Here is a 115343-nt window from a genome sequence, read left to right as displayed (position 1 = left end):
GCAGAACGTTGCCCTGCCAGCTGCGGACTTCGCCGCGCAGGGCGCTCAGTTCGCGCAGCGGGCGCTGATAGAGTTTGCCGTCCACCCACTCCAGTTCGCGCAGGCAGGTCATCTGGTGGATCCAGCCGTTGGCCCGCGTCGGCTGGCGCATCTCCTCGCCGTCCGGTACGCCCATCCAGCCAACCAGCAGCCGACGGCCGTCGGCTGTCTGCATGGTTTGCGGGGCATAGAACTCAAACCCGGCATCCAGCTCGTGCAACTCGCCGTGCGTGAAGGCGGCGCTGGCGTAATCGAAGCCGCCGGCCATCCACACCGCCGGATAGGTGTTGAGGTAGCGCTCTTTCTCGCCGGGAATCCCCTGCGGGCAGCAAATCAGAATATGCTGATCGCCAAGCGGGAACAGGTCCGGACACTCCCACATATAACCGGCATCGTGCAGTCCGTTGATGCCGGCGCCGGCGATTTCGCCCTCGCTCGTCCACTCATGGAGATTTGCGGAGCTGAACAGCAGCACCTTGCCGCGCTTTTGCCGATCCTGCGCACCTAGCACCATGTACCAGCGGCCTTCATGCTGCCAGACTTTCGGGTCGCGCACGTGGCCGGTATAGCCCTCTGGCAGCGGCAGGACCGGGCCGGTTTTGCTGAAGGTGCCGTCGGGATTTTCCGTCGCCAGGCACTGCCAGGCGGTCCGGCTGCCGTCTGCAAATTTGACGTTGCCGGTGTAGCACAGGGTCAGCGTCCCGTTGTTATCCACCGCGCTGCCTGAGTAGCAGCCGTTGCGGTCATACTCTTCGTCCGGCATCAGCGCAATCGGTTCATGCCGCCAGTGCAGCAGATCGGCAGAACTCCAGTGCCCCCAGCATTTGAAGGTGTGATCGCAGGCGAGCGGGTTCCACTGATAGAACAGGTGATAGCGCCCGGCAAATTCGACAAAGCCGTTGGGATCGTTCATCAGCCCGGTGACCGGCGCGTGGTGCCAGCGGGGATAGTGGCTGTCGGCCAGCGCGCGCGGCTGGCCTTGCATAACGGCCTGCAAAATCGCAGGCAGGCGTGATGGAAGTGACATTATTCCGCGTCCGTTTTGTATTTCAGCAGCAGGGAGACGACAAAGGCAACGCCGAAGGCGATGACCATCCCGATAATGTAGTTCAGCAGCGAACTGGCCTGCACGATAGCCATGCCTGGAATCGCCGTCAGGCCGACCGCGGTCATATAGACGTGCATGGAGACGACCCATGCGCCGCCCGCTGCGCCGCCGATCAGCGCTGCAATAAACGGCTTCACAAAGCGTAAGTTGATACCAAAAATCGCCGCCTCGGTGATACCCAGCATGGCAGAAAACGCCGATGGCAGGGTAATGGCTTTGATTTTGGCATCTTTGGTTTTAAACCACACCGCCAGGCAGGCGCCGCCCTGAGCAACATTGGCCATCGCCCAAATCGGCAGCAGGAAGTTGACGCCGATGGCGGGGTTGCCCAGCAGTCCGGCTTCGATAGCGTGGAAGCTGTGGTGAATACCGGTAATCACGATAACCGAATAGAGACCGCCAAACAGCAGCCCAGCCAGCCAACCGGCGTGGGTAATCAGCGTACTGAGCACGAATGAGATGCCGTCTCCCAGCGCGCGGCCCGCCGGACCGATAATCAGCAGGGCGATAAAACCGGAAATAATCACCGTCAGGAACGGCGTCAGGATCAGGTCCAGCGCATCGGGGATGACGCGGCGCAGCTGCTTCTCAACAATGCTCATAAACCATACCGCCAGCAGCACCGGGAACACCGTACCCTGATAGCCGATCATCGCAATCTCAAGGCCGAAGAAGTTCATGGTATGGAAACCGGCGGCCACGCCCCAGGCGTTGGTGAGCGCCGGGTGGGTCAGAATGCCCCCGAGCGTCGCGCCAAGGTAGGGGTTACCGCCAAATTCGCGGGCGGCGGTAAAGCCAATCAGGATCGGCAGAATAATAAACGCCGCCGAGCTGCACATATCCAGAATAATGTAGATAGCGTTGCTCGGGTCGACCCAGCCGTAGGTTTTCACCATGCCGAGCAGGCCCATCAGCAGACCGGAGGCTACGATAGCCGGAATAATGGGTACAAAGATGTTTGACAGCAGACGGGCGATACGCTGGAACGGATTAAGCTTTTTCGCCGCGATATCGGCGGCTTCCGACTTGCTGGATTCGCCGATGCCGGCGGCCTGAATAAACGCGGCGTAAACTTTGTTCACCACCCCGGTGCCAAAAATAATCTGCATCTGTCCGGCGTTGCGAAAACATCCTTTTACGCCTTCAATTTTGCCGATAGCCTGCTGGTCGGCGAGCGCATCATCGATCAGCACCAGACGCAGGCGCGTGGCGCAGTGCGCGGCGCTGGCGATGTTTTCCTTACCTCCCAGAAGCGGAAGCAGTGAGCGGGAAATCTGTTCAAAATCCATAGTACCCTCTGAATGCGTAATAATTATCGTGTTGTGGTCCCGGGTTTACGGGGGCGCAGTCTCTGCGTCGTTATTGTGTCCGGGGCGATGGCCGACTCGCCGCCGCCCCGGTGTTTCTGGCATCAGGCGCTAACCGTCAGAACCAGGTTTCCATTTGCATACCGAACGACCATTCGCCGCCTGATTTAAAACCGCTGCTGCCTAAGGCATCATCGCTGGCGTAATTATCCAGTTTTTTGCTCCAGTCCATCCACGAGGTGTAGAGACGGATCTCCGGACGGCTGAAGAAATCGCCAATGCTACCGACCTTAAAGGTGGGGGCGAAGGTGAGTTTATAGAAACTTCCGTTCACCGCATGGCGGTCGTTGTAGCCTTCGGGTTTGAGATCCATGTACTGGTAGGTGCCTTCGTAAGCAAGGGCGAAGTTCTGAGTGATCTCCTGAATCAGACGCAGGTTGAGCGTCGCCCACTGGTAGCTGTCGCCATCGACATAGCGATCTTTACTGCTCTGCGCCAGCACCGCCGGGGCGATAAACCAGTTCTCGCTGAGCGGCGTGGTGCCGTAGCTGGCGAAGCGCCAGGTATTTGCTCCCGGGCGCAACCCGCCGTCGGAACCGACGCCTTTCACTTCGGCACCCAGCCCGTGGCCATAGAGCAGGGCCGTTTTGCTGGTCCCTTCACGCAGGCCGTAAAAGCTGTCGTTGTGCAGACCGAGCAGCGTATGTACCCCGGTATTTGCCGCATCGCCTTTGACCAGATTACCGTTGGTATCTTTGCGCTCATCATTATCTTTCGCCCGCATCCCGCTGACCATCACCTGCACCGGGCCGATGAAGTTATTCATGCTGAGGATGTAGTTCTGCACGCTATTGCTTGAATCATCAATATCACCGAAGTTGCGCCCGTATAAAGAGAAGTTACTCCGCAGGCTGTCGTTCCACTTCACGTCGTAAATACCGCCGCCGGTCCCGGCGAGGAATACCACGTCGGAGTCGACCCAGTGAATATCAAAGTTGTCGCGGTCGAAACGTTTCCCGGCCCACAGGGTTGAACCTTTGAAGGGACCCTCGAAGGTGGGCAGATTACCCAGCTCGACGAAAGCCTGGCGCACGTTCAAATCGCTGCTGCTTGCCGTCCAGTCGTTGTAGGTGGTTTGGCCGTCGGCCACCATCACCTTGAAGCGCGTCGTTGCCCCGTTATCCAGGGTCTGCTTATGTTCGAGGTTCATTTCGACATAGGTGTCGGCCTGGTTCCCCAGACGGCCAATGGCCCCGCCGGTTTCCCCCGCCGGTGTCATATAGGCGCCGGATTTGGTACTGGCGGCGGAGTCATTCATGATTACGCCGGAGCGGGCGTAGCCGTGGAACTCAAACCCGCTTTTCTCGTCGGCTTTTTTCTCCAGCTGGGCGGTGCGCTGGGCTACCTGCTGGGTGTTGTCCTGGGTTTTTTGCTGCTGGGTGGTGAGCTGCTCGACTTTCTTCTCCGCCGACTCGGCGCGGTTTTCCGCGGTCTGTGCCCGGTTTTCGGCATCCTGCAGGCGTTTTTCCAGGGCGATCAAACGGGCTTCGATACTGCTGAGGTCCGTTTGTGCATGAGCTGAGGCCGCGCCGGTGAGCAAAGTAATAACAACCGCGAGTGTGCTTTTTTTATACATGTAGGTCGCATCCCAAACGTAAAATTGACATTATTGTGTTTTTGCTAAACCGGTTTAGGCGCTATGTTAAACATGACCTTTAACATCTGTGAATATAAATTGCTAAACCGATTTAATAAATGTGATGGATGCAACAAAGTGGGCCGCCAGAGCAGCCCGAAAGGATCAAAATGAGAGGTTAAGATCGTGCTGGTAGGGAAGGGCGGTCATCGCCCCTTTGGCGGTAGTGGCCAGCGCTCCGCAGGTTTGCGCCTGCATGATTGCCGGTTCCAGCGCCGCGGGATCCGTTGGCATTCCCTTCGCGGCAAGACTGGCAAGCAGCCCGGCGACAAACGCATCGCCTGCGCCGGTCGTATCGACGCTGACCACCGGCTGCGCGGAGAAGTGGGTTAACTGCTGCTGAAAAGCGGTGAGCACCCCGGCTTTACCCTGAGTGACCAGCAGAAGTTCAGGCTGGTAGCGCTGGGTCAGGGCGGTTATCCCTTCGACTAAATCGTCTCTGCCGCTGATTAACGCCAGCTCTTCTTCGGACAGTTTTACCACGTTTGCCAGACGCAGCGCGCGATCGAGACAGGCATGCAGCAGCTCCGGGTCTTGCCAGAGATCCGCGCGGATATTGGGGTCAAAGCTGACCCGACCGCCGGCTAATTTTATTCTCTCCATCGCCGCGAAGGTTGTGCTGCGGCTGGGTTCGGCGCTGAGCGCGATGGAGCAGACGTGCAGCCATTCGTTGGCGGCGAAGGGCGGAAGATCTTCCGGCTGTAAAAACAGATCCGCGCTGGGGCGCACCATAAAGGTAAAGGTTCTTTCCCCTTCGCCATCAAGATCGACCACCACGGTAGAGGTCCGGTGCTGCGGATCGCAGCGCATGTAGCGGGTATCCACCTGTTCCTCGCGCAGAGTTTGCTGCATAAAGCGGCCAAAAGGATCGTCGCCGACGCGGCCGATAAACCCGCTGTTGCCACCCAGGCGGGCGATACCTACCGCCACATTGGCCGGTGCGCCGCCGGGACACTGCAACAGGCGACCGCCGCTTTCCGGCAGCAGGTCCACTACCGCATCCCCAAGCACCCAAACTTTTGCATTCATACTGTTTTCACCTCAATGCTAAACTTAATTAAACCGGTTTAGCTTATTTAAGCATAGCCCGCCGATGAACGAAACGCTGCGATCGATAAAGTGAGAAGCAGGACAAAAAACGGCGTGACGGAAGCGGGGAGCATCGTTCCCGGAGGCAGAACTCCAGCTGTGGACTTTTACTGCCTGGTGTTCTTCGCTATATTTTGTGAAGCAATGATTTGCCCACTGCCGGCGAGCGAGGGAGAGCGTATTTAAAGATGGTGAGTCGTTTTGGCAATATTCACGCTTTTTACCAGTCGCTGGAGCTGACAAGCCATCTGCCAGAGGTTATTGCCTGCGGTGAAGATCTTGAGCTGGCCAGCGGCGAGCGTTTCCAGCCCGCAGAAGGGTTCATCTACTTTTTGCGGCAAGGGCAGGTGACCCTTGCCGTAGATGATGAGCAAAATCTGCTGGGTATTGTTATTGAAAATATGCCGCTGGGCCTGCTGGAGCACTATTGTCCGTCGGCCAGATTCTTCTACCGCTGCCAGGAAAATTGTCGCTTTAGCAAAATTGCCGCCAGCGATTTTGAACGTATTTTTTATCATTCGTCGCCGCAGTACATGAAAGAGCTGACGACGATTCTGGTTTATATGGGCATCTTCGTACTGGATGTCAGCAATGAAAGAGGCAATCTGTCGGGGTTCCAGACCATCAAGTCGATGCTCTTTCGCTATCTGTACCGCCGCGAAATTGATACCGGCAAGCGCGAAAGTTTGTCCGCTTTTATTATCAAACGAACGAATCTTTCAAGAAGCTATGTCTATCAGGTGCTGGCGGCGCTGAAAGAGGGGGGATATATTACGGTGAAAAAAGGGCAGCTTATTTCCATTGACCGGAAAATCCCTGAAAAATTCTGATTAATACTCGCATGGAAAATTATTTTTAATTATTTCCCCGGCGTCGTGACGCCTTCATTCCGCTTACGGCTTAATTTAATTATCTCTCTGGAGTTATTCTATGACCCTGGATTATGTTGCATTGGCTATCCTCGTTGCGGTAGTCCTGATCCTGTTTTACGGGGTAATTGTGATTCACGATATCCCCTATGAAATTGCTAAAAAAAGAAATCATCCGCATCAGGATGCGATCCATTACGCCGGATGGGTGAGCCTGTTTACACTGCATATCCTGTGGCCGCTGCTGTGGATTTGGGCCACTCTGTGGCGTGAAGACCGCGGCTGGGGGATGCAAAAAATGGCGCAAGAACAGAGCGACCTGCATCATCGCCTGGAACAGGCCTGCACTCGTCTGGACACCCTTCAGCAGGAATTAAATGTGGTGAAACAGCGTGCCGCAGTCAATATAAATAATAAAGGGGCTGAATAATGGAAACGTTGCTGCTCCTGTGTTATGCCGCATTAAGTATTGCGATATTTAAAATTTTCCGTATTCCGCTGAATAAATGGACGGTGCCTACCGCCGTATTAGGTGGGGTGGTACTGATTGGCGCATTAATTCTGGGAATGAACTATAACTTCCCCTACACCGATATAGGTAAACAGGTTTTTCGCACGGTGCCTGTTGTCTCGCAAACGCGCGGCCGGGTGATGAGCGTGCCGGTGCAGCCGAATCAAATGCTGCACAAGGGGGACGTCTTGTTCACCCTCGACCCGACGCCCTTTCAGGCGCAGGTTGATGATTTGACAGCGCAGGTCAAAGCGGCCAGCCAGGATGCGCTGTCGCTCAACGCCGCTCTCAACAGTGCCCAGGCCGATCTCCAAAAAGCGATAGCGTTGCGCGATCGGGCGCAGCGGGAATATGCTCGCTTCCAGGCGGGCCACGACAAAGGCGCATTTTCAGATCAGATGGTGGATACCCGCCGTCAGAGCTGGAAGGCCGATGAAGCCGCGGTCGCCGCTGCTCAGGCGAGCGTAGTTCAGGCGCACAATAACCTGAATTCGGTGGTCAACGGCGAAAACACCAAAGTCGCCTCGCTGCTGGCGCAGCTGCGCGCGGCGGAGTTTAAACTGGAAAATACCGTCGTTCGCGCCCCGTCAGATGGCTACGTCAGCACCGTCGGTTTACGCCCCGGGACGATGTCGACAGCCCTCGGTCTGAAGCCGGTGATGACCTTTGTCCCGACGGGAGAAGCGGACAAACGTGAGTTCGTGGCGGCCTTCCGCCAGAATTCGTTGCAGCGTCTGGAAAAAGGCGAGCAGGCTGAGCTCCTGTTCCCGGCGGTACCGGGGACGGTATTTCACGCCGAGGTGACCGAGGTGCTGCCGGCGATTGGCGAGAGTCAGTTTCAGGGACAGGGGACATTGCTGACAACTCGCGATCTGGATACCCGCGGTCGGGCGCTGGTGGTCTTCCGGGTGACGGATACGCGGCTACAAAACTACCATCTGCCGCAGGGAACCGATGTTGAAGCGGCGGTTTACTCCGGCCATTTAGAGCACCTGTCGCTAATCAGGAAGATCCTGATCCGCATGAAAAGCTGGGAAAACTACCTTTATCTCGATCATTAACCTGTCGTTTGCGTACGCCGTTAAGCGGGCGCTGGTCGGGCAACTCACGTGCCTGGCCAGCGTCTTATCATCCCTCTGCCAGACCGTCGATAATCACCTGCATTATCCCCTGAGAACAGGGTTCAATCCGGCCGCGCACGCCATAGACCGACGCAAGTATCTCCGGCGTAATCACCTGCGACGGCGCGCCGTCGGCCAGCAGCTGGCCTTCCTTCAGCATCAGCACATGATCGGCATGGCGCAACGCAATATTAATATCATGTACCACCACCAGGGTGATGATATTGCGCCGGCGGGTCTCCTGGCGTACCAGGTCCATCACGTGAAACTGGTAGTTCAAATCCAGCGCGCTGAGCGGTTCATCCAGCAGGAGTAATGACGGCTGGCGGATAAGCGACTGGGCCAGGCCGACGAGCTGTTTTTGCCCGCCGGAAAGCTGGTCCAGGTAGCTTAACGCCAGATGTGCAATACCCAGCTGGCGCAGCAGGGACATGACTTCCGCCTCGCTATCAGAACGTTCGCCTCCGGCAGCGTGCCGGGCGACGATAATTGACTCCAGCACGTGCAGATGCACGCCTGCAGGCAGCGTTTGCGGTAGATAGACCACTTTTTCTGCCCGTCTGGCAAACGGTAGCGTCAGCAGGTTTTCTCCGGCCAGTGACAGTTCCCCCGTCGACGGGCCGAGGCCCGCCATCGCCCGCATTAGCGTCGATTTCCCGCTGCCGTTGGGACCCAGAAGCGCCGTGATTTTACCGCACGGTAGATGAGGGACAGTCAGATCGTGAATGACCTGACGTTTCGGATAACCGGCGTTGAAATGGCCGAGCGCCAGTCCCGATTCCGCTGGGGTGTGCAGGCTCATACGTTTCCCCGATGGCGTAAAATAATGCTCAGGAAGAAGGGAACACCGACCAGCGAGGTGACTATCCCTACCGGGATGATCGCGCCGGGCAGCAGATTCTTCGACGCCACCGAGGCGAGCGATAGCACCAGGGCGCCAATAAAGGCGCTGGCGGGCAGATAAAAGCGGTGATCCTCACCAAAAACCAGGCGCGCAATGTGCGGTGCGACGAGGCCAATAAAGCCGATTGGGCCAACGAAGGCCACCGACAGCGCCGATAAGATGCTAATGCGCAAAAGCGTGGTCAGACGTAGACGACGGACGTTGATGCCAAAACTCATCGCCCGATCTTCGCCGAGGCGCAGCGCGGTTAGCTTCCACGCATTCAGCATGGAAAGTGGCATCACGACCGCCAGGACGGCAAATAAAATCCCCACTTTTTGCCAGGAGGCGCGATCGATACTGCCCATGGTCCAGAACACCAGGCCCTGTAGCGTGTCCTCATTGGCAACAAACTGCAGCATCGATACCAGGGCGTTAAAGGTAAATACCAGCGCGATACCAAATAAGATGACCCCGGAAGTGGCGACCTGGGTCCAGCGGGTGATGCCGTCCAGCAGCAGGGCGGCCAGTAGGGCGAACAGAAACGCGTTTGCGGAGGTAAACCACTGGTTGGGAATGCCGGGAAGGCCAATCCCCAGCACGATGGCCAGCGCTGCGCCGAACGCCGCCGCTGAGGAGACGCCGAGTGTAAAAGGGCTGGCGAGCGGATTGTTGAGGATCGTTTGCATCTCTGCGCCGGCCAGGCCCAGAGCAAGGCCCACCACCACTGCCATCAGCGCGTAGGGCATACGAATATCCCAGACAATGACCCGCGTTCCGGCCGCTGCGCTGCCGGGGTTCGTCAGGGTTTGCCATAGGGTATGTAGCGACATGCCTGACGGCCCGAGCACGAAATCGAGTAGCAGCGAGGCGACAATCAGCAGCAACAACAGCAGCATCAATGCGATGCGGCGACGCAGAATTTGGCGATAGTGGGCCATCACGCCGTCGGTACCGGTATTCCGTATACGGATGCCGGGTTCAGTAGTCGAACTCATGCGGGTTACTCACCTTGTTTCCAGGAAAAAACGAACGGCAGGTCTGGCAGGGAGGTAAAGCGACGCACGATGTCGTGGTACGTCTCATCGGGATTCAGGGTAGTGAACGCCCGCGGGTAGATATCTTTCGCCAGGTACTCCATGCCGACGATATTCCACGGATGGTTATAGAAATGGTGGTAAACCCCGTAGGCCCGCTTCGCTTTTACCGCCGGGATATCGCTGACGCCGGTTCTCGCCAGCAGCGCTTCACCCTGGGCATTAACCTCCTGCTGGCTGACCTGGTAGCCTAGCGGCAGTACCTGGCTGTTGCCGCGCTTCGAACCTGTCATGATGTAGGCATCGGGCTTCATGCTGATAATTTTTTCCAGCGATACAAATCCGGAGGCGCCGGGAAGCAGCTGGGAGCCAACATTAGTGGCGCCGACGGCTTCCACTAATCCGCCCCAACCGCTGTGCCCGTGGGTAAAGCAGCAGGCGTCGCTATTACCGGCCAGCGCTTCGACGAAAACCGTGGCTTTTGGGGTGATTGTGGCCGTTTGCTGCTCGATAGCGTGCAGGTGCCGGCGGTAGAAATCGGTATAAGCTTTGGCGTTGCTCTCACGGTTAAGCACCTGACCTAACAGGTCGATGCTGGGGGCGGTATCGCGGGAAGGATTGACTTCATAATCGACAAATAACACCGGAATCTTCAGTGCGGTAAGTTTGCCGATCACCCCGCTTTCGGTCAGCGCCGGCTTTGCGCGCAGCTGTGCAATCATCAGATCGGGCTGGCGGGAGAGGACGCTTTCCAGGTCAACGTTGCCTTTGTCGCTAAAGCCCATATCAAGAATGGCTGCTGACTGCGGCCACTTCTGCTGCAGCATTTTCCAGGTCGCCACGTCCTGCTTTTTCGCCAGGTTGTTCCAGGCCACAACGCGTTGAAACGGGTTGTCCCGATCCAGCAGCGCCAGCGACATGAGATCCCGTCCATCCTGCAGGATGATGCGCTGGGGTTCATGCTGGAGCGTTATCTGACGGCCATCGAGGTCGGTAACCGTGAGGGGATATTGCGTCGCGTAGCTAAGCGCGGGGATCGAGATTAAGGCAGTAAGAATGAGTGAACTTACTGATTTTCTTGCCATAATTTGAGTTCCGTTTGCATATATTATAAATATAATGATTTTGATAATTATTCGCGTATAAAAATAAACGGCAGGTATATGAAAAAGCATTTTCATAAAATGTAACAACTTACTGGAATTTGCTGGTGCATCCTGAATAGCGTGGTGGTAAGACTGAAAAATGGGAAAAATAGACGGCGCTGGTTTTAAGAACTATCCCTAAAGTCATGACCGGAATGTTATGCCATGCTGTTGATGACTCATAACATTAAGCACGTTAGAGAGGAAATGATGAAAAAAGCAATGATTGCGTTATCTGCGATTCTGGTAGCAGCCCCTGTTTTTGCTGCGACAACACACGCAACTGATGATACCGTCGCGGCGGCCCATGAAGGGGCGAATACGGCGAAAGAAAAACTGCACCAGGCCCAGAACGAGGGCGAAGAGCAGAAGCTGAAAGCCGAACACGCGGCGCAAGGTAAAAGCGACAGCGTCGGCAGCCAGGTGAGCGAAGGTGCTCAAAAAACCTGGAATAAGACCAAAGAAGGGACGGAGAAGGGTTGGGATAAGACCAAAGAAGGGACGGAAAAAGGCTGGAATAAGACTAAAGCCGCCACCGAAAAAGGCTGGGATAAAACCAAGCAGGGTGCGGAAGAGCTGAAAAATAAAGTCACCGAATAATTCCGGAAGCGTTGCATAAAATAAGGTCGCGAAAGCGGCCTTTTTTTTGCCCCTCTTTTTGCCCCTCATCGGCAGCGACGGTGATGACGTCGCGGCGACGCCCCTCGCGGCGTTGATAGCGAACGATAATGCCAGGAATTGTCCTGGATATCCTGATACTCACTCTTTCTCCACATTCCGGCGGTAAAAAGGAGGCATATCAGGAGGTGTACAATGAAAAAAATGATTTCTCTGGCCGTTATGTTGTCCTGCGCATTAAGCTCGTTAGCCTGGGCCGACGGCCCGAACGGCAACGGTAACCCAGGCCAACAGCAGGTGTGGCAAAACGGCTCTGGGCACGGTAGTCCGGACGGCAATCGTCAGCAGGGACCGGGTAATAATGGTCCTCAGGGCAACGGCGACAGCCATCGTCAGGGCGCGGATAATCGCGGCTCGGATCGTCACAACCCCGGCGACAATCGCGGCAATAATCATGCACAAGGGAAGTCGCATCAGGAACGTCATGAACAAGACCACTTTGCGTGGAACGGGCATGACTTCCGTAAGGGGCAACCTGCGCCGGAGCGTTATCGCGGGAATGATTATCGGGTCAGCAACTGGAACGATCGCGGCCTGCCGCCGCCTCCGCAGGGGCAGCACTGGTCGTATATTAACGGCAACTATGTCCTGATTGCGGCGGCCACCGGCATCATTACGTCTATTCTGGTGAACGGCGTCCTTTCGCATTAATTTCGCACCGATGCTGCAGGGGCGAATCCGCCCTCGGGCAAACCCTCTCCCGTTCAGGGAGAGGGGATTACCGCCGGGTGACCTGTTATCCCGAGCAATCTATCTTTTATTCAGCGCCTCATCCGGCCAGTACTTATAGCCGTTGAGCATCGCCTGAGCGGCCAGCCCTTTCTCGGTAATTTCATAAACGTTCACTTTCGACGGCAGCGAAGAGGTATCCTTTGCGACGCCGCTTGCCGACGCGGCGACCGGCGCGACACCTTTATCATCATATTTCGCCGCGGCATTCGCGTCTGCGCCGACCATATAGCCCTGGGTAATAAAGGTGTGGAGTGCCGCTTTATCGTGGAACACCAGTACGGTGCGCTGCTGCTTCACGCCCATCCCCAGCCCGGCGCCGCCCTGAGCCATTTTCATATAGGTATCTTTGCCGGTGCGGAGATCTTTAACCACGCCGTAACCGCTGCCAAATCCTAATACCAGAATTTTGCTGCTGTTGCTGGCAAATACGGCATAGCCATCGGCGTGCTGGATATCGCTACGGGCTTCCGGGTAGAGAGAATAGAGTTTGCTCAGCGTTTCGCTGCGTATTTTTTGAATACTGGCGCGCTGCTGGCTGGCGGTATCACCCTGGGCGCTACAGCCTGCCAGCGCCAGCGCTGACGCCAGGAAAAGAGCCTGATATTTCATATTTGAGTTCTACGCTATTCTGCGTCCATCTTATGGCGCGCGTTTATTTTTCCGTTGGTTCCGGAGGAGGCGTCGTGAATCATCTTCAGGTATGTCGTGGTGATTTCGCTGCCGGCGCTATCGGCATGCTCGCTGCCCGCAACATGGCGCCTCCTGAAGAAATGCGGGTATTTAATACGCTGATTTAAGCGTGGCGATCGTAGAATAAAAACTCGTTAACAATCCAATAATTAAAAGTTTATATTTAAATTTTGCCTTATTTGTGGGTTATATCACTATTAAAATAAGGTTTATTAGCATGGTGTTGCTGGCCTTTTTTACATTCTGTTGAACGCCTTACTCTTTTTCGCATTGCCGGTAACTTGCTGAATAATCATTAGTAAATGAGATGAAGCGCACGCCGGAAATCAGAAATCTTGCTTGCATTAAACGCTTATCCAGATAAGTTATTGAGTCTGAGATTATTCTTCATACTTCACGTTTTGGGGTTCTGGCATCCCACTTTTCGACAACCGTTTACCTGAAGCCTGAATGAATCAGAATATCTATTTCTTATTTCCCGGAGACCGGCATGAGCAATTTTGTGATTCCAGAAATTAAAGCAGCTGAAGAAGAGATGATTGCGATCCGTCATTATTTACATGCCCATCCGGAATTAAGTCTGGAAGAGTTTAATACCAGCGAGCTGGTGGCGAAAAAACTGGCGGAGTGGGGTTATGCGGTGACCCGCGAGCTGGGGAAAACCGGGCTGGTAGGGTCGCTTACGAAAGGGCATTCATCGCGCACGATCGGGCTGCGCGCCGATATGGACGCACTGCCGATTTTTGAAACCACGGAATTACCCTGGGCCAGCACCGTACCAGGGAAAATGCACGCCTGCGGCCACGACGGTCACACCACTATTCTGCTGGCGGCGGCAAAATATATTGCCTCGCCGGCCTGCCAGTTTAACGGCACGGTGCATGTGATTTTCCAGCCAGCGGAAGAGGCGATTGGCGGCGCAGACCTGATGATAAAAGACGGGTTGTTTGAACGCTTCCCCTGCGATTGCGTGTTTGCGCTGCACAATATGCCGGGACTGCCGGTCGGCAAGCTGGGCTTCTACGCCGGCAACTTTATGGCGTCGGCGGATACCGTCAAGATAACCATTCACGGCTACGGCGGCCACGGCGCCCATCCGGAGCGCGCGGTCGATCCCATTCTCGCCGGCTCGGCGCTGGTGATGGCCCTGCAAAGTATCGTCGCGCGTAACGTGCCGCCGGGGGAAACCGCCGTTGTCACCGTCGGCACCTTCCAGTCGGGCATCGCCTCTAACGTGATCCCGGAAAGCGCGGTGATGGAACTGACCGTGCGGGCGATGAAGCAGGAGGTACGCGACCTGCTGATTAAACGGATTCACGACATCACCGAATTTACCGCCAAAAGCTACGGAGCGACCAGCGAGATTGAGGTCTACGACTCCTACCCGGTGCTGACCAATAGCGTGGAGGAGACCGCGTTCGCCAAAGCATTAGCGACGGAACTCTTTGGTAGCGAACAGGTGCTGGAATCCATTTCGCCGATGAATGCCAGCGAAGATTTTGCCTTTATGCTGCAGGCGCGTCCGGGCTGCTATTTCCTGCTGGGTAACGGCGAGAAGGGCGATAAAGGCGGCTGCATGGTGCATAACCCTGGCTATGACTTTAACGATGACATTATTACCACCGGGGCGTCGTTTTTCGCCCGGTTAGTTGAAACACACTGCCGTTGATCTCTGGAGCTCGTAAATAATGAAAAAATCACTACTGCTGTGGGTCGCGCTGATGGCATCCGCATCGACGCTGGCCGCAGAACAAAAAGAAATTCGTTTTGGCGTCGATCCCACTTTTGCGCCGTTTGAATGGAAAGACCCGCAGGGCAAACTGGCGGGTTTCGATATTGATTTAGGCAACGCCATCTGCCAGCAGCTGCAGGCGAAATGCGTGTGGGTGGAAAGCAACTTCGACGGCATTATTCCGGCGCTGAAGGCGCGTAAATTCGACGCGATTCTCTCCGGCATGTATATGACCGAGAAACGCAAAGAGCAGATTGGCTTTAGCGACAAGCTATATAACGGCCCGGTGTTCCTCGTGGCGCGTAAAAATACGCTGACCGGCAATACGCCGGAGCAGCTCAAAGGCAAAACGATCGGCGTGGAGCAGGGCTCAGCGCAGGAGACTTACGTCAACCAGCACTGGCGTCCGGCGGGAATTAATATCGTGGCCTATCAGGGCGCTGACAGCGTCGTGCGGGATCTGGAGTCCGGGCGTATTGATGGCGCGGTGCTCTCCGGAATGATGGCGGACTACAGCTTCCTGCAGCAGCCGCAGGGCAAAGATTTCGCCTTTGTTGGCGGTCATTTGCAGGACGATAAGCTGTTTGGCGCCGGCGCTGCGATTGGCCTGCGTAAAGAGGACGACGCGCTGCGTCAGGAAATTAACCGCGCGATCGCGCAGATTCTTGCCGACGGAACCTATAAAAAACTGTCGGGTAAATATTTTAGCTTTGACGTCTATTCCGGGACATAATGTTGTGATGCGTCCGGCGGGCACGGATGGGCCCGCCGCAAGATTCCTTTTCTGACTCTCCACTCATAGTTCTTTCCCGCCCCTTGCGGCCTGGCGAAGGATGCAGAATATAAGCGATAAGGAGTGAACGGCATGAATACACGTCCATTGGGCAAAACCGGATTTTCCATCGCGCCGCTGGTCTTCGGCGGCAACGTGTTTGGCTGGACCTGCGATGAAAAAACCAGTTTTGCCATTCTTGATGCTTTTGTCGACCACGGCTTTGACGCCATTGATACCGCTGATGTCTACTCCCGCTGGGCGGATGGCAACCAGGGTGGCGAGTCGGAAACCCTGATTGGCCGCTGGCTGCAGGCGCGTCCGGGGATGCGTGATAAGGTAAAAATCTTCACCAAAGTGGGCTCTGATTTAGGGCTGCCCGGGCAAAAAGGGCTGAAGAAAGCCTGGATCCAGCAGGCCGTGGAAAACTCGCTGCGCCGTCTGAACACCGATTATATCGATCTCTATTTTGCCCACTGGCCGGACCCGGAAACCCCCATTGCCGAGACGTTGAGCGCTTTTCACGCGCTGCAGCAGGCGGGGAAAATTCGCGCGACGGGGGCTTCTAACCTGGATGCCCAGCAGCTTTCCGCGGCGCTGGAAGTGGCGCGGAAAGAGGGGCTGCCGGCCTGGCAGGTGCTGCAACCGGAATACAACCTCTATCACCGCTCCGCTTTTGAGGGGGCGCTGTGCGACCTGTGCATCAGCCGGGAAATAGGCGTCGTCACCTACTACAGCCTCGCCTCCGGCTTCCTGACCGGTAAATACCGTCAACAGGCCGATCTGGCGCAAAGCCAGCGCGGCAGCGGCATCGGGAAATACCTTAATCCGCGCGGAATGCGGATTATCGATACTCTGGAAGAGGTTGCCGCCCAGCATCATGCCAAACCTGGCGAAGTGGCGCTGGCCTGGCTGATGGGCCGGGAAGGGGTGACCGCGCCAATTGCCAGCGCCACCAGCGTGGCTCAGGTTGAGAGCTTTGCTCGTGCCGCTCAGCTGACGCTGAATGCCGCCCAGCTGGCGCGGCTGGAGATTGCCAGCGCCTGACGACGACGTGCCGGAGCCGCCAGGCTCCGGCGCTACGCTCAGGAAGAATGGTTCGTCACATTCAGAATCTGCGCGCTGGCCCCGACCGGGAAATTGCTCAGCGCGGCAAAATCACTTCCCTGATAGCCGAGAATCTTGCCGTCGGTGCGCATCTGCTGCAGATCGATAAGGATCACGCCCAGCGTCGGAATGATTTTCTCGCGCCAGACGAACAGCGTCAGATCGTCCGCCACCTGCACATAGTGACAGCGATCGACATCCGCCAGACCTTTCTCCACACCCTCCAGACACTGCCAGGCATAGAAGTTATCGTTGAGATAAATATGCTCGTAGCGTTCGGTCGGGCTGTAGGTGTACTGGTTACGCATTCCCACCAGCGCGCGGGTGAAGGTCGGTAGCGGTCCCGGCTCGCGGTTCAGTCGGGCAAAATGGAAGCGGGCTTCGACTGCCGTCAGCGGCAGCCCCTGCTCGACGCGGCTGAACGCATCGAGGCGCGCGGCCTGCTCCGTCGGCAGCTGACCGTAGACCAGGGTAGCGTTATTTTGCGTCAGGTTGCACACCGCGCTGATGCTGGCGTTCTCCTTGCCGGGATCGAGAAAATCGATAAACAGTACATCGGGGCGAATGGCGGTCACGCGCCCGGAAACGGGCTGCCCGTCCCAGAGCAGGGCGTGGTCATCGGCCATCGTCAGCTGATGACGGGCGCCGTCGGCCAAATAAAAGGTCAGTGGCTTTCCGCCGGGCAAAGAGGAAACCGGCAGCACGTTGCCGTGAGGCGCAAAGCCGTCCGCAAGCGCGCCGACCTGAATAAATACGGCTTCTGAAGTCATGTGAGATCCTTGTTGTGTAAGAACGTTAAGCAAATGCCAGCGTCGGGACATCAACCGCACTGGCGCCGCCGTCGGCAACCAGCGTCGCACCGCTGATAATCGACGCCTGCGGGGAACAGAGGAACTGGCAGGCGAGCGCAATCTCCTGCGCGCTGGCCGGGCGGCGCAGCGGGACGTCGCGACACACCTGCTGATAGGCCTGCTCAAGGCTGATCCCCTGCGCGTCCATCAGCGGCTGCATCTCCTCATCGGCCATCGGCGTGGTCACCCAGCCGGGGCAAATGGCGTTGGCGCGTACGCCTTGCGGGCCATAGTCCCGCGCGACTGAACGCATCAGGCCCATCACTGCATGTTTGGCGGTGACGTAGCCGCAGGCCTGCGGTCCGGCGGCGAGGGAGGCGATCGAGGCGACAAACAGCACGTTGCCGCGTCGGGCAATCAGCGATGGCAGGCAGGCGCGGACGCTGGCAAACGCGCTGTTGAGATTGCTCTCCAGCGCCGCACGCCACTGCCGGTCGCTGGTCTCCACGACGGCGCCGTTGCCCATGCCGCCCGCGCTACAGATTAAAACGTCGATATGGCCCGCGCGTTCGAGAATCGTCGGCAGCAGATGAGCCTGCCACTCATCGCCGCTGGCGGCATCGCCCGCCAGCGCCACCGCGCCGGTCTCTTCCGCCAGCGCCTGCAAAGGGGCAAGACGGCGGCCGGTAATGAACACCGTCTCGCCCGCCGCCGCCATCAGTCGTGCACAGGCGGCGCCAATCCCGGTGCCACCGCCGGTAATCACTACCACTCTACTCATCGTTTCTCTCCCAACACGCCTGCTTTGTACCTTAGAAAGGGGATATGCTCCCTGCTATCGCCCGAAAGAACGATCGCCGGATGAATCAATCGTGCTGCGGCGCCGGTATCGCCTGTGGCGCCGCAACGGATTTCATGGTCTGAGGATCCACCGCGAGGTAGCGACCGGTTTTCGCGTCGATGCCGACATAGTCGATGGCTTTGCCGTCGGCGTGAACCACCATGGTGCGACCGGCAAACGCCGCGTAATCCTGACTCATGGTCTGCACCCGCTGCGGATATTGTGCGGCGACATCATGGGTTTCCAGCGGGTCCTGCTTAAGATTGAACAGCCCCCACGGCGCGTCGCCCGCCTGCGGGAAGGTTTTTACCAGCCGCCGCAGCTTCCAGTCACCGTCAATCCAGGCCGCCTGGTTATGCAGCTCGACGCCGTAGCGGGAGCGCGGCGGCTGTAAGCTTTCGCCGGTCAGATAGCGTTTAAAGCTGACGCCGACCATCGGCAGGACCGGTTTTTTCGCCAGCGCTTTCGTGGCATCGATACCGGCGAACTCATAGAGGGTGGGCGCGACGTCATACACCGCCATGGTGGTGGCGTCGATTTTGCCGCTATGGACAATCCCGGGCCCGGCAATCATAAAGTCGGTATTGATGCCGCCCTGGCCGCTGGTGGTTTTGTGGTAGCGCGCGTAAGGGGCGTTGCTGACGTTCGCCCAGTGCGGGCCATAGGAGACGAACGAACCTTTGCGGCCAATATTCTCGTAGCGATTGTCGAACTGCTTCCAGAACGCGGGTTCTGATTCGTAGTAAAAGCCTTCTGCCGGGTTAGCGCCGTTATCGGTTAAAAAGATCAGCAGCGTATTTTTATCCCGCCCGGTTTGCTTCAGCGTTTCCATCACCGTACCGATCTGCGCATCCATGTTGGCAATCATCGCGGCGTATACCTGCATCACTTTCGCGGTGTATTTTTGCTGCTCCGGCGTCAGTGCCGCCCACTCTTTATCGAGATCCAGCCCAGGAAGCGGCGTGTCGTCATGGAGAATACCTGACGCCTTCAGACGGGCAATTCGCTGGCGATAAACTTCGCCATAGCCCTGCTCGTACTGACCTTTAAAACGGGAAATCCATTCATCCGGCGCCTGCAGCGGGTCGTGGGGAGCGGTAAAGGCCAGCCAGGCAAAAACCGGCTGTTCCGACGGCGTTTCTTTGATCCACTGGTTCATCTGGGCGGCGTAGGCCTCGCTGGAGTAAAAGTCGGCGGGGAGCGAAACCCGCTGGCCGTCGCGGGTGTAGTAGGTGTGGAAGGCTTCGACGGTACCCAGCGGTATCGCATCGTCAAAATGGCTGGTGCCGCCGCCCATAAAGGCGAACGAGTGGCGAAAGCCCCGATCGTTTGGCGTGGCGCCGGGTACAAAGCCGAGGTGCCATTTCCCGGTCATCAGCGTGTTATAGCCGGCATCTTTAAATCGTTCGGCCATGGTAGTGACGCGATCGGTGAGGCGCAGTTCATACCCCTCTTTGCCAAGGGTGCTGTCATACCACCACATTCCGCCCATGCCGGCCTGCTGGTTAGTATTCCCGGTCAACAGCATCGAACGGGCAGGGGCTGACATCGGCGACGTGTAGTACTGGCTCATGCGCACGCCCTGTTCGGCCATCGCCTGCAGGTTAGGCGTCGGGATTTCACCGCCGAAGGGGCTGATATCGGAATACCCCATATCGTCGGCGATAATCACGATGATGTTGGGGCGCTCGGTTTGCTCGCTGTGCGCTGCGCCGGAGAGGATCATGCTCAGCGCGGCGGCCACTGTTTTTTTCTTCACTACCGGGTCTCCTGTTCAGGATCGGGGATTCATCGCGCCCGAAGATGAAGGCGGCGCGACCATGGAAAAATGTCGGTTAGCGCGTCGCCCGACTGTCGATAAAGCGGGCGCGCCAGGCGCGCAGGCCGTTCATATCGCGGGAGTAGGGGCGCAGCGGAGCAAGAATTTCGCTAAAAAAATGGAAGTAGCCGGCGCACAGCCGGTTGTAGCCGGCGTCGTTAAGATGGGCCGGACAGCCGCCCTGGCAGACTATTTTTACCGCGCACTGCTGACACTCCCGGCGTCGGCTTTTTTCGCTGCCGAAGGGCAGGCGGGTCGCGCTGTCCACCGCCTGAGCCAGCGGGCGGTCGTCGAGCTGGCCAAGATGATGCCGGTCGTTAATCAGGTGATCGCAGGCGTAGAGCCGGCCGTCGGGCTCCATCACCAGGTTGCTGCCGCAGCGAGCGGCATGGACGCAGGTGGCGCTGGTATGGCTAAAATATTGCCCCCACGCCTGCTCAATATTCATCACAAAAACCCGCCCGATATCGTCGCGCTTACGCCACTGGCGCCAGATAGCGACCATAAAGCGCCCCCAGTTATCGGCGCTGAGCCGGTAGCCCTGCGCCAGGGCATCGCCTTCGCTCATCAGCGGCTGAAACTGCAGGTAGCGGGCGCCAAGACTGACAATATGGTCGTAAATGGAGGCCGCGTGCCGGGTCATCTCGTCGTGGACCACCACCAGTAAATTAAATTCCACCTGATGCCGGTGCAGCAGAGCGATGCCGCGCAGCGCCGCCGGGTAGCTGGCCTGGCCGCGTTTATCCGGACGATGGTGGTTTTGCAGTGTTTCACTGCCTTCCAGACTGACGCCGACCGTGAAGTGATGTTCCCGGAACAGGCGGCACCACGCATCGTTGATGAGCGTGGCGTTGGTTTGCAGGCTGTTGCTGATGGTGACGCCCGCGGGGGCATAGCGCTGCTGCAGCGCCAGCGCCTTCTGATAAAACCGCAGTCCGGCCAGCAGCGGTTCGCCGCCTTGCCAGACGAAATTAATCTCCCGGGCCCCGGCCGGTTGGGCGGCAATATAGCGGCGGATAAACGACTCCAGCGTCGCATCGTCCATTTTCCGCACCGGGGTATCGCCCTGTGGGTAATAACAGTAACGGCAGGCAAGGTTGCAGGCCGGGCCAATGGGTTTGATCAAAAGATGAAAGGGCACCGTTGCCCGAGGCTCCATAGCCAGCGGAATTTGCTGCTGGCGTAGTGCGGCGATATTCAGCATCGTTTTGATCCTGTCCGGTTAAGTTATTTTATTTGCCATTCTGGCGCGGGGCGGCACTCCGTCTCCGGTTAATTTTTTCGGCCTGCGGTCCTGTTTGGGCAGCAGAAAAACCTACGCTTCCCTGCAGAGTTAAGCGCCTGATGAAAATGACCTGAGTGTTATTTATCAGGTATAGAGGAGTCGTTGAAAAAGACTATCGTTCTAAAGGACGAGTTCGGCGCTGAAAAGCGTGAGAATGTGAAGCGCGCGGCGCCAGGGGATAAAGTTAATAACTTTTGTTTATGTTTTAATATTAGGTCGATAACACAACGCTATGCGCAATAATAATGTTTTAAATAACAGTGCGTTAAATAAAATTTTGCAACCAATATCACATTGTTAATATGTTAATGATTGTGTTACTTAAATGTGAAATGTATGCTTCTTGTATCGTTGGTCATCCGCGTTTAACGCACTTTCACCTCGACGGGAGGGGATCATGTCTGCTTTATTAAAAGCCAGTCGTAATGATGCGATAATTGCCCGTTGTTTACAGACTATTTCACAGTTAATTCCACTGTCGTCGGCGGTGTTTTATCGGGTCAATCATCGTTTAAAACCAGAACACTATATTTTGCATAATATTTCTGCGAATACGCACCAGCAATATCTGGAGTGTTTTCAGCCGTTAGATCCGCTGCTGCCGTCCCGTTTTAGCCATCAGGCAATTACCATGGCGGCGATGACGCCAGGCCTCTGTGACCGTAACCGTCATTACTATCATGAGTTTATGTTGCCGAATAATGTTCGCGACATGACCGAAGTGTTTATTCGCCGCGACCGACGGATTATTGCCGGTATCTCCTTAATGCGCGATGTCGCTTTCTCCAGCGAAGAGCGTCTGCGCGCCCAGGCGGTGCTGCCGCTGGTGGAGCTGGCCATCCACGATTGTCTCCAGGAAGAGGAAGACCTGCCGGCGATGCTGACGGCGAAAGAGCGTGAAATTGTTGGCATGGTCCGCGAAGGGGCCAGTAATAAGCTGATTGCTCGTCAGCTGGATATTTCTCTCTCCACGGTGAAGACCCACCTACGCAATATTTTTGCCAAGACCGAAGTGGTCAATCGTACCGAGCTCGTTTCCCGAACCTGGATGCCATCCGCTCAGCGCACGCTGCATCTGTAATCTGACTCATCGCATCCCGCGCGCGCCGCCGACCGCGGCGTTTTCCTGATGCCTGACGGTATCACTCCCTGGACTGCTGCCCGGGGGGAGACTTTTTTGACTGGAGCACGCACCACGATGTCGAGTACGCCTGTTGCCGAAAAGCTTTTATCCCAGCCGTCCGGGCTGGTTTTCACCGCCCGCCTGCTGGCGGCCATCGTCATTTTCGCTGCCGTTGCGCCGGGGATTCTGATGACCGCGCCTGCGGTCGCGGCGCAGTTGGCCAGCGAATGGCAGCTGACGCCGGCAGAGATTGGCTATCTTTTCTCCGCCGAACTCGGCGCCATGAGCCTTGCGACGCTGCCCGCATGGTGGTGGATGAGTCGTCTGAACTGGCGCCGCGTGGCCCTGTGCGCCTGCGCGGTGTTTCTCGTCGCCAATCTTGTCTCGGCGGCGGTCAGTCAATACGAAACGCTGCTGATCGCCCGCTTCATCGCCTCGCTGGCGGGGGGCACCCTGATGATCCTGTGTATCAGCAGTGCGGCCGGGACGGCCAATCCTTCCCGGGTGTATGCCTTCTGGGTGCTGGGACAACTGCTGCTGGGAATGGTGGGACTGCTGGTGTTACCCGCCCTGTTTGCCAGCTTTGGCCTGAAGGTGGTGTATCTGATCCTCGCCGCTATCATGCTCTGCTGTCTGCCGCTGGTCCCGGCCTTTCCTCAGCGCTTTCAGCCGATGTCGGCCTCTTCCCGCCAGCCGCCCGCGGCCGCACCGCGACGTAAGCTGTGCGCGGTGCTGGCGATCCTCACGTTTTATATCAGCCTCAGCGCGGTGTGGACTTTTATCGGCACCATCGGCAGCGCGGCGGGATTGACCGCGGCGCAAATTGGCATGGTGCTGGCGGCTGCGACGGTGTGCGGCATTATCGGCGCGGGCGGCGCCGCTCTGCGCGGCACGCGGCGCCCGGACCGGATACCGGTCTGGCTGGGCTACGGCCTGCTGATTCTCAGCATTGTGCTGCTGGTCAGTCATCCGCTGCTGATGCGCTTCGCGCTGGCCGCGCTGCTGTTCAAATTCACCTGGACCTTTGTTCTGCCTTTTATTCTCGCGCGCGTTGCCGGGCTGGATAACAACGGTCGCCTGATGAACAGCATCAATCTGGTGATTGGCGGCGGAATGGCGGCCGGTCCGGCGCTGGCCGGGGCGCTGCTACAACGTTTTTCCAGCGCCGATGCGCTGCTTGCGGCGGCAGGCGGCTGCGCGCTGATCTCAGCAGGATTAATTCTGGCGGCATCGTCCGCCGGGAAGAGTGAGCCAACGGGAGGATAGAGTGAAAAGAAAAACCGGTTTCTTCTTTGATGAACGTTGTTTCTGGCACAGTACCGGCCTGCATGCGGTGACGCTACCGGTCGGCGGCTGGGTACAACCTCCGGCAGGGGGCGGCCATGCGGAATCGCCGGAGACCAAGCGTCGGATGAAAAACCTGATGGATGTCGCGGGGCTGACTGCGCAGCTTCAGCTACGCGGCGGCGCGGCCGCCGGCGAGGAGGATCTGCGCCGCATTCACCCGGCACATTATCTGGAGCGCTTTAAGGCGATCAGCGATAGCGGCGGCGGTCTGCTGGGCAAAGAGGCGCCGCTGGGGCCGGGCAGCTATGAAATTGCCTGCCTTTCTGCCGGGCTGGCCTGTGCCGCGGTTGAGGCGGTGCTGAGCGGCGAGCTGGATAATGCCTACTCTCTGTCGCGGCCGCCGGGCCACCACTGCCTGCCGGATCAATCGATGGGCTTCTGTTTTCTTGCCAACATTCCCATTGCCGTGGAGCGGGCGAAGGCGCGGTTCGGGCTGGGTAAAGTGGCGATCCTCGACTGGGATGTGCACCACGGCAACGGTACGCAACATATCTACCTGCATCGTGACGATGTGCTGACAATCTCGCTGCACCAGGACGGCTGTTTCCCACCGGGCTATGCCGGAGAGGAAGATCGCGGCACCGGTGCCGGCGAAGGTTACAACATTAACGTTCCGCTGATGGCCGGCGCAGGGGACGACGGCTGGCGCTATGCGCTGGAAACGATCGTGCTGCCGGCGCTGGCGCGTTTTGAACCGGATCTGATTATCGTCGCCTGCGGTTACGATGCCAACGCTATGGATCCGCTGGCGCGAATGCTGCTCCACAGCGATAGTTTCCGCGCCATGACCGAACGGGTGCAGGAGGCGGCCGATCGCCTGTGCGGCGGTAAGCTGGTGATGGTGCATGAAGGGGGCTATGCCGAATCCTATGTACCGTTCTGCGGGCTGGCGGTGATGGAGGCGTTGAGCGGCGTGAAAACCGAGGTTGAGGATCCGCTGCTGGCGTTTATTCAGCAACAGCAACCGCGCGAGGCCTTTACCCGCTTTCAGCGCCAGGCGATTGACGAACTGGCGCACCGGTTTGGGCTGAAGTAATCTCCTTTCGCTTCTCCGCCAGGAAGGCGGAGAAGCGCTCTCCTGTGTGGGACTATTTTTCACTTCTCTTTGATGTCACTTCTCTGTCGCCGTTTGCGCCATCCACTGACCGATCGCCTGATGCAGCATATTCATAACGCTCAGCAGCAGCATCCGCTGATGTTTTTCGAGACGCAGATAGCGGCGCAGCGGCGGCATTTTGCAGACCACTTCGCTGGCGGCCCACGGCTCAATGCAGCAGCGCCAGCGCTGATTATCAATGGTTAAGGAGAAACGGCGGTAATCCAGTTCGCTTAATGTCTGCTGTAAACGCGGAAAACGGTTGAGGTAACGGGCGAGATCGGCGGCCGGTTTTGCCGCCCGGAAGGTCACCGGCTGGCGTTTAAGCCAGCCGGATTGATGGGCGCGAATGCTACCCTGAGCGGGCCGGGTGACCGGCCCCTCGACGACAAATTCGCAGCTGTGAATGCTGGCCATAAACAGCCTTTTCTGGCGAACGCTGAAGGTGACGTCGGTGGTGGCGTTCAGGTGCAGCACCGCACTGCGCTCGCTGAGTTTTTCGCTGTCCCAGCCGGCCAGGTCGCGCTGCACCGCATTCATCAGCGGGGTACTAAACGAGGGGACGGAGGGCATCTGGCGTCATCTCCCCTTGGTTCTGTTTCTCATAGTTGCCAATCGCGCGTTCCACCACCTCTTCAACCGGTACCGGACGGAACGGGTTGACCCGCTGGACGCACACCGTCCAGAAGAGGGCATAGGCGGCGGTCAGACCGAGCATGATGCCAAATGGCACCAGCACTTCGCGGCTGTCCATCCCCGGCGGGGTGATATTGATGATGGCGATAATAATCCCGACGCTGGAGATAATTTGCGGCAGCGGGAACCACGGCGAGCGGTAGGCGCGAGGCAGATCCGGACGACGAATACGCAGCAGTACCACCGAAAGGGTCACCAGCAGATAGGCGACGCCCCAGGCGCAGACGGCGGCGAGGATCAGCGGCACGATACGATCGATATTGCCGTTCAGATACCAGGCGTGCAGGCAGGGTATCGCCACGCCAATGGCAATGGCGATAACCGGCGTCTTGAAGCGGGGATGCAGCCAGGTCAGGAAGCGCGGGAGCGCGCCATCCAGCGCCATGCCGTAGATAATCCGCGGTACGGCGGCCATCAGAGTATTAATGGTCGCGCAGCCCGCCAGCAGCAGGCCGACGCCCAGCCAGTACTGTCCCGCGTGGCCCATCACCCGTTCGGCGAAGGCCGGAATAGCCATCGGCGTATCCAGCAGGTGGACGTTGTTCGCCGCGTCCAGTACCACGTTCTCGACCTGACGGTTAATGGCCGCACCATAGATAAACATGCAGCTTGCGACGCCCAGCAGGCCGAGCGCCATCGCGCGAGGAATGGTGCGGTGCGCGTGTTTAATTTCCGGGGCCATGGGGGTCACCAGTTCACAGCCGACGAACATAAACATCGCCATGCCGATATAGCCGAACAGACCTGAGAGATCGCTGACATCAAGCGGCGTGCCGAACCAGCCGGAGAGATGGGTCACCGGCGCCATAAAAATTCCGCACAGGCCGAAAATGGTTAGCGTGCTCCACATCCCGAAGGTCAGTACGACTTCGACCTTTCCGAAGATCTCGACGCCAATGGCGTTCAGCAGGCCGAACACCACCACCATTCCGACACCGACCATCCAGGTATTCTGATGGGCGGCCATCTGGCTGCTGATGGACTCAAAGTTCACCAGCGCCATCACCCCGGCCAGAATGGTTTCCGCGGTGCCGGCAAAAATATGCACGATCAGATAGGCGCACAGCGCGCCGGTAATGGCGAAAAAACGCCCCATCCCGCAGGCGATATAGTCATATACCGAGCCGGTCGTGGGGATTAGCGTCGCCGCTTCGGCAAAGGTGGTGACCTGCGCCTGCATCATGATAAACGCCAGCAGTACCGCCAGCGCGAAGGTATCGCCGCCCATCCCAAAACCGCTGGTCACGGTCAGGATCACCGGGCTGGCCATAATCAGTCCGACGGAGCTGGCGAGGGTAGTAGGAAAGCCGACGACGCCGCGTTCGAGATGGCTGGCGAGTCTTTTACTGAACATAGTCAACCTCTGCACAAGATAGGTAAGGGCAGGGAGTGGCTGGAAGTGAATAGCCATTCCGGATAGTCATAATTTAGGTTGGCATCCGGCTCAATGAATATCGTCCTGAAGGTGGAGAACGGCGGTTGAATCTGTGACCCAGTGCATGAATACAATCCCCGCCGCCGGGCACCGGGGATTGTCTGCGTTGGTTAGCGGCTTTCGACGTTCGCCAGGTAGTGTTTGACGAAGCGCGGGGTGAGGATTTTCCACTCCACTTCGGTGCCCTGCTTCACGAACCAGCTGTCGCCCGGGGCGAAGCGCTGCGGCTTGCCGCCAGAGACGGTCAGCTCAACTTCGCCTTCCAGCACGGTGGCGTGTTCGGTAAACGGATAGGTCATGGTGAAACTCCCCTGAGTGGACGAAAACAGACCGCAGGTAAAGGCGTCCTGTGGTTCGCCGTAAACCATAGCGCCCGCCACCTGCGGATCGCCTTCGGTTGGCGTTGCGCCCAGCAGGCTGACGCTGCCGATAGGCTGCAGTTCAGGAACCGGTTGATCGAGTTTAAATGCTTGCATGATGTTCTCCTGGTTAACTCCGGCCTTTCCAGTAACCGGCGGTTTGATGCATGAGTTTTCCGGCGGTGACCAGCAGCAGACGCAGGCTGTCACGACCGTGGATTGTGGCGTGAGGAATACTGCTCATCAGGCGGTAACGATCTGAGCCGCCGTTAATTCCTTCGGCGAGAATTTTGCACACGATATGCGAGGGGGTGACGCCAAACCCGGAATAACCCTGAACGTAGAAAACGTTATTGTGCTCGCGCAGGGTGCCAATTTGCGGGAACAGGTTCGCGCTACAGGCCATCGGGCCGCCCCAGGCGAAGTCGATTTTGACATCCTTAAGATAGGGGAACACTTCCGCCAGCAGCGTACGATTCCAGGCGGCAAAATCGTTCGGCGTATATTCAAGGTAGCGCGTGGCGCTGCCGAACAGCAGGCGGTTTTCCCGCGTAATTCGGTAGTAGTTGATGACCGGGCGAATGTCGCTGAAGGCGCCGCGTAGCGGGCTGATGCGTTCGATCAGCTCATCGGAAAGGGGTTCCGTTGAGACCTGATAAGAGTAGGTCACCAGCGTCTTGTTATAGATTTCCGGCTCCAGATTATTGAGGAAGCTGTCGCAGGCCCACAGCAGTTTAGCCGCCTTCACGCTGCCCATCGCCGTGCGAACCCGCACCTCTTTGCCGTAATTCACCTCTACGACCGGAGAGGATTCGAAAATTTTCACCCCTAATGAATGCGCCGCTTTTGCCGAGCCCAGCAGCATATTCAGGGAGTGGATCTGCCCGCCGCCCATATGCTTGAGCGCGCCGCAGTAGACGTCGGAGCCCACAATTTGCTGCACATCGCTGCCGGTATAGAGCGCGATATCCTCATCCGGAGTGGCGGCCTTAAACTCTTTTTCCCACTGGCGCAGGGTCTTCAGCTGACGCTGGTTATAGGCCAGATAGCCGTAACCCGGAACAAAGTCGGCATCGATATTGTATTTCTTAATCCGTTCGCGAATGATTCCTGCACCAAGGTTCGAGATTTTAAACAGCGTCTCCAGCCCCTCTTTACCCACATGTTTTTTCACCGCTTCGATGTCGTGACCAATGCCGGCCATGACCTGGCCGCCGTTGCGGCCGGTGCCGCCGTAGCCTAAATGACGGGCTTCGAGTACGACCACGTTGGTGATGCCCTGTTCTGCCAGCTCCAGCGCAGTGTTGATACCGGAAAAGCCGCCGCCGATGATCACCACGTCGGCGTCAATATCATCCTGCAGCGCCGGAAAATGCAGCTGATATTTTTTGGTGGCGCCGTAGTAGTTCAGCGCATCGATTTTGATATTCATAGCGTTACCCTGTCTGTCTCGCCTGGCTAAGACCTCCATCACAGCATGGCGGCGGGGCGCTGAATATCGTCCGAAAGAATGACGTTCTTTAGAACGATAGGCAGTCTGTTTCTGGCGTGATGTGATGAGGAACATTTCCTGAAAAAACGGATGCCACCGATGAGCGACGTGACCTTACTTGCTGAAGTAGCAGCTTTTTTACGCCAACCGCACGGGCAGTTTATTGCCGGAGAGGCTTTGCCCGGCAACGGACCGACGCTGGCGGTGATAAACCCCGCCACTGGCAAAGCGATTGCCGGGGTAACGTCGGCGGATGTCGGGCAGGCGGATCGGGCGATGGCCAGCGCCAGCCAGGCCTTTGACTCCTGGCGTGCGATGCCGACCCTGCAGCGCGGCACGCTGCTGCTCAGGCTGGCCGATCTGCTGGCCAGCCATCGTGAGGAGCTGGCGCAGCTGGAGAGCCTGTGCTCCGGTAAAACCATCGGCCTGGCGCGAATGCTTGAGCTGGATCAGTCGGTGGCGTTCCTGCGCTACTTTGCCGGCTGGGCAGGCAAGGTCACCGGCGAAACGCTGGATGTCTCGCTCCCGTCCATGGCGGGAGAGCAGTACACGGCCTTTACTCGTCGTCAGCCGGTTGGCGTAGTGGTAGGGATCGTGCCGTGGAACTTTTCGATAATGATCGCTATCTGGAAGCTGGCGGCGGCGCTGGTGTGCGGCTGCACCATCGTGATGAAGCCGAGCGAGTATACGCCGCTGACGCTGCTGCGGGTTGCGGAGCTGGCGAAAGAGGCGGGGATCCCGGACGGGGTGATTAACGTGGTGAACGGCGCGGGCGGTGAAATCGCCCAGCGCTTGATCGCCCACCCGGCCTGCGCCAAGGTCAGCTTCACCGGTTCGGTGGCGACCGGCGAGAAAGTTCAGCATGCGGCGATCGGCGCCGGAAAACGCGTCACCCTCGAACTGGGGGGCAAAAACGCCGCGCTGTTTCTCGACGATCTCACCCCCGAGGCGATGGCGGACGGCATTATCGAAGCAGGTTATCTGAACCAGGGGCAAATCTGCGCTGCCGCCGAGCGGTTTTATCTGCCGCAGGGCAAGCTGGATGCTGTGCTGGAAATACTGAAGCAGCGCCTGTCTGCGCTGCGTCCCGGCTCACCGCTGGATGAACAGACGCTGATGGGGCCGCTGGCTAATCGGGTGCAGTTTGAGAAGGTGCTGCAGCTGATTGAAAAAGCGCGGGAAGAGGGCGACACCATTGTCTGCGGCGGCGAAGCGCTGCCCGGCGACGGCTATTTTGTCTTACCGACGGCGGTGAAGGTCCGGAGCGAAAACAGCACGCTGATGCAGGAAGAGACTTTCGGTCCGGTGTGCAGTTTTATCGGCTACCAAAGCGAAGAGGAGGCGCTGTCCCGGATTAACGCTTCGCCGTTTGGCCTGGCCGCCAGCGTCTGGTCGGAGAACATCCGCAAGGCGCTGCGCTATTCCGACGCGATTAACGCCGGAATTGTCTGGGTGAATATGCACACCTTTCTCGATCCGGCGGTGCCGTTTGGCGGCATGAAAGGGTCGGGGATTGGCCGCGAGTTCGGCAGCGCCTTTATCGATGATTACACCGAACTCAAATCGGTGATGGTACGCTATTAGTCCGGCGCCATCGGCCGCTATAGTGCTGAAGCGATCGTATATCGGGCCGTGCGATTTGTCGGATGTGGCCCGTATTTTCCCTTACCCCGTACGGTCAGCGCGCGGGGTCTGTCGTTTTCTCCCGCTCGTGAGAGCCGCTCCCCCCATAAGAACGCCTTGTTTTCAGCAGATTATCGCTTTTGCGCGGGTCGGTTGTGATTAGGCTTGCACGCTATAAGATAATGAGTATAGTTCTCATTCTTCTTTTTGTTTGCAGGCTAAGAATGGACTAACCTGCGCCAGTGAGCCGCTCACAAGGAAACAGCGAAGGCGTAGGGTGGGGTTCAGTCTTGCTATGCCGGAACAACATAATATCGGCGAAGAGCTACCACCGGTTTATTGATTTTGTTAAGGATTTCAATGATGAAATACACCATTCCGGTATTAGCTCTGGTCATTTCTGCCGTCTTAAGCGGCTGCGCCACACCCCCTTCCACTAAGGTAACCCCGCCGGTCGCCGAGAAAAACGCCGTTACCGTCATACAGCCGCTCAAACGTCAACTGGCCGAGGGGCTGTACGAAATGGCGCTCAGCCCACGGGGCGATGCGCTGTACGTGGCCAGCGCCGAAGGTTTTAAAGACGTGCAGGGCGGGGCGGTCTATAAGCTCGACCCGAAAACGCTGAAGACCATCGGCCTGAGCTACACCGACCTGAAAAACTTTGCCGTCCAGATAACGCCGGATGGCAAAACGCTGTTCGTCACCAACTCGCTTGACGGCGGCATCAGCGCCATTGACACCGCCACCGGCAAAGTCAAAAAGCGCCTGCTGTTTAGCGAGCGCAACGAGAAGGGGCTGCCGTACGGCGCGCGCCAGATCCTGCTGCTGAATAATACCCTCTACGTGGGTGCCGTTGCCGATCCGGCGCAAATCTGGGTGGTTGATGCCAATACGCTGAAGCTGAAAGCGCGGATTAAAAATACCGGCAAATGGATGACCGGCCTGCACTATTCCGCGCAAACCGGACGTCTGTATGCGGCCAACGGCGGCGGGGAAATCCTCGTAATCAACCCGCGCAATAACCGCATTGAACAGCGCTGGAAGCCGCTGGGCGACAAGCCGGCGCTGCTGCTGAATATCGCCGAAGACAGCGAGACCGGCCGCCTGTTCGTCACCGATAACTCAAAAGCGAAAACCACTCTGGTGCTGGATATTCACAGCGGCAAGGTGATTAAGCAGCTCGACCTGGGCGACTCGCTGGCGGTGCTGTTCAACCCGAAACGCAATGAGATTTATATCTCCCAGCGCGAGTCCGGCAAGGTTATCAGCCTCGATGGCACTACCTATGCGCTGAAAAAACAGTGGGATATCCCCGTGAATCCAAACAGCCTGTTGCTTGATGCCGAGGGGCAGACGCTGTTTGTGACCGTTAAACAACCGTTCAACAAAGATCACTCCACCAAAGGTCCGGACAGCGTTGTCCGCATCGACCTGAACGCGCAATAAAAAATTCTGGCCCGGCAGCGGGCCATTTGTTCCATTTATCTTCATCACGGACTCATTATGCACATCACGTCTTCCCCATTCCCGCTGCGCAAAACGCTGCTGGCGTTAACCATTGGCGCCATTACCCAGAGCGCTGTAGCTGCAGACAACACCGCGAATAGCAACAAAAACGAAGAGGTTATGCTCGTTCAGGCGACCGAAGGCAGCGATTTTAAAGCCGGCGGCGACCTGGTGGTACCGGCCTTCCTTGACGGACAAATTGCCCACGGCGGCCGTATCGGTATGCTTGGCGAACAAAAGGCGATGGATGTGCCGTTTAACGTTATCGGCTATACCTCGAAACTGATTCAGGACCAGCAGGCGCAAACTATCGCCGAGGTGATCGGTAATGACGCCGGCGTACAGGCGGTGCAGGGCTACGGTAACTTTGCCGAAACCTATCGCATTCGCGGGTTTAAGCTGGATGGCGATGATATGACCATGGGCGGCCTGGCGGGCGTGGTGCCGCGCCAGGTGATGGATACCCAGATGCTGGAGCGCGTTGAAGTCTTCAAAGGGGCTAACGGTCTGCTCAATGGCGTCGCCAGCAGCGGCGTCGGCGGGATGATCAACCTCGAACCGAAACGTGCGGATGATGTGCCGACCACCCGCGTTGGCGTGGACTATACCGCTGATTCTCAGGTCGGCGGCAGCCTCGACCTTGGCCGTCGCTTTGGCGAAGATAATCAGTTTGGCGCCCGGGTGAACCTGGTTCACCGCGAAGGTGAGGGCGCGGTTGATAATGACCGGCGCCGCACGACGCTGGGGTCACTGGGGCTGGATTATCGCGGCGACCGTTTGCGCTCCTCTCTTGATTTCGGCTATCAGAAAAAGACGTTCCATGGCGGAACGATGGGGATCAATATCAGCGGCGTCGATTTTGTTCCTGCGCTGCCGGATAACAGCAAAAACTACAGCCAGAAGTGGGGCTATAGCGATATAGAAAGCGAATTCGGTATGGCCAAAGCCGAGTATGACCTGACCAACAGCTGGACGTTGTACAGCGCCCTCGGCGGCCAGCACTCGCATGAAACCGGCACCTATAGCGCGCCGAAGCTGGTTAACGACAACGGCGATGCTACCGTCGGGCGTCTGGATACCAACCGCATCATCGACTCGATCAGCGGAATGGGCGGTGTACGGGGTAATTTCAACACCGGGGTTATCTCTCATCAGGTCAACGTCGGCTATGCCGCTCAGGTCAGAACCGATGCCACCGCCTGGCGTATGTCGGCGAAAAACCCGACCACCAACATCTACGACAACCATGATGTGGCGATGCCGGATAACGCCTATTTTGGCGGCAACTACTTCGACCCGCTCACCACGTCACGCAGCCGTACCCAGGGCTGGCTGCTGAGCGACACGCTAGGCTTCTTTGATAACAGCCTGCTGCTTACCGCCGCCGCGCGTCATCAGAAAGTGGTGGTGCGTAACTACAGCAACAAAACCGGTCTGGAAGATACGTCTTCCCGCTATACCCAGAGCCGCTGGACGCCGACGGTGGGTCTGGTCTACAAGCCGTGGGAGACGCTGTCGCTGTACGCCAACCACACCGAGGCGCTGCAGCCGGGGAGCGTGGCGCCAAATACCGCGACAAATGCCGGGCAGAGCACCGGGATCGCTCATTCGAAACAGGATGAGGTTGGGGTAAAAATTGATTATGGCACCCTGGGGGGATCGCTGGCGCTGTTTGAAATTAAAAAGCCTAACGCTATCTCCGATGCTAACGGCTACTACGGTCTGGATGGCGAGCAGCGTAACCGCGGCGTCGAACTGAACATCTTCGGCGAACCGACGCTAGGCCTGCGCCTGAACGGCAGCGTTCAGTGGCTGGATCCGGAGCAAACCAAAACGGCGAAGGGGATCAACGATGGTAAAGATGCCATCGGCGTTTCTCGCTTCTACGCGGTGTTAGGCGCGGAGTATGACATCAAGCCGGTTGACGGGCTGACGGCCACCGCACGGGTGAACCACACCGGTTCACAGTATGCCGACGCGGCGAACAGCAAAAAACTCGACAGCTATACGACCCTCGATTTGGGCGTGCGCTACCGTCTGGCGCTGAACCAGAATCAAAACCAGATGGTCCTGCGTGCCGGGGTGGATAATGTGACCAATGAGAACTACTGGTCAGGTATTGATGATACCGGCACCTATCTGTTCCAGGGCCAGCCACGTACCGTTAAAGTATCGATGAGCTACGATTTCTGATCGTAAAATTCGGGGCGGGACAACGCCGCTCGCCCCTTCTGTGTATCCCTTTTCCGCCGTTCGTCACCATCCCTTGCCGCGCAATCAACGCATCTGCAACTTGAAGTCGGGCGAGCAGAAGTGTTAAAAGGTGCCCCTTCATAAAAACTCACAGGGGAAAGACGTGAAAGACGCGTCAACGCAGTCAGATGCCACAGCGGAGAGCGGCCCGACGCTTCATCGCGGTTTACAGAACCGACATATTCAGCTCATTGCCCTCGGCGGCGCTATCGGTACCGGCCTGTTTCTCGGTATCGGACCGGCGATTCAGATGGCCGGGCCGGCCGTCCTGATCGGCTATGCCGTCGCCGGGATCGTCGCTTTTCTGATCATGCGCCAGCTTGGCGAAATGGTGGTCGAAGAGCCCGTATCCGGCTCCTTTGCCCACTTCGCGTATAAATACTGGGGCCCGTTTGCCGGTTTTCTCTCCGGCTGGAACTACTGGGTGATGTTTGTGCTGGTGGGGATGGCTGAGCTCACCGCCGCCGGCATCTATATGCAGTACTGGCTTCCGGATGTGCCGACCTGGGTCTGGGCGGCGGCCTTCTTTGTCATCATCAATGCCGTTAACCTCGTTAACGTTCGCCTGTATGGCGAGGCGGAATTCTGGTTTGCCTTAATTAAAGTGCTGGCGATTATCGGCATGATTGGCTTTGGCCTGTGGATGTTGTTTGGCGGCCACGGCGGCAGCAAAGCCGGATTTGACAACCTGTGGCGCCACGGCGGTTTCTTCGCCACCGGCTGGCATGGCCTGGTGATGTCTCTGGCGGTGATTATGTTCTCTTTCGGCGGCCTGGAGCTGATTGGTATTACCGCCGCCGAAGCGCAAAATCCGGAAAAGAGCATTCCGAAGGCGGTAAACCAGGTGGTGTACCGTATTCTGCTGTTTTATATCGGTTCGCTGGTGGTGCTGCTGGCGCTCTATCCGTGGGTGGAAATCAAGTCCGACAGCAGCCCGTTTGTGATGATTTTTCATAATCTTGACAGTAACGTGGTAGCTTCTGCACTTAACTTCGTCATTCTGGTGGCATCGCTGTCGGTCTACAACAGCGGCGTTTACTCCAACAGCCGCATGCTGTTCGGTCTGTCGGTACAGGGCAATGCGCCGAAGTTTCTGGCCCGCGTCAGCAAACGCGGCGTGCCGGTCAATTCGCTGATCCTCTCCGGGGTGATTACCTCGCTGGTGGTGCTGCTGAACTATCTGCTACCGCAGAAAGCGCTGGGTCTGCTGATGGCGCTGGTAGTGGCAACGCTGCTGCTGAACTGGATCATGATCTGCATGGCGCACCTGAAGTTCCGCGCGGCCCAGCGTCGAAAAGGGCGGGAGCCGAAGTTCAAAGCGCTGCTGGCACCGGGCGGCAACTACCTCTGTATTGCCTTCCTTGCGCTGATTCTGGTGCTGATGTGCACCATCGACGGGATGCGCCTGTCGGCCATTCTGCTGCCGGTATGGATCCTGTTCCTGTTTATCGTCTTTAAGCTGCTGCGCCGTCCGGCGTAATGCCTCCTTGCCCCGGCCTTCGCCGGGGCGATCTGCCTTTTATTGTGATCGTCTTCGCGCTTAGCGTAATTAGCGCAGGATCTTCTTTTTGTAATCGATTACTTTTTATTTTGTGACGTTTTGTAATCGATTACTTTTTGAGGGCGGACAAAATGGTATCAACGACGGAAGGACGTGAAAGCGTTGGCGTGCAGCACCGGTTTCTGGTGCCGCGCCTGGCGTTAATGATGTTTATGCAGTTCTTTATCTGGGGAAGCTGGTCGGTGACCCTGGGGCTGGTGATGACGCGCTACGATATGGCGCTGCTGATTGGCGATGCGTTCTCTGCCGGGCCTATTGCCTCGATTTTGTCGCCGTTTGTGCTGGGGATGCTGGTCGATCGCTTCTTTGCTTCGCAGAAAGTGATGGCGGTGATGCACCTGGCGGGAGCCGCGATCCTGTGGTTCGTCCCCCAGGCGCTGGTCGCGCACAATGGCGCGCTGCTTATCGGCCTGCTGTTTGGCTATACGTTGTGCTATATGCCGACGCTGGCGCTGACCAACAATATCGCTTTCCACAGCCTGAATAATGTTGATAAAACCTTCCCGGTGGTGCGCGTCTTTGGCACCATCGGCTGGATTATTGCCGGGATTTGTATTGGCGTGAGCGGAATTTCCGATACCACGGCTATCTTTAATCTGGCGGCGCTGTGTTCGGTCTTACTGGCCCTCTACAGCCTGACTTTGCCGCATACGCCGGCAGCGGCGAAAGGCATTCCGCTGAAGTTTCGCGACCTGCTCTGCGCCGATGCGTTTGCGCTGCTCAAGACGCGCCATTTCTTTATTTTCTCACTCTGCGCCACGCTGATCTCGATTCCGCTGGGGACCTACTATGCCTACACCGCCTCCTGGCTGGCGGATGCCGGCGTGGCGGATGTCAGCACCGCGATGTCATTTGGGCAGATGTCGGAAATCGCGTTTATGCTGGTGATCCCGCTGCTGTTTCGCCGTCTCGGGGTCAAGTACATGCTGCTGGTCGGGATGGTGGCGTGGTTTGTGCGCTATGCCTTCTTTGCCCTTGGAGTGAGCGAAGAGGGGCGCTTCCTGCTCTATCTCGGCATCCTGCTGCACGGCGTGTGCTACGACTTCTTTTTTGTCGTCGGCTTTATCTATACCGACCGCGTGGCGGGGGAGAAGGTCAAAGGCCAGGCGCAAAGCATGATCGTCATGTTTACCTACGGCATCGGGATGCTGCTGGGATCGCAAATTTCCGGCGCGCTGTATAACCAGCTGGTGGCCGGGCAGACCGTACCGCAGGCGTGGGTCATCTTCTGGTGGATCCCGGCGGTGGCCGCGGCGGTTATCGCGCTGATTTTCCTTTTCTCTTTCCAGTATCGCGAGAAAGAGCAGCATTAACTATCAGGAGGGGGTATGAAAACGATGAAGGGACCGGGGATTTTTCTGGCGCAGTTTATCGGCGCGCAGGCGCCGTTTAACACCCTGGACGGGATCGCCGCCTGGGCCGCCGGACTGGGCTATCAGGCGCTACAGATCCCGTGTAATCATCCGGCTATTTTTGATGTTGAACGCGCGGCGATGAGCCAGACCTACTGCGATGAGATTCGCGGGCGACTGGCGGAACATGGTCTGACCATCAGCGAGCTCTCAACCCATCTGGAAGGGCAGCTGGTGGCGGTTCATCCGGCCTATGACGCGGCGTTCGACGCCTTTGCCCCCGCCGCGCTACGCGGAAATCCGCCGGCACGCCAGCAGTGGGCGGTGGAAAAAGTACGTCAGGCGGCGGTGGCTTCGGCGCGCTTAGGCCTGCAGGCCCATGCGACATTTTCCGGATCGCTGGCGTGGCCTCTGTTTTATCCCTGGCCGCCGTATAATCCGTCACGAATTGATGAGGCGTTTGATGAACTGGCGCGGCGCTGGCGTCCGCTCCTCGATCTATACGATGAGCAGGGGATCGATCTTTGCTATGAAATTCATCCGGGTGAGGATCTGCACGATGGCGTGACTTTTGAACGTTTCCTGCAGCGGGTAGATAACCATCCGCGCTGCAATATGCTCTACGATCCCAGCCATTTGCACCTCCAGCAGATGGACTACCTGGCGTATATCGATATCTACCATTCGCGGATCAAAGCCTTTCATGTCAAAGATGCCGAGTTTCGTCGCGACGGCCGCAGCGGCGTGTACGGCGGCTATCAGAACTGGCTGCAGCGGGCGGGGCGCTTTCGCTCGCCCGGGGATGGGCAAATTGATTTCAAGAGCATTTTCAGCAAGCTGACCGAGTACGACTTTGACGGCTGGGCGGTGCTGGAGTGGGAGTGCTGCCTGAAGGAGGCGGAGGCCGGCGCGCGCGAAGGCAGCGAATTTATCCGCCGCCATATTATTCCCGTCTCCGAACGGGCGTTTGATGATTTCGCCAGCGGTCGCGAGGGGCAAGCATGATTCAGGTTGGCATTGTTGGGACTGGATTTATTGGTCCGGCGCATATTGAAGCGCTGCGCCGGGTCGGGGACATCGAGGTGGTGGCGCTGTGCGACAGCAATCTGGCGCAGGCGCAGCAAAAAGCGCGGCAGCTGAATGTGGCTCATGCTTATGGTCAGGTTGAGGAACTCCTGGCACATCCCGGTTTACAGGTGGTACATAACTGCACGCCGAACCACCTGCACGCGAAGATTAACCGCCAGGCGTTGCACGCCGGGCTGCATCTGTTCTCGGAAAAACCGCTGTGCATGCTTCCGGATGAGGCGCGTGAACTGGTCACGCTGGCGGAGAAGGCGGGGGTGGTGCACGGCGTAAGCTTCGTCTATCGCCAGTTCGCGATGGTCCAGCAGGCCGCCAGCATGATGCGCGCCGGGCAGGTCGGACGGCTGTTTTCGGCGCACGGCAGCTATTTGCAAGACTGGATGGTGCAGCAAAGTGACTATAACTGGCGGGTGGAGTCGGCGCTGGGCGGCGCTTCGCGGGCGGTGGCGGATATCGGCTCCCACTGGTGCGACACGGTGCAGTTTATGACCGGCAGGCGCATCACCGAGGTGATGGCGGATCTTTCTATCGTCTGGCCGACGCGCCACGCGGCCGTTTCCGGCGAGTCCACCTTCAGCCAGACGGGGGAATCTCCGCGTTTTGAGGTGCGCGAGGTAGATACGGAAGATATGGGGTCCGTGCTGTTTCGCTTTGATGACGGCAGCAAAGGCTGTTTTACCGTTTCTCAGGTCAGCGCCGGAAGAAAGAACCGCCTGGCGGTTGAAATTAACGGCAGCCGCTGTTCGCTGGCGTGGGATCAGGAGCTTCCGCAGCGGCTGTGGATTGGCCAGCGCGCGCAGCCAAATCAGCTGCTCAGCGATGACCCGAGTCTGATGCAGGCGGACATCGCCGCCAGCGCCCACTTCCCCGGCGGGCATAATGAGGGGTGGCCGGACGCCTTCAAGAATATGATGTTGAGCTTCTATCAGGCGGTACGCGCCGGGACGATGCCGGCAGCCGACGAACGGCGTTTCGCCTCATTTTATGAAGGGGCGGATGTGATGTATATCGTTGACGCGATTTTGCAAAGCCATCGGCAGCAGCGCTGGGTCAGCGTCAGGCGATAGCCGGCAGGTTGTGCGCCACTCCGGTGGCGCGCAATGACTTATTTTACGCCGAGATACCCGTCCAGATAGGCGGCGGAAAGTTCGTTGCCGAACAGCACCGCGTCTTTATTCTCCATGTCATTATTCCAGCTATCGCTGGCATTGCCGGTGAAAGTGTGTTGTGACCGGGTACCCTTCATAACCTGCTGCTTAATGGCATCGGCATTGCGTCGGGCATCGCTTTCGCTGACGCCGGCGGTTCGGTCCTGTTTGCCGCGGTTATAGATCTCGGTGAAGGTCGGCAGATTTAAGCGGTAATTTTCCTGCCGGTTAACGGCAAAATTACCGCCGACAAAATCAGAACGATGGGCGACAAAATAGTACGCATGGCGCTCCGGCGATGATTTTGAGGCGGTGCAGCCGGTGAGGGCGGCGAGAGAACCGCCGAGGACAAGCAGTGCGACTTGAATTTTCATTGATGACATCATCCCTAACGTATTGATAGTAAGCTTTTATAATTATCGGCGCCCGAGCGCGGTGTTTATGTTACCTGAAAAATCATCGCGCTTAACGCGCAAGGATAATAGCCCTGATAATTAATAGTTTTCCATCACGATGCGTAGGGGCATCAGCGGGCTGGCGCGCGCCCCGCTGCACACCGACGGCCCGTTTATGGTAGCCTGCGCATTATTCCCCTTATCCCAGGAAGTGCCGCCTTTATGTCAATTCAGAAAATCGCCCGTCTGGCGGGTGTCTCAGTGGCAACCGTATCGCGGGTGCTGAATAACAGCGATACCGTTAAACCGAAGAACCGCGAACGCGTGCTGCAGGCGATTAAAGAGAGCAACTATCAGCCTAACCTGCTGGCCCGCCAGCTGCGGACGGCACGGAGCTATATGATTCTGGTGATGGTGTCGAATATTGCGAACCCGTTTTGTGCGGAAGTGGTGAAGGGCATTGAAGAGGAGGCGGAGAAGCACGGCTACCGTATTTTACTGTGTAATTCCGGGTCCGATCTGGCGCGCTCGACTTCCGGGCTGAGGCTGCTGTCGGGGAAAGTGGTCGACGGGATTATTACGATGAACGCGCTCTCCAGTCTGCCGGAACTGACGATGATGATCGGTGATGCGCCGTGGGTACAGTGCGCCGAGTATGCCGATGCCGGCAGTATCTCCTGCGTCGGCATTAACGACATCGATGCGGCGCAGGGGGCGGTATCGCGGCTGGCGGAGAGCGGTCATCGGCGCATTGCCCTGATTAACCACGATCTGAGCTATCGCTATGCCCGCCTGCGCGAGCGCGGCTATAAAAACGTACTGCATGTGCGTGAACTGGCCTGGCAGCAGGTGGCTTATGCCAGCGACCTCAGCGCCGCCGCCGGTAAAGCGGCAATGGAAACGCTGCTGGCCTCCAGAGAGCGGCCGGATGCGGTATTTGCCGTCGCCGACTCGCTGGCGGCGGGCGCCCTGCGGGCGATCGCCCAGGCCGGACTGCGGGTGCCGGACGATATTGCGGTCATGGGATTTGATGGTACGGAGCTGGCGGAGATGGTCTCGCCGCAGCTGACCACCGTGGAACAGCCGTCGCGCGACATTGGCCGTACGGCGGTGACCCTGCTGCTGAAGAAAATCGACAACCCGGAGGCCACCGCCGAACGGGTGATGATGGACTGGCGCATCATTGCCCGCGCCAGTGCCTGAGCCTTACCCGTGATTTGCCGCCGCCAGCGAACGTATATCGTTGCCGGTCGGTGACTGGTGGATACGCAGCCCGAATTCGTCCACCACGGCGAAAATGTGGTCAAAAATATCCGCCTGGATACTTTCATATTCTGCCCATACCACGGTGCTGGTGAAGCAGTAGATCTCAATCGGCAGGCCGTTGGCGTCCGGCGCCAGCTGGCGCACCATCATCGTCATATCTTTGCGCAGCCGCGGGTGGTTGCGCAGATACTCCTGTAAATAGGCGCGGAAGGTGCCGATATTGGTCATCTTGCGCAGGTTCAGCACCGAATGGTCGGCGGCGTTTTGCTGGTTCCACTCGCTGATCTCCTGATGACGCGAGTCCATATAGGGCTTAAGCAGCCGGGCCTGAATTAAGCGCTGCTGCTCCCGCTCATCGAGAAAATGGATACTGGTGGTATCAATATTCAGGCTGCGCTTAATGCGGCGCCCGCCGGAGGCGGACATCCCGCTCCAGTTTTTAAAGGAGTCGGAGACCAGCGACCAGGTAGGAATCGTGGTGATGGTATTGTCCCAGTTACGGACTTTCACCGTGGTGAGGCCAATATCAATGACCGCGCCGTCGGCGCCGTATTTCGGCATTTCCAGCCAGTCACCGAGCTTCAGCATGTCGTTGGCGGAAAGCTGAATGCCGGCAACCAGACCCAGGATCGGGTCTTTAAATACCAGCATCAGTACCGCGGCCATGGCGCCGAGGCCGCTGATCAATATCGCCGGCGACTGGCCAATCAGTAATGAGATCACCAGGATGCCGATAATAATCGCGCTGACCAGCTTAATGCCCTGGAATATCCCCTTCAGCGGCAGCTGGGATGCGGTGGCGAATTTCTGCGATAAATTGAAGACCACATCGAGCAGTGAAAAGAAAGACAGCAGGGCATAGATCATGACCCACAGCTGGGCGCAGGTGGTTAATATATTGGCGGCTTCACTGCCTTTTTGCAGCCACAGCACCGCCTGCACATTGACGATAATCCCTTGCAGGGTAAAGGCCAGCCGGTGAAACAGTTTGTTCTGGGTGATGATTTGCAGCCACAAATGGCTGCTGGCCTGCGCGCGCTTTTCGAAGGCGCGCAGCACGCCTTTATGCAAAATAAAATGAACGACAATGGCGGTCAGTAAAATAATGCCGAAGATAATAATGAGTGAAGTGGTGGGGGTAATTTCGATGCCTAAGGCGGCAATTTGTGAGATTAATTCCTGCATAACGTCTCCTGTACATCCAGCGGTAATGATGACCGCTGGATGTATATTATGCAAATCAGGCGTCATGCAATGATGGATTATGAGGCGGTAGCCACCGGACGAATATTGAGATGATGGCGCAGCCGCAGGGCCATCGCGCCTAAGAGCAGCATCATTGCCACCTCCACGGCCAGGAAATCGATCAGCGCCTGCGGATAGGTGCCGCCGCCGCGTTGAGCGAGGGTTAAAAACAGCGAGCCGAGAATTGCCGGACCTAATCCCAGCGTCGCCTGCTGCAGGGTGCTGAGAATGGCGCTCCCGGCACCGGCATCGCTGGCGCAGATATCGCGCATGCCAATGCGATAAAAACTGTTAACGATCAGCGCCTGGCCGTAGCCGATAAGCGCGGTAGAGGGCACCATCGCCAGCGACGAGGTATGAGCGCCGAAGTGACCGAAGGTCGCCATCAGCAGCAGCAGACCGGCTATCTGCACTACCAGCCCAATCAGCAGAATACGTCCCATGCTGAAGCGGGCAATCAGCTTCGGCGCGTACAGCGCGGAGAGGAAATAGGCCACGCCGAGGGCGATAAAGCTGTTGCCTGACTGCCATGGCGCCATGCCGAGACCGGCCTGCATGGTCAGCGCCATGCAGAACATAAAGCCGGACCAGGCGCTGAAGAACAGCAGGGCGATAGCCATGCCAAAGCGAATGCTGGTGAGTTTCAGCAGACGGGGCGGCAGCAGCGGCTGTTCGCCGCGCTGCTGCTTACGCAACGCGCTGGCCCGCATCCAGATCAGCAGCGGCAGCACGGCCACCAGCAAAAGCTGGAGCGTCCACGGCCAGTGAAGTTCCGGCCCCAGCGCCATCGGAAACAGCAGACAGCAGAGGATCAGCGCCAGGCTGAAGGTGCCCTGCCAGTCGATAGCCGAATGGGCTTCGCGGCGGGTTTCCGGGACATAGCGGGGGCTAAACGCCAGCACCAGCAGGCAGATCGGGACATTGATAAAGAACGCGTTGCGCCAGCCCAGGCCGGCGATATCCGCCGAGACCAGCCAGCCGCCGCCCATCTGCCCGACGATAAAAGCAATCCCACCAATCCCGCCATACAGACTGATCGCGCGCGCATGGGCGCTGCCTTTCAACGTCACATGCAGGGTGGTGAGGATTTGCGGCACAATCAGCGCCGCGCCCGCACCTTGCAGCGTGCGGGCCGCCAGCAGCCCGCCGATGGAGTTGGCCATGCCGCACAGCAAAGAGGCGAGGCCAAAAAGCGCGACCCCCCACATAAACAGACGGCGGCGGCCGTAGTTATCGCCCAGTTTGCTGCCCATCGCCAGGCACACCGCAAAAGAGACGCCGTAGAGCGCGACGATCAGCTCCAGCTGGGTGGCGCTGGCATCCAGTGAATGGGTAATGGAGTCCAGCGCCACGTTGGTAATTGAGGTGTCGATCAGCGGCAGCATCTGGCCGGTCAACAGAAGCAGTAAACCGGCGCGGCCGGGTGAAACAGCAGACGAATTCATCGGATCTCTCCATTGCGTCATTCAGCGGATGGCCGTAGCATTACCGATAAATTAAACGGGTACCAGTTCCTGTCTATACTGGTATTGGTACTACCATGCTGGAGTCAATATGACGGGAATGCCGCAACGTGAAACGGTGCCGATAGCGCCCGACGATAGCCGTAAGCAGCTGGGCGCCTTTCTGCGCTCCCGACGTGAAAGCCTTGATCCGCAGCGTCTTGGCCTGCCGCGAGTAGGGCGGCGGCGCACGCCCGGGCTGCGCCGGGAAGAGGTGGCGATGCTGGCCGATGTCGGCGTGACCTGGTATACCTGGCTGGAACAGGGGCGGGAGGTTAATCCGTCGGAATCGGTACTGGTGGGCGTCGCGAATGCGCTGCAGTGCAGTCCGCTGGAGACGCGCCATCTGTTCGTGCTGGCCGGGCTGACGCCGCCGGAAACCACGCAGGTCAGCGTATGTGAGGGGATCGCTCCGGGGACCCGGCGGATGCTCGATAGCCTGATGCCGCAGCCGGCCAGCATCCAGAAACCCAATTTCGATATCGTGGCGTGGAACGACAGTTTTTGTCGGCTGATGGGCGTCGATTTTGCCGCGCTTCCCGCAGAAAACCGTAACTGTATTTATCTCTATCTCACCCACGAGACCTGGCGCAGCCGTATTGAAAATCGCGATGTGCTGCCGACGTTTGTCTCCTATTTCCGCGCGGCCATGGCCGAACACCGGGGCGACCCGCTGTGGGAAAATAAGCTGGCGCGCTTTTTTGCCGCCTCCGCCGAATTTGAAACGCTGTGGCATCAGCGTTATGACGTCCGCGGCGTGGAAAATCAGGTGAAGAATTTCAATCATCCCCAGCTCGGACGCTTTAGTCTGCAGCAGATGTACTGGTATTCCGCCCCGCGTAATGGCTCCCGGCTGCTGGTGTACCTGCCGATGGACGACGCCGGCGAGCAGGCGCTGGCATGGCTGGATAAACAGGATTCTCTCTTATAGCGACAGGGAACGCAGATGAACGTAACCAGGAAACAACAGCGGGTGATTCAGCAGGCGCTGGATGAATGGCAGGCCGCGGGGGAGTTGAGCCACGCGGAAAGCCAGCGGCTGGCGGGCACTTTGCGCGTCAGCACCTTTGACTGGCAGCGACTGAGCCGCTATGCCTTCTGGACGGCGCTGGCCTGCCTGCTGATCGCGCTGGGCAGCCTGTTCGCCGATAGTGAACTGATTGCCCGGCTGGTGAGCCTGTTCAGCGACTCGGCGCTGGCGCGGATTGCGCTGCCTGCGGCGGTGGCGCTGGTTTGCTACCTCTGGGGATTCCGTCGCCAGCGGCAGGCCTCGTACTGGCACTATAGCAGTGAAGCGATTTTGTTTGTCGGCGTGGTGTTTACCGCGCTGGCGCTGTGGCAACTCGGCGTGCGGCTGGATGACGGCAGCGGCCATATTGCGCCACTGTTTCTGGTCGGCTGCGCTATTTATGGTGCTATCGGCCTGGCGGCCCGTTCCGGGCTGGTGTGGCTGTTCTTCCTGCTGGCGCTGGGCAACTGGTTCGGAGCGGAAACCGGCTACCTGGCGGGATGGGGGGCCTACTGGCTGGGCATGAACTATCCGCTGCGTTTTGTGCTGTTCGGTGGCGTGCTGCTGGCGCTCTGTTTTATGCTGCAAAAGTGGCTGCTTCAGCGCCGGCTGTTTACCGTCAGTAAGGCCATGGGCCTGACGTATCTGTTTATCGCGCTATGGATTCTGTCGATTTTTGGCTATCGGGATCCCGACGCCTGGTACAGCATTTCACCGCTGCAGCAGCTGCCGTGGGCGCTGTTATTCGGCGTCGCGGCGGGCGTCTGTATTTATATCAGTCTGAAAACGGATGACGGAATGTTGCGCGGTTTTGGCCTGACCTTCCTGGCTATCAATCTCTATACGCGTTTCTTCGAGTTTTTCTGGGACGGGATGCACAAGGTGCTGTTCTTCCTGATCCTCGCCGTTTCGCTGGCGGTGATTGGCCGCTATGCAGAACGAATCTGGCACGCCGGCGAGCGGCGTGCGCGGAGAGATTAAATCTCGGTGATGGTGGTCGCCTGCGGCAGGCGTGATTTCGGCAGCGTGGCGTTGAAATCTTCCACGCTGTGGTGGCCGACCGGAACGATAACCACGCTGGTAAAGCCCTGTGCGGTCAGGTCAAATTCGGCGTCAAGAATCGCGGCGTCGAACCCTTCAACCGGCACGGCGTCCAGCCCCATTGCCGCGACGCCGAGCAGGAAGTTGCCGACGTTGAGGTAAACCTGCTTCGCCATCCAGTGGTTGTCGTCATGCAGATCTTTACGGTGCATATCGGCAAAGAAAACGCGGCCTTTGTGGTTAGCGGCTTTGGCTTCCGGAGTAGCGAAACGTCCGTCGGCCTCTTCCTGGTCCACCACGCGCTCCAGCCAGGCGTCGTCCATGGCGGTTTTGGCACAGAAAACCACGACATGAGAAGCATCAAGAATTTTACGTTCGTTGAAAACATAGGTGCCGCTGGCGGCTTTCGCCACCCGTGCTTTCCCTTCATCCGTGCTGGCAACGATAAAGTGCCACGGCTGGGAGTTGGTGCTCGACGGGCTGTATTGCAGCAATGTTTTCAGCTTTTCCGCTTCTTCAGCCGTCAGTTTTTTTGTGGCATCGAAGGCTTTTGTGGAATGACGCTTTAAGGCAACGGAGACGATATCCATAACTCTTCCTCACGGTTTATGCTCAAGATAATTCGAGTTTACAGCCCCTTACGGGGCGTTTAGTGGGAGAAGAGTACAGCGAAGGCGGGGAAATGATAAGAGACAAAAATGCGATAACACTTATCGCGCTAGCCTGAAAATCCTTCCGGACGGAGCCGAATCCGCTCTTTTTTTGTCAGCTTATTCACCACCTGATTCCATGAATCATCGATAAGTTCGGCCAGCAGATCCTCGCTGATATCCTCGCCGGGGACGACGGTGATCCAGTGTTTTTTGTTCATGTGATATCCCGGCTCAATACTGCGGTAAATCTCCCGATTGAGCAGCGATTTTTGCGGATCGGCTTTCAGATTCACCAGCGCCCGACCGCGAAGGGTCATGGTGAGCATAAAAATGCGCCCGCCAACTTTGAATACGTCATACTCCGGGCCGAACGGCCAACAGTGTTCGGTAAACGGATAGCTGAGCGCAATCCGGTGGGCGCTGGCGTGCAGCGAAGCGCGGTCCATCAGGCGTCGTTCTCGTGAAGCGCTTGCCACATGGTCTCAAAACCGAGGGCGATCAGCTCGCGGGCGCGCTGCGGATCGTGGCTGGCAAATTCGATAGTGGTTTCCGCCAGCGAAAGAAACAGGGCGTCGCCAAAGGCGCTGTAGGCGTCGCTGAGAAAGACCGGCTTGACCGATAGCTGACACATTTCGTTGAGCTCGGGGAACATCTCTCTCACGCGGGTTCGGGTTTCATCGGTGATGCGTTCGCTGAGCGCCATCCGGCGAATCGCCTTGTGCTCCATCGGGTGGCGAATACTCCAGTCGATATAGCTGTCCCAGATATTGCGGGCGTTCTCTTTCGGCCGTTTTTCGTTTGGCGTCAGTCCGGAGACCATCGCTTTAACTAACCCCGATTTGATCGAGAGGTACAGTTCGTTGAGTAACTCATCCTTGGTGGCGAAATAGCGGAACAGCGTCCCCTCGGCAACCCCGGCGCTACGGGCAATGGCCGATGTTGAGGCGGCGATACCCGACTGGGCAAAGGCGGCCGTTGCGGCCTCCAGCAACGCTTGTTTTTTATCTTCACTCTTAGGACGAGCCACTACATTTTACCTCACGCGAAATCAAACCCCGATCTAACCACGCCATGTCATGGCACTGCAACGGTGGATGTTAAAAAATTGAAAATCGTCTTGACGACTTTCATATTCGTCTTAATAATGAGTGCTTACTCACTCATAATCAAGTTATATCACTAAACTCTCATAATAGGGAGTTTCATCTGGTCAGGTTATGAACCGTGTCACTTTCAGCGTGGTCGCCATTATGTTATTAGCCTCAGCAACAGCTTTGCCGTTTGTCTTAAATGCCGGGTTTGGCCGGGCGCCGCAGGGCGCGCAGCTCAGTCTGGTGGAACAGTCGCCACACTATCGCGATGGCCAGTTTCATAATCAGCTCCCCACGCCGGGCTTCACCGGGCAGAAAAATATGCTGGCCGCCTGGTGGGAGTTTCTGGTGACTAAACGCGAAAATGCCCGTCCCGCGCAGCCGTTGCCGCTGGTCAATACCGATCTCGCCAGCCTGCCGATCGGGCAGGATACGATGGTGTGGCTCGGCCACTCCTCCTGGTATGTGCAGCTGGCGGGGAAACGCATCCTGATTGACCCGGTCTTCAGCAACTATGCCGCACCGTTCTCATTTATTAATAAAGCTTTCCCGGGTGACTATCCGTGGCATGCGGAGCGTATGCCGGAGATAGACCTGCTGATTATTTCGCACGATCACTACGACCATCTGGATTACGCCACCATCAAAGCGCTGATGCCAAAAATCAAGCGCGTGGTGACGCCGCTCGGCGTGGGATCGCATCTGCGCTACTGGGGCATGGAGAGCGCCATTATCAGCGAAGCGGACTGGCATCAGGCGGTGCAGGTCAGCGACGAACTGACCGTGCATGTGCTGCCGGCCCGTCATTTCTCCGGTCGTGGGCTGAAGCGCAATCAAACGCTGTGGGCCAGCTTTATGTTCGTCACCCCGCAGCAGAAGATTTACTACAGCGGCGATAGCGGTTACGGCCCGCACTTTAAAGCCATCGGCGAACAGTTTGGCGCCGTGGATCTGGCGATTATGGAGAACGGCCAGTACGACCAGGACTGGAAATACATTCATATGATGCCTGACGAGACGGCTCAGGCCGCCGACGATCTCCGCACGCGCGCGGTGCTCCCGGGGCATGCGGGGCGCTTTGTGCTGGCGAAACACAGCTGGGACGATCCTTATAAGCGGCTGGCTGCGGCCAGTCAGCAAAGACCGTGGCGGTTGTTAACGCCGATGCTTGGCGAGCCGGTTTGGGTTGCCGATAAGACGCAATCATTTACTACCTGGTGGCGATAAATACTGGTTTGATTAAAGAGGAGAGGACTTATGACTATTTCCGCTCAGGTGATTGAGACTATCGTCGGGTGGATTGATGACAATTTGCATCAGCCGCTGCGTATTGATGATATTGCGCGTCACTCTGGTTATTCGAAATGGCATCTGCAACGACTCTTTTTGCAGTACAAAGGGGAGAGTCTGGGGCGCTATATCCGCGAACGTAAACTGCGGCTGGCGGCGCGCGACCTGCGCGACACCGATCAGCGGGTTTATGATATCTGCCTGAAATACGGCTTTGATTCACAGCAGACGTTTACCCGCATTTTCACCCGCACCTTTCATCAGCCGCCGGGTGCCTACCGCAAAGAGAATCACAATCGCGCCCACTGAGGCGCGTCCGCCGGAAAGACCGGCGGACGCATTTTGGGCTTCTACCAGGCGTAGTTTACCGTCATCGTCACCGTACGACCCACGCCATAGAAACAGGCGCTATCGCCGGCGCACGAGGCAACATATTTAGTGTCGGCGATATTGTTGATGTTGAACTGCGCTTTCGCCCCTTTCAGGCTCGAGCTCAATTCGCCTAACTCATAGCTGACCATCGCGTCATACAGATCCACCGCCGGTACCTTGAAGGTGTTTTTCGCATCGCCGTAGCTGGTGCCGATATAACGCACGCCAACCCCAGCGGTCAGGCTTTTTAGCGCGCCATTGGGCAGGGTGTAGCTGGTGAACGCCGAGGCCATATGGGTCGGAATGCGCGCCGGGGTTTTCCCTTCGGTGCCGGCGACGGTGGTATTCATGGTTTCCGCGTCGGTCCAGGTGTATGAAGCAATCAGGTTGAGGTTGTCAAAGAAGGTGGCGTGCGCTTCGGCTTCCACCCCCTTCGAGCGGACCTTACCGCTGTTCTCATACCATCCCGCCGCGCTGTTCCAGGTCGCAACGTTGCTTTGGGTCAGGTCGTACATCGCCAGAGTCATCAACGCCGTCGGCGTAGGCTGATATTTCACACCCACTTCCACCTGTTTCCCTTCGCTGGGGTCGAACGGAGCGACGCCCGGCGCACGATTGGTTTGCAGGTTGGGTTCGAAGGAGGTGCTGTAGCTGATATAGGGCGACAGGCCAAAGTCAAATGCATACAGCAGACCGGTACGCCAGGTAAACTTGCTGTCGTTTTTCTGGGTGCGACTGCTGTCGGTAAAGTCGGTGGTACGCACTTCCGCCCAGTCATAGCGGCCGGAAAGCAGCAGCTCCCAGTTTTCCAGGCTCAGCTGATCCTGCAGGTAGAGGCCAACCTGATCGAGATTCTGCTGTTCATCGCTGGCGGTACGGAAGGTGCCTTCATCGACCTTCACACCATAGACCGGGGCACGCCAGTCGAGATCGTACTGTGAACCGCCGGCGCGACCGAGGTACTGCTTATCCTTGCTGGTTTTGTAGTCCAGGCCGCCGAGAACGGTGTGCGCCAGCTGACCGGTCGTGAACTGCGCCTCAAGCTGGTTATCGATACCGAACTCATCGGTTTGCCGCTCCTCATGCTGGGCGCGACGTGAGAGCACGGAGCTGTTGGCTGCGCTGTTGGAATAGACCAGATAGCGATATTTCTGCTTTATCGTCCCATAGCGCGCGTTCTGCCGTAGGGTCAGCATGTCGTTGAGCTGATGCTCAAATTCATAACCGATGAGAGTCTGCTCGCGCCAGGATTGATTGTAGCCGGGGTCGCTGACGTTAAAGTCGCGCGGAATATAGCTGCCATCGACGCTGTTGACGGTGCCGTAGCGCGGCAGGAAGTTGCGATAACCGGCGTCGGGATCTTTTTGATAGCTGGTCAGCAACGTGAAGCGCGTCGCATCGTTGGGATACCACGTCAGCGCCGGCGCAATGGCGATGCGCGTCTCTTTATAATCCTCGACCTGGCTGTTCTGGCTGCGGGCGATACCGTTGAGGCGATAGAGCAGGTGGCCGTCGTCGCTTAACGGCCCGCCGACATCAAAGGCGCCTTCCGCCAGATTGTCGTTGCCGGTACGGAACTGGATTTGATGCACCGGCTGGCTGGTGGGACGCTTGCTGGTCATGCTGATAAGCCCGCCGGGGTTGACCTGACCAAACAGCACCGAGGCCGGGCCGCGTACCAGCTCGACGCGCTCCAGCAGCCACGGATCCATTGTGCCGGTTTGCGACGACGCGGTGGCGCCATAGCTCAGGCCGTCGAGATACTTCGGTACATAGCTGAAGCCGCGGACGAAGACTTCGTCATTGCGGTTGGACGATCCGCGATACTCGGTGAACACCCCGGCGCTATAGCGCAGAGCCTGTGACACCGACGTCACGTCCAGCGCCGCCATCTGATCGCGGGTGATGACCGAGACCGACTGCGGGGTTTTCACCAGCCCGGCGGCGGTTTTCGTCGCGGAAAGCGTTTTCGTCGCCACGATCCCTTTGACCGGGGCGGTGGGATCTTCATTACTGCTCGCGGTGACCACGAGGGTCTCCTCCGCCAGCGCCTGCCCGGCGAGTGTCGCCACGGCAAGACCCGTGACCCAGAGTTTAGTTATCTTATTATATTTAAACATTTTATTTGCTATGTCCTTGGTTGAAATTGCCATAATCATCCCTTTCCCCCATCAGAAAAATCTAATGGCCTGAACGAGCGGAGTTGATGTTATTGCAAATCATTACCATTTGCATTAGCGTTAGTAACAAATTTTTACAGGGATAAATCGGGCGATGAAAATGGCATGGGGTGGTCTGCTGATCGGCATGAGTGCGCTACCGGCGGTGGCAATGAACTGCGAATCTTCTTCGCGGCAGGGAGAGCTGCAGGGAAAATTCGATGCCAGCGGCGAAGTCTGTTTTGATCTGCCGACGTTAGGGGAAAACTACGTTTCGGCGACGATTTCCGGGGTAACGGATGCCCGCCTGCTGGATGAAAATAACCGTCGGCTGCGTACGCTGCTGGCGGGAGGGCCGCCGGATGGCGAGCAAACGCTGCTGTTCTCCCTGCCGGTGAACCGCGCTTCAGCGCTGGTGCTCCACGGCGAAGAAGGCACCCGCTGGCATTTCCGCTGGCGGATGAAGGAGACCACCGCGCTGGCGAAAACCCAGGCACTGGATCCCGTCAGTCCCCGTTTGCAGCAGCTGATGCAGGAGCTGGCGGCGGGTGGCTCTACGACGCGTTTCTGGCAGGAGCGCGAACAGGAAGGGACGCCGATGGTGGAACCGGTGGATGCAGGACACAAGCGCGTCACCTTCCTGTGGCGCGGGGCGAGAAAAAACGTCTTCCTGCTGGGATCCCCGGCGGGCGATCACGATCCGCTGTTTCGGCTTGGCCATTCCGATGTCTGGTTTCGCAGCTACGTGGTACCGGCAGATACCCTGATGCAATATAAGCTGGCGCCGGATGTCCCGCAGGTCGACGGCGTCGGGCACGAGCAGCGGCGGGCGATTCTGGTCAGCGCTCAGGCCGATCCGCTGAATCCGAACAGCGTCAACCGCGCCAGCGATCGCTGGAACCGCTATTCGCTGCTGGCGCTCAATCCGGCGCGCTACTGCACGCCGCAGCGTAGGGCGCAGCCGTTGCGCTATGGCACTTTGACCCGCCATCAGCTGCGCAGCGATTTTTTGCATAATACCCGGGAAGTGATGATCTACCGTCCGCGCCTGCCGCAGCCCGCGCGCTGGACGCTGATGTTGTTTGATGGCAAAACCTATCAGGATGAATACCGCTTCGCCAACGTGCTGGACAGCCTGATCGCCAGCCATGTGCTGCCGCCGATCAATGTGGTGTTTATTGATAGCCTCGATCACCCGCGCCGGGCGAAAGAGCTGCCGCCCAACCCCTTCTTCGCCAATTTTATGGCCCATGAGCTGCTGCCCTGGCTGCGACAACAGGGGCTGGATGCCATTCGCCAAAAAACCGTTGTCGCCGGCTCCAGCTACGGCGGCCTGGCCGCATCGTGGGTCGCGCTGCGCTATCCGCGGCTGTTTGCCAATGTCCTCAGTCTGTCGGGCTCTTACTGGTGGGCGCCCAAAGGCGAGGAAGCCGGCTGGCTGACGCGCCAGTATCAGCAGTCGCCGCGCTATCCGATACGTTTCTGGCTCCAGGCAGGCCGGTTTGAGACCTCGGGAGCCGATGGCGGGATCTACAGCAATACCCTTACTTTTGAACAGGCGCTACGCGATAAAGGCTATCGCGTCAGCTTCCATCCTTCATCAAGCGGCCATGATTATGCCGCCTGGTGCGAGGCGCTGGTGGCGGGAATGCGTGACTTTACCGGGTTAGCGCTCAAGGGAAAACCAGCGGCGCCAGACCCAACGCAACACCACATATTCTCCCGTGCCCAGCGCTAAGAACCACAGGCAAAAGAGCAGGGTATAAAACTGGTTGAGATCCATCAGATGGAAGGTATCGACCAGTTTTTGCGCCAGCGTTAACCCAAGGGATGGCGCTGGCAGCAGTAAACAAGAGATCAGGGCCAACAATAAAATGCCTGCGGCGGCGATCAGCGTTTCGAGCGGATGTTTCATTACTTGTTAATCATCAGTTAAAAAACATATTATCAGGTATAATGACATTTAACGCAATATCCTTTCCTGAGTGATTATTTTACGCCATTATACGTAGCGCTAATATCAGGACTTTTATTCCTTCTGTTAATATTGTTGGCGTTATTTGTAATTAAATTAATAGCATCTTAATGTCAATTAACGTCATTATTAAAGAGTGTACTTTACAAAAGTATAGGTACTATATCCCACCAGCGTGGCAATACTGATAGCCAGCAGGATGTACAGCACCAGGCGGCGTCCGCGGTAGATTCCTGACATAATGAACCTCGTTTAATATATGTTTATTAATATTCTGTAATAGTTGTTTGAGGAATTAACTTATCACAGATTTTAAATTTTGCGAGGGCTGTTAATTGTCCTGGATCAATTTTCATCTCGCTATATAAAATCATATTCATTCATTGGCCAGAAATGATTTCAGGCTTTCCGAATAACGGAATTTATAAGGAAAATTTAATTTGACCAGAATCCATCCCCCCCATAATTCGCCTCCTGCGGGAGATACTGCGGCACAGCCAGCCTACCGGCAGACCGTTGAACAGGTACTGGCGCAGAACCACAGTCGCGCCGAGGGATTGCATTCCGCCGAGGCCGCAGAACGCCTGGCCTCCTTTGGCCCTAACGCGCTGCCGGAAAAGAAAAGCAAGCCGGCCTGGCTGCGTTTCCTGGCCCACTTTAACGACGTGTTGATTTTCGTCCTGCTGGCGGCGGCGGCGCTGACGGCGGTGATGGGACACTGGGTGGATACCCTGGTGATCCTGGGCGTCACGGTCATCAACGCCCTGATCGGTCACGTGCAGGAGAGCAACGCCGAGAAATCCCTGCAGGGGATCCGCAACATGCTCTCCAGCAATGCCCGGGTGCAGCGCAACGGTAAACACGAAACCTTGCCCACCCGCGATCTGGTGCCGGGTGATATCGTTATTCTGCGGGCGGGCGACCGCGTTCCGGCGGATATGCGCCTGATCGAAACTCACAACCTGCGTGTGGAAGAGGCGATCCTGACCGGCGAATCAACGGTGGTGGATAAAATCACCGATGCGCTGCAAGGCGAACTGCCGCTGGGCGACCGGACCAACATGGTGTTTTCCGGTACCACCATCAGCGCCGGCGGTGGCGTCGGCGTCGTGACGGCGACCGGGCAGGATACGGAGCTTGGGCATATCAACCAGATGATGGCCGGTATCGAGAAGCATCGCACGCCGCTGCTGGTGCAGATGGATAAGCTGGGTAAAGCGATTTTCGTCATTATCCTCGCCATGATGGCGGCGCTGTTTGTCTTCAGCCTGGCCCTGCGTGATATCCCCATGGGGGAACTGCTGCTCTCCCTGATTAGCCTGGCCGTAGCGGCGGTCCCGGAAGGACTTCCGGCGATTATCTCGATCATCCTCTCCCTCGGCGTGCAGGCGATGGCGCGCAAACACGCCATTATTCGCAAGCTCCCGACGGTAGAAACGCTGGGGGCGATGACCGTCGTCTGTTCGGATAAAACCGGTACGCTGACCATGAACGAAATGACGGTCAAAGCGATTATCACCGCCGACTGCTGCTACCGGGTTGAGGGTGACAGCTATGAGCCGCAGGGCAATATCTATCTGGAAGGCAGCGATGAGCCGGTACAAATTCATGCCGGAAGCGTACTGGAAACGTATCTGCGTACCATTGACCTGTGCAACGACAGCCAGCTGGTACAGGACGCGCGCGGCCTGTGGGGCATCACCGGCGGCCCGACCGAAGGGGCGTTAAAAGTGCTGGCGGCGAAGGCAAAGCTGCCGCCGGTTGAGACGCAGCTGATTGCCAAAATTCCGTTTGATTCACAGTATAAGTACATGGCGACGCAGCAGAGAATCGACACCGCTGAGCGTGTGTTGATCACCGGCGCGCCGGATGTGATTTTCGCGATGTGCCGCGAGCAGATGACAAAGCAGGGGACGGTTCCGTTCGAGCGCCAGTACTGGGAGGATGAGATCTCTCGCTTCGCCAGCCAGGGGCTGCGCATGGTTGCCGCCGCCTGTAAACCGGCGCGGGCCGGCAGCACGACGCTGACCCACGACGATCTGCGTGAGGGGCTGGTGTTCCTCGGCATCGCCGGAATGATGGATCCGCCACGTTCGGAGGCCATAGAGGCGATTCACGCCTGCCAGACCGCAGGGATCCGCGTGAAAATGATCACCGGCGATCACCCGCAGACGGCAATGAGCATCGGCCAGATGCTGGGGATCACCAACAGCCATCAGGCGATGACCGGCTATCAGCTGGAGCACATGGACGATGGCGAACTGGCGAAAGCCGCCGTGGAGTACGACATTTTTGCTCGTACCAGTCCGGAGCATAAGCTGCGCCTGGTCAAAGCGCTGCAGGATACCGGTGAAGTCGTCGGCATGACCGGTGACGGGGTGAACGATGCGCCGGCGCTCCGCCAGGCCGACGTCGGCATTGCGATGGGGATCAAAGGCACTGAAGTCACCAAAGAGGCGGCCGACATGGTGCTGACGGACGACAACTTCGCCACCATTGCCAGCTCGGTGAAAGAGGGGCGTCGCGTCTACGACAACCTGAAGAAAACGATTCTGTTTATTATGCCCACCAACCTGGCGCAGGGGCTGCTGATTATCATTGCCCTGTTAGCGGGGAACATTATTCCGCTGACGCCGGTGTTGATTCTGTGGATGAACATGGCGACCTCCGCCACGCTCTCTTTCGGTCTCGCTTTCGAAGCCGCGGAGCGCAACGTCATGAACCGCCCACCGCGGAAAACCGGCCAGCACGTCATGGATGGTTATGCCATCTGGCGCGTCGCCTTCGTCGGAACCATGATTGCCGTCGCCGCCTTTATTCTTGAGGCCTGGCTGGCGCCGCGCGGCCATAGCGCCGAGTTTATCCGCACCGTGCTGTTACAGATGCTGGTGACCGCGCAGTGGGTGTACATGATTAACTGCCGTCGCAGCGAGGGCTTCTCATTAAATACTGGCCTGCTGCGCAACAAAGGCATCTGGCTGGTCAGCGGCGTGCTGCTGCTCCTGCAGCTGGCGATTATCTACCTGCCGTTTATGCAGACGATGTTTGGCACCGAGTCGCTGCCGCTGCGTTACTGGTTTATCACCCTGGCGATTGCCATCGTGATGTTCCTGGTGGTGGAAGTCGAGAAGCGTCTGACCCGCCCGTTACGTAAAACCGCCTGATCCGCCCGGCGCCCCTCTCCGCTCAGGGGAGGGACGCCGCATCGCCAGCAAGGAATCCCGATGAGAAATATTTTGCGCCTGGTCTGCCTGACCCTTGGCCTGGCCGGTTACGCCCTGACGGCCACCGCCGCGCCCGCCATCCCGGTTCGCGCGACCGTCGTTCAACTGCTGCCGCATGTGGCTGAACGTCCGCTTCCCGGCCGCATTGAAGCGATTCATGACGTGGAGATCCGCGCACGCACGGAGGGGACCATTGTGCAGCGCCACTTCCAGGACGGGCAGTACGTCAGGGAAGGCGATCGGCTGTTCACACTCGATGATGCCCAACCTCGGGCTGCGCTGGCGCTGGCCGGGGCCGAGCTGAAAAGCGCGCAGGCTTCGCTGCGTCAGGCCCAGCAGCTGCTGACCCGCTATCAACAGCTGAAAAACAATCACTCCATCAGCCGCAACGATGTCGATAACGCCCGGATGCAGCGCGATGTCGCCGCCGCCACCGTGGAACAGGCGAAGGCGCGCGTCACCACGCAGCAAATTACGCTGGATTATACGCGCATCGACTCGCCGGTCAGCGGGCGTATTGGCCACAGTCGTTTTCATGTCGGCAGCCTGGTGGGGCCGACCAGCGGCATGCTGGTGGATATCGTCCAGCTCGACCCGATTCGCATCTCTTTCGCCTTAGATGAAGCCGCCTTTTACAGTAAAGCCGGGCAGCATGCCGATATCGGCGCGCTGAAGCAGGCGTGGCTGGCGCAGATTGAACCCGACGGCAGGCGGGAAGATGGGGTGTTGACCTCGGTCGATAACCGGATTGATACCCGCACCGCCAGCGTCGTGCTGCGCGCCGAATTCGCCAATCCGCAGCATCGCCTGCTGCCGGGCGGCAACGTGCCGGTCATTCTTCGCCCGCGACAGGCGCAGGAGAGTCTGATGATCCCGGTTGCCGCCGTCCAGCAGGATGCGCAGGGGTTTTATAGCTGGGTGGTGACGGACCATAACACCGTTGCGCTGCGCCGTTTGACATCGGGCGGCCAGCAGGGGCAGCAGTTTGTCGTGGCGGACGGTCTGCAAGCGGGCGAGCGCGTGGTGACGGACGGCGCGCAGCGTCTGCGTGACGGCGCCGCCGTTCAGCTGCTGAAATAAGGAAAGGAGAAGGGATGCTGACGTTTTTTATTCGTCGCCCGCGTTTTGCGATGGTGATTGCGCTGCTGCTGGCCTTTATCGGCGCGGTAGCACTGAAGCTGATTCCGGTGGAACAATATCCGCAGATTACGCCACCGGTGGTCAACGTCAGCGCCAGCTGGCCGGGCGCCAGCGCGGCGGACGTCGCCGAGGCAATCGCCGCGCCGCTGGAGACCCAGCTCAACGGCGTTGACCATATGTTGTATATGGAGTCCACCAGTTCCGATGACGGCACCTACAGCCTGAGCCTGACCTTTGCGGCCGGAACCGATGCCGATCTGGCGGCGATTGACGTGCAAAACCGGGTGTCGCAGGCGGTGGCGCAACTCCCTGTCGATGCGCAGCAGAACGGCGTGCAGGTGCGCAAGCGGGCGAGCAACCTGCTGATGGGCGTCAGCCTGTACTCGCCGCTGGAGACGCTCTCTCCGCTGTTCGTCAGCAACTACGCCAGCACCCAGGTGCGTGAGGCGCTGGCCCGTCTACCGGGCGTCGGCGAAGTACAGATGTTCGGCGCCCGTGATTACAGCATGCGCGTCTGGCTGCGCCCCGATCGCATGAACGCGCTGAATGTGACGACCGACGATATTGCCCAGGCGCTGCGGGAGCAGAATGTGCAGGGGGCGGCGGGGCAGGTAGGCACGCCGCCGGTGTTCAACGGTCAGCAGCAGACGCTGACCATCAACGGCATCGGCCGCCTGAGCGATGCGGAAAGCTTCAGCCAGATAGCGATCCGCAGCGGGGAACACGGTCAGCTGGTTCGCCTCGCCGAAGTGGCCACCATTGAACTGGGGGCGCGCAGCTACAGTTCCGGCGCGCAGCTGAACGGCAAAGACTCCGCCTATCTCGGTATCTATCCGACGCCAACCGCCAACGCCCTGCAGGTCGCCGACGCGGTGCGCGCCGAACTGACCCGCTTGCACAGCCGCTTTCCGGCGGATCTGACCTGGGAGGTGAAGTTCGATACGACGCGCTTTGTCGCGGCGACGATTAAAGAGATTGGCGTCTCGCTGGTGCTGACCCTGTTGGCGGTGGTGCTGGTGGTATCGCTGTTTCTGCAAAGCTGGCGGGCCACGCTGATTGTCACCCTGGCGATCCCGGTGTCGCTGATCGGCAGCTTTGCCGTGCTTTATCTGCTGGGCTATAGCGCCAATACGCTGAGCCTATTCGCCATTATTCTCGCCCTGACCATGGTGGTCGATGATGCCATCGTGGTGGTGGAGAGCGTAGAAACCCATCTCGCCGAAGGCGTGGGGCGTGCGGAGGCGACCGCGCTGGCGCTACGGCAAATCGCCGGGCCGGTGATCGCCACAACGCTGGTACTGCTGGCGGTGTTTGTTCCGGTGGCGCTCCTGCCGGGGATTGTCGGTGAGCTGTATCGCCAGTTTGCCGTCACTCTGTCGACGGCGGTGACGGTGTCGAGCATCGTCGCGCTCACCCTGACGCCGGCGCTGTGCGCGCTGTTGCTGCGTCCGCGTCCCGCGCAGCCTGCTGCCATCTGGCGGGCTTTTAACCGCGCTCTGGCGACGGTGCGTGACGGCTACGGGGCGCTGGTCGGGTGGATGAACCGTCGTCTGTGGCTGGCGCTGGTGGCGACGATCGCCGCCACCGCTCTGGTGGCCTTCAGCCTTAGCCAGATGCCGAAAGGTTTTCTGCCGCAGGAGGATCAGGGCTATTTCTTCGCCAGCGTACAGCTGCCGGAAGCCGCGTCGCTGGAGCGTACCGAAGCGGTGATGGCTCAGGCGCGCGAGCTGCTGCTGGCCAATCCGGCGGTTGAGGATGTGATTCAGGTGTCCGGGTTTAATATTCTCAACGGAACCAGCGCCTCCAACGGCGGCTTTATCTCGGTGATGCTGAAGGAGTGGCATCAGCGGCCGCCGCTGAATGAGGTGATGGGCAAATTGCAGGGACAGCTGATGGGCCTGCCGGAGGCGACCATTATGGCCTTTGCGCCGCCCACGTTGCCGGGCCTGGGCAATGCGTCCGGGTTCAATTTACGCATTCTGGCACAGGCCGGGCAATCGACGGCAGAGCTGGAGCAGGTAACGCAGCAGGTGCTAAGGATGGCGAACCAGCATCCGCAGCTGAGCCAGGTGTTTACCACCTGGAGTAGCAACGTGCCGCAGCTGACGCTCAACGTCGACCGCGACCAGGCGGCGCGGCTGGATGTGCCGGTATCGCGAATCTTCAATAGTCTGCAAACGGCGTTTGGCGGGACGCGCGCCGGGGATTTCAGCATCAACAATCGTGTCTATCCGGTGGTGGTGCAAAACGAGATGCAGTGGCGCGAGCGGGCGGAGCAAATCGGCGAGCTGTACGTACGAAATCATCACGGCGAGCGGATTCGGCTGAGCAATCTGGTGACCGTCACCCCCACCGTCGGCGCGCCGTTCATTCAGCAGTACAACCAGTTCCCGTCGGTGTCGGTGAGCGGCTCTGCGGCACAGGGCGTCAGCAGCCGCACGGCGATGGCGGTGATGGAGCAAATTCTGTTGTCGAATTTGCCGCAGGGGTATGATTACGCGTGGAGCGGCATCTCCTGGCAGGAGCAGCAGACCGGCAACCAGGCCATCTGGATCGTCCTGGCGGCGGTGGCGATGGCGTGGTTGTTCCTCGTCGCCCAGTATGAAAGCTGGACGCTGCCGGCCAGCGTGATGCTGTCGGTGCTGTTTGCCCTCGGCGGAGCGCTGCTGTGGCTGTGGATAGCCGGCTATGCCAACGATGTGTATGTGCAGATAGGGCTGGTGTTGTTAATCGCGCTGGCGGCGAAAAACGCGATATTAATCGTCGAGTTTGCCCGGGCCAGACGGGAAGAGGGGATGTCGGTGGTGGATGCTGCCCGCGAGGGGGCCACCCGGCGTTTTCGGGCGGTGCTGATGACCGCCGTCTCCTTTATCATCGGTATTATGCCGATGATGCTCGCCACCGGCGCCGGGGCGCAGAGTCGGCGGATTATCGGCACTACGGTGTTCAGCGGCATGCTGGTGGCGACGGCGATCGGGATTGTGTTTATTCCCTCGCTGTTCGTGCTGTTCCAGCGCCTGCGCGAATGGGGGCATCGGCGGATGTAAGCGCGCTTCTGTCGGCCAGCCTTGTCCTCCGGCCTCCGGTTCGCCGATTTCAGCGGACAGCTGGGCATCGCCGCATGTTTTGTGGTTTCTGAATGAGATGAGCTGCTGTTGCCGCCGCCACGGCTGGCGTGGTGCTACGGACAGCCAATCGGCTACGGGGACGGCTTGCTCTCCACCGTAATCAGGGTGACGAACGGGTGATACTGCCACGGTACGCTGCCGCCTTTCCGGTACATCTTTGAAATGGTGCCGTCGAGATAGAGCATCTGCCGCACGTTGAGCGTTGACTGCGCGTAGCAGGCGAAATCGTAGAAGTTGGTTTCGCGATCGCTGAGCATAAAAATCACCTGGCCCTGCCGGGTGATACCGACGCCATTGCGCAGCTTGCGTGAGCCGGCAGACGGCTTCAGACGCCAGTTTATTGTGCCGTTTTCAATCAGCATCGGGCCGGACTGCACGGCATAATCGATACCCGGCGTCGGCTTAAATTTGTCGATACTGACGATTTTCGCCCGTTCGCCTTGCAGATAAAACACGCCGCCGGGGCGGATAAAAAAGTTGCCGCCGCCGGAAGCGCGATTCAGCGGAACTTTCTGCACGCCCTTTTCGATATACAGCCCCAGCGGCGCGTAGCTTTTCGCGTAGATACCGCCGTTCATCGCCATCTGCACGCGTCCGCTCTGATTGATATCCGCCAGCAGCGCACGCAGCGATCCGAAGGCCTCGCCATCCGCTTTTTTCCAGTACATCGCGATGCGCTCACGCTGCGGATTGACGGTATAGCTTTGTAGCGTCAGCGACGGGTCGGTGAGGGTGCATTTCCCGCTGGCCAGCGCGGAGAGGGGAAGCAACAGCGCTGGCAGCAGCGGCAGAAGGCGCAAAGTCATGAGAACGTTCCAGGTATGCCGCAGGAAGATGCGGGGCGGCGAAAGCAATATTGGCCGCAGTATACCTTTTTGCCGGACTATGCCGCCCAGATTTCGCAGTGCTTTTGCACCAGACCGATCAGCGAGCCGCCGGCGGCGACAAACTCGCGCATCTGCCGGGCTTCGCTCGCCTCCTGCTGCAGCTGGCGCCCGATCGCTGCAAGAGCGCTGGCGGCATTGAGGCGCTCGGCGTAGGGCATGAGACGAGGGATCAGCTGTAAAATCTCCTCGCGAAGCTGGCGCTGTTCGCCGCTGTGAACATCGGTAGTGATGCCCTCCAGACCGTAGCGACAGGCCTGGTAGCGGTTAAACGGATACAGCAGGTAGTCATCGGGATGATGTTTAAACGGCCTCTCCGTCAGCAGCCAACAGGCGAGGGTCTGGATGAATCCGGCGACATTGATCGCCTGCGCGAGAGTGAGCGGGGTATCCATCACCCGTACTTCGACGGTGCCAAAAAGGGGGCTGGGGCGAATATCCCAGTGCAGATCCTTCATACTGTCGATCATGCTGGTATAGCTGAGGCGCCGGAATAAGCGGGTAAACTCCTGCCAGCTGTTGACCCACGGCATCGGCCCGTTGTCAGGATAGGCGGCGAACAGATTCAGACGCGAACAGGCAAAACCGCTGTCGGCGCCGTCGAGCCACGGCGAGGCCGCATTCAGCGCAATACAATGCGGAACGAAGCGCGACAGGCCATGTAAAAGATAAAGCGCATCATCGCCGTTCTGGCAGCCAACATGGACGTGCTGGCCGAATATCGTGGCCTGCTGCGCCAGATAGCCGAAGTGCTCCACGGTTTTCAGATAGCGCGGATTATCGCTGATTTGCTGGCGCTGCCAGGTCTGGAAAGGGTGGGTGCCGCCGCCGCAGATTTGCAGATGGTGGCGGGCGGCAGCGCGTAAAACCGCCTGCTGGATGGTGCCCAGCTGCGTCGCGGCCTGGTGGATATCGCGACAAATCCCGGTGGCGATTTCCAGCATGCTTTCGGTGATGTCATGTTTAGCCTCCCCGACGCTCAGGCCGCTTTTCACGTCGTCGATGAGCCGCGAGGAGTCCTGGCTCAGGTCGTATCCTGGCGGATTGACCACCTGAAGCTCCAGTTCAATCCCGAGGGTGAAGGGGGCGGAGCGGTGAAAGTCGGGTAGCGGCATGGTGACTCCCTGATTAGCGCGATAAACGAAGTATAGATGGGTTCGCCGCGGGCAGATCGCTGCGCGGAAATGATGAATTTATTTTATAAAAGTGATGTTAAGTGATTATTCCGGCTTTGCCCGTGCGGCAATAAACGGGCTGGTGCAATTGTGCAACTTATTTCACTCAGATGGTGCGTAAAGATAAGGGTTGTTTATTTTTTCAATTAAAATCATTCGGATATAATAGGTTGCTCTTATTTTATAAGCGCTTTCACACTTATTTTTCGCCCTGATAAACTGGTATGCATCTTGCCTGTTAAATAACGACTTTTATTTAACAGGGACAATGTGATGCTAAATAACACCGTACTTTTGCGCAAACGTCATCTCGCCGTTGCTGTGAGCGGCGCGCTGGCGCTCTTTGCCTCCCTGCCGTCCAGTGCCTCCACGCTGCGGATCGCCATGACCGCCGCCGATATCCCCCTGACGCTTGGGCAGCCCGATCAAGGATATGAAGGCAACCGCTTCACCGGTATCCCGCTATACGATGCGCTGGTCGAGTGGGATCTTTCACAGGGCGAAAAGCCCAGCGGCCTGGTTCCGGGCCTGGCGACGGAGTGGCACGTTGACCCGCAGAATCAACGTCGCTGGATTTTTACCCTGCGTCCCGGGGTGAAGTTTCATGATGGCAGCGAGGTGAATGCCGACGCCATCGTCTGGAACGTCGATAAGGTGTTGAACAAAACCGCGCCGCAATATGCGCCGGGGCAGATTGGCAATACGCTGTCCCGTATGCCGACGCTCAGCGGGGCGGAAAAAATCGATCGATATACGGTTGCGCTGACCACCTCCGAGCCAGATGCGCTGCTGCCGTACAACATCACCAACCTGTTTATTGTCTCGCCGACGGCCTGGCAGAAGCAGTATGACGCGGTAGCGGCCAGCATCGGCGATGCGGCGGCCCGCAGCAAGCAGGCGTGGACGGCGTTTGCCGCTCAGGCGGTGGGCAGCGGCCCCTTTAAAATGGAAAAACTGGTTCCGCGCCAGCAGCTGATTCTCGATAAAAACCCGGATTACTGGAATAAAGAGCGTATTCCACGGGTCGATAAAGTGGTGCTGATCCCGCTGCCGGAGGCCAATGCCCGTACCGCCGCGCTGCTGTCAAAACAGGTGGACTGGATTGAAGCCCCGGCGCCGGATTCGGTCGATCAGATTAAAGCTCAGGGTTTTAAAATCTACGCCAACACTCAGCCGCACCTGTGGCCGTGGCAGTTCTCCTTTGCAGAAGGCTCGCCGTGGAAAGATATTCGCGTGCGCAAAGCCGCCAACCTGTGCCTTAACCGCGCCGAACTCAAAAGCTATCTCGGCGGCTACATGACCGAAGCGACCGGCGTCTATGAAGCCGACAGTCCGTGGCACGGCCAACCCACTTTCCAGATCAAATACGACCCGGACAGCGCCCGCAAGCTGATGACCGAGGCCGGATTTAGCGCCGCGAAACCGCTGCACGTCACGGTGGCGACTTCCGCTTCCGGCTCCGGGCAGATGCAGCCGCTGCCGATGAATGAATACATCCAGCAGAGCCTGAAAAGCTGCTTCTTCAATGTCGATATTAAAGTGACGGAATGGAACACCCTGTTTACCAACTGGCGGCTGGGGGCGAAAGATCCGTCGGCGAAGGGGATCGATGCGATCAATGTCAGCGCGGCGGTGAACGATCCCTACTTCGGCCTGATCCGTTTCTCGACCGCCAAAGCCTTCCCACCGGTCGCCACCAACTGGGGCTATTTCGCAACGCCGGAGACGGAAAGACTGGCGACGGCGGTAAAACACGCCTTTACCCCGGCGGAGATGGACAAAGCGGCCGGTGAACTGCATGCGGCGCTGGTCGACCAGGTGCCGTTCCTGTTTGTCGCCCATGACGTTGGGCCGCGCGCGATTTCACCTGCGGTGACCGGGGTGGTCCAGCCACAAAGCTGGTTTATCGATCTCAGCCTGGTGAGTAAGAAAGAGTAACCGCACAGGGGGAACAGATGATCAATACGCTGCTATACCGCATTCTGCTGGCCATCCCGACGATGCTCGGCGTGGCGCTGATCTGTTTTATGCTGGTGCAGATTGCCCCGGGTGACCCGCTGGTTTCGGTGATGCCGCCGGATGCCTCCGAGGCGCTGCGCCAGACATTAATGCAGGCCTATGGCTTTGATAAACCGCTGCCGCTGCAGTTCGTGCACTGGCTATGGCGGGCGCTGCATGGCGACTTAGGCATGTCGGTGGCGACGGGCCGACCGGTACTTGGCGAAGTGCTGACGGCGGTCAGCTATTCGCTGCGTCTGGCGCTGCTGGCAACCATTATCGGCTTTGTGCTGGGTAGCCTGTTTGGTTTTGTCGCCGGCTACTTTCGTAACAGCATCGTTGACCGCCTGGCGTCACTGCTGTCGGTTTTCGGCGTCAGCGTGCCGCATTACTGGCTGGGAATGCTGCTGGTCATCGTCTTTAGCGTCAAGTTTTCCCTGCTGCCGGCCACCGGCGGCGGACCGATTGGCGAGATTGGCTGGCAGTGGGACCGGGAGCATCTGCAGTTCATGCTGCTGCCGGCGATTACGCTGTCGGTGATCCCGACCGGGATTATCGCCCGCACCGTGCGTTCGCAGGTGGCGGATATTCTTAGCCAGGAGTTTATCGTCGGCCTGCGCGCCCGCGGGCTGAACGAATCGCGCATCTTCCTCCACGTAGTGAAAAACGCCGCGCCGACCGCGCTGGCGGTGATGGGGCTGCAGGTGGGGTATTTGATGGGCGGCTCGATTCTCGTTGAAACGGTCTTCTCCTGGCCGGGGACCGGCCTGCTGCTGAATACGGCGATTTTCCAGCGCGACCTGCCGTTGCTGCAGGGAACTATCTGGGTGCTGGCGCTGTTCTTTGTGCTGCTCAATCTGCTGGTGGATATCCTGCAAACCACCCTCGATCCGCGAATTAAGAGGAGCTGACTATGGTGGATACCGCGACGACAAAAATGGCGCCGGCTTCTCCGGTTGTGGCTGTCCGGCAGGGCTACTGGCGCGGCGTGTTTCGCCGCCTGCTGCGCGATCCCGGCGGCCTGATCGTCGGCACCCTCATTTTGCTGCTGCTGGCGCTGGCGCTGTTTGGCCCGTGGCTGATAGTGAAAGACCCTTATCAGACTTCGATGTTTTTACGCCTTAAACCTATCGGCAGCGACGGTTTTGTTCTGGGTTCTGATGAACTGGGCCGCGATATGCTGTCGCGCCTGATTCTCGGCGCCCGGCTGTCGCTGTTTATGGGCATTGTTCCGGTGGTGTTCGCCTTTTTCATCGGCGGCGCCATCGGCATTATCGCCGGCTATGCGGGCGGTAAAACCAATACCCTGATTATGCGTACCGTCGACGTGTTTTACGCTTTCCCTTCGGTGCTGCTGGCGATTGCGCTCTCCGGCGCGCTGGGGGCGGGCATTGGCAATGCGCTGCTGTCGTTGACGCTGGTGTTCGTGCCGCAGGTGGCGCGGATTGCGGAAAGCGTTACCGCCCAGGTCCGCCATATGGACTATATCGAGGCCGCCCGCGCTACCGGGGCCAGCGCCTTTACCATTATTCGCGTCCAGGTCCTCGGCAACGTGCTGGGCCCGATTTTTGTCTTCTCCACCGGCCTGATTTCGGTGTGCATGATCCTCGCCTCCGGCCTCTCTTTTCTTGGCCTGGGCGTGCGGCCGCCGGAGCCGGAATGGGGATTGATGCTCAATACCCTGCGCACGGCCATCTACACCCAGCCGTGGGTGGCGGCCCTGCCGGGACTGATGATTTTTATCACCTCCATTTCGTTCAACATCCTCGCCGACCGCCTGCGCACGGCGATGGCGATTAAGGAGTAACGATGCAACCTTTTATCAATATCGACCTTGGCGGCCCGGCTCAGCCGCTGCTGAAGGTCAATCAGCTGTTGAAGTATTTTCGTGCCGGTGGCGCAAAAAGCCGTGAAGTGGTGCAGGCGGTGGATAACGTCAGCTTTACGGTGATGAAAGGTGAAACGCTGGGCGTGGTAGGGGAGTCCGGCTGCGGCAAATCGACGACGGCACGCCTGCTGATGCAGCTGCTTAATCAGGACAGCGGCGAGCTGATCTTTGATGGCCTGACGGTGGGGTCCTCGCGCCTGCCGATGAAAGAGTATCGTCGTCAGGTACAGATGGTGTTTCAGGATAGCTATGCTTCGCTCAATCCGCGTATGACGATGGAGGAGAGTATCGCCTTCGGCCAGCGCGTACACGGTGTGAGCGCCAAAGAAGCCAGCGAATATGCCCGCTATCTGCTGGCCCACGTAGGCCTCGAACCCGAACGTTTTGCCCACCGCTATCCGCATGCGCTCTCCGGCGGCCAGCGTCAGCGTGTCAACATCGCTCGCGCCCTGGCAATGAAGCCGCGGCTGGTTATCCTCGATGAGGCGGTGTCGGCGCTGGATAAATCGGTAGAGGCGCAGGTTCTGCAGCTGTTGCAGGAGCTAAAACGTACCCTTGAGCTGACCTATGTGTTTATCAGCCACGATCTGCACGTGGTGCGCTGGCTATCGGATCGCATTCTGGTGATGTATCTCGGCGAGGTAGTGGAAATTGGGCCGGCGGAACAGCTGTTTACCCGCTCCGCTCATCCTTATACCCGCGCATTGCTCAGCTCGATGCCGTCGATGGACCCGCAAAACCGCACCCTGACCTCGCCGCTGAACGGCGATCCGCCGAGCCCGATATCACCGCCTTCGGGCTGTCGGTTTCATACCCGCTGCCCGCACGCCAGAGCGGTGTGCGCCGAGGTGAAACCGAAGCTCGAAAGCGTCGGTGAGGGGCATCAAAGTGCCTGCCTGATGGCCCAGCCGTCGTCGCCCTGGCATCAGAACATCGCCATTCAGGAGGTGAGTCATGTCGCATGAGGCTTTTGTCCATATTCGCGATCTGCGGGTGGAATTTCGCCGCGATGGCCAGACGGTGAATGCGGTTAACGGTGTCTCTTTTGATGTCCATAAAGGCGAAGTGATGGCGCTGATCGGTGAGTCGGGGTCCGGTAAAAGCGTCACGTTGAGGGCGCTGATGCGCCTGCATCCGCCTACAAGCAGCGTGCTCTCGGGGACGCTGCGCGTCGGCGATGAGGAGGTGCTGAAGATGAGCGCTTCCCGGCTGCGGGCCTATCGCGGCGCCCGCTGCGCGATGATTTTTCAGGAGCCGCTGCTGGCGTTTGATCCGGTGTATACCGTCGGTCAGCAGATCGTTGAAGGGCTGCGTCGCCATGAAGGGCTGTCGCGTCAGGCGGCGAGGGAGCGGGCTCTGGAGGCGCTGCGTCAGGTGCGGATCCCCAGTCCGGAACGACGGCTGGATGCCTACCCGCACGAAATGTCCGGCGGTATGCGCCAGCGGGCGATGATTGCTCTGGCGCTGTCGTGCAATCCGCAGCTGCTGCTGGCGGATGAGCCGACCACCGCGCTGGACGCCACGGTGCAGATCCAGATTCTGATCCTGTTGCGCGAGCAGCAAAAGCAGCGCGAGCTGGCGATTATCTTTGTGACTCATGATATTGGCGCCGCGGTGGAGATAGCCGACCGGGTGGCGGTGATGTACGCCGGACGGATCGTTGAAGAGGCGTCGATGACGGATATTTTGTCCCGTCCTCGCCATCCCTATACCCAGGTGCTGCTGGGTAGCCGTCCCAAAGACGGGTTGAAAAAAGGCGACGTGCTGCATTGCATTCCCGGTTCGCCGCCGGATCTTTCCCGCCTGCCGCCGGGCTGCGCGTTCGCCGACCGTTGCCCGCATGCGAGACCCGTTTGTAGGCAAACTCAACCCGTGACCGAACAGGTGGGACAGCGTCATGTGGTGAGTTGCCATCGCTGGCGAGAACTGACGTCGGGCGTCGAAAAACCGGCGCTGTATGCCTGAACGGTCGACCGAGTAAAAGAGGTGATACGCATGCAGGATGATAATCACGCATTTATGCCTTACCCGCCGCAGCCGGTACCCCACGCGCTGAGCGGGCCGCTCAGCGGGATGACCTTTGCCGTCAAAGATCTGTTTGATGTTGCGGGCTATCCCACCGGCGGCGGTAACCCACATTTACTGGCGCTCTCCGGCATTAAACGCCGCACGGCGCCGGTGGTGCAGCGCCTGCTGGATAACGGCGCACGTTTTATCGGTAAAACCCACACCAGCGAGCTGGCCTACTCGATGAGCGGCCACAATGTGCATTACGGGACGCCACGCAACGGCGCTGCGCCGAACCATATACCCGGCGGTTCGTCATCCGGGTCGGCGTCGGCGGTGTCGAACGGCGTGTGCGATTTTGCGCTGGGCACCGATACCGGCGGGTCGGTGCGTACCCCGGCAAGCTACTGCGGCTTGTTTGGCCTGCGCCCCACGCACGGGCGCATTTCGCTCGACGGCTGCCAGCCGCTGTGCGCCACGATGGACACCTGCGGTTTCTTCGCCCAAACGCCGGAGGTCTTTCGGGCGGTCGCTGACTGCCTGCTGGACGCGAAGCCTCCGGCGATTGCCGGCGTGGCGCTGGCGTGCCATGACGCTCTTTTTTCCCGCCTGCCGCTGCGTAGCCAGCAGGCATTGTTGCCCGTCCGGCAGCGGCTTGAGCGCGTTTTTGGCACCTTCACGCCGCTGAATGCGTCGCTGCCGGACATCGATGAGATCTACCTCGCCTTTCGGCAGATTCAGGGATTCGAGGCCTGGCAGGCGCAGGGGGAGACGATAGAACGCTATGGCCTGCAGCTGGGGCCGGATGTACGCGAACGCTTCTTATGGGGAAAAGCGGTGACCCCGGCGCAGTATGAGGCCGCCTGCCAGCGGCGGGAGCACTTTACCCGTTGGTGGGATGCGCTGTTGGGCGACGCGATACTGGTTCTGCCCACCGTGCCCGACGGTGCGCCGCTGCTGACGGCGCAGGCTGAGGAGATTGAGACCACCCGGCGTCTTTCCCACGATTTATTGTTGATTTCGGTGATGACCCGGCGTCCGCAGGTGACGCTGCCGGTGGCTCAGGCCGGCGGTCTGCCGCTGGGCATCTCTTTTTTAGGGCCGCGCGGCAGCGATCGTCTGCTGGTGGAGCTGGCCGTTGCATTTGCGCAAGGAGACAAAGATGAGCAGTGAGGTTCTTTTTACCCCGGTTGCCGGGGCGACGGGTTGGCGTATTAACGGGGAGCGGTTATGGGATTCATTGATGGCGCTGGCGGAAATCGGCGCGACGCCGAAGGGCGGCTGCTGTCGCCTGACGCTCACCGATCTCGACCGACAGGGACGGGATGTAGTCATCGGCTGGGCGCAAGAGGCGGGGATGAGCGTCACGGTTGATAAAATCGGTAACGTGTTTATGCGCCGGGAAGGGCGCAACCCGCTGCTGCCGCCGATTGTCTCCGGAAGCCATATTGATACTCAGCCTACCGGCGGGAAATTTGACGGTAACTACGGGGTGCTGGCGGCGCTGGAGGTGGTGCGTACGCTGAACGACCTCGATATTGAAACCGAAGCGCCGATTGAAGTGGTGTTCTGGACCAATGAAGAAGGCTCGCGTTTTGTGCCGGTCATGATGGGGTCTGGGGTCTTTGCCGGAGTATTCCCGCTGGAAACAATCTATGCCGCGCAGGATGCGCAGGGAAAAACGGTGGGCGAGGAGCTGGCGCGTATCGGCTATGTCGGCAGCCAGACTCCCGGCGATCATCCGATCGGCGCCTACTTTGAAGCCCATATCGAGCAGGGACCGATCCTGGAAGATGAAGAGAAAATCATCGGCGTGGTGCAGGGGGTGCTGGGGATCCGCTGGTACGATTGCGTGGTGACGGGGCAGGCATCTCATGCCGGGCCAACGCCGATGCGCCTACGTCAGGATGCCTTGCAGGTAGCGACCCGGATTATGCAGGAGGTGGTGGCGATTGCCGGGCGCAGCGAAGAGGGGCGGGGTACCGTCGGGATGGTGCAGGTCTATCCCAACAGCCGCAACGTGGTGCCGGGCGAGGTCACCTTCTCCATCGATATGCGCAATATCAGCGACGCGGCGGTCGATGAGATGGACCGCCAGCTGCGGGCTTTTATCACCCGCGTGCAGCAGGAGAGCGGCCTGGCGGTGACGATACAGGAAGTCAGCCATTACCCGGCGGCGCCGTTCCATCCGGATTGCCAGCAGGCCATTGCCGATGCGGCGGCGCGACTTGGCTATCCGGCGCGGGAGATCGTCTCCGGTGCCGGGCATGATGCGGTATATATGAGCTATCTGGCGCCGACGGGGATGATCTTTATTCCCTGCAAAGACGGGATTAGCCATAACGAAATCGAGTACGCCTCTCCCGGGCACGTTACCGCCGGCGCAAACGTGCTGCTGCAGGTCATGCTGCAGTACGCGCAGGTGGCGTAACCCGCTGCCCGGGATCTCCCCGGCTGGCACGACGCTTAGCCGGGCAATCCGACCGCATGCCCTGTAGCCCCGGTAAGCGCAGCGCCACCGGGGATTGCTCCGGCTGGCGCGACGCTTAGCCGGGCAATCCGACCGCATAGCCCCTGTAGCCCCGGTAAGCGCAGCGCCACCGGGGGATTGCTCCGGCTGGCGCGACGCTTAGCCGGGCAATCCGACCGCACGCCCTGTAGCCCCGGTAAGCGCAGCGCCACCGGGGGATTGCTCCGGCTGGCGCGACGCTTAGCCGGGCAACCCGACCGCACGCCCTGTAGCCCCGGTAAGCGCAGCGCCACCGGGGGATTGCTCCGGCTGGCGCGACGCTTAGCCGGGCAATCCGATCGCACGCCCCTGTAGCCCCGGTAAGCGCAGCGCCACCGGGGGATTGCTCCGGCTGGCACGACGCTTAGCCGGGCAATCCGACCGCATGCCCTGTAGCCCCGGTAAGCGCAGCGCCACCGGGGGATTGCTCCGGCTGGCGCGACGCTTAGCCGGGCAATCCGACCGCACGCCCTGTAGCCCCGGTAAGCGCAGCGCCACCGGGGATTTCTCCGGATGGCGGCGCGCGCACCTTATTCGGGCTACGGGATGCTGGATGCGCGGGGGGCGACGACAGACTTCGTTTACCCCAGCTGCGCCAGCTGGTGGCACAGTACCTCGACGCCGGGCGCAATCGCATCGGGATTGATAGCGTGAAAGCCCATGCGGAAAAAATTTTCCGGCGGGTTGGCGTTGAGAAAATGGCGCGCGCCGGGTTCAATCAGCACCCCGGCATGGGCGGCTCGCCAGGTCAGCTGCTGGGTATTGATCTGTTTCGGTGTCGCCAGCCAGAAGGCATTGGCATGTTCACTCCCGGGAATAATCCGGCACTCCGGCAGGTAGCGGTGCAGCGCATTATTCAGCCGCTCCCAGCGCTGGGCGGAGTCAAAGTGGTAGCGGCGCAGGTGGGTTTCATAGTGCCCCTGGGCGAGAAAATGGGCCATCTGATACTGAATATTGGTGGGTGGGTGGCGGTAAATCAGCCGCCGCAGCGCGCGGGCTTCATCAATCAGGTCCGGGTCGGCCACCATAAATCCCAGCCGCAGGCCGGGAGACAGCGCCTTCGACAGGCTGCTGACGTAAATCACCCGCCCGCTACGGTCGCTGGCTTTCAGTGCCGGTAGCGGGTTCAGCATAAAATTACTTTCCGAGTCGTAATCATCTTCAACGATCACCGCATCGTGGCGGGCCGCATGTTCCAGCAGCTGGCCGCGCCGCGCCTGGCTCATCGCCACCCCCGTCGGCACCTGGTGGCCGGGGGTGACGTAGTAGTAATCGCAGGGTGCATCGTCGAGCACGATCCCTTCTTCGTCCACCGGGTGCGGCACGATGTCGGCGTCCGCCAGCAGGAAGGTATTAATCGCCTCGCGGAAGCAGGGATTCTCGACGCCGACCCGGGTTGTGGACGACATCAGCAGGCGGGTGAGCAGGTAGAGCGCGTTCTGCGAGCCGAGCGTAATCAGGATCTCATCCGCTGCAGCGACGATGCCGCGCTTGGGCAGCACCCGGGTGCGGATCTGCTCAATCAGCATCGGGACGTCCTGGTCGATGTGATCGACGACCCAGGCCGGATCGCGCACGCCGCCGTGCAGCCAGTTGGCCGCCGAACGCCAGGTGGTCAGCGGAAACTGGCGGGTATCCGGCTGGCCATAGATAAACGGATAGCGATAGTTCATCCAGCCGGCGGGTTTAAGAATCGACTCCTGCTGGCTGGGAGTGATTTGCAGTCGCGCGCCCCAGCGTGGTGCAGCGCGCTCGTCATCCGGTGCATCCTGCACGGCAACCGTCGCGGCGGAATGCTGATAGTCGGGATGCAGATAGTATCCGCTGCGCGGGCGGCTGATGAGATACCCTTCGCTGACCAGATTCTCAAAAACCAGCGCCGTAGTATTGCGCGATACCCGCAGCTGGCTGGCCAGCTGACGGCAGGAGGGCAGCGGCGTGTCGGCGGAAAAAATACCGCTCAGAATGGCGTTAACCAACGTCTCCCGCACCTGCTCCTGTAAACCGCGACGTTGGTCGAACTCGACGTGCAAAAGGTGACGGATCATGCGGGGCTCCTTACGTGAATACTCTGTCTACCCTGCAGCAAATTCCATACCACCCTGAAAAAGTCTGACACACGGACGCAACGAAACTGGCTCTATCCGGAAAACAAAAACGCTCCCTACAGTAAAAACGCATTCATCAGTCGCGGAACGGAACTTCCGTCGGCACAAGTTTTGCAAAACCTTTTCATGTTCGGGAATGAACACGTCTGGCGAATTAATTAGGGGTGGATTGATGAACAAATCGTTGGGTTCAATGTGTCTGGGCGCCGTTATGGCACTGGCTTTTTCTTATCACGCAGCGGCAGCAGATCTCCCGGAAATTGAAAAATCCGGCACCCTGAAAGTCGCGACCGAAGATGATTACGCGCCGTTTAACTTTATGAGCAACGGCCAGGCCGATGGCTTTAACAAAGATATGCTGGAGGAGCTACGCAAGTATGCGAAATTCCACGTCGACCAGAGCATCCTGCCGTGGACCGGCCTGTTAGCGGCGGTCTCCACCGGTCAGTACGATATGGCGTTAACCGGCGCGGTGATTACCGACGATCGACTTAAGGTCTTTGACTTCACGCCGCCGTGGGCCTCGGCGCAGCACTATTTTGTCAAGCGCGCTGGCGATAACTCTCTCAACACCATCGCCGATTTGAGCGGCAAAAAAGTGGGGCTGCAGGCGGGCAGCGCGCTGCTGGCGCGACTGCCTGAACTGAAAGCGATGCTGGAAAAAACCGGCGGCAAGCTCGGGCCGGTGGTGGAGTATCCCTCCTATCCGGAAGCCTACGCCGACCTTGCCAATAAGCGCCTCGATTACGTGATTAACGTGGTGATTTCCGTCAACGACCTGGCGAAAGCCAAACCGAAGGTCTTCGCCAAAGGACTGGCGGTGTCCGGCCCGGGCTATATGGCCTGGCCGATTCCGAAAAACTCACCGCAGCTTTTGGCCTACATGACCAAATTTATCAACCATATGCGCGAAACCGGCAAGCTTGCAGAGCTGCAGAAAAAATGGTTTGGCGAAACCTACGATAACCTCCCGACGGAAGCGATTACCAGCCCGGAACAGTTCCATAAACTGGCTGGTTTGTAACATTTTGCGGCGGGTCACCGCCGCGTTTTTAATCCACAGGAGGGCCATATGGATGTAATTTCCTGGCAGTTATTGATTGAAGGCGCATGGACGACCCTCTGGATTTCGGCCATCGCTATCGCCTTTGGGGTGGTGATTGGTCTGCTGATCGCGCTGGTGCGGATGCTGCGTCTGCCGATTATTGACCAGCTGCTGGTGGTCTATATCAGCCTGGCGCGCGCCACGCCGCTGGTGACGCTGGTGCTGTTTCTGTTTCTCTCGCTGCCGACGGTGGGGATTAATCTGGATAAAAACGTGGCGGCAATCGTGGCGCTGACCCTCAACACCTCGGCTTTTAACGCCGAAATCTGGCGCAATGCGTTCCGTACCTTCCCGCGTGAACAGCGTGAGGCGGCAGAATCCGTGGGGATGCGCCGCTGGACCTATTTTCGCTACATCATGCTGCCGCAAATGTGGATCGAAAGCCTGCCGGCGCTGGTGAACGAAATGTCTTTCCTGATTAAAGGCAGTCCGGCGATTGCGGTGATCGGCGTGGTCGATTTGACCCGCGTGACCAACCGCATCTCATCCGTCACCTATGAGCCCCTGTCGCCGATTCTTGCGGCGGGTCTGCTTTATGTCGTGATAATCGGCATGCTGCTGAAGCTGCAGGGACTGGCGGAACGTAAAGCGAAACGCCTGGCACGATAACAACCGGAGGATCTATGAATCAGTGGGCCATTATCTGGTCAGCGCGCGACAGCTTTATTGCCGGCCTGATCGCCACTCTTGAGCTATTCATTCTGGCCGCCGTTGTGGGGTTAGCCATTGGCATTGTGCTGTGCTATTTGACCGAATATCAAAAGCGCTGGCTTAACCGGGTGATTATCGGTTTTGTCAGCCTGATGCGCGCGATTCCGTTCTTAATCCTCGCCTATCTGCTCTATTACGGCCTGCCGGAAGTGGGGATCAGTATGGACGCCTGGAGTGCCGGCCTGGTGGCGCTGATGATCTACCACGGCGCCTATTTCTTTGAAATCCTGCGCAGCCAGCGTCGGGTCTTCTCCGCCGGATATATTGAGGCCGCGGTGGCGCAGGGCTTTTCACGTTACCAGATATACCGGCGGATTATTTTGCCGAATATCGTCTCATCGGCGCTGCCGCTGCTCGGCAACCAGCTGATTATTTGCCTGAAGGATACCGCTTTTCTCAGCATTATCACCGTTCAGGAAATTACCGCCGCGGCCAACAGCGTGCAGGCGACCTGGTTCATCCCGTTTAACGCTTTTATCGTCGCGATTGCACTCTACTGGGCGATCAGCATTTTGCTGGAGTTGCTGATTAAGCGACTGAGCGCCCTCGGAGCCAGAAGAGGAATGAGTCATGCCTGATACCACTGCAGTAAGCATTAAAAACGTCTCTAAGCAGTTTGATAATATTGAAGTGCTGCGCGATATCAACCTGACCGTCGAAAAGGGATCGGTGGTCAGTATTCTGGGGTCGTCAGGTTCCGGTAAATCGACGCTGCTGCGCTGCATGAACTGGCTGGAACAGCCGGACCGCGGGGAGATTCATATCGGCGGCCAGCGGCTGGGGATCGATGAACAGAATGGCAAAGCCATGTCCCATCGCCAGCTGTCGAAGATTCGTGAGCGGGTGGGGATGGTGTTCCAGAGCTTTAACCTGTGGCCGCACCTGACCGTGCAGCAGAACGTCAGCGAAGCGCTGCTCCACGTCAAAGGAATGAAGCGCGATGAAGCGTCTGCAATCGCCATACAGCAGCTGGAAAAGGTCGGGATGGCGCACAAGGCCGACGCCTGGCCGATTACCCTCTCCGGCGGGCAGAAGCAGCGGGTGGCCATTGCCCGTTCGCTGGCGATGTCGCCGGAAGTGATTCTGTTTGACGAGCCGACATCGGCGCTGGATCCCGAACTGGTCAACGAAGTGTTGGGAGTGATGAAGGCGCTGGCGGCGGAGGGCTACACCATGGTGGTGGTGACTCATGAGATGGATTTTGCCCGCCAGGTATCGGATGAAGTGGTGTTTCTCGAAAAAGGGCTGTTGATTGAGAAAGCGCCGCCGGAGAAATTTTTCACCAACCCGGATTCTGAACGCGTACGCCAGTTTTTGCAGAGCCGCCGCTAATACGAGGGGCCCGATCGCCTGCGGCCGCTCTCCCCGGTGGCGCTGCGCTTACCGGGGCTACGGGGTTGTGCGGTCAGGGAGTCTGGATAAGGCGCATCGCGCCGCCATCCGGGAAACTCCCCCGGTGGCGCTGCGCTTACCGGGGCTACGGGGTTGTGCGGTCAGGGAGTCTGGATAAGGCGCATCGCGCCGCCATCCGGGAAACTCCCCCGGTGGCGCTGCGCTTACCGGGGCTACGGGGTTGTGCGGTCGGGAAGTCTGGATAAGGCGCATCGCGCCGCTATCCGGGAAACTCTCCCGGTGGCGCTGCGCTTACCGGGGGGACGGGGTCGTGCGGTCGGGAAGTCTGGATAAGGCGCATCGCGCCGCCATCCGGGGAGGTGTTCCGGCAGCAAGGTATTTGGTTCCGTTCACTATCCATTCACAGAACTGTTTCATCGTGGCACGTGAACGGATAAAGGGGGAGAAACCCTCTCCTGCTTCACCATCCCCACGGTACGGCAAAGAAATCGGCGCTGCGCTCGCCTCCCGACGCTCAACGCGATGCTACTCCTCCCATCCCTGGCGTCCAGCCCCTGCCTGCCGAGCTCCGGTTCGCTGATTTCAGCGGATACCGGAGCATCGCGGGAAGTCTTGTTGTTGCAGAATGACTTAAGCTGCTGTCAGCGCTTTTCTCTGGCCGCAGGCGGCCGGAAACAGGTAGCCCCGGTAAGCGCAGCGCCACCGGGGAGGGGGGAGATCAATCGGGCGGGTCTACAATCAATCCCGGTCAATGGCGAATGGCTGCCAGGCCTGGCGCACCGGCATCACTTCTACGCGGTTGATATTCATATGATCCGGTAAGGTGGCGATGTAGAACATCTGCCCGGCGATATCCTGCGCGCTCAGCGGGGTGGTGCCGCGATACAGATTATCGGATGCCGCCTGGTCGCCTTTAGTGCGCACGAGAGTGAATTCGGTCTCGGCAATGCCCGGCGCCAGATCGGTCACCCGCACCCCGGTACCGAGTAAATCGCAGCGCAGGTTGTAGCTGAACTGCTTCACAAACGCTTTGCTGGCGCCGTAGACGTGGCTGCCCGGATAGGGCCACTGACCGGCAATGGAGCCGACATTGATGATACTGGCGCCGGCGCCATGCTGAATGAGCGTTGGCAGCAGCGCGTGGGTGACGTTAACCAGGCCGGTAACGTTGGTATCGATCATCGTTTTCCAGTCCTGCAGGTCGACCTTCTGCGCCGGCTGCGGCGCCAGCGCCAGCCCGGCGTTGTTAATCAGCGTTTTGATATCGGCAAAGGCGGCGGGCAGCTCTGCCACCGCGGCGGCAACGGCCTCGCTGTCACGCACGTCCAGCTCGATAATATGTACCGGCACCAGCAGGCTCAGCCGGTCATACAGTTTTTGCAGGCGCGCCAGGCGGCGGCCGCTCAGCACCAGCGACCAGCCCGCTTCGGCAAACACCTGTGCCGCTGCCTCCCCAAAACCTGAGGTGGCCCCGGTAATAAACACTATGTTGTTGGTGGTCATTTCACTCTCCTGTGCGCATTGTTGCCCTCACTATAAAAACGCCGCGGGCGGCGACACAGGGCCAGTTGTCAGGTGGCGTTGTGACACGGTGTCACAACCTTTTCGAGCGACTGGCTCTATCCCTTTTTCCGTCGGGCGACCAATGATGGAGCCAACAACAATGACATCAGAGGGCAGGGTATGAAGCTGGCAATACAGAACGATGTAACGGTAAGCAACGATGACGTTCGCCAACTGGATCGCGCTTATGTTTTCCATTCGTGGTCGGTACAGGGCAACATCAACCCGCTGGTGATTGCCGGAGCCAGGGGCTGTGAACTGTGGGATTATGAAGGCAAAACCTACCTTGATTTCAGCAGTCAGCTGGTTAACGTCAATATCGGCTATCAGCACCCGCGCGTGCTGGCGGCGATGAAAGCGCAGCTGGAGGAGCTGGTGACAATTGCGCCGGCGACCGCCAACCTCGCCCGCGGCGAAGCGGCGAAACGCATCGTCGAACTGGCGCCGGAAGGCTTCAGCAAAGTGTTCTTTACCAATGCCGGAGCCGACGCCAACGAGAATGCTATCCGCATGGCGCGGCTCTATACCGGACGCGATAAAGTGCTGTCGGCCTATCGTTCATACCACGGCAATACCGGCAGCGCGATTGCCGCCACCGGCGACTGGCGCCGGGTGCCGAACGAGTACTCGCGCGGCCACGTTCACTTTTTCAACCCCTACCTCTATCGCAGCGAATTTAATGCCGTGACGGAAGAGGAGGAGTGTCAGCGCGCGCTGGCGCATCTGCGCAGAATCATTGAGTGCGAAGGCCCTGGCGCTATTGCCGCCATTTTGCTGGAGTCAATTCCCGGAACCGCTGGCATTCTGGTGCCGCCTGATGGCTATATGCAGGGCGTACGGGCGCTGGCCGACGAGTTTGGTATTGTGCTGATCCTCGATGAGGTGATGGCCGGGTTTGGCCGTACCGGCAGCTGGTTTGCCTTCGAGCAAGATGGCGTGGTGCCGGATCTGGTGACCTTTGCCAAAGGGGTTAACGCCGGGTATGTGCCTGCGGGCGGCGTGCTGATTAGCGACCCGATTGCCCGCTATTTTGACGACCATTTCTTTGCCGGTGGCCTGACCTACTCCGGCCATCCGCTGGCGATGGCGGCGATTGTGGCGACGATCGATGCCATGAAAGAGGAAAACATCGTCGAAAACGCGGCGCAGATGGGGAATCACGTCCTGCGTCCGGGGCTGGAGGCACTGGCGGAAAAACATGCGATCATTGGTCATGTCCGCGGCCGCGGGCTGTTCCAGGCGCTGGAGCTGGTCAGCGACCGCGAAGCTAAAACACCGCTAACCGCGGCGGATATGGCGGCGATTAAAGGGGCCTTAACCGAAGCCGGTCTGCTGGCCTTTGTGGTGGAAAACCGCATTCACGTGGTACCGCCCTGTACCATCAGCGCCGAGCAGATTGCGAAAGGGCTGGCGATTTTTGACAGCGTATTCGCCCGCTTCGCCACGCTGGCGAAATAAGCCAACCTTGTTCCCGGATAGCGGCGCGATGCGCCTTATCCGGGCTACCTGACCGCACGACCCCGTAGCCCCGGTAAGCGCAGCGCCACCCGAGAGTTTCCCGGAGAGCGGCGCCAGCGCCTTATCCGGGCTACCCGACCGCACAACCCCGTAGCCCCGGTAAGCGCAGCGCCACCGGGGAGTTTCCCGGATAGCGGCGCGATGCGCCTTATCCGGGTTACCCGACCGCACGACCCCGTAGCCCCGGTAAGCGCAGCGCCACCGGGGGAGTTTCCCGGCTATCCCGCCATCCGGTGTTCACCTTTCACCAGCGCCTCGCGATCGAAGAAGCGCTGAATGACTCCCTCGGCCATAAATGCCGCCCGATCCGACATATGTGCAATCACATCGGCATCATGACTGACCAGCAGATAGGTCATGCCGTGCTCCTGCTTCAATCGGTTCAACAGATTGAGAATTTCCGCCTGTACCGACATATCCAGCGCCGAGGTGGGCTCATCTAACAGCAGGATCTGCGGGCGCAGCAGCAGCGCGCGCGCAATGGCCACGCGCTGGCGCTGGCCGCCGGAAAGCTGATGCGGATAACGACGCGCGGCGTCGGCGGGGAGCCCCACCTGTTCCAGCGCGGTATCGACCCGCTGCCGGATGGCGTCGAGACCGTGGATTTTCAGCGGTTCGGCCAGGGTACGCCACAGCGTATGGTTGGGGTGCAGAGAGGCATAGGGATCCTGAAACACCATCTGCACGTTGCGGCGCAGCTCGCCCTGAAAACGAACGCCGGGGGCTATCGCTTTGCCAAACAGCTGAACGCCGCCGCGCCACTCGCGCTGTAGTCCGGCGAGAACCCGCAGAATCGTCGATTTCCCGCAGCCGGAAGCGCCGATCAGGCTGAAGGTTTCCCCGGCCTCAACGCTGAAGCTGGCGGCGGACACCGCCGTTTTTTCCGCAAAAATGACCTGCAATGCATCGAGATTAACGACTGCCATGCGCCGCCTCCGTAAAGTCCAGTGTTCTGTCGAGAGTGGGCAGCATCTGGCCGTAGGTGCTCGCATCGGGACGACAGGTCCACAGCGTACGGGTGTAGGGATGCGTGGCCTGAGGCAGCTCGCGGGCGGGCATCTCATCGACCTGCGCCCCCTGGTACATCACCAGTACCCGGTGGCAATGTTGCGCCACCAGCGGCAGATCGTGGCTGATCAGCAGCATCGCCATTTGCCGCTGCTCGCACTGTTCCACCAGCAGTTCGAGGATCTGATTGCGCAGGCGGGAATCGAGCGCCGAGGTCGGCTCGTCGGCAATCAGCACCTTCGGGTTGTTCAACAGCGCAATGGCGATCATCACCCGTTGCCCCATCCCGCCAGAGAGTTCGCCGGGGTAGCGGCTGAGTACGGGTAAATCGAGGCCGACGGCGGCAACGGCGGCTTTCACCGCCTCCTGCCGCGCGCGGCGGCTCAGGCGCTGATGCAGCGTTAATGCCTCTTCCAGCTGTGCCTGAATGGTCTGTACCGGATTCAGCGCATAGCGCGGATCCTGCAGCACCATGGCGATATCGTTGCCGCGCAGCGCGCGCCAGCGGCGATCGTTGAGGGTCAGAAGATCGTGTCCCAGCACGTTCAGCGTTTCTGCGCTGACCACGCCCGGACGACGCACCAGTCCCATCAGCGCGCGGGCGGTCATTGATTTGCCGGAACCGGATTCGCCCACCAGCGCCAGCCGCTCGTTGCCGAGCGTAAAGCTGACGTTATTCACCACCCGGGCAGAGGGGTAGTCGATGCTTAACCCCTGAACGGTGAGTCGGGTATCAGTCATGTTGCGGCTCCAGAACATCGCGCAGGCCGTCGCCCAGCAGGTTAAAAGCCAGGCTGGCTATCAGGATCACCGCCCCGGGCGCGGCGGCAATCCACCACTGATCGAAAATGACCTGCATTCCGTCGGCGATCATCGCCCCCCATTCCGCCATCGGCGGACGCGCGCCGAGACCGAGGAAACCGAGCCCGGCGGCGGCGAGAATAATGCCGGCGAGATCCAGCGCCAGGCGCACGATGGCGGAAGGCAGGCACAGCGGTAAAATATGGCCAGTCAGCAGCCGCCAGCCGCGAATGCCCATCATTTCCGCCGCGGCCAGATAATCGCTATGGCGCAGACGTTGAATTTCGCTCCGCGCCTGGCGAGCGTAGGCGGGCCAGGTGGTGAGCGCCAGTGCCAGCGCACCGTTAACCAACCCAGGCCCCAGCATGGCGACAAAGGCAAAGGCGAGGATCAGCCGCGGCATTGACATCACCACGTCGGTAAATCGCATCAGAATACGCTCCAGCCAGCCGCCGTAATAGCCGGAAAGTATCCCCACCAGCAGACCGGCGGGGAGCGTAATCAGCGTGACTAACGCCACCAGCCCCAGCGCCGGGCGCGCGCCGTAAATCAGGCGAGAGAGCAGGTCGCGGCCATAGCTGTCGGTGCCGAGCCAGTGCCGGGCATCGGGGCTTTGCAGGCGTGCCGCGGCATCCTGCCAGTTGGGATCGAGCGGCGCCAGCCACGGCGCGAACAGCGCCACCAGCAGGAGCAGCGCGATGACGATCAGCCCGAAAAAGGCGGCGGGGGAGCGACGCAGACGACGCAAAAACAGATAAGCCGGCATCAGCGTACCCTCGGGTCGGTCAACCGCACCAGCAGGTCGGTGAGATTGTTAATGAACACAAAGCTGGCGCCAATCAGCAGCGTACCGCCCATGATCGCCGTGGTATCCCCGGCGAACAGCGCGGTAGTCAGGTAGCGGCCAATTCCCGGCCATGAGAAGACGGTTTCCGTCAGCACCGCGCCTTCCAGCATCGAGGTCCAGGCCAGGGCGATGACCGTCAGCAGAGTGCCGCGAATGTTGGGGAGTACGTGCCGCAGCAGAATCGTCATTTCGCTGGCCCCTTTGGCGCGCGCCAGCAGGATGTACTCTTTATTCATCTCGCTGAGGCAGGCGGAACGCGTCAGACGGGTGATGCTGGCCAGCGAATAGTATCCCAGCAGCAGCACCGGCAGCAGCAGATGGCCAATGGCGTTTTTGAAGGCCTCTTTATCGCCAGAGAGCCAGGTATCAATCAGCACGAAGCCGGTTCGCGGTTCGACGGTATATTGATAGATATCGTCCAGTCGCCCGGGGCCCGGCGTCCACTGCAATTTGGCGTAGAACAACGCCAGCATCAGCAGCCCGAGCCAGAAAATGGGAACCGAGTTGCCGATCAAGGTCAAGGTGCGTACCGCCAGATCCCACGGCGAACCGGCGTAGCGGGCGCACAGCACGCCGGCAATCACCCCGAACAGCGCCCCGACGATCAGCGCCAGGGTGGCCAGTTCGAGGGTGGCGGGAAAGGTGGCGAGCAGGTCGTGCAGCACCGGCTGGCCGGTGGAGCTGGCCGTGCCGAGGTCGCCGTGGGCAAGGTTAACCAGATAGTGCCAGAACTGCACCGGCAGCGGGCGATCGAGCCCGAGCTGGTGGCGAACCTGATCATAGGTCGACTGGCTGGCATGATCGCCGACGATTTGCAGCACCCGATCGACAGGTGAAAACGCGGAAAGCGCGAACGTGACGAGCAACAGCCCAAAGAGCGTGAGTAGCAGGGTAAGCAGCCCCTGAAGCACGCGCGTGGAAAGATGTGGCATGGGAAGTCTCTTCATACCGGGAGGCGGCTTCGCCTTACCCGGCCTACAAAAAACGAGAACCCGGGCCGGGTAAGCGCAGCGCCACCCGGCAACAAGGGAAATTACTTGGTGACGTTATCGTACCAGACCATATCGGCGTTGAGGCCCTGCTGATAGCCTTTGACGTTATCGCGGACCACGATCTGCGTTTTCCCTTGGTCAACAAATACATACGGCGAACTGCGCTGCAGCTCTTCCTGCATTTTTTTGTACAGATCGAGGCGTTTTGCCGGATCCGCTTCGGCGACCGCCGCCTGGGTTTCTTTATTTAGCTGCGGGATCTGCCAGCCGTTGAGACCGGCAACGGTGCTGGATTTACCATCATTCCACGCGAAGGCGCTGGCGTTGGAGTGGGCGTCAAAATAGTCCGGGATCCACAGGCGAATAGCTGCCTGGTGCTGCTTCGCGCGCACGCGGGCATACACCTGGCTGCCCGCTGCCGGCAGCAGGTCAATCTTCACGCCGCCCTGGGCAAAGCTGGCCTGCATCGACTGGGCGATAGTAATGAACGGCGGTTTGTTCTCGACATCAAGAGTGAAGTGCGCGTCCTTAATCCCCGCTTTGGCGAGAATCGCTTTGGCCTTCTCCGGGTCAAATTTGAACGGATTATTATCCAGCGCGCCCGGCAGACCAACCGGCAGGAAGCTCTGATGCACAAAATACTGGCCTTTAAGCAGATCTTTGGTGATGCCGTCGTAGTCCACCAGCCAGCGCGCGGCTTCCCACAGAGCCGGGTTTTTCAGCAGCGGGTTAGCGCTGTTGCCGGTGTTGAATGCCAGGTAATTCTGCTCGGCGGAGGGAATGCTCAGCACGTTAACGCCGGGTTTCCCCTGCAGGGCGGCTATCTGATCGGCGCCGAGATCGCGGGCGATATCGGCATCACCCTGTTGAATCAGCAGGCGGCGAGAGGCCGGATCGGGGACGTTTTTAATAATGATGCTTTTCAGCTTCGGCGCCCCGGTAGGCGAGCTGTTGTTGGCCTCCAGCACGATGGCCTGATGCGGCTGATAGACGCGCATTTTGAACGCGCCGCTGCCCGCCGAGTGCATTTTCAGCCAGCTGTTACCGAAATCGTTGTCTTTGACGTTCGGCGCCACCAGCTTTTCATCCACGATGGAGGCGATCGGCGTGGAGAGGATATTCAGCGCGACCGCCGGACTGACGTCAGCGGTCCAGTGCAGCTGCAGCGTATGGTCATCGACCTTTTTCAGCTGGCTGGCGATGTTGTCCGGCTGCCAGCCGAGGACGTTGAGGATAAACGCGGGGGACTTATTCAGCGTCACCGCGCGGGTATAGGAGAAGATAATGTCTTCCGGACGCAGCGGGTTGCCCGAAGCAAATTTGGCATCGGGCTTCAGCTTGATGGTCAAGGTTTTCGCCGCCGGGTCGGCCTGCCAGCTTGCGGCCAGAATCGGGGTGATTTTTTCAGGGTTGTCGCGATCTGGCTGAACCAGGCGCTGGTAGAGACTCGGTACCGTCTGAATGCTGGAAAGCTCATTGGCTTCTGCCGGGTCGAGGCTGACGATGTCGTCAAGACCCTGGGCAACGACCAGGGTGGAGGGCGGTGTCGCGGCATGGACGGCGGCGGAGAGTGCGGTCAGCACCAGTAAAGACAGCAGTTTTTTGGTCATGTGCAATCCCTGAAAAAATGTTGTTTTGATTATTTATGCTTCGCTACGTTAGGCCGCTTCCCCGCAGTCGTAAAGTCAAAATACGGATAAGCTTATGCTTAAAAAGAATAATTCATAGCGATGGGTTATTAATGAAAAAAAGCGGCGGCGCGCTTTTTGTCCGCCGCGCTTCTTGATATAACAATTTCATTACAATTCAACGGGGTGCGGGCATGCCGGAAATCAATCAATATGGTCAGGTGGTGAATGATGTTGTCGCAGACTGGCAGGGGGCCAGGATCCTGAAACGCACGCCGTTAAGCGGGCGCTTTTGCCGGCTTGAGCCGCTGGAGGTGCAGCGCCATGCCGCCGATCTGTTCGCCGCCTACGCGTTGGGAGATGAGAGCGACTGGACATGGCTGGCCAGCACCTGTCCGGCAAGCGTGGAAGCGACGACCCACTGGGTGGCAGGTAAAGTCAACGATGATGCGCTGGTGCCGTTTGCGGTTATCGATCTGCAGACCGAGCGGGCGGTTGGGCTGGTCAGCTATATGGCCATCGATCGGGCAATGGGGACCGTTGAAATCGGCCATGTGACCTGGTCGCGGAAGATGAAGAACACGCCGCTGGGCACGGAAGCGGTATGGCTGTTGCTGAAAAATGCCTTCGGGCAGGGCTATCGCCGGCTGGAGTGGAAATGTGATTCGATGAATATTGCCTCACGACGGGCGGCGGAGCGCCTGGGTTTTACCTGGGAAGGGTGTCTGCGGCAAAAAATGGTGCGGAAAGGGCGCACCCGCGATAGCGACCAGCTGTCGATTATTGATAGCGAGTGGGCGGCGCGGGATGCGGCGCTGCGCGCATGGCTGGCGGCGGAGAATTTTGATGGTGAAGGGAGACAGCTGAAGCGACTGGAGGATTTTCGCTGATTGCAGCCAGCGGACAAAGTGCGTGCATCGGGAATTGCCCGGCGGCGCTTCGCTTGCGCGGGCCTACCTCCAGTCAGTCAATCTTTCTTATTCACAAATACGGCGGCGCTTCGCCTGCATGGGCCTACCGGCGCAGTCCGGTAGGCAGGTAAGGGCTTCGCGACAAACAGGGGCGGTAGACTGATTCTACGGAACAGACTCGCTGTCGTAGGCCGGGCAAGGCGTCAGCCGCCGCCCGGCAGAGATGTCAGAACACAAGCCCGAGCAGGCTTGCTATCCCTTAACAGCGGCCTGACGACGCACCGGCGCGCCGTTCGCCACATAATAGCGCGCCGTGCTGCGCGGCAGCGGCGCGCGGCCGCGAATGGCATCGGCTATCTTCTCGCCAATCATGATGGTGGTGGCGTTGAGGTTGCCGGTGATGATCTGCGGCATAATCGATGCATCCACTACCCGCAGCCCTTCCAGACCGTGAACTCGCCCCTCGCCATCGACCACCGCCATTTCGTCATAGCCCATTTTACAGGTCCCGCAGGGATGGAAAGCGGTCTCGGCGTGATTACGCACGAACTCATCCAGCTCGGCATCGCTCTGGCACGCCAGACCCGGGCTGATTTCCCGGCCGCGATATTTATCCAGCGCCGGCTGGTTCATGATGTCGCGGGTGATGCGGATCGCGTCGCGGAACTCCTGCCAGTCCTGTTCGCTGGACATATAGTTGAACAGAATTGCCGGATGCTCATGCGGGTCGCGTGATTTCAGGCGCACATGGCCGCGGCTGGGCGAACGCATGGAGCCGACGTGGCACTGGAAGCCGTGCTCTTTCACCGCATTCGAACCGTTGTAGTTAATCGCCACCGGCAGGAAGTGATACTGAATATTCGGCCACGCAAACGCCTCCCGGCTGCGAATAAACCCGCCCGCTTCAAACTGGTTGCTGGCGCCGATGCCGGTCCCGCCGAACAGCCATTCAGCGCCAATTTTCGGCTGATTCCACCATTGCAGCGCCGGATAGAGCGACACCGGCTCCTTGCACTCGTATTGCAAATACATCTCCAGGTGGTCCTGCAGGTTTTCACCGACGCCGGGCAGGGCGTGCACCAGCGGGATATCAAACTGGCGTAGCAGTTCGGGATCGCCGACGCCGGAACGTTGCAGAATCTGCGGCGAAGCGATGGCTCCCGCGCAGAGCAGCACTTCTTTACTGGCCGTTGCTTTTGACGGCGCGGTGCTATCGCCCTCCAGCCACTCCACGCCTACCGCGCGCTTACCGGCAAAAATAATATGGTCGGTCAGCGCATGGGTGCGAATCGTCAGGTTTGGGCGCGCGCGGGCCTGGTCAAGATAGCCGCGGGCGGTACTGGCCCGGCGTCCCTGCGGGGTCACGGTGCGATCCATCGGTCCGAATCCCTCCTGCTGGTAGCCATTGAGATCGTCGGTGCGCGGATAGCCGGCCTGGACACCGGCTTCTACCATGGCATGGAACAGCGGATTATTATTCTGCTTCGGCGTGGTGACGCTCACCGGGCCATCGCCGCCGTGGTAGTCGTTGGCGCCGATATCGCGGGTTTCCGCTTTGCGGTAGTAGGGCAGACAGTCAAGATAGCTCCACTGCTCAAGCCCCGGCGCGGTGGCCCAGTTGTCGAGGTCCATTGCATTACCGCGGATGTAGCACATGCCGTTAATCAGCGACGAGCCGCCGAGCCCCTTGCCGCGACCGCACTCCATGCGCCGGTTATTCATATGCGGTTCGGGTTCGGTCTCGTAGGCCCAGTTATAGCGTCGGCCCTGTAGCGGAAAAGCCAGCGCGGCGGGCATCTGGGTACGGAAATCAAAACGATAATCCGGGCCGCCGGCTTCCAGCAGCAGGACGGTGGTATGAGGATCTTCCGTCAGTCGTGTCGCCAGTACGTTGCCGGCAGAGCCGGCACCAATAATGATGTAGTCAAATTGCAAAAATGACCTCCTGGTTAAAATATGGATTGAAACTGACCCATCTCAACCTGGATGGATTTCACCTGGGTGTAGCTCTGGAGCGTCATCACGCCGTTTTCGCGGCCGATACCGGAGTGCTTATAGCCGCCGACCGGCATCTCCGCCGGGGACTCTCCCCAGCTGTTGATCCAGCAGATCCCGGCCTCAAGCTGATGAATGATGCGGTGGGCGCGGTTTAAATTCGCCGTCACCACGCCGGCGGCAAGGCCGTATTCGGTGGCGTTGGCGCGGCGAATCACTTCTGCCTCATCGTCATAGGTCAGAATCGACATCACCGGGCCAAAGATCTCTTCGCGTACGATGGTCATATCATCGCGGCAGTCGCTAAATACCGTGGGGGCGACCCACGCGCCGCTGGCGAAGTCATCGCCTTGCAGCACACCGCCGCCGCACAGCAGACTCGCCCCTTCCTGCTTACCGCTGGCGATATAGCGCAGGACATTTTCGCGATGCGGGAAGCTCACCAGCGGACCGAAGTTGGTTGTTTCCTCAAACGGGTCGCCGGGACGAATCCGCGCCACGCGGGTGAGAATTTTTTCCTCGAACGCCGCTTTAGCCCGCGTCGGAATAAACACCCGGGTACCGTTGGTGCAGACCTGGCCGGAGCTGTAGAAGTTGGCCATCATCGCGATATCGGCGGCGAGGTCGAGATCGGCATCGTCGCAGACAATCAGCGGCGACTTGCCCCCCAGCTCCATGGTCACCTCTTTCAGCGATGAGGCGGCGGAGTTGGCCATCACTTTTTTGCCGCTGGCGACGCCGCCGGTAAAGGAGATTTTGGCAATGTCCGGATGTTCGGTCAGGTACTGCCCGGTTTCGGCGCCGATGCCCGGCAGGACGTTAAATACGCCGTCCGGCAGGCCGGCTTCGCGGTAGATTTCCGCCAGCTTCAGGGCGGTGAGCGGGGTGACTTCACTCGGTTTAAAAATCATGGCGTTACCGGCGGCCAGCGCCGGAGCGGATTTCCACAGCGCGATCTGAATCGGGTAGTTCCAGGCGCCGATCCCGGCCACGACACCGAGCGGCTCGCGGCGGGTATAGATGAATGAACTGTCGCGCAGCGGGATCTGACTGCCTTCGAGCGCCGGGATCAGTCCGGCGTAATACTCCAGCACATCGGCGCCGGTGACGATATCGACATGGGCGGTTTCGCTCAGCGGTTTACCGGTATCCAGCGTCTCCAGCCGCGCCAGTTCGTCGTTACGCTCGCGCAGAATATCCACCGCTTTGCGCAGGATACGCGAACGTGCCATGGCGCTCATCGCCGCCCAGATTTTTTGCCCTTGTTGGGCGCTCTTTACCGCCCGGTCGACATCGTCGCGACCCGCGGCCTGGACTGTCGCCAGTACTTCCCCGTTGGCAGGGTTGAGGGTCTCGAAGGTTTTCCCGCTGGTGGCAGGGACGTAACCACCGTGGATATAAAGCTGCTGTTCGGCCATTCGGGACATGGTTTCCTCCATTATTGAGACGTCGGTGGCAGATACTGGCTGATGAAATGGTCGGCGAGCGTTTCGGCGCGGGCTTTATCGAGCGGTTTACCGCTCAGCGCCGCGCGTAGCCACAGTCCGTCGATTAAGGCGGCGAGACCATAACCGGCCTCCTGCGCCTGCTGGCGCGGCAGCTCGCGCTGAAATTCATAGACGATGTTCGACAGCAGACGTCGGCTGCAGACCTGCTGCAGACGGTAGAGCATCGGTTGATGCATGCTGCTGGCCCAGAAGGCGAGCCAGGCTTTCATCGCCGCGCTGCTTATCTGGCTGTCGTCGAAATTACCCGCCACGATGGCCCGCAGCCGCCGTTCGGCGCTGGCGCCCGGCAGCGCGTGCAAACGGCTCAGTACCGCCAGCCGGAGCTGGCCGGTGATGTCGCGCATCGTTGCTTCCAGCAGACCGTTCTTATCCTTGAAATAGTGACTAATGATGCCGGTCGATACGCCCGCCCGTCGGGCAATTTGCGCGATAGTGGCATCGTGCATTCCCACCGCGTTTATCGCCTCGAGGGTGGCGTCAATAAGCTGCCGCTGGCGTATCGGTTGCATCCCCAGTTTGGGCATTTCCTTGGTTCCATTCATCAGATTTGTTTATCTATTAAAGCGGTTTTTGATTGGACGTTCAATATAAAATGTGTCTTAATTGTTGCGGTTTTGGATTTTAATAGTTACAAAAACAGTGAGGATACTGGATGACAGACCTTTCGCCGAGCAGAGAAAAGGACAAAATCAATCCGGTGGTTTTTTATACTTCCGCCGGACTGATTTTGTTGTTTTCCCTGATGACTATCTTCTTCAGCGATTTTTCCGCGGCCTGGATTGGCCGTACCCTGAACTGGGTTTCAACGACTTTTGGCTGGTACTATTTGCTGGCGGCCACGCTGTATATCGTGTTTGTGGTCTGCATTGCCTGCTCGCGCTTCGGTTCGGTGAAGCTCGGGCCTGAGCACTCCAAACCGGAGTTCAGCATGCTTAGCTGGGCGGCGATGCTGTTTGCCGCCGGTATCGGTATCGACCTGATGTTCTTCTCGGTCGCCGAACCGGTCACCCAGTATATGCAGCCGCCGGAAGGGGCCGGGCAGACCATGGAGGCCGCGCGTCAGTCGATGGTCTGGACCTTGTTCCACTACGGGCTGACCGGCTGGTCGATGTATGCTCTGATGGGTATGGCGCTAGGATACTTTAGCTATCGTTATAATTTGCCGCTCACCATACGCTCCGCCCTCTATCCCATTTTCGGTAAAAAAATCGATGGTCCCATCGGCCATAGCGTGGATATTGCGGCGGTGGTCGGGACCATTTTTGGGATTGCCACGACGCTGGGGATCGGGGTCGTACAGCTTAATTATGGTCTGAACGTGCTGTTTGATATTCCGGATTCGCTGGGGGCGAAAGCGGCGCTGATTGTCCTGTCGGTGATAATCGCCACGATTTCGGTGACCTCCGGGGTCGATAAAGGGATTCGTATTCTCTCCGAACTGAACGTGGTGCTGGCGCTGGGGCTGATTCTGTTCATCTTGTTTATGGGCGATACCGAGTTTCTGATGAACGCGCTGGTGCTGAACGTTGGCGACTACGTGAACCGCTTTATGGGCATGACCCTCAACAGCTTCGCTTTCGATCGCCCGGTCGAGTGGATGAACAACTGGACGCTGTTTTTCTGGGCCTGGTGGGTTGCCTGGTCACCGTTTGTGGGGCTGTTCCTGGCGCGTATCTCGCGTGGGCGCACCATTCGTCAGTTTGTGCTGGGGACGCTGATTATTCCGTTTACCTTCACCTTACTCTGGCTGTCGGTCTTCGGTAACAGCGCGCTGTACGAAATTATTCACGGCAATGTCGCCTTTGCCGAAGAGGCGATGGCTCATCCGGAGCGCGGCTTCTATAACCTGCTGGCCCAGTACCCGGCCTTTACCTTCAGCGCCTCGGTCGCCACCATCACCGGGCTGCTGTTCTATGTGACTTCCGCTGACTCAGGGGCGCTGGTGCTGGGGAACTTCACCTCGAAACTCAAAGATATCAACAGCGATGCGCCGAACTGGCTGCGTATCTTCTGGTCGGTTGCTATCGGTCTGCTGACCATCGGAATGCTGATGACCAACGGGATTTCGGCGCTGCAGAACACCACGGTGATCATGGGGCTGCCGTTTAGTTTCGTGATCTTCTTTGTGATGGCGGGGTTGTATAAATCATTGAAGGTCGAAGATTATCGCCGCGAGAGCGCCAGTCGCGATACCGCCCCGCGCCCGCTCGGCGTGCAGGATCGACTGAGCTGGAAGAAACGCCTGTCGCGGTTGATGAACTATCCGGGAACCCGCTATACGCGTCAGATGATGGAGACGGTGTGCTACCCGGCGATGGAGGAGGTGGCGCAGGAGCTTAAATTGCGCGGCGCCTATGTGGATCTGAAAAGTTTACCGCCGGAGGAGGGGGATAATCTGGGCCATCTCGACCTGCTGGTGCATATGGGCGATGAACAGAATTTTGTCTATCAGATCTGGCCGCAGCAGTATTCGATTCCGGGCTTCACCTACCGGGCGCGCAGCGGTAAATCGACCTACTATCGTCTGGAAACTTTCCTGCTGGAGGGCAGCCAGGGCAACGACCTGATGGACTACAGCAAGGAGCAGGTGATCACCGATATTCTCGATCAGTATGAGCGTCACCTGAACTTTATCCATCTGCACCGGGAAGCGCCGGGGAACAGCGTGATGTTTCCCGGGATGTAGGCGGCGGACGGTGGAGTAAGGAAAAAGGCGCCCTGTGGGCGCCTTTTTTCGAGCGAATGTCGCGATATGCGCGGCTTACCAGCAGATAAATCCGCCATCAACGACCAAATCAACGCCGGTACAAAATGAGGCGGCGTCGCTGGCGAGAAACAGAGCCGGCCCCGCCATCTCTTCAACTTTTGCCATGCGCTGAATGGGCGTCTGGTTTTCAAATTCGCGAGTCTGATGGACCATTTCAGGACGGGTATTCATCGGCGTCGCGGTGTAACCCGGGCTCATTGAGTTGACGCGAATCCCTTTGCCGACCCACTCCATGGCAAGGCTTTTAGAGAGATGAATCACGCCGGCTTTGGCGCTGTTATAATGCGCCTGTTCTAGCCCGCGGTTAACGATAATTCCCGACATCGAGGCAATATTAATAATCGAGCCGCCGCCGGATTCCAGCATCAGTTCCGCTTCCGCTTTACAGGAGTTCCAGACGCCGGTGAGATTGATATCAATAACCCGCTGCCACTGTTCCGTCTCCATCTCCAGCGCCGGGTTGGCGTTGGCGATACCGGCGGCATTGACGGCGATATCGAGACGGCCGAAGCGACTTTTGGCCAGCGCGACGCCAGCGCGAAGATCGCTTAGCTGGCGCACATCCCCGGTATAAAAGCAGGCTTCGCCGCCTATCGCTTCAATATGACGCACGGTTTCGGCAAGTCCCCCGTCTTCGCGCAAATCGAAACCGACGACGCGCGCGCCCGCGCTGGCGAGCCCGTAAGCAATCATCTGGCCAATACCACTGCCCGCGCCGGTGACAAAGGCAACGCGGTCCTGCAGGTTAAACAACTGTTGAGCAAAATCTTTTGCGATCATAGTGATTACTCTTCTGGTCAAAACCCTGGCGGGTATTAAGACATGATTAAGCCGCCGTCGATGTTAATCGTCTGCCCGGTGAGATAGCGCGCATCGTCAGAGGCGAGAAAGGCCACCAGTCCGGCAACATCCTCCGGTTTCCCCGCCCGTTTCATCGGTATACCTTCTACCCATTCCGCCATCAGCTCGCCTTTGCCATAGCGCTTTTGTTCATTGCTGAGAATTTCGCCCCACACCCGGTCGTTGTAGTCCCACATTTCACTTTCGATAATTCCGGGGCAGAAGGCGTTGACGGTGATGTTCCACGGTGCCAGCTCATGAGCCAGGCTTTGCGTAATGCCGATAACGCCCATTTTGCTGGCGGCGTAATGCGGGGTGTAGATAAAGCCCTGGCGCCCCTGACCGGACGAGGTATTGATTAAACTGCCGTAGTTCTGTTTAACCATATATTTGGCCGCTTCGCGACAGCACAGCCAGACGCCGGTTGTATTCACGGCCAGCACTTTTTCGAAATCGGCTTTTGGCATACGATCGAAATAATCGATGGTGATCACTCCGGCGTTTTGAATAGAGACATCAATGGTGCCGAAGCGGGCTGCGGCCTGTTCGTACAGGGACTGAACCTGGGCTTCATCGGTGACATCAATCTCCAGCGACAGAATATCGGCCTGATAACGTTGGCGTAAGGTTTCTGCGGTTTCATGGACGCGCGGTGCATTAGAGACCATCACCAGCCTGGCGCCATCGCGTGCAAAGCGTTCGGCGATGCCGGCGCCAATACCACGGCAGGCCCCGGTAATGACGATGGTTTTATTGTGAAAATTTCTGTGCATACTTTTTTCCCTTTAGCGAAGCCGGGCGGTTACGCCCGGCGGAAGAATCGGTGCTATGCGTGAATTAACTGGATGCCGCGCCGCTGGGGTGAACCGTCGCCAGCTTTTCTTCGTGGCGGCGCATGAGAATGACCTTGTTCTGTAGCTTCTGCTGGAACTGATCGACGACGACGGCGGTGACGATGACCACGCCTTTAATCACCATCTGCCAGAAATCACTGACCCCCATCATCACCATTCCGTCGGCGAGGAAGACGATCACGAAGGCGCCAATAATCGACCCGGTCACCCGGCCGCGACCGCCCGCCAGCGCGGTCCCGCCGAGAACGGTGGCACCGATCGCATCCATTTCGAACATGTTGCCGGTCATCGGGTGCGCGGTTTGCAGCTGTGAGGCGACAATCAGCCCGACGAACGCGGCGCAGAGTCCGGAGAAGGCATAAACAAAGATTTTGGCCTTAACAATCGGGACGCCGGCCAGACGGGCCGCGGACTCATTGCCTCCAATGGCGTAGATATAGCGGCCCAGCGGGGTTTTCGTGGTCAGCCAGTAGCCCAGCAGCAGAAAAGCGATCATCAACCAGATCGGCAGATAAATTCCCAGGACGGTACCGGAGCCGAGAGTGGAGAAACCGGTATTGCCCAGCGCTTCCATGCCGTTGAGATTGGGGTAAGTGCTACCGTCGTTAAACAGCAGGGCAGAACCGCGGGCGACGTACATCATTCCCAGGGTACAAATAAAGGGCGCCACGCCAAAGCGGGTGATCACGGCGCCGTTAACCAGCCCCACCAACACGCCAAAGATAGCCACGCACAAGATGACTTCCGGTACGTTGAAGAAGATGACGCTACCGTTCCATAGCGGCAGCCCGTTGGTCAGCAGGGCGCCGGCCACCATGCCGCAAATCCCGGCCACGGCGCCGACTGAAAGGTCGATTCCCCCGGTCAGAATGACCAGCGTCATCCCGATAGCCAGCAGGCCGGTAATGGCCACATGCTGGGTCATGATCAGCAGATTCGACGTCGTCAGGAAATTCGGTACCATCACGCTGAAAAACGCAACAACCAGCAGCAGAGCGATAAACGTTCTGGCCTTCAGCAGGTACATATAGATCATATATTTCTGGTTCATGATGGGTTCCAGCCTGATTAATCTTGAGGTGTTGAAGCCGCGATTAATTTTTCGCGGGTGACCGCATGACGCGGTAAATCAGCGGTAATACGGCCATCGGCCATCACCAAAATACGATCTGCCAGAGCCATCACTTCATCCAGCTCTGACGAGGAGAACATCACGGCCAGCCCCTGTTGCGCCATTTTGCCAATCAGGTGATAAACGTCCGTTTTGGCGCCCACGTCGATGCCGCGCGTGGGTTCATCCAGAAAAACGACCTGCGGCTGCGTCATTAACGCTTTCCCCAGCACCACTTTTTGTTGGTTGCCGCCGCTCAGAGAAGTGATGGGGAGCTCGGGATCGCTCACTTTGATGGCAAGCTGCTGAATCATCTCTTTAACGCTGGCATGCTCTTTATGCGGATTCAGCCATTGCCAGGCGCGGCGAAACCCCTGAAGACTGAAATCGGAGAGCGTCATATTGGATTGAATGGACATCATCTGCACCACGCCTTCGCCCTGTCTGTCTTCCGGTACCAGCGCCAGCCCTTTTTTGAGTCTGGCCTGAAAAGGGGCCCTGCCGATGTTTTCACCGTTGAGATGGATGCTGCCATTCTGGCACGGCATCAGGCCGACCAGTCCTTTAAATAGCTCGGTACGCCCGGCGCCCAGCAGGCCGTAAATGCCGATGACTTCCCCTTTACATAAGGTAAAGGTGACATCATTAAGTTTGTAACCGCCGCTATGGTGCAGCGCGGTCAGACCGTCCACCGCCAGCACCGCTTCGCCTTTGGGGGCCGGTTGATAGTCGAAATGCTTTTTCTTATCGCCGACCATCTGTTCAATGATCCACGGGATGCTGGCATCGCTGACGGTCCGTTCGCTGATAAAACGGCCATCGCGGAAAATGGTAATGTGGTCGCCAATTTCCATCAGTTCTTCCAGACGATGGGAGATATAGATGATGGTGACGCCGCGCCGTTTAAGCTGCCCGATAACATTGAACAGGACTTTGACTTCAGACTGGCTGAGGGCGGAAGTGGGCTCATCCATAATCAATACGCGCGTATCTTTGGACAGGGCGCGCGCAATTTCGACCAGCTGCTGGTGGCCAATACCCAGTTCCCCGAGCGGAGTGTAGGGATCAACATCAAGCTCCAGTCGTTCCAGCAGTGATTTAGCCAGTTCGTATTGGTATTTTTCGTTGATCCTTCCTTTCTGGAAAAACTCATTAGCCATGAAAATATTATCCATGACATTCATATTCGGGAATAAATTCAGCTCCTGGAAAATAATGCTGATACCCTGTTTTTCAGCCTGGTGAGTCGAATTTAATGAAACGGGAGAACCCTCGAGAATAATTTGTCCGGAGGAAGGCGTTTCGACACCGGCAAGCATTTTCATCATGGTGGATTTGCCCGCACCATTTTCTCCGATCAGAACGTTGACTTTATTTCGATAAACCCGGTAGTCGACGTTATCTAAGGCGATAACGCCTGGGTAAACGCGAGATAATCCGCGGGTTTCGATAATAACTTCAGCTTCGACTGGTTGGGGAGTGACGATTTCTTGCGCTGACATCTTATTGTCCTCCGGGGTGAACAATTTTCGCTGGTGTAATATCAGGGAATGTTTGCGGTATATCCCAGGCGGAAAATACGCCATAGACCTCAACCGTTTCGCCGGATTTTAGCTGTGCGCCGTTAATCATTTTTACGGCCTGTTCATTAATGGCCCGGCCATATTCGCCAAACAGGACCTGATCGTTAAAGTCGGCATAGCTGGCACCGCTGTAGCCATCGCGCAGCTGGGTCCCACGCAGCGTCGGACCCGTTTGCACGACGATAGCGCGGCCATTTTGATCCTGAACGGTCATTTTTCCGCTGCGTGACGTGGCGTCAAGCTTGATGACCTTACCTTCAACCTTGACGAAGAAAATGCACGGATTTTCTTCCTGAGCGCGATAACCCAATGTTTTACAAGCGCTGTCGAAATCTTTGGCCGCATGTAGCGCGGTCATTAACGCTTCCGCGGGGCGAGCCTGTGCGACTACCTGCGGTACAATTTTCTCCTGCCACGTCCGATCGATATGCGCCATGTGCGGATTGGGCGGGGATTTAAGATCGGCCAGCTCTTGCTGAGAGACAATGCGGCAACCTCCCAGTGCTACGATGGCCAATGCCAGCCAGGTTTTTTTATACATGAGACTCTCCTGTGCGCCCCGCAAGGGGCGCAACAACCCGAACTCAGGACTTGATATTGAAGTCCTGAACTTTGTCTGCGTTATCTTTAGTGATCAGGATGCCGCGGAACATGACGCGCTGTTTCGCCGGTTTCACCCCTTTTTGCAGGAAGTTATCGAGGTCGGTGACCCCTTGAGCGGCGATGGACTGGGCCTGCAGCATCACGGTGGCCTGCAGGGTTCCCGCTTTAACCGCATCACGCTCGTCATTGCTGCCGTCGATGCCGACAACCACGACGTCCGTACGGTTCGCGGCTTTTAGCGCGGCGATAGCGCCCAGAGCGACGGGGCCGTTACCGCAAATCACCCCTTTAACGTCCGGATGAGCCTGCAGGATGCTGTCCATAATGCGTTTGCCGTCGATTAACGTTCCTTTGGCATCCTGTCTGGCGACGCTGACCATGTCAGGATACTGGTCGATAACCTGATGGAAAGATTTGGAGCGGGTCACGCAGTTATTATCGGCAAGATTACAGGTGAGCTCGGCGTATTTTCCTTTCTCCGCCATTTTCTCAACAAATACGTTGGCGACTTCCGAACCCGCCTGGAAGTTATTGTGCGTGATTTGCTCAAGCGCCACATCATCGACAGGAATTTCCCTGTTGATTAATACCACGGGAATGCCTGCTTTTTTGGCTTTTTCAATGGCGGCGACGCTGGCGGTTGAGTCGGCGTTATCGAGAATAATACCCTGAACTTTTTTACCAATAGCGGTATCAATAAGTTCGTTCTGTTTTTTGACATCTTCGCCATGTGACAGAACCGTCGTTTTATATCCCAGCTGTTTGGCTTTTTCACTGGCGCCTTTGGCTTCCGAGGCGTAATACGGATTATCCAGCGAGTTGACCATAATCATAATGGTGCCTTTTTCTACCGCCTGAGCAGAAAATGAAAAAGCGGTCAGGGTTGCAGCAGTTAACAGCGTTAAACGTAATTTCATGACAATGTTCTCTCTATGTTGTTATTGTCGGGTACGGTGAAACAACGCAAGGCCTGAAAATCAGTTGTATGGTCCGGGGCTCTCCTTATGTTGATGATTCAGGTTCGTCGCGCAGCAGGATCCCTGGTGGGGCGTCAGGCGGACGGGGCCGGTTTCCATAATGTTCTGTCCACCGCATGGCGCCATTCCTGCCATCTTTTCTGTAAACGCAGATGGCGCGCCATATCGGGGCGAAATTCGCTGTGTTCGGTTAAGAACGCGCTTAAATCAGTCAGCGTACCGGGATGAATCGCTTTGCGGGCCAGCAGGGCCGCGCCAATCGCCGACAGTTCAGGGACATCGCTGCGCATCACCGGGCAACCCAGCAGATCGGCCTGGTATTGCATCAGCCAGTCATTTTTTGTCGGCCCGCCATCGACCATCAGCGCCGCCAGGTGAAAGTCGTCATGCTGGCGCATGGTAAGCACCACATCAGCAATCTGGTAAGTGATGGATTCCAGCGCGGCGCGAATCAGGTGGGCGCGCTTGACGCCGCGGCTGAGTCCGCAGATAACCCCGCGCGCGCTGTCGTCCCACCAGGGGGCGCCAAGACCGGTTAGCGCGGGGACAAAATAGACGCCCAGCGTGGAATCGACGGAGGCCGGCAGGGTATTGAGCTCGTGGGCCAGTTCGTGCGCGGAGAGCTCGCTTAATCCCGTGCTATCGGCCATCCAGGCCACCGCATCGCCGGTATGGGGGATATTGCCTTCCAGACCATAAATGATGCTGTCGCCATCGTGCCAGGCGATGGTGGTGGCCAGTGCGGCAATATCGCATTGAGCTGACTTCACCGGCGCCATGACCGACGATCCCGTGCCATAAGTGGCCTTAACGCAGCCCAGTTCACCGAGCGCGTGACCAAACAGCGCGGCATGTGAATCGCCGACCATCGCCATCACCGGGATGCCGTCAGGAATGGCGGCCAGCCCTCGGGTATAACCGAATAACCCGCTGGAGGGTTTAATCTCAGGCAGCGCGGCGCGAGGGATCTGGAACAGCGCCAGCATTTCGTCATCCCATTGACCGGTATGTAAATTGAGTAACTGTGTCCGCGCGGCGTTGGAGTAGTCGCAGCTGAATGCTGCGCCTTGCGTCAGGTTCCACAGCAGCCAGCTATCGATGGTACCGAGGCAAATCTCACCGCGTTCAGCCATCTCCCGGCCTTCCGGCAGCGACTCCAGCAGCCAGCGCATTTTTGAGGCGGAAAACAGCGGGGCAATCGGCAGTCCGGTGGTGGATTTAATCCGGGATTCTTTGCGATCGCGGCGCAGCGCTTCACAGAACCCCGCGCTGCGGGTACATTGCCAGGTGATGGCGGCGTTAATCGGTTTGCCGCTCTGGCGGTACCAGCCGATGGCGGTTTCACGTTGGTTGCTGATGGCTAATGCCGCCACGTTTTCTGCGCCAACGTGGTCGATAGCATTGGCTATTACCGCCAGCGAGGCCTCGACTAACGCCTCTCCGGATTGTTCTACCCAGCCATCGCGCGGTGTCTGGATAGCTAACGGTTGAGAAAACTTCACAATAACGTTGCCACGGCCGTCAAGTACCACCGCTTTGGCGTTGGTGGTACCTTCATCGAGCGCAATGATGAACTCTTTCTGTGTTGCCAGCATTAGATAGTCTCCTGAGTCACACGTCGTCCTGGCGCGAAGGGAAGGGCGAGCATTCCTCGTTATCGCATTGCTGCTTAGCAGGCCATGATGTGACATTTCGTTATCACTTTTTTAATCACTGAATATATATTCGATAGTGATTATTTATTTAATACCTTAGCCAGAAAGTTTCTCTGGGGCCAGAGGGAAAGTTATCAATTGTGCTGGCAATCACACTTATCTGGATCGTGAAATGTGCAGGGGATGCTGAGTGGGTATCGCGCTTAAACTATTTATTAAATTGAAATATAAGCATTTATTTGATGTGCCTTTGCGTCTTCCAGGAGGGCGCAAAGGCATGAGAAAAGATGTTTTAGCGGCGGATCAGGCGGTGACGAGCAGCCTGGCGGTCGGATAATCGGTGATTAAAACGTCAATATAACCGCCGGAGAGGGCGCCCTTGATGGCGGCGACTTTATCGCTACCGCCGGCCAGCGCGACGACATTGGGGCATTTTTTGACTTTCTCCAGCGCCATGCCGATAACAGGATCTTCATCATCACGTAACACCGCCTGCCCGTTTTTATCGTAATAGTGCAGACAAATATCCCCGACGGCGCCGCGCTCCGCCAGCACCTGCAGCATATCTTCGTGGTAATAGTTGCCTGATGTTTTGAGCAGCTGCGAAGGTTCGAGAATACCAATCCCGACGATAGCGATATCGACTTCATCAAAACGTGAAATCACATCGGCTACATCCTGGCTGGCAATCAGCCGGTTTTTCTCTTCCACCGAGCCTTCAATACTTTGCGAAGGCAGCAGCCAGGCTTCACAGTTTAGCCGTTGCGCCAGAGTCTGAGTGAGGATCGTTGCCTGCACATTGCCGTTAGGACCCACTCCGCCCAGCAGTTGAATCACGCCGCTGGCTTTCAGGTTCTGCGCGTGAACCTCGTCAACCATAGCCCGAATGGTCGAGCTCCAGGAGGAGACGCCAATCAGATCTTTTGGCCGTAGCCGCGTTTCAAGATAGTGGGCCGCGGCCGAACCGATGGCTCGTTTAAGGGTATGGTCGCTGGCATCCTCTTCGGTGTCCACCACGATGGCCTGCTTTATGCCGTAGCGATCCTCAATGCCTTTTTCGAGATTCAGGAAAATATTCGAGGGCTGCACGACGCTAATTTTGACCACCCCTTCTTTCTGGCAGCGGGTGATGGCGCGGGAGACAAATGACTGAGAAAGCGAGAGAAGTTGAGCAATGTCGGACTGCTTGCGTCCTTCAAGGTAGTAAAGAGTGGCAATCTTAACTAATAGCCGTTGTTCATCCTGCTTAGCCATATATATCCCCGAAAATCATTAACGTGCAGCCATTATGTTAGAGCCTGTAATCATACGCGAAAAAAAAAGACATTTAAGTGTGATGAGACTCTAACTTTTATCAATCCTCTAAAACAGCTATGGACAAAAACAGAACAGCGGTTGCATAATTGAATAAAGAATCATATGTGAATATATATTCATGATGATTTCAGGTCAACTGAAAAATTATCCAGGCGCAGGTATGCCTGATGGTGAGGAGGCAGAATGTTCCTGAGTCTGGTGCAGCGGCGAAAGCGCTGTGATGCGCTGCCAGGGGATATCTGGTTTTTTTAGTCCCTTACGGAATAAATATTCCAAGTTGAAATTAAATTCAGAGGTATTAAATGAATCCCTATAACTACGATGTTCAGGCACTTGAGCGTCAGGCTCGTGCGGTACGCCGCCACATTATCAGATTGAACGCCAACAGCCCTGCCGGCGGTCATACCGGCGCCGACCTGTCGCAGGTGGAGCTCTTAACCGCGCTGTACTTTCGTATTTTGAACGTTGCAGCGGACCGCATTGCCGATGAAGGGCGTGACATCTATATCCAGTCGAAAGGTCATGCGGTGGGCTGCTACTACTGCGTGCTGGCCGAGGCGGGATTCTTCCCGGTCGACTGGCTGAGCACCTATCAGCATGCCAACTCCCACCTTCCCGGTCATCCGGTTCGCCAGAAGACGCCGGGCATCGAGCTGAATACCGGGGCTTTAGGGCACGGTTTGCCCGTGGCGGTAGGACTGGCGTTGGCAGCGAAAAAGAGCCACAGCGCCCGCCGCGTCTTCCTCATCACCGGCGATGGTGAACTGGCTGAGGGGAGTAACTGGGAGGCCGCGCTGGCCGCCGCACATTACGGTCTTGATAATCTGATCATTATTAATGACAAAAACAACCTGCAGCTGGCCGGACCAACCCGCGAAATTATGAATACCGATCCGCTTGCCGAAAAATGGCAGGCCTTTGGTATGACCGTGACCGAATGTCAGGGCAATAATATGGCCTCGGTTGTCGCGACGCTTGAAGGATTAAAGCAGGAAGGGAAACCCAACGTCGTTATTGCGAATACCACGAAAGGCGCCGGCATCTCCTTTATCCAGGGGCGTCCGGAATGGCACCACCGGGTGCCGAAAGGTGAGGAGATTGCGCTGGCACTGGAGGAACTGAAAGATGAGTAATGCAGAACACCTGGCAAACGTGATGGTTCAGGCGTTTATCGATGCCGTAGAAAATGGAGTTGATCTGGTGCCTGTTGTCGCCGACTCAACATCAACCGCAAAAATCGCGCCATTTATTAAACATTTCCCTGACCGGCTGGTTAACGTCGGTATTGCCGAGCAAAGCATGGTCGGTATGGCGGCCGGTCTGGCGCTGGGGGGGAAAGTGGCGGTGACCTGCAATGCCGCGCCATTTTTGATTTCCCGCGCCAATGAACAGATCAAAGTCGATGTCTGTTACAACAACACCAACGTCAAATTATTTGGTCTGAATGCGGGAGCCAGCTATGGCCCGTTGGCGAGTACGCACCACGCTATTGATGACCTTGCGGTGATGCGTGGATTCGGCAACATTGAGATTTACGCGCCATCATCGCCACGGGAATGTCGGCAGATAATCGACTACGCCCTTCATCATCAGGGGCCGGTTTACATCCGTCTCGACGGTAAAGCGCTGCCGGAGCTGTATGCTGAAAACTATCGTTTTGCTCCCGGCGCCGTAAACACGTTGCGTGAAGGCCACGATCTGGCGCTGGTCGCTACCGGTTCGACGGTGCATGAAATTGTCGAGGCCGCCCAAACGCTGGCAGAGTCAGGGATTCAGGCGCAGGTGGTTAGCGTACCTTCGATTCGCCCTTGTGACACCTCAGCGTTACTGGCCGTGCTGAAGGGATGCAACGCGGTGATTACGGTTGAAGAGCATAATGTGAACGGTGGTCTGGGAAGCCTGGTAGCAGAGGTTATGGCGGAGGCAGGTATCGGTATTCCGCTGAAACGGCTGGGTATTCCAGATGGCGAATATGCGGCGGCGGCGGATCGTGGCTGGATGCGTCAGCACCACGGTTTTGATGCCCAGGCTATTATCGCCCTCGCCAAAACGATGTGTTGAGTCAGCATGACGTTTCCCCCGTGCGGCCCTGACCGCGCGGGTTCTTCCTTTATTACCGGTGTTGCGTTTGGCAAAGCGTGATGACGTAGGGCTCATCCACCATCCAATGCACCTGGAACACCTGCCGCGCAGTCCACAAAGTGATGACCTCGCCCTGAATGTCAGTTATCCGAAAGTGCATAAACCCTGTTCCTGCCTGCTGCGCGAGAGGCAGGGCCTTAAACCCACTCTCTTTGGCCGAAAAAGCCAGGGTCAGAGCCAGTTCGAAGGGCAGTCCGCTCGCCTTCAGCACCCCGCGTTCCGCCGGGCTGATAATACTGCTTTCCAGCTCCTCCGCCAGCGCGAGGGTGAGCACGTTTTCGATGTCGATACCAACCGGTCGGGCGGCGACGACGGCCAGCGCGCGGGTGTCGCAGTGGCTGATGCTGCCAGACCACGGGGCAGGCCACAGCGGCTGCCGCTGGTCACCTGTTCCGGGAACGCCTTTCACGCCCACTGCTTTCAGGGCGCAGGCCGCCGCGATACGCCCGGCAAGATGTTCCATCTGCCGTTTCCGGCCGCAATGTTCGATCTGCGGGTGGTGGGAGAGCCACAGGATATCGTGAGGCGCAAAGGTGGCCGGGTCGAAATCAATCTGATGCAGCCGATGTCCGGCAAAAAGAAAAGTGGAGTGTGTCGTTTGCATAGTGTCATCCTACGTCAGGATGCAGGTGAGGGGATAGCCTGGCGGTTGCCCCGTCAGGAGGCCAAAAAGCCAGGCCGCCCTCCGGGGGGAGAACGGCCTGGTCTTCAGGCGCGTAATCAGAACTGCGTGTTGACGCTCATGTACCAGGTCCGGCCCGATTCGTTATAGGTTTCGGCGCCCGCGCCGTACATATAACCGGTATCGCCGCCGGTGGTCTGGGCATTACCCGCGCGCCAGTGGCGCTTGTCGAAGACGTTATCCACGCCGCCGGTCAGACTGACGTATTTGGTGACGTCCCAGGTCGCGCTCAGACCGAGGATGCTGTACGGGCTCACCTCGTTCTTCTCGCTGCCGGTGACCGGCTGACCTTTGTAGTTATACTTCTTCGGTTCCTGCTTGCCGTACCAGGTGAAGGTCGACTGCACCGAAACATCCTGGTATATCTGCCAGCTCAGCGTTGAGTTCAGCGTATATTCCGGAATAATCGACAGACGGTCGCCGGTCTCTTTGTTCTTACTCTGCAGCATGTAGGTGATATTGTTGGTCCAGTTAACGGTTTCGCTAACCGGGACGTTCAATGTTCCTTCCAGGCCTTCTACTACCGCTTTCGGTACGTTTTCCCACTGATAAATATCGGTTTTCACTTTACTCGTACCGGTCTGGGAGATCGGTGCATAGCCAGCTTCAATCTTGTTGCGGTAGTCGTTACGGAACCAGGTCACTCCGGCCAGCCAGCCGTCGCGTTTAAACTCAAGGCCGATCTCTTTGTTGATACTGGTTTCCGCTTTCAGGTCTTCGTTACCCATCATATAGCAACCGGTGCCGGTTGCGCTGGCATAACAGCCCTGGCCTTTACTGTACAGAATGTAGTTCGGGTTGGTCTGGTACAGGCTCGGCGCTTTATAGGCGCGGCCGATGCCCATCTTCAGGGTGAAGTCATCCCCGAGCCCCTGAGACAGGTTAAGCGACGGGCTCCAGTTGTTCCCCACAATGCTGTGGTGGTCAAAGCGCAGCGCCGGGGTCAGCATGGTGGAGTCGGTCAGCTCGATGTTGTCTTCAGCAAACAGCGAGAAGATCTCCGCCTGAGAATACGGGCTGCGGCCGGTGCTTGTAAAACCCGGAATGTCGCCGCCCATAAAGGTCTGGGTGTTGGAGGCCAGATCCTTCATCCGCTGCTGGTTCCATTCGGTACCCAGCGTCAGGTTCTGATTGACCCACAGGTCGAACGGAACGCTGACTTCACTGTGCAGCATCACGTCGGACAGGTCGATATCAGAGAATTGATCGCTGCTGAAAATCCCTTCCGTGCCCCCGGCCAGGCCTTCGCCTTTACGCGAGTTGCGGGTGTGCTCGTACTGCGCCCAGTTGCTGGTGGTGATGCCGTTATCCCAGCCGCCGTTCCAGGTCACCGAGTAGGTCTGGCGATAGAGACGGTTGGTCTCTTTGCCGTAATTTTTTTTCACCAGATCGTTGGTGTTGGTGTTCTGCGTATCCCCGGCGTACAGGTTGCCCTGGCGGCTGTAGCCCGCCTCAAACTCCAGCGAGTTCATCGGTGCAAAATCCCAGCGTACGACGCCGTTGATATTTTTGTTCTCCACCCCTTCACGGCCGGCCGGTAGCGTATCGGCGTAAATACCGGTACGTTCTGACTGATGACCCTGGTTGATATCCCAGGCATCGGCCTGGGTTTTATCGAGGTTGCCTAACAGGCGGAAACTGAAGTCGCCGCCCAGCGGGCCGTTCAGGCTGAAGTTGGTGCGTTTGGTGGAGCCTTCATCTTTGTGCTCCGGGGCGTTCATGTAGGTGTTCCATGAACCGTGCCACTCGTTATCACCTTTTTTGGTGATGATATTGACCACGCCGCCCGCGGCGCCGTTGCCGTAGCGTACCGCCGCCGGTCCACGAATGACTTCAATGCGCTCAATCAGCTCCGGTGGGACCCAGTTGGTATCGCCGCGGGTATCGCGCTCGCCGCGCCAGCCCAGGCGGATGGAGTTACGGCTGGTGACCGGTTTGCCATCAATCAGGATCAGGGTATTTTCCGGGCCCATGCCGCGGATATCAATCTGGCGGTTGTTACCGCGCTGGCCGCTGGTGGAGTTGCCGGTCAGGTTAACGCCCGGCATGGTGCGGATAATTTCGGAGACATCGCGAGCGGGAGGACGTTTACGAATTTCCTCGGCGGTGATCGTCGATACGCCCGGCGCCTGCAGGTTTTGTTCGGCGGCAGTAACCACCATCGTCTCTTCGGTAGCCGTTTTTTTACTGTCGAGGGTCTCTTCCGCACACAGCGGGAAGGCGACCCCATAAATTCCCAGATTGACCAGCAAGGTCAAAGATTTGATCTTGTTATTCATTTTACGTCCTGCTTTCCGTTGCCGCATGCCCCTGAAACCCCTTCCCACCGGGAGGGGAGGCGGCAGAAATGTGGTCAGTAGAGGGCGAAGGCATTCCATCGCTGACCAAATGGCCCTTTCTGACATGTGTAATTAGAAGTGACTCTTCCCAAAGCGCGGTAATACGCTATTGCAAATGCAAATAGTTATCAATAATATTATCAATAAAAATTACGTTTATTGAGAAAAATCACGGTAAACATAGGGTTAATGACGGAATGTTAATGACAGGAAGTGATGACTGGTGGCAGGGGATCTCCGGTCCGCAGGCTGAGGCCGTTGGCGATGGCTATCGGGTGACCTTCTGGTGGCGAGATCCGGCGGGCAGCGAAGAGACCTCGTTGACGAAGCGGGTGTGGATTTACATCACCGGCGTCACCGACCATCATCAAAATGCCGTGCCGCAAACCCTGAAGCGCGTGCCCGGTACCGATGCCTGGCAATGGCAAACCACGCTGTCGCCCGCCTGGCGCGGCAGCTACTGCTTTATTCCCTCCGATCGCGATGACGATTTTGCCCCTGAGATTTTCAACGGCGGTAGCCCGGACCGTACGCTGCTGCGGGAAGGCTGGCGCAGACTGCTGCCGCGGGCGATAGCCGATCCGTTAAACCCGCAAAGCTGGAAAGGCGGACGCGGCCACGCGGTTTCGGCGCTAGAGCTGCCGCTGGCGCCGGAACAACCCGGCTGGTCGCTGCGGAATACACCTTATCAACCGCCAGTGTGCATTGAATGGCACAGCGCCCGGCTGGGTAACACGCGGCGGATATGGGTTTACACCACCGGTGAGGCCGTTGCCGCAGAGCGTCCGCTGGCGGTACTGCTTGATGGCCAGTTCTGGGCCGAGAGTATGCCGGTTTGGTCCGCACTGGCCGGGCTGACGCGCGAGGCAAAACTGCCGCCTGCGGTCTATCTGCTGATTGATGTTATCGACAACGAACACCGGAGTCGGGAACTGCCCTGTCACGCCGATTTCTGGCTGGCGGTGCAGGAAGAGCTACTGCCTCGGGTACACCAAATCGCGCCTTTTAGCGACCGCGCCGATCGCACCGTGGTCGCCGGTCAGAGCTTTGGCGGCCTGGCGGCGATGTTTGCCGCGCTGTACTGGCCGCAGCGCTTTGGCTGCGTGCTGAGTCAGTCTGGCTCCTACTGGTGGCCGCATCGCGGCGGCGCGCAAACCGGCCTGCTGATCGAACGCCTGAGCCAGGGCGTGCTCCGCCCCCACGGCCTGCGAATCTGGCTGGAAGCCGGAGAGCGTGAGCCGCTTATTTTTCGCGCCAATCAGGCGCTTTTATCACAACTACAGCAGACACAGCAGACGATTTTCTGGCGTCAGGTTGACGGCGGGCACGATGCGCTTTGCTGGCGTGGTGGGCTGACGGCTGGGCTCATCCAGCTCTGGCAGCCGTTGAGCCGCGCGCAATAACAAAGTGCGCTTCAGACTCAACATCCTTCCGTATACCCCGAGGCGCTAGCCAGGGCGAAAGCCGACGGGAGGATGACGAGTAAAGACAGGAGTTTGGTATGCAATTCAGCAACCCCTTCGATAATCCGCAAGGGCAGTTTTACATTTTGCGCAACGAACAACAGCAGTACAGCCTGTGGCCGCACCACTGCGCGCTACCGCAAGGCTGGGTAGTGGAATGCCCGCCGCAATCCTTAGAGGCGTGCAACGGCTGGCTGGCGGCGAACTGGTCAACCCTTACCCCTGCCCACTATGCAATCTCAAGGAGCCGGACATGAGCACTCGTTTACCGCTGGTCGCGGCGCAGCCTGGGATCTGGATGGCGGAGCGGCTCTCTACGCTGCCCGGCGCATGGAGTGTCGCCCACTATGTCGAACTGCGTGGCAATCTGGACCCGGCGCTGCTGGGACGGGCGATCGTCACTGGTCTGGCGCAGGCCGACACGCTCAGCATGCGCTTTTGCGAAGATAACGGCGAAGCCTGGCAATGGGTCGATGAGCACCGCGCTTTTGCCGAACCTGACTATTGCGATCTGCGCGAGGTGCGCGATCCGCACGACGCCGCGCTGGCGTTAATGCAGGCCGACCTCGGGCAGAATTTACGCGTGGATGGCGGTAATCCGCTGGTTTGTCACCAGCTGCTGCGCGTGGCGGATGACTGCTGGTATTGGTATCAGCGTTATCATCATTTACTGGTCGATGGCTTCAGTTTCCCCGCTATTACCCGCCAGATCGCGGCGATTTATCGCGCCTGGCAACGTGGGGAGGCGACGCCGGCGTCACCGTTTACCCCTTTCGCTGAGGTTGTTGAAGAGTATCAGCGCTACTACGGCAGCGAGGCCTGGCAGCGCGATAAAGCGTTCTGGATGGCGCAACGCAACGCCCTGCCGTCACCGGCATCGCTCTCTGCGGCACCGCTGGCGGGGCGGGCGACCAGTACCGATATCTGGCGCCTGAAGCTGGATCTGGATGCCGGCCTGTTCAGCCGCCTGGCCGCCGGCGCACCGCAGTGTCAGCGAGCCGATCTGGCGCTGGCGCTAACCACCCTGTGGCTCGGCCGTTTATGCAACCGCATGGACTATGCTGCGGGCTTTATCTTTATGCGGCGGATGGGCTCGGCGGCATTGACCGCAACCGGCCCGGTACTGAACGTCCTGCCGCTGGCGATACATATCGATGGGCAAGAGACCCTGGCGGAGCTGGCGTTGCGTCTCAGCGCCCAGCTGAAAAAGATGCGTCGCCACCAGCGTTACGACGCCGAACAAATCGTGCGCGATAGCGGCAAAGCGGCGGGCGATGAGCCGCTGTTTGGCCCGGTGCTCAATGTTAAAGTTTTTGATTATGTTCTGGATATTGACGGTATCGAGGCGGTGACCCACACCCTGGCGACCGGCCCGGTAAACGATCTTGAACTGGCGCTGTTTCCGGATGAGTCCGGCGGACTGTCGCTGGAAGTGCTGGCGAACAAAGCGCGCTACGACCAGACCACGTTGCGCGCGCACGTGGCGCGTTTATCCGCGCTGCTGACCCAGTTTGCCGCCGATCCGGCGCTACGCTGCGCAGAGGTCAATCTGCTCTCGGCCGACGAGACGGCGCAGTTGGCGCAGGTCAATGATACCGGCGTGGCGCTGCCGACGACGACGCTCAGTGCCCTGGTGGCGGAACAGGCGGCGAAAACGCCAGATGCCCCGGCGCTGGCGGATGCCACCCGGCAGTTCAGCTATCGGGAAATGCGTCAGCAGGTGGTGGCGCTGGCCCGGCTGCTGCGTGAACGCGGCGTCAAGCCCGGCGACAGCGTGGCGGTGGCGTTGCCGCGTTCGGTGTTCCTCACCCTCGCGCTGCACGGCATCGTTGAGGCCGGCGCGGCCTGGCTGCCGCTGGATACCGGGTATCCGGACGACCGCCTGCGTATGATGCTGGAGGACGCGCGTCCTACGCTGCTGATTACGGCAGAAGATCAGCTGGCCCGCTTTAGCGATATTCCGGGTCTTGAAACCCTGTGTTATCAGCAGCCGCTTGCGGCGGATGATGATACTCCGCTGGCGCTCTCACAGCCGGAGCATACGGCGTACATCATCTTTACCTCCGGCTCCACCGGACGCCCGAAAGGGGTGATGGTCGGGCAAACTGCGATCGTTAACCGACTGCTGTGGATGCAAAATCACTATCCGCTTACTGCCGGGGATGTGGTGGCGCAGAAAACGCCGTGCAGCTTTGATGTGTCGGTATGGGAATTCTGGTGGCCATTTATCACCGGCGCGCAGCTGGTGATGGCCGAGCCGGAAGCCCATCGCGACCCGCAGGCGATGCAGCAGTTCTTTGCCCGCTACGGAGTGACCACCACCCACTTTGTGCCATCAATGCTGGCGGCGTTCGTGGCTTCGCTGGATGCTGAAAACGTGACGACCTGCCGGACGCTGAAGCGCGTCTTCTGCAGCGGGGAAGCACTGCCAACCGACCTGTGCCGCGAGTGGGAAGCGTTGACCGGCGCGCCGCTGCATAACCTCTATGGCCCGACCGAGGCGGCGGTGGATGTGAGCTGGTATCCGGCCTGCGGGGCGGAGCTGGCGGCGGTCACCGGCAACAGCGTGCCGATTGGCTGGCCGGTATGGAATACCGGGCTGCGTATTCTCGATGCCACTCTGCGGCCGGTTCCGCCGGGCGTCGCCGGGGATTTATATCTGACCGGCATTCAGTTAGCTCAGGGGTATCTGGGCCGCCCGGATCTGACCGCTTCGCGCTTCATTGCCGACCCGTTTGCCGCCGGTGAACGGATGTACCGCACCGGCGACGTGGCGCGCTGGCTGGATAACGGCGCGGTGGAGTACCTTGGGCGTAGCGATGACCAGCTGAAAATTCGCGGACAGCGTATTGAGCTGGGCGAAATCGACCGCGTCATGTCTGCGCTACCGGACGTTTCCCTGGCGGTAACCAACGCCTGCGTTTTCAATCAGGCGGCGGCGACCGGCGGCGATGCCCGCCAGCTGGTTGGCTACCTGGTGTCAGAGTCCGGCCTGCCGCTGGATACGACAGCGCTGAAAACGCGCCTCGCCGAACAGCTGCCGCCGCACATGGTGCCGGTGGTGCTGATTCAGCTAGCGGAACTGCCGCTGAGCGCCAACGGCAAACTGGATCGCAAAGCGCTGCCGCTGCCGACGTTGGGCAGTGAACGCAGCGGACGAACGCCGGAGGCGGGAATGGAAACGACGGTCGCAGAGGCGTTCAGTCGGCTGCTGGGCTGTGAAGTGAACGACATTGAAGCCGATTTCTTCGCCCTCGGCGGTCATTCTCTGCTGGCGATGCGCCTGGCGGCGCAGCTCAGCCGCGAGCTGGGACGTCAGGTGACGCCCGGGCAGGTGATGGTGGCCTCGACGGTGGGGAAACTGAGCGCGCTGCTGGCGTCCGATCTCAGCGATGAGCAGGCGCAGCGCCTGGGCTTTGATGCGATTCTGCCGCTGCGCGTCGGCGACGGACCAACGCTGTTCTGTTTCCATCCGGCATCCGGTTTTGCCTGGCAGTTCAGCGTGCTGGCCCGCTATCTTAGCCCGCGCTGGTCGATTACCGGCATTCAGTCGCCGCGACCGGAAGGGCCGATGATGAGCGCGGCAAATCTCGATGAAGTGTGCGAGCAGCACCTGCAGACCTTGCTGGCGCAGCAGCCGCACGGGCCCTATTACCTGTTTGGCTATTCCCTCGGCGGGACGCTGGCACAGGGCATTGCTGCCCGCTTACGCCAGCGCGGCGAAGCGGTGGCGTTCCTGGGCTTGCTGGACACCTGGCCGCCGGAGACGCAGAACTGGGCGGAGAAAGAGGCTAACGGTCTGGACCCGGAAGTGCTGGCCGAGATTGCACGTGAACGAGAAGCCTTCCTGGCTGCCCAGCAGGGACAGGCTTCCGGTGAACTGTTCCGTGTCATCGAGGGCAACTATGCCGATGCGGTACGCCTGCTGACCACCGCGCATAGCGCGAAGTTTGATGGCAAAGCGACGCTGTTTGTGGCGGAGAAAACGCGCCAGGCGGGGATGGATCCGCAGGCGGCGTGGGGCCCCTGGGTGGGGGAACTGGAGGTCTTCAGCCAGAACTGCGCCCACGTGGATATTATCTCCCCGCAGGCCTTCGAATCAATTGGTCCGGTCGTACGGGAGATTCTGGGGTAGCCCGGAGGATATTGCCGGGCGGCGGCTGCCGCCTGACCCGGCCTACGGAGCGTAGCAGAGCCTGCGCAAGGATGCAGGACGGTAGGCCCGGTAAGCGCAGCGCCACCGGGCGAAGCCTCGATGCTCCGGTCGTACGGGAGATTCTGGGTGAGCCCGGAGGGTATTGCCGGGCGGCGGCTGCCGCCTGACCCGGCCTACGGAGCGGTGCAGAACCTGCGCAAGGATGCAGACGGTAGGCCCGGTAAGCGCAGCGCCACCGGGCGAAGCCTCGATGCTCCGGTCGTACGGGAGATTCTGGGTGAGCCCGGAGGGTATTGCCGGGCGGCGGCTGCCGCCTGACCCGGCCTACGGAGCGGTGCAGAACCTGCGCAAGGATGCAGACGGTAGGCCCGGTAAGCGCAGCGCCACCGGGCGAAGCCTCGATGCTCCGGTCGTACGGGAGATTCTGGGGTAGCCCGGAGGATATTGCCGGGCGGCGGCTGCCGCCTGACCCGGCCTACGGAGCGTTGCAGTACCCGCGCAAGGATGCAGGACGGTAGGCCCGGTAAGCGCAGCGCCACCGGGCGAAGCCTCGATGCTCCGGTCGTACGGGAGATTCTGGGGTAGCCCGGAGGATATTGCCGGGCGGCGGCTGCCGCCTGACCCGGCCTACGGAGCGTAGCAGAGCCTGCGCAAGGATGCAGGACGGTAGGCCCGGTAAGCGCAGCGCCACCGGGCGAAGCCTCGATGCTCCGGTCGTGCGGGAGATTCTGGGTGAGCCCGGAGGGTATTGCCGGGCGGCGGCTGCCGCCTGACCCGGCCTATGGAGCGGCGCAGAACCCGCGCAAGGATGCAGGACGGTAGGCCCGGTAAGCGCAGCGCCACCGGGCGAAGCCTCGATGCTCCGGTCGTACGGGAGATTCTCGGGTAGCCCGGAGGATATTGCCGGGCGGCGGCTGCCGCCTGACCCGGCCTACGGAGCGTTGCAGTACCCGCGCAAGGATGCAGGACGGTAGGCCCGGTAAGCGCAGCGCCACCGGGCGGATCTTCAAGCGAGAGGCGTTACCGGCGCCCCAGCGGCACGACCAGCGGCGTATGGGCGACCGGATCGTCAATGATCATGCAGCGCAGGCCGTAAATCTGCTCGATCAATTCGGCGGTGACAATCTCTTTCGGCGCCCCCTCGGCAATGATTTTACCCTCGCGCAAGGCAATCAGATGCGTTGCGTAGCGGCAGGCCTGGTTGAGGTCGTGCAGTACCGCCGCGAGGGTATACCCCTTTTCGCGGTTGAGCTCGCTCAGCAGCTCCAGCAGATCGATTTGATGGCTGATATCCAGCCAGGTGGTGGGCTCGTCGAGCAGCATAATGGCCGTTTCCTGCGCCAGCACCATCGCAATCCAGGCCCGCTGCCGTTGGCCGCCGGAGAGCGTATCGACGCTTTGTCGTGCCAGGTCGGTTATTCCGGTCGCCCTCATGGCGCTGTTGACCGCGTCATCATCCTCTTTACGCCAGCGGGTAAACAGCGGCTGATGCGGATAGCGGCCGCGCGCCACCAGCTCCTGAACGGTAATATCTCCCGGCGTAGTGGCATTTTGCGCCAGCAGACCGATGCGCTTCGCCACCTCTTTGCTGGCATAGCGCTGGATCTGCTCACCGTCGAGATAAACATGGCCGCTGGCCGGCGTCATCAGGCGACTCAGGGTACGCAGCAGCGTTGATTTCCCGCAGCCGTTAGGGCCAATGATCGCGGTGAAATGGCCGTCAGGAATGGTCACATTCAGCGATTCGGCGATGGTCTTTTTGCCGTACGCCAGGGTTAGCTGGTCGCCGCGCAAACGGGTCGTTTCGGCGGTCATTTTTTGCGGGACTCCTGAATTAACAGCGCGATGAGATAGATGCCGCCGAGGCTGACGGTCACCACTCCCACCGGTAATTGATAGGGCATAAACAGGCGCTGGGCGCTGTAGTCAGCCAGCGCCAGCAGCAGCGCGCCGCAGAGCGCCGATTGGGTTAGCCCCCAGCGCGCGGTGCCGCTCAGGCGACGGGCGATATGCGGCGCGACCAGGGCGATAAACGAGATCGGTCCGGCTAACGCGGTGGCAGCGGCGGTCAGCACCACGCCCACCAGCATCATCAGCAGGCGCGAACGTTCTACCCGCACGCCGAGCGCGCAGGCGGTATCGTCGCCCATCTCCAGCAGGCGCATGCGCCGCGCCAGCAGCGCCGCCGCGACCAGCATCAGCACAATCAGCGGCGCCGAGGGCCAGGTTTTGCTCCAGGTCAGGCCATTGAGCGAGCCGGCATTCCATAGTCCGGCAGAGAGAGCGGTCTCCAGCGAAGCGCGCAGCAGCAGCCAGGTATTGAAGGCCACCAGCATGGCGCGAACGCCGATGCCGATAATAATCAGGCGGAAAGTTTCGATGCCGTTGCGCCAGGCCAGCAGCCACACCACCAGCGCGGTCAACACGCCGCCGGCCATCGCCGCCAGCGCAATCGCCGCCAGGTTCTGGCCGAACATCACCATCGCTACCAGCACGCCGCTCCAGGCGCCGGTGTTGAAGCCCATCACGTCCGGGCTGCCCAGCGGGTTACGCATCAGCGACTGAAAAATGGCGCCGCTGACGCCAAGCCCCGCACCGATCAGCAGGGCCATCAGCACCCGCGGCAGTCGCCATTCGGTGACCACCATAGTGATGTTACGCGGCGCATCGCCCAGCAGAGCGGAAAGCACCTGCTCGACGCTTAACGGCACCAGCCCGCTGCCGAGACCCCAGAGGGAGACCAGCAGGCTGGCGGCCAGCAGAAGCAGACAGCTGAGCAGCAGCCGGCGGGAAGGGGCGATCATATTGCACCTCCGCGCGGCTGACGGCGCACCAGCCAAATCAGTACCGGCGCGCCGATAAAGGCGCTGACTACCGAGACTCGCAGTTCACCGGGGACCAACAGGCGGCCCAATACATCGGCAAACAGCAGCAGGGCAGGGGTTGCCAGTAAGGTGACCGGCAACGACCAGCGATGGTCAGCGCCCACCAGCCAGCGCGACATATGCGGCATCATCAGGCCGATAAAAGCGATGGGGCCAACGACCGCCGTGGCGCTACCGCAAAGCACGGTAATCGCCAGCAGGCCGATGACCTGAGTGCGGGCCACCCGGCTGCCGAGCGCGGTGGCGGTATCGTTGCCGAGACTCAGACTGTTCAACGCCCGGCTTAACAGCAGCGTCACGACGGCGGCAATCACCACCGGCAGGAGGACAATTTTCAGCGTCTGCAGAGTGCGAATATCCAGCGAGCCGGCCTGCCAGAAACGTAGTTGGTCATAGACATCAGGATTGAGGAGCGCAATCCCGTTGGAGAGCCCTTCCAGCACGGCCGCCAGCGCCACGCCGGCTAGCGTCAGACGTACCGGGCTGAGCTGACCGCCGCCCTGACTGCCGGTAAAGGCCACCAGCAGCGAGGCGCCAAACGCGCCGCAAAACGACATCAGCAGCTGTTCCTGCGGGGAGTGGATGCCAAACAGCGCGGCACCCAGCACAATTGCGAAGCTGGCGCCGGAGTTCACGCCGAG

The 115343-nt window shown here is 58.7% G+C and carries 100 protein-coding genes (2 of these 100 running past the window's edge); 48 read left to right on the top strand and 52 right to left on the bottom strand.

The genetic code is table 11. The annotated features are described in order from the left end of the window. From AC236I_RS18455 to AC236I_RS18440, 4 genes are all read right to left on the bottom strand, one after another. Positions 1-1066: the 5' portion of a sucrose-6-phosphate hydrolase gene (locus tag AC236I_RS18455; protein WP_032716808.1), read on the bottom strand. 335 nt of this gene lie to the left of the window's left edge; 1066 of the gene's 1401 nt are visible here — the first part of the coding sequence; its start codon is at positions 1064-1066; the stop codon falls past the left edge of the window. Further along, a complete protein-coding gene (locus tag AC236I_RS18450; protein WP_004859031.1) occupies positions 1066-2436 on the bottom strand; it encodes a sucrose-specific PTS transporter subunit IIBC in 1371 nt (456 codons plus the stop codon). The genes AC236I_RS18455 and AC236I_RS18450 overlap by 1 nt, the downstream gene beginning before the upstream one ends. Before the next feature lie 136 nt (positions 2437-2572). Then, positions 2573-4090: a carbohydrate porin gene (locus AC236I_RS18445; RefSeq protein WP_004859034.1), complete on the bottom strand. Its 1518-nt coding sequence runs from the start codon at positions 4088-4090 to the stop codon at positions 2573-2575. Positions 4091-4255: 165 nt separating this feature from the next. Beyond that, on the bottom strand, positions 4256-5179 hold the full coding sequence (locus AC236I_RS18440; RefSeq protein ID WP_004859037.1) for an aminoimidazole riboside kinase: 924 nt from the start codon (positions 5177-5179) through the stop codon (positions 4256-4258). Between the two features lie 248 nt (positions 5180-5427). Here AC236I_RS18440 and AC236I_RS18435 point away from each other — a divergent pair, with 248 nt between their 5' ends. The 3 genes from AC236I_RS18435 to AC236I_RS18425 all read left to right on the top strand — a co-directional run bounded on the left by AC236I_RS18435 (position 5428) and on the right by AC236I_RS18425 (position 7680). Beyond that, entirely contained in the window at positions 5428-6069 is a 642-nt protein-coding gene (locus tag AC236I_RS18435; protein ID WP_004859040.1) for a helix-turn-helix domain-containing protein, read from the top strand. Positions 6070-6169: 100 nt separating this feature from the next. Beyond that, positions 6170-6538, top strand: a complete 369-nt coding sequence (locus AC236I_RS18430) for a DUF3302 domain-containing protein (RefSeq protein WP_004859053.1) — start codon at positions 6170-6172, stop codon at positions 6536-6538. Further along, positions 6538-7680 carry an HlyD family secretion protein gene (locus AC236I_RS18425; protein ID WP_004859055.1) on the top strand — a complete coding sequence of 381 codons (1143 nt, stop codon included), beginning with the start codon at positions 6538-6540 and terminating at the stop codon, positions 7678-7680. Before AC236I_RS18430 ends, AC236I_RS18425 begins: the two co-directional genes overlap by 1 nt. A 67-nt stretch (positions 7681-7747) precedes the next feature. Here the strand turns inward: AC236I_RS18425 and AC236I_RS18420 are convergent, their stop codons facing one another. From AC236I_RS18420 to AC236I_RS18410, 3 genes are read right to left on the bottom strand one after another with little or no spacing between them, the layout of a single operon-like run. Then, on the bottom strand, positions 7748-8542 hold the full coding sequence (locus AC236I_RS18420; protein ID WP_044349161.1) for an ABC transporter ATP-binding protein: 795 nt from the start codon (positions 8540-8542) through the stop codon (positions 7748-7750). Then, the gene (locus AC236I_RS18415; RefSeq protein ID WP_160873239.1) at positions 8539-9567 is read right to left on the bottom strand and encodes a FecCD family ABC transporter permease; all 1029 of its coding nucleotides are present in this window, start codon (positions 9565-9567) and stop codon (positions 8539-8541) included. The genes AC236I_RS18420 and AC236I_RS18415 overlap by 4 nt, the downstream gene beginning before the upstream one ends. A 59-nt stretch (positions 9568-9626) precedes the next feature. Continuing rightward, a complete protein-coding gene (locus AC236I_RS18410; RefSeq protein ID WP_015584968.1) occupies positions 9627-10745 on the bottom strand; it encodes an ABC transporter substrate-binding protein in 1119 nt (372 codons plus the stop codon). Positions 10746-11015: 270 nt separating this feature from the next. Here AC236I_RS18410 and AC236I_RS18405 point away from each other — a divergent pair, with 270 nt between their 5' ends. After that, the gene (locus AC236I_RS18405; protein ID WP_015584967.1) at positions 11016-11405 is read left to right on the top strand and encodes a hypothetical protein; all 390 of its coding nucleotides are present in this window, start codon (positions 11016-11018) and stop codon (positions 11403-11405) included. Here the strand turns inward: AC236I_RS18405 and AC236I_RS18400 are convergent. Further along, complete coding sequence (locus tag AC236I_RS18400) at positions 11395-11568, bottom strand: hypothetical protein (RefSeq protein WP_234537120.1); 174 nt, start codon at positions 11566-11568, stop codon at positions 11395-11397. The two genes, AC236I_RS18405 and AC236I_RS18400, sit on opposite strands and share 11 nt — an antisense overlap. A gap of 50 nt (positions 11569-11618) precedes the next feature. Here AC236I_RS18400 and AC236I_RS18395 point away from each other — a divergent pair, with 50 nt between their 5' ends. After that, positions 11619-12134 carry an RcnB family protein gene (locus tag AC236I_RS18395; protein ID WP_004859066.1) on the top strand — a complete coding sequence of 172 codons (516 nt, stop codon included), beginning with the start codon at positions 11619-11621 and terminating at the stop codon, positions 12132-12134. Between the two features lie 99 nt (positions 12135-12233). Here the strand turns inward: AC236I_RS18395 and AC236I_RS18390 are convergent, their stop codons facing one another. Beyond that, positions 12234-12824: a lipid-binding SYLF domain-containing protein gene (locus AC236I_RS18390; protein ID WP_004859069.1), complete on the bottom strand. Its 591-nt coding sequence runs from the start codon at positions 12822-12824 to the stop codon at positions 12234-12236. A 571-nt stretch (positions 12825-13395) separates the two neighbouring features. Between AC236I_RS18390 and AC236I_RS18385 the strand changes: the two genes are divergently transcribed. From AC236I_RS18385 to AC236I_RS18375, 3 genes are all read left to right on the top strand, one after another. Continuing rightward, positions 13396-14574: a M20 aminoacylase family protein gene (locus AC236I_RS18385; RefSeq protein ID WP_015584965.1), complete on the top strand. Its 1179-nt coding sequence runs from the start codon at positions 13396-13398 to the stop codon at positions 14572-14574. A gap of 19 nt (positions 14575-14593) precedes the next feature. After that, positions 14594-15370 carry an ABC transporter substrate-binding protein gene (locus AC236I_RS18380; protein WP_004859075.1) on the top strand — a complete coding sequence of 259 codons (777 nt, stop codon included), beginning with the start codon at positions 14594-14596 and terminating at the stop codon, positions 15368-15370. 132 nt (positions 15371-15502) lie between these two features. Next, positions 15503-16456 (top strand): aldo/keto reductase, encoded by a 954-nt coding sequence (locus AC236I_RS18375; protein WP_004859079.1) that lies wholly within the window; start codon positions 15503-15505, stop codon positions 16454-16456. 38 nt (positions 16457-16494) lie between these two features. Here AC236I_RS18375 and AC236I_RS18370 read toward each other — a convergent pair whose 3' ends face one another. From AC236I_RS18370 to AC236I_RS18355, 4 genes are all read right to left on the bottom strand, one after another. Continuing rightward, positions 16495-17286 (bottom strand): MoaF C-terminal domain-containing protein, encoded by a 792-nt coding sequence (locus tag AC236I_RS18370; protein WP_151333911.1) that lies wholly within the window; start codon positions 17284-17286, stop codon positions 16495-16497. A gap of 25 nt (positions 17287-17311) precedes the next feature. Next, positions 17312-18088 (bottom strand): SDR family NAD(P)-dependent oxidoreductase, encoded by a 777-nt coding sequence (locus AC236I_RS18365; RefSeq protein WP_044349154.1) that lies wholly within the window; start codon positions 18086-18088, stop codon positions 17312-17314. Positions 18089-18173: 85 nt separating this feature from the next. Continuing rightward, complete coding sequence (locus AC236I_RS18360; RefSeq protein WP_487608578.1) at positions 18174-19907, bottom strand: arylsulfatase; 1734 nt, start codon at positions 19905-19907, stop codon at positions 18174-18176. Between the two features lie 76 nt (positions 19908-19983). Beyond that, entirely contained in the window at positions 19984-21171 is a 1188-nt protein-coding gene (locus AC236I_RS18355; protein WP_044349152.1) for an anaerobic sulfatase maturase, read from the bottom strand. Positions 21172-21649: 478 nt separating this feature from the next. Between AC236I_RS18355 and AC236I_RS18350 the strand changes: the two genes are divergently transcribed. The 3 genes from AC236I_RS18350 to AC236I_RS18340 all read left to right on the top strand — a co-directional run bounded on the left by AC236I_RS18350 (position 21650) and on the right by AC236I_RS18340 (position 24758). Next, positions 21650-22333, top strand: a complete 684-nt coding sequence (locus tag AC236I_RS18350) for a helix-turn-helix transcriptional regulator (RefSeq protein ID WP_004859096.1) — start codon at positions 21650-21652, stop codon at positions 22331-22333. Between the two features lie 117 nt (positions 22334-22450). Continuing rightward, complete coding sequence (locus AC236I_RS18345) at positions 22451-23641, top strand: MFS transporter (RefSeq protein ID WP_487608577.1); 1191 nt, start codon at positions 22451-22453, stop codon at positions 23639-23641. A gap of 1 nt (position 23642) precedes the next feature. Beyond that, positions 23643-24758 carry a class II histone deacetylase gene (locus tag AC236I_RS18340; protein ID WP_032716820.1) on the top strand — a complete coding sequence of 372 codons (1116 nt, stop codon included), beginning with the start codon at positions 23643-23645 and terminating at the stop codon, positions 24756-24758. Positions 24759-24833: 75 nt separating this feature from the next. Here the strand turns inward: AC236I_RS18340 and AC236I_RS18335 are convergent, their stop codons facing one another. The 4 genes from AC236I_RS18335 to AC236I_RS18320 form a co-directional block, all read right to left on the bottom strand. Then, complete coding sequence (locus AC236I_RS18335) at positions 24834-25391, bottom strand: DUF3156 family protein (protein ID WP_065905947.1); 558 nt, start codon at positions 25389-25391, stop codon at positions 24834-24836. Next, positions 25369-26868, bottom strand: coding sequence for an APC family permease (locus tag AC236I_RS18330; RefSeq protein ID WP_004859112.1), 1500 nt, complete (start codon positions 26866-26868; stop codon positions 25369-25371). Before AC236I_RS18330 ends, AC236I_RS18335 begins: the two co-directional genes overlap by 23 nt. 191 nt (positions 26869-27059) lie before the next feature. Next, positions 27060-27425, bottom strand: coding sequence for a cupin domain-containing protein (locus tag AC236I_RS18325; RefSeq protein WP_004859114.1), 366 nt, complete (start codon positions 27423-27425; stop codon positions 27060-27062). Positions 27426-27438: 13 nt separating this feature from the next. Next, a complete protein-coding gene (locus tag AC236I_RS18320; RefSeq protein ID WP_004859120.1) occupies positions 27439-28740 on the bottom strand; it encodes an NAD(P)/FAD-dependent oxidoreductase in 1302 nt (433 codons plus the stop codon). A gap of 150 nt (positions 28741-28890) precedes the next feature. On the opposite strand from AC236I_RS18320, the gene AC236I_RS18315 reads away from it, so the two are divergent. From AC236I_RS18315 to AC236I_RS18285, 7 genes are all read left to right on the top strand, one after another. Continuing rightward, complete coding sequence (locus tag AC236I_RS18315) at positions 28891-30384, top strand: aldehyde dehydrogenase family protein (protein WP_160873196.1); 1494 nt, start codon at positions 28891-28893, stop codon at positions 30382-30384. Positions 30385-30786: 402 nt separating this feature from the next. Beyond that, the gene (locus tag AC236I_RS18310; RefSeq protein ID WP_032724208.1) at positions 30787-31869 is read left to right on the top strand and encodes a YncE family protein; all 1083 of its coding nucleotides are present in this window, start codon (positions 30787-30789) and stop codon (positions 31867-31869) included. 57 nt (positions 31870-31926) lie between these two features. Then, on the top strand, positions 31927-34122 hold the full coding sequence (locus AC236I_RS18305) for a TonB-dependent receptor (protein WP_266279282.1): 2196 nt from the start codon (positions 31927-31929) through the stop codon (positions 34120-34122). Positions 34123-34285: 163 nt separating this feature from the next. Beyond that, positions 34286-35662 carry a phenylalanine transporter gene (gene pheP, locus AC236I_RS18300; protein ID WP_004859136.1) on the top strand — a complete coding sequence of 459 codons (1377 nt, stop codon included), beginning with the start codon at positions 34286-34288 and terminating at the stop codon, positions 35660-35662. 188 nt (positions 35663-35850) lie between these two features. After that, entirely contained in the window at positions 35851-37056 is a 1206-nt protein-coding gene (locus tag AC236I_RS18295; protein ID WP_160873237.1) for an MFS transporter, read from the top strand. A gap of 15 nt (positions 37057-37071) precedes the next feature. Continuing rightward, positions 37072-38100, top strand: a complete 1029-nt coding sequence (locus AC236I_RS18290; protein WP_487608576.1) for a sugar phosphate isomerase/epimerase family protein — start codon at positions 37072-37074, stop codon at positions 38098-38100. Continuing rightward, entirely contained in the window at positions 38097-39248 is a 1152-nt protein-coding gene (locus AC236I_RS18285; protein ID WP_004859146.1) for a Gfo/Idh/MocA family protein, read from the top strand. The genes AC236I_RS18290 and AC236I_RS18285 overlap by 4 nt, the downstream gene beginning before the upstream one ends. A 38-nt stretch (positions 39249-39286) precedes the next feature. On the opposite strand, the gene AC236I_RS18280 is transcribed toward AC236I_RS18285, so the two are convergent. Further along, on the bottom strand, positions 39287-39703 hold the full coding sequence (locus AC236I_RS18280; RefSeq protein WP_032716829.1) for an Exc2 family lipoprotein: 417 nt from the start codon (positions 39701-39703) through the stop codon (positions 39287-39289). Positions 39704-39946: 243 nt separating this feature from the next. Between AC236I_RS18280 and AC236I_RS18275 the strand changes: the two genes are divergently transcribed. Then, positions 39947-40927 (top strand): LacI family DNA-binding transcriptional regulator, encoded by a 981-nt coding sequence (locus AC236I_RS18275; RefSeq protein WP_004859153.1) that lies wholly within the window; start codon positions 39947-39949, stop codon positions 40925-40927. 3 nt (positions 40928-40930) lie between these two features. On the opposite strand, the gene AC236I_RS18270 is transcribed toward AC236I_RS18275, so the two are convergent. Continuing rightward, complete coding sequence (locus AC236I_RS18270) at positions 40931-42175, bottom strand: mechanosensitive ion channel family protein (protein ID WP_004859156.1); 1245 nt, start codon at positions 42173-42175, stop codon at positions 40931-40933. Between the two features lie 77 nt (positions 42176-42252). Next, positions 42253-43680: an MFS transporter gene (locus tag AC236I_RS18265; protein WP_409034607.1), complete on the bottom strand. Its 1428-nt coding sequence runs from the start codon at positions 43678-43680 to the stop codon at positions 42253-42255. Between the two features lie 109 nt (positions 43681-43789). On the opposite strand from AC236I_RS18265, the gene AC236I_RS18260 reads away from it, so the two are divergent. Continuing rightward, positions 43790-44668: a helix-turn-helix transcriptional regulator gene (locus tag AC236I_RS18260; RefSeq protein ID WP_044349144.1), complete on the top strand. Its 879-nt coding sequence runs from the start codon at positions 43790-43792 to the stop codon at positions 44666-44668. Between the two features lie 15 nt (positions 44669-44683). Next, positions 44684-45727: a DUF2157 domain-containing protein gene (locus AC236I_RS18255; protein ID WP_071359217.1), complete on the top strand. Its 1044-nt coding sequence runs from the start codon at positions 44684-44686 to the stop codon at positions 45725-45727. Here AC236I_RS18255 and nfsB read toward each other — a convergent pair. From nfsB to AC236I_RS18240, 3 genes are all read right to left on the bottom strand, one after another. Further along, positions 45724-46377 carry an oxygen-insensitive NAD(P)H nitroreductase gene (gene nfsB, locus AC236I_RS18250; protein WP_015584949.1) on the bottom strand — a complete coding sequence of 218 codons (654 nt, stop codon included), beginning with the start codon at positions 46375-46377 and terminating at the stop codon, positions 45724-45726. The two genes, AC236I_RS18255 and nfsB, sit on opposite strands and share 4 nt — an antisense overlap. Before the next feature lie 128 nt (positions 46378-46505). Beyond that, entirely contained in the window at positions 46506-46886 is a 381-nt protein-coding gene (locus AC236I_RS18245; protein ID WP_004859171.1) for an MmcQ/YjbR family DNA-binding protein, read from the bottom strand. Continuing rightward, complete coding sequence (locus AC236I_RS18240; protein WP_004859175.1) at positions 46886-47467, bottom strand: TetR/AcrR family transcriptional regulator; 582 nt, start codon at positions 47465-47467, stop codon at positions 46886-46888. Before AC236I_RS18240 ends, AC236I_RS18245 begins: the two co-directional genes overlap by 1 nt. A 190-nt stretch (positions 47468-47657) precedes the next feature. Between AC236I_RS18240 and AC236I_RS18235 the strand changes: the two genes are divergently transcribed. Together AC236I_RS18235 and AC236I_RS18230 are read left to right on the top strand one after the other, a co-directional pair. Next, entirely contained in the window at positions 47658-48758 is a 1101-nt protein-coding gene (locus AC236I_RS18235; protein WP_126509877.1) for an MBL fold metallo-hydrolase, read from the top strand. A gap of 30 nt (positions 48759-48788) precedes the next feature. Next, complete coding sequence (locus tag AC236I_RS18230; protein ID WP_004859189.1) at positions 48789-49130, top strand: RamA family antibiotic efflux transcriptional regulator; 342 nt, start codon at positions 48789-48791, stop codon at positions 49128-49130. Positions 49131-49171: 41 nt separating this feature from the next. Here the strand turns inward: AC236I_RS18230 and AC236I_RS18225 are convergent, their stop codons facing one another. Next, positions 49172-51313 carry a TonB-dependent siderophore receptor gene (locus AC236I_RS18225; RefSeq protein ID WP_487608575.1) on the bottom strand — a complete coding sequence of 714 codons (2142 nt, stop codon included), beginning with the start codon at positions 51311-51313 and terminating at the stop codon, positions 49172-49174. A gap of 154 nt (positions 51314-51467) precedes the next feature. Between AC236I_RS18225 and AC236I_RS18220 the strand changes: the two genes are divergently transcribed. Further along, the gene (locus AC236I_RS18220; protein ID WP_143722738.1) at positions 51468-53090 is read left to right on the top strand and encodes an alpha/beta hydrolase-fold protein; all 1623 of its coding nucleotides are present in this window, start codon (positions 51468-51470) and stop codon (positions 53088-53090) included. On the opposite strand, the gene AC236I_RS18215 is transcribed toward AC236I_RS18220, so the two are convergent. Then, on the bottom strand, positions 53019-53267 hold the full coding sequence (locus AC236I_RS18215; RefSeq protein WP_004859198.1) for a DUF1158 domain-containing protein: 249 nt from the start codon (positions 53265-53267) through the stop codon (positions 53019-53021). The genes AC236I_RS18220 and AC236I_RS18215 overlap by 72 nt on opposite strands. Before the next feature lie 500 nt (positions 53268-53767). On the opposite strand from AC236I_RS18215, the gene AC236I_RS18210 reads away from it, so the two are divergent. Genes AC236I_RS18210 through AC236I_RS18200 form a run of 3 tightly spaced genes read left to right on the top strand, consistent with a single transcriptional unit; the run spans position 53768 to position 60738 of the window. Next, the gene (locus AC236I_RS18210) at positions 53768-56491 is read left to right on the top strand and encodes a cation-transporting P-type ATPase (protein WP_099842906.1); all 2724 of its coding nucleotides are present in this window, start codon (positions 53768-53770) and stop codon (positions 56489-56491) included. A 60-nt stretch (positions 56492-56551) separates the two neighbouring features. Continuing rightward, complete coding sequence (locus tag AC236I_RS18205) at positions 56552-57631, top strand: efflux RND transporter periplasmic adaptor subunit (RefSeq protein WP_487608574.1); 1080 nt, start codon at positions 56552-56554, stop codon at positions 57629-57631. Between the two features lie 14 nt (positions 57632-57645). Further along, entirely contained in the window at positions 57646-60738 is a 3093-nt protein-coding gene (locus AC236I_RS18200; RefSeq protein WP_487608573.1) for an efflux RND transporter permease subunit, read from the top strand. A 152-nt stretch (positions 60739-60890) separates the two neighbouring features. On the opposite strand, the gene AC236I_RS18195 is transcribed toward AC236I_RS18200, so the two are convergent. After that, entirely contained in the window at positions 60891-61619 is a 729-nt protein-coding gene (locus AC236I_RS18195; protein WP_369974017.1) for a phosphodiester glycosidase family protein, read from the bottom strand. Between the two features lie 83 nt (positions 61620-61702). Then, positions 61703-62818, bottom strand: a complete 1116-nt coding sequence (locus AC236I_RS18190) for a YbdK family carboxylate-amine ligase (RefSeq protein WP_104896861.1) — start codon at positions 62816-62818, stop codon at positions 61703-61705. A 333-nt stretch (positions 62819-63151) separates the two neighbouring features. Here AC236I_RS18190 and AC236I_RS18185 point away from each other — a divergent pair, with 333 nt between their 5' ends. Genes AC236I_RS18185 through AC236I_RS18155 form a run of 7 tightly spaced genes read left to right on the top strand, consistent with a single transcriptional unit; the run spans position 63152 to position 71202 of the window. Then, on the top strand, positions 63152-64816 hold the full coding sequence (locus AC236I_RS18185; protein ID WP_004859220.1) for an ABC transporter substrate-binding protein: 1665 nt from the start codon (positions 63152-63154) through the stop codon (positions 64814-64816). 17 nt (positions 64817-64833) lie between these two features. Then, on the top strand, positions 64834-65787 hold the full coding sequence (locus AC236I_RS18180) for an ABC transporter permease (RefSeq protein WP_004859222.1): 954 nt from the start codon (positions 64834-64836) through the stop codon (positions 65785-65787). Positions 65788-65789: 2 nt separating this feature from the next. Next, positions 65790-66683, top strand: a complete 894-nt coding sequence (locus AC236I_RS18175; RefSeq protein ID WP_004859224.1) for an ABC transporter permease — start codon at positions 65790-65792, stop codon at positions 66681-66683. Between the two features lie 2 nt (positions 66684-66685). Further along, positions 66686-67729 carry an ABC transporter ATP-binding protein gene (locus AC236I_RS18170; protein WP_004859228.1) on the top strand — a complete coding sequence of 348 codons (1044 nt, stop codon included), beginning with the start codon at positions 66686-66688 and terminating at the stop codon, positions 67727-67729. Continuing rightward, a complete protein-coding gene (locus AC236I_RS18165) occupies positions 67719-68729 on the top strand; it encodes an ABC transporter ATP-binding protein (RefSeq protein ID WP_373386071.1) in 1011 nt (336 codons plus the stop codon). Before AC236I_RS18170 ends, AC236I_RS18165 begins: the two co-directional genes overlap by 11 nt. A 30-nt stretch (positions 68730-68759) precedes the next feature. Further along, a complete protein-coding gene (locus tag AC236I_RS18160; protein WP_015584944.1) occupies positions 68760-69944 on the top strand; it encodes an amidase in 1185 nt (394 codons plus the stop codon). Continuing rightward, complete coding sequence (locus AC236I_RS18155; protein WP_487608572.1) at positions 69934-71202, top strand: Zn-dependent hydrolase; 1269 nt, start codon at positions 69934-69936, stop codon at positions 71200-71202. The genes AC236I_RS18160 and AC236I_RS18155 overlap by 11 nt, the downstream gene beginning before the upstream one ends. Before the next feature lie 35 nt (positions 71203-71237). Here AC236I_RS18155 and AC236I_RS18150 read toward each other — a convergent pair whose 3' ends face one another. The 3 genes from AC236I_RS18150 to pdxR all read right to left on the bottom strand — a co-directional run bounded on the left by AC236I_RS18150 (position 71238) and on the right by pdxR (position 73328). Next, the gene (locus AC236I_RS18150) at positions 71238-71585 is read right to left on the bottom strand and encodes a hypothetical protein (protein WP_487608571.1); all 348 of its coding nucleotides are present in this window, start codon (positions 71583-71585) and stop codon (positions 71238-71240) included. Beyond that, positions 71563-71778, bottom strand: coding sequence for a hypothetical protein (locus AC236I_RS18145; RefSeq protein WP_487608570.1), 216 nt, complete (start codon positions 71776-71778; stop codon positions 71563-71565). The genes AC236I_RS18150 and AC236I_RS18145 overlap by 23 nt, the downstream gene beginning before the upstream one ends. 83 nt (positions 71779-71861) lie before the next feature. Next, the gene (gene pdxR / locus AC236I_RS18140; protein ID WP_487608569.1) at positions 71862-73328 is read right to left on the bottom strand and encodes a MocR-like pyridoxine biosynthesis transcription factor PdxR; all 1467 of its coding nucleotides are present in this window, start codon (positions 73326-73328) and stop codon (positions 71862-71864) included. A gap of 232 nt (positions 73329-73560) precedes the next feature. Here pdxR and AC236I_RS18135 point away from each other — a divergent pair, with 232 nt between their 5' ends. The 4 genes from AC236I_RS18135 to AC236I_RS18120 are packed head-to-tail and all read left to right on the top strand — an operon-like array spanning position 73561 to position 76536. Then, a complete protein-coding gene (locus AC236I_RS18135) occupies positions 73561-74412 on the top strand; it encodes a transporter substrate-binding domain-containing protein (protein ID WP_004859243.1) in 852 nt (283 codons plus the stop codon). Positions 74413-74460: 48 nt separating this feature from the next. Further along, entirely contained in the window at positions 74461-75102 is a 642-nt protein-coding gene (locus tag AC236I_RS18130) for an amino acid ABC transporter permease (protein ID WP_015584941.1), read from the top strand. Positions 75103-75116: 14 nt separating this feature from the next. After that, a complete protein-coding gene (locus tag AC236I_RS18125) occupies positions 75117-75782 on the top strand; it encodes an amino acid ABC transporter permease (RefSeq protein WP_004859249.1) in 666 nt (221 codons plus the stop codon). Further along, positions 75775-76536, top strand: a complete 762-nt coding sequence (locus tag AC236I_RS18120; protein WP_004859252.1) for an amino acid ABC transporter ATP-binding protein — start codon at positions 75775-75777, stop codon at positions 76534-76536. Before AC236I_RS18125 ends, AC236I_RS18120 begins: the two co-directional genes overlap by 8 nt. Positions 76537-77295: 759 nt before the next feature. Here the strand turns inward: AC236I_RS18120 and AC236I_RS18115 are convergent. After that, positions 77296-78060 (bottom strand): SDR family NAD(P)-dependent oxidoreductase, encoded by a 765-nt coding sequence (locus AC236I_RS18115; protein ID WP_015584940.1) that lies wholly within the window; start codon positions 78058-78060, stop codon positions 77296-77298. A gap of 180 nt (positions 78061-78240) precedes the next feature. Between AC236I_RS18115 and AC236I_RS18110 the strand changes: the two genes are divergently transcribed. Continuing rightward, positions 78241-79578 (top strand): aspartate aminotransferase family protein, encoded by a 1338-nt coding sequence (locus AC236I_RS18110; protein WP_004859258.1) that lies wholly within the window; start codon positions 78241-78243, stop codon positions 79576-79578. Between the two features lie 278 nt (positions 79579-79856). Here the strand turns inward: AC236I_RS18110 and AC236I_RS18105 are convergent, their stop codons facing one another. The 5 genes from AC236I_RS18105 to AC236I_RS18085 form a co-directional block, all read right to left on the bottom strand. Continuing rightward, complete coding sequence (locus AC236I_RS18105; protein ID WP_004859262.1) at positions 79857-80564, bottom strand: ABC transporter ATP-binding protein; 708 nt, start codon at positions 80562-80564, stop codon at positions 79857-79859. After that, positions 80551-81387 carry an ABC transporter ATP-binding protein gene (locus AC236I_RS18100; protein WP_044350480.1) on the bottom strand — a complete coding sequence of 279 codons (837 nt, stop codon included), beginning with the start codon at positions 81385-81387 and terminating at the stop codon, positions 80551-80553. Before AC236I_RS18100 ends, AC236I_RS18105 begins: the two co-directional genes overlap by 14 nt. Next, entirely contained in the window at positions 81380-82213 is an 834-nt protein-coding gene (locus AC236I_RS18095) for an ABC transporter permease (protein ID WP_004859268.1), read from the bottom strand. The genes AC236I_RS18100 and AC236I_RS18095 overlap by 8 nt, the downstream gene beginning before the upstream one ends. Further along, positions 82213-83226, bottom strand: a complete 1014-nt coding sequence (locus AC236I_RS18090) for an ABC transporter permease (protein WP_004859271.1) — start codon at positions 83224-83226, stop codon at positions 82213-82215. The genes AC236I_RS18095 and AC236I_RS18090 overlap by 1 nt, the downstream gene beginning before the upstream one ends. Before the next feature lie 101 nt (positions 83227-83327). Then, a complete protein-coding gene (locus AC236I_RS18085; RefSeq protein ID WP_004859275.1) occupies positions 83328-84896 on the bottom strand; it encodes an ABC transporter substrate-binding protein in 1569 nt (522 codons plus the stop codon). 212 nt (positions 84897-85108) lie between these two features. On the opposite strand from AC236I_RS18085, the gene AC236I_RS18080 reads away from it, so the two are divergent. Further along, on the top strand, positions 85109-85804 hold the full coding sequence (locus tag AC236I_RS18080; protein WP_054829304.1) for a GNAT family N-acetyltransferase: 696 nt from the start codon (positions 85109-85111) through the stop codon (positions 85802-85804). 273 nt (positions 85805-86077) lie between these two features. Here the strand turns inward: AC236I_RS18080 and betA are convergent, their stop codons facing one another. From betA to betI, 3 genes are read right to left on the bottom strand one after another with little or no spacing between them, the layout of a single operon-like run. Beyond that, positions 86078-87760 (bottom strand): choline dehydrogenase, encoded by a 1683-nt coding sequence (betA, locus tag AC236I_RS18075; RefSeq protein WP_015584937.1) that lies wholly within the window; start codon positions 87758-87760, stop codon positions 86078-86080. A gap of 14 nt (positions 87761-87774) precedes the next feature. Further along, positions 87775-89247, bottom strand: a complete 1473-nt coding sequence (gene betB, locus AC236I_RS18070) for a betaine-aldehyde dehydrogenase (protein ID WP_099842910.1) — start codon at positions 89245-89247, stop codon at positions 87775-87777. A gap of 11 nt (positions 89248-89258) precedes the next feature. Further along, complete coding sequence (betI, locus tag AC236I_RS18065) at positions 89259-89852, bottom strand: transcriptional regulator BetI (protein ID WP_004859289.1); 594 nt, start codon at positions 89850-89852, stop codon at positions 89259-89261. 128 nt (positions 89853-89980) lie between these two features. Here betI and AC236I_RS18060 point away from each other — a divergent pair, with 128 nt between their 5' ends. Further along, positions 89981-92014 carry a choline transporter gene (locus AC236I_RS18060; RefSeq protein ID WP_004859293.1) on the top strand — a complete coding sequence of 678 codons (2034 nt, stop codon included), beginning with the start codon at positions 89981-89983 and terminating at the stop codon, positions 92012-92014. Positions 92015-92089: 75 nt separating this feature from the next. Here AC236I_RS18060 and AC236I_RS18055 read toward each other — a convergent pair whose 3' ends face one another. The 7 genes from AC236I_RS18055 to AC236I_RS18025 form a co-directional block, all read right to left on the bottom strand. After that, on the bottom strand, positions 92090-92875 hold the full coding sequence (locus tag AC236I_RS18055; protein WP_004859296.1) for an SDR family oxidoreductase: 786 nt from the start codon (positions 92873-92875) through the stop codon (positions 92090-92092). 35 nt (positions 92876-92910) lie between these two features. Next, positions 92911-93708, bottom strand: coding sequence for an SDR family oxidoreductase (locus AC236I_RS18050; protein ID WP_004859298.1), 798 nt, complete (start codon positions 93706-93708; stop codon positions 92911-92913). 64 nt (positions 93709-93772) lie between these two features. Then, positions 93773-94840 carry an ABC transporter permease gene (locus tag AC236I_RS18045; protein WP_015584935.1) on the bottom strand — a complete coding sequence of 356 codons (1068 nt, stop codon included), beginning with the start codon at positions 94838-94840 and terminating at the stop codon, positions 93773-93775. A gap of 17 nt (positions 94841-94857) precedes the next feature. Continuing rightward, on the bottom strand, positions 94858-96402 hold the full coding sequence (locus AC236I_RS18040) for a sugar ABC transporter ATP-binding protein (protein WP_004859306.1): 1545 nt from the start codon (positions 96400-96402) through the stop codon (positions 94858-94860). 1 nt (position 96403) lies between these two features. Then, positions 96404-97024: a DUF2291 family protein gene (locus AC236I_RS18035; protein WP_004859311.1), complete on the bottom strand. Its 621-nt coding sequence runs from the start codon at positions 97022-97024 to the stop codon at positions 96404-96406. A gap of 43 nt (positions 97025-97067) precedes the next feature. Then, positions 97068-98003: a D-ribose ABC transporter substrate-binding protein gene (locus AC236I_RS18030; RefSeq protein WP_004859313.1), complete on the bottom strand. Its 936-nt coding sequence runs from the start codon at positions 98001-98003 to the stop codon at positions 97068-97070. 134 nt (positions 98004-98137) lie between these two features. Further along, positions 98138-99658: an FGGY family carbohydrate kinase gene (locus tag AC236I_RS18025; RefSeq protein ID WP_032716850.1), complete on the bottom strand. Its 1521-nt coding sequence runs from the start codon at positions 99656-99658 to the stop codon at positions 98138-98140. Positions 99659-99908: 250 nt separating this feature from the next. Between AC236I_RS18025 and AC236I_RS18020 the strand changes: the two genes are divergently transcribed. Further along, entirely contained in the window at positions 99909-100055 is a 147-nt protein-coding gene (locus tag AC236I_RS18020) for a hypothetical protein (protein ID WP_157721037.1), read from the top strand. On the opposite strand, the gene AC236I_RS18015 is transcribed toward AC236I_RS18020, so the two are convergent. Beyond that, positions 100022-100972, bottom strand: coding sequence for a sugar-binding transcriptional regulator (locus AC236I_RS18015; RefSeq protein WP_004859320.1), 951 nt, complete (start codon positions 100970-100972; stop codon positions 100022-100024). The two genes, AC236I_RS18020 and AC236I_RS18015, sit on opposite strands and share 34 nt — an antisense overlap. Positions 100973-101337: 365 nt before the next feature. On the opposite strand from AC236I_RS18015, the gene AC236I_RS18010 reads away from it, so the two are divergent. Further along, the gene (locus tag AC236I_RS18010; protein ID WP_004859323.1) at positions 101338-102168 is read left to right on the top strand and encodes a transketolase; all 831 of its coding nucleotides are present in this window, start codon (positions 101338-101340) and stop codon (positions 102166-102168) included. Continuing rightward, on the top strand, positions 102161-103096 hold the full coding sequence (locus AC236I_RS18005; protein WP_487608568.1) for a transketolase family protein: 936 nt from the start codon (positions 102161-102163) through the stop codon (positions 103094-103096). The genes AC236I_RS18010 and AC236I_RS18005 overlap by 8 nt, the downstream gene beginning before the upstream one ends. A 52-nt stretch (positions 103097-103148) precedes the next feature. Here AC236I_RS18005 and entD read toward each other — a convergent pair whose 3' ends face one another. Together entD and AC236I_RS17995 are read right to left on the bottom strand one after the other, a co-directional pair. Further along, positions 103149-103781 (bottom strand): enterobactin synthase subunit EntD, encoded by a 633-nt coding sequence (gene entD / locus AC236I_RS18000; protein ID WP_032716852.1) that lies wholly within the window; start codon positions 103779-103781, stop codon positions 103149-103151. 116 nt (positions 103782-103897) lie between these two features. Next, positions 103898-106138, bottom strand: a complete 2241-nt coding sequence (locus tag AC236I_RS17995; protein WP_015584930.1) for a TonB-dependent siderophore receptor — start codon at positions 106136-106138, stop codon at positions 103898-103900. Between the two features lie 218 nt (positions 106139-106356). Between AC236I_RS17995 and fes the strand changes: the two genes are divergently transcribed. The 4 genes from fes (at position 106357) to AC236I_RS17975 (ending at position 112135) form a co-directional block, all read left to right on the top strand. Further along, a complete protein-coding gene (gene fes, locus AC236I_RS17990) occupies positions 106357-107601 on the top strand; it encodes an enterochelin esterase (RefSeq protein ID WP_224050163.1) in 1245 nt (414 codons plus the stop codon). Between the two features lie 98 nt (positions 107602-107699). Next, positions 107700-107918, top strand: a complete 219-nt coding sequence (locus AC236I_RS17985) for an MbtH family protein (RefSeq protein ID WP_213894242.1) — start codon at positions 107700-107702, stop codon at positions 107916-107918. Beyond that, the gene (gene entF, locus AC236I_RS17980; RefSeq protein ID WP_487608567.1) at positions 107915-111796 is read left to right on the top strand and encodes an enterobactin non-ribosomal peptide synthetase EntF; all 3882 of its coding nucleotides are present in this window, start codon (positions 107915-107917) and stop codon (positions 111794-111796) included. Before AC236I_RS17985 ends, entF begins: the two co-directional genes overlap by 4 nt. 147 nt (positions 111797-111943) lie before the next feature. After that, the gene (locus tag AC236I_RS17975; RefSeq protein WP_285908590.1) at positions 111944-112135 is read left to right on the top strand and encodes a hypothetical protein; all 192 of its coding nucleotides are present in this window, start codon (positions 111944-111946) and stop codon (positions 112133-112135) included. A gap of 702 nt (positions 112136-112837) precedes the next feature. Here the strand turns inward: AC236I_RS17975 and fepC are convergent. The 3 genes in view from fepC to fepD are tightly spaced (each overlapping or abutting the next) and all read right to left on the bottom strand, a layout consistent with a single transcriptional unit that may run on beyond the window. After that, positions 112838-113632 (bottom strand): iron-enterobactin ABC transporter ATP-binding protein, encoded by a 795-nt coding sequence (gene fepC / locus AC236I_RS17970; protein WP_004859346.1) that lies wholly within the window; start codon positions 113630-113632, stop codon positions 112838-112840. Continuing rightward, a complete protein-coding gene (fepG, locus tag AC236I_RS17965) occupies positions 113629-114621 on the bottom strand; it encodes an iron-enterobactin ABC transporter permease (RefSeq protein ID WP_015584925.1) in 993 nt (330 codons plus the stop codon). The genes fepC and fepG overlap by 4 nt, the downstream gene beginning before the upstream one ends. Then, on the bottom strand, positions 114618-115343 hold the 3' portion of the coding sequence (gene fepD, locus AC236I_RS17960) for a Fe(3+)-siderophore ABC transporter permease (protein WP_015584924.1). The gene runs 282 nt beyond the window's last position; 726 of the gene's 1008 nt are visible here — the last part of the coding sequence; the start codon falls outside the window, past its right edge; its stop codon occupies positions 114618-114620. The genes fepG and fepD overlap by 4 nt, the downstream gene beginning before the upstream one ends.

The organism is Klebsiella sp. Sb-30 (assembly GCF_057652795.1).
This window is presented reverse-complemented; position numbering and strand designations above follow the sequence as displayed.

Bases quoted from the DNA above. Each gene is read 5' to 3' on its own strand.
- AC236I_RS18270 (WP_004859156.1), bottom strand. From the start codon at position 42,175: ATGCAGGAATTAATCTCACAAATTGCCGCCTTAGGCATCGAAATTACC.
- AC236I_RS18435 (WP_004859040.1), top strand. From the start codon at position 5,428: ATGGTGAGTCGTTTTGGCAATATTCACGCTTTTTACCAGTCGCTGGAG.
- AC236I_RS18055 (WP_004859296.1), bottom strand. From the start codon at position 92,875: ATGATCGCAAAAGATTTTGCTCAACAGTTGTTTAACCTGCAGGACCGC.
- AC236I_RS18190 (WP_104896861.1), bottom strand. From the start codon at position 62,818: ATGCCGCTACCCGACTTTCACCGCTCCGCCCCCTTCACCCTCGGGATT.
- AC236I_RS18245 (WP_004859171.1), bottom strand. From the start codon at position 46,886: ATGGACCGCGCTTCGCTGCACGCCAGCGCCCACCGGATTGCGCTCAGC.
- AC236I_RS18160 (WP_015584944.1), top strand. From the start codon at position 68,760: ATGCAGGATGATAATCACGCATTTATGCCTTACCCGCCGCAGCCGGTA.
- AC236I_RS18370 (WP_151333911.1), bottom strand. From the start codon at position 17,286: ATGACTTCAGAAGCCGTATTTATTCAGGTCGGCGCGCTTGCGGACGGC.
- AC236I_RS18390 (WP_004859069.1), bottom strand. From the start codon at position 12,824: ATGAAATATCAGGCTCTTTTCCTGGCGTCAGCGCTGGCGCTGGCAGGC.
- AC236I_RS18185 (WP_004859220.1), top strand. From the start codon at position 63,152: ATGCTAAATAACACCGTACTTTTGCGCAAACGTCATCTCGCCGTTGCT.
- AC236I_RS18225 (WP_487608575.1), bottom strand. From the start codon at position 51,313: ATGTTTAAATATAATAAGATAACTAAACTCTGGGTCACGGGTCTTGCC.
- AC236I_RS18350 (WP_004859096.1), top strand. From the start codon at position 21,650: ATGTCTGCTTTATTAAAAGCCAGTCGTAATGATGCGATAATTGCCCGT.
- AC236I_RS18405 (WP_015584967.1), top strand. From the start codon at position 11,016: ATGAAAAAAGCAATGATTGCGTTATCTGCGATTCTGGTAGCAGCCCCT.
- AC236I_RS18120 (WP_004859252.1), top strand. From the start codon at position 75,775: ATGCCTGATACCACTGCAGTAAGCATTAAAAACGTCTCTAAGCAGTTT.
- AC236I_RS17985 (WP_213894242.1), top strand. From the start codon at position 107,700: ATGCAATTCAGCAACCCCTTCGATAATCCGCAAGGGCAGTTTTACATT.
- AC236I_RS18235 (WP_126509877.1), top strand. From the start codon at position 47,658: ATGAACCGTGTCACTTTCAGCGTGGTCGCCATTATGTTATTAGCCTCA.
- AC236I_RS18380 (WP_004859075.1), top strand. From the start codon at position 14,594: ATGAAAAAATCACTACTGCTGTGGGTCGCGCTGATGGCATCCGCATCG.
- AC236I_RS18430 (WP_004859053.1), top strand. From the start codon at position 6,170: ATGACCCTGGATTATGTTGCATTGGCTATCCTCGTTGCGGTAGTCCTG.
- AC236I_RS18450 (WP_004859031.1), bottom strand. From the start codon at position 2,436: ATGGATTTTGAACAGATTTCCCGCTCACTGCTTCCGCTTCTGGGAGGT.
- AC236I_RS18385 (WP_015584965.1), top strand. From the start codon at position 13,396: ATGAGCAATTTTGTGATTCCAGAAATTAAAGCAGCTGAAGAAGAGATG.
- AC236I_RS17995 (WP_015584930.1), bottom strand. From the start codon at position 106,138: ATGAATAACAAGATCAAATCTTTGACCTTGCTGGTCAATCTGGGAATT.
- AC236I_RS18325 (WP_004859114.1), bottom strand. From the start codon at position 27,425: ATGCAAGCATTTAAACTCGATCAACCGGTTCCTGAACTGCAGCCTATC.
- AC236I_RS18345 (WP_487608577.1), top strand. From the start codon at position 22,451: ATGTCGAGTACGCCTGTTGCCGAAAAGCTTTTATCCCAGCCGTCCGGG.
- AC236I_RS18315 (WP_160873196.1), top strand. From the start codon at position 28,891: ATGCCACCGATGAGCGACGTGACCTTACTTGCTGAAGTAGCAGCTTTT.
- entD (WP_032716852.1), bottom strand. From the start codon at position 103,781: ATGCAAACGACACACTCCACTTTTCTTTTTGCCGGACATCGGCTGCAT.
- AC236I_RS18335 (WP_065905947.1), bottom strand. From the start codon at position 25,391: ATGCCCTCCGTCCCCTCGTTTAGTACCCCGCTGATGAATGCGGTGCAG.
- betI (WP_004859289.1), bottom strand. From the start codon at position 89,852: ATGCCCAAACTGGGGATGCAACCGATACGCCAGCGGCAGCTTATTGAC.
- AC236I_RS18125 (WP_004859249.1), top strand. From the start codon at position 75,117: ATGAATCAGTGGGCCATTATCTGGTCAGCGCGCGACAGCTTTATTGCC.
- AC236I_RS18050 (WP_004859298.1), bottom strand. From the start codon at position 93,708: ATGCACAGAAATTTTCACAATAAAACCATCGTCATTACCGGGGCCTGC.
- AC236I_RS18410 (WP_015584968.1), bottom strand. From the start codon at position 10,745: ATGGCAAGAAAATCAGTAAGTTCACTCATTCTTACTGCCTTAATCTCG.
- AC236I_RS18035 (WP_004859311.1), bottom strand. From the start codon at position 97,024: ATGTATAAAAAAACCTGGCTGGCATTGGCCATCGTAGCACTGGGAGGT.
- pdxR (WP_487608569.1), bottom strand. From the start codon at position 73,328: ATGATCCGTCACCTTTTGCACGTCGAGTTCGACCAACGTCGCGGTTTA.
- AC236I_RS18420 (WP_044349161.1), bottom strand. From the start codon at position 8,542: ATGAGCCTGCACACCCCAGCGGAATCGGGACTGGCGCTCGGCCATTTC.
- AC236I_RS18110 (WP_004859258.1), top strand. From the start codon at position 78,241: ATGAAGCTGGCAATACAGAACGATGTAACGGTAAGCAACGATGACGTT.
- AC236I_RS18320 (WP_004859120.1), bottom strand. From the start codon at position 28,740: ATGAATATCAAAATCGATGCGCTGAACTACTACGGCGCCACCAAAAAA.
- AC236I_RS18090 (WP_004859271.1), bottom strand. From the start codon at position 83,226: ATGCCACATCTTTCCACGCGCGTGCTTCAGGGGCTGCTTACCCTGCTA.
- nfsB (WP_015584949.1), bottom strand. From the start codon at position 46,377: ATGGATATCGTCTCCGTTGCCTTAAAGCGTCATTCCACAAAAGCCTTC.
- fepG (WP_015584925.1), bottom strand. From the start codon at position 114,621: ATGATCGCCCCTTCCCGCCGGCTGCTGCTCAGCTGTCTGCTTCTGCTG.
- AC236I_RS18395 (WP_004859066.1), top strand. From the start codon at position 11,619: ATGAAAAAAATGATTTCTCTGGCCGTTATGTTGTCCTGCGCATTAAGC.
- AC236I_RS18100 (WP_044350480.1), bottom strand. From the start codon at position 81,387: ATGACTGATACCCGACTCACCGTTCAGGGGTTAAGCATCGACTACCCC.
- AC236I_RS18085 (WP_004859275.1), bottom strand. From the start codon at position 84,896: ATGACCAAAAAACTGCTGTCTTTACTGGTGCTGACCGCACTCTCCGCC.
- AC236I_RS18280 (WP_032716829.1), bottom strand. From the start codon at position 39,703: ATGAAAATTCAAGTCGCACTGCTTGTCCTCGGCGGTTCTCTCGCCGCC.
- AC236I_RS18200 (WP_487608573.1), top strand. From the start codon at position 57,646: ATGCTGACGTTTTTTATTCGTCGCCCGCGTTTTGCGATGGTGATTGCG.
- AC236I_RS18355 (WP_044349152.1), bottom strand. From the start codon at position 21,171: ATGCTGAATATCGCCGCACTACGCCAGCAGCAAATTCCGCTGGCTATG.
- AC236I_RS18180 (WP_004859222.1), top strand. From the start codon at position 64,834: ATGATCAATACGCTGCTATACCGCATTCTGCTGGCCATCCCGACGATG.
- AC236I_RS18215 (WP_004859198.1), bottom strand. From the start codon at position 53,267: ATGAAACATCCGCTCGAAACGCTGATCGCCGCCGCAGGCATTTTATTG.
- AC236I_RS18015 (WP_004859320.1), bottom strand. From the start codon at position 100,972: ATGGCTAAGCAGGATGAACAACGGCTATTAGTTAAGATTGCCACTCTT.
- AC236I_RS18080 (WP_054829304.1), top strand. From the start codon at position 85,109: ATGCCGGAAATCAATCAATATGGTCAGGTGGTGAATGATGTTGTCGCA.
- AC236I_RS18010 (WP_004859323.1), top strand. From the start codon at position 101,338: ATGAATCCCTATAACTACGATGTTCAGGCACTTGAGCGTCAGGCTCGT.
- AC236I_RS18205 (WP_487608574.1), top strand. From the start codon at position 56,552: ATGAGAAATATTTTGCGCCTGGTCTGCCTGACCCTTGGCCTGGCCGGT.
- AC236I_RS18375 (WP_004859079.1), top strand. From the start codon at position 15,503: ATGAATACACGTCCATTGGGCAAAACCGGATTTTCCATCGCGCCGCTG.
- AC236I_RS18130 (WP_015584941.1), top strand. From the start codon at position 74,461: ATGGATGTAATTTCCTGGCAGTTATTGATTGAAGGCGCATGGACGACC.
- AC236I_RS18060 (WP_004859293.1), top strand. From the start codon at position 89,981: ATGACAGACCTTTCGCCGAGCAGAGAAAAGGACAAAATCAATCCGGTG.
- AC236I_RS18155 (WP_487608572.1), top strand. From the start codon at position 69,934: ATGAGCAGTGAGGTTCTTTTTACCCCGGTTGCCGGGGCGACGGGTTGG.
- AC236I_RS18440 (WP_004859037.1), bottom strand. From the start codon at position 5,179: ATGAATGCAAAAGTTTGGGTGCTTGGGGATGCGGTAGTGGACCTGCTG.
- AC236I_RS18305 (WP_266279282.1), top strand. From the start codon at position 31,927: ATGCACATCACGTCTTCCCCATTCCCGCTGCGCAAAACGCTGCTGGCG.
- AC236I_RS18135 (WP_004859243.1), top strand. From the start codon at position 73,561: ATGAACAAATCGTTGGGTTCAATGTGTCTGGGCGCCGTTATGGCACTG.
- AC236I_RS18425 (WP_004859055.1), top strand. From the start codon at position 6,538: ATGGAAACGTTGCTGCTCCTGTGTTATGCCGCATTAAGTATTGCGATA.
- AC236I_RS18290 (WP_487608576.1), top strand. From the start codon at position 37,072: ATGAAAACGATGAAGGGACCGGGGATTTTTCTGGCGCAGTTTATCGGC.
- AC236I_RS18260 (WP_044349144.1), top strand. From the start codon at position 43,790: ATGACGGGAATGCCGCAACGTGAAACGGTGCCGATAGCGCCCGACGAT.
- AC236I_RS18365 (WP_044349154.1), bottom strand. From the start codon at position 18,088: ATGAGTAGAGTGGTAGTGATTACCGGCGGTGGCACCGGGATTGGCGCC.
- AC236I_RS18330 (WP_004859112.1), bottom strand. From the start codon at position 26,868: ATGTTCAGTAAAAGACTCGCCAGCCATCTCGAACGCGGCGTCGTCGGC.
- fepC (WP_004859346.1), bottom strand. From the start codon at position 113,632: ATGACCGCCGAAACGACCCGTTTGCGCGGCGACCAGCTAACCCTGGCG.
- AC236I_RS18045 (WP_015584935.1), bottom strand. From the start codon at position 94,840: ATGAACCAGAAATATATGATCTATATGTACCTGCTGAAGGCCAGAACG.
- AC236I_RS18115 (WP_015584940.1), bottom strand. From the start codon at position 78,060: ATGACCACCAACAACATAGTGTTTATTACCGGGGCCACCTCAGGTTTT.
- AC236I_RS18230 (WP_004859189.1), top strand. From the start codon at position 48,789: ATGACTATTTCCGCTCAGGTGATTGAGACTATCGTCGGGTGGATTGAT.
- AC236I_RS18095 (WP_004859268.1), bottom strand. From the start codon at position 82,213: ATGCCGGCTTATCTGTTTTTGCGTCGTCTGCGTCGCTCCCCCGCCGCC.
- AC236I_RS18285 (WP_004859146.1), top strand. From the start codon at position 38,097: ATGATTCAGGTTGGCATTGTTGGGACTGGATTTATTGGTCCGGCGCAT.
- AC236I_RS18255 (WP_071359217.1), top strand. From the start codon at position 44,684: ATGAACGTAACCAGGAAACAACAGCGGGTGATTCAGCAGGCGCTGGAT.
- AC236I_RS18040 (WP_004859306.1), bottom strand. From the start codon at position 96,402: ATGTCAGCGCAAGAAATCGTCACTCCCCAACCAGTCGAAGCTGAAGTT.
- AC236I_RS18025 (WP_032716850.1), bottom strand. From the start codon at position 99,658: ATGCTGGCAACACAGAAAGAGTTCATCATTGCGCTCGATGAAGGTACC.
- AC236I_RS18165 (WP_373386071.1), top strand. From the start codon at position 67,719: ATGTCGCATGAGGCTTTTGTCCATATTCGCGATCTGCGGGTGGAATTT.
- AC236I_RS18105 (WP_004859262.1), bottom strand. From the start codon at position 80,564: ATGGCAGTCGTTAATCTCGATGCATTGCAGGTCATTTTTGCGGAAAAA.
- AC236I_RS18005 (WP_487608568.1), top strand. From the start codon at position 102,161: ATGAGTAATGCAGAACACCTGGCAAACGTGATGGTTCAGGCGTTTATC.
- AC236I_RS18310 (WP_032724208.1), top strand. From the start codon at position 30,787: ATGAAATACACCATTCCGGTATTAGCTCTGGTCATTTCTGCCGTCTTA.
- AC236I_RS18175 (WP_004859224.1), top strand. From the start codon at position 65,790: ATGGTGGATACCGCGACGACAAAAATGGCGCCGGCTTCTCCGGTTGTG.
- AC236I_RS18220 (WP_143722738.1), top strand. From the start codon at position 51,468: ATGAAAATGGCATGGGGTGGTCTGCTGATCGGCATGAGTGCGCTACCG.
- entF (WP_487608567.1), top strand. From the start codon at position 107,915: ATGAGCACTCGTTTACCGCTGGTCGCGGCGCAGCCTGGGATCTGGATG.
- AC236I_RS18170 (WP_004859228.1), top strand. From the start codon at position 66,686: ATGCAACCTTTTATCAATATCGACCTTGGCGGCCCGGCTCAGCCGCTG.
- AC236I_RS18445 (WP_004859034.1), bottom strand. From the start codon at position 4,090: ATGTATAAAAAAAGCACACTCGCGGTTGTTATTACTTTGCTCACCGGC.
- AC236I_RS18030 (WP_004859313.1), bottom strand. From the start codon at position 98,003: ATGAAATTACGTTTAACGCTGTTAACTGCTGCAACCCTGACCGCTTTT.
- AC236I_RS18265 (WP_409034607.1), bottom strand. From the start codon at position 43,680: ATGAATTCGTCTGCTGTTTCACCCGGCCGCGCCGGTTTACTGCTTCTG.
- betB (WP_099842910.1), bottom strand. From the start codon at position 89,247: ATGTCCCGAATGGCCGAACAGCAGCTTTATATCCACGGTGGTTACGTC.
- AC236I_RS18275 (WP_004859153.1), top strand. From the start codon at position 39,947: ATGTCAATTCAGAAAATCGCCCGTCTGGCGGGTGTCTCAGTGGCAACC.